We start from the raw sequence: 115,343 nt of genomic DNA, 5'->3' as shown, positions 1-115,343 counted from the left end.
TGAGTCCTAAGATAGGTTGAAAGCGGACGGCAATCTGCGGCTGCGGTGTTTCAGACACCACAATCAACTCAAGCAATGGTGCCCCCATCGCCTCAAGCACAATAAAATCGCTGATATTGCTGGGCAAGGTTAAGGTCAGCGTCGAGCTCTGCCCAACATCGAGTACCATAGGTTCATTAAGATATTGATGATGCATAAGACTTATTCCCTGTTCTAAAGGGAATTGTAACTGCCAACCGAGGTAAAGATCACCTCTTAAGCGCTTATCTTTTCAATATAATTTCTCAATCTCGGTTTTTGCTAATGAATATTGCGGTGAGTTTAAGTGTTAAGATGCTATCATTCGACAAAACCGTCATTTGATTGAAATTATGTATACAGCATCTCAGCCAAGTATTTTTTGGCACGATTATGAAACCTTCGGAGCCAATCCCGCCAAGGATAGACCGGCCCAGTTTGCCGGGATCCGCACAGACTTAGATCTCAATATCATCAGTGAACCCGAGACTTTTTACTGTAAACAATCAACGGATTATCTCCCCTCGCCCGAAGCTATTTTAATCACAGGGATCACACCACAATTAGCCAATTTAAAGGGGTTGCCTGAAACCGAGTTTATGGGGCGCATTCATACCCTCTTTAGCCAACCGAATACCTGTGTCGCAGGCTATAACTCCTTACGTTTTGACGATGAAGTCACCCGCTACGGTTTCTACCGTAACTTTATCGATCCCTATGCCCGCGAATGGCAAAATGGCAATACTCGCTGGGATATCATCGATTTAGTCAGAGCTTGCTATGCGTTTAGACCAGACGGGATCCATTGGCCATTAAAAGAAGATGGCTCGCCCAGTTTTAAGTTAGAGCACCTAACGCAAGCCAATGGTTTAAGCCATGAAAAAGCCCACGATGCCATGTCTGATGTGTACGCCACCATCGCTATGGCCAAGCTAATTAAAGAAAAGCAACCCAAGTTATATCAATACTATTTCGAGCTACGCCGTAAACAGGCCGTGAGTGCCCAAATCGATGTGTTGAATATGCAGCCGCTTGCCCATGTGAGTTCCAAAATCAGTGCGCTGCAGGGGTGTACAACTCTTATTGCCCCTGTTGCCTACCATCCAAGCAACAAAAACGCCATTATTTGCGTTAACTTAGCCATGGATTTAAGCCCGCTGCTTGAGTTAGATGTCGAGCAAATAAAGACTCGCATGTATACGCCAAGAACCGAGCTTGCCGCGGATGAGTTACCTATTCCGGTCAAACAAGTTCATCTTAACAAATGCCCTTTTATTACCTCGGCCAAGATTTTGGATGATGCCCAGGCAGAAAGACTTAATATCGATAAAGCTTTTGCCAGAGAGCAATACAAACGCTTAAAGGCTCACCCAGAATTGCGGGAAAAACTGGCCCAACTCTTTGAGCATGAAGGTGAAGTCACAACCACAGATCCTGACTTAATGCTGTATTCGGGTGGTTTTTTCGGCCCAGCCGATAAAGCCAAGATGGAGATCATTCGCCATACCTTGCCACAAAATTTAGCGGCGCTGGATCTGCAGTTTGATGATGGACGCATTCCCGAGATGCTGTTTCGCTACCGAGCACGTAACTACCCTGAGCTGCTGAATGATCAAGAAGCTCAGCGTTGGCGTACTTTCTGCCAACAACGTTTGAGCGATCAGGATTATTTACTCAAACTTGAAAATCTGCTGCAAGATACCGAGGGTGATGAACACAAACAGAAGTTACTCGCGGCCCTGTGTCACTATCTACGCGGGCTCTAAAGCTACGCGGACTCTACAACACCGATAGCGAATCGCTAAGCAGAGAGTTCAATCAGATAAGACAGTTATTTAACGCCAGACATTGATAACTTCTTTCAGTTGTCACTTATCTGGCGTTAAATTGAGGTATAAACGCGAACTAACTCGCATTTATACCGTAACAAAATTACTAGAATGTTCTTCCATGAACTTAACAAACAAGGAGTCGGGAAATGCAAGATAGATTTATCAAAAGCATAACCCAGCTGCCAACACCATTGGCTGACGCATTAATTCCCCTATTACATCAAAACTTTGCGGGACATATTGATGCGCAGCAACTGGCAGAGTTAGTCCAAAGCAGCAAAATGACCGAAGCCGAAGTATTACTGGCGCTGCTGCCCATTGCCGCCGCCTTGGCGAAACCGCCTATTAGCGAATTTTACGTCGGCGCGATTGCCAAAGGGAAAAGTGGCGATATCTATATGGGCGCCAACCTTGAACTGCCCGGCGAGGCCCTGTTTCACTCTGTGCATGCGGAGCAAAGCGCCATCAGTCACGCTTGGTTAAGTGGCGAGAGCCAAATTGTCGATATGATAGTCAATGCTAGCCCTTGTGGTCATTGCCGTCAGTTTATGAACGAACTGGTCGAGGGTGGCCAAATCAAGATCCATTTGCCATCGCAAGACAGCCATTTACTGTCCTATTACCTACCCTATGCGTTTGGGCCGAAGGACTTAAATGTGCAGTCGCCCTTGCTGGTCAAGCAGGAAACCGAATTTGCCCTCGATAGCAGCGATCCTATGGTGATTGAGGCGTTAGATCATGCGGGTTTAAGCTACGCGCCTTATACCCAAAGTTACGCGGCCGTCGTATTAGAAACAGCGGATGGCGCAACCTATTGTGGTCGTTACGCTGAAAACGCGGCGTTTAACCCTTCCATGCTGCCAATGCAGATGGCCTTATCGAATCTGACTCGACATAACCGTGATTTTGGCGAGATCCGCCGCGCGGTGCTGGTCGAGTCATCGCAGGGGAAAATCAGTTTAGTGGGCGCAACCATGGATGCGTTACATGCCGTTGCGGCCATCGAACTTGAGCATATTGTGGTCGACCCCGTTTAAAGAGAGTCCGGCGGCGCTTTAGCTTTACACAATTGTATTTGCTGGGCGCCGCGTTTTTCTCATCTCTTACTTCTAGCGGTTCTAAGTCACTTAGCTAAGGATTAGCGCTTCGTTTGGCCTCGAATGCAACCTTACGCTCAGCCATTCTTAAGTAACAATCCTCGCGCTGCGCCTCTGTCATGGTGCGCCAGGCTAAGATCTCATCCAAATGCCTAAAGCAACCCATACAGATATCTTGCTGATCGAGGCAGCAATTTCGCACACAGGGATGTTCGAGGTGATTACTCTGACCAGACCGCATATTCGTTGCCAGCTGGCTCAATAAAATGGAAACGTCGTCCACCGGGAAAGCTGAAAATATCTGTACTGATAGCGCCGCCCGCCGCCTTCACAGCCGCTTGTGTCTGTTCTAAATCCTTGCTGTACAACACGATCAACGGACAACCTTTTTCGAGGTTAAAACTTACCTCTGCTTGATAAAAACCACCCGTGATCCCCGCATCAATAAAACAGCTATAATGCGGGCCGTAATCCTCAAAGCGCCAACCAAATACCGTATTAAAAAAGGCCTTCGAGCGACCAATATCTGTGGTGGGGATTTCTAAATAATTAATGCTGTGATGATCCATAATCTTCCCTGCCCATGATTAATCAAACAAAAAAGGGAGCCAATGCTCCCTTTAGTATGCTGGCTATTGCCAGATTAACCTTGTACTAAGGCGGCGACAAGTCCGATAGCGCCACCAAATACCCCGCCCCACACTACGAGCCAACCTAAATGCGTCTGGATCATCTCCTGCACGATTTGCTTAACCATTTGCGGCGTTAATTCATTTAGGCGTTGTTCAACGATATTGGCGATCTTCGTTTGTAGATCGGCCATTACATTCGGCTGTTCAATTTCTTGTTTCAATAGGTTGCGGAACTGTTCACTCTCGGACATTTCCACCAAAGAGGCTTTCATCTTCTCGATAAAGGGTTCCTTTAACGGCATTAACGCCTCAGTGCCGCCAAACATGGATAACATGCCGCCGAAGGAGGATTGAGCCACAGTGTTAACTAAAGCATCGAAGGATGGCGCTAAGTCCACTTTATCAATCACAGGCGCTAAATCGATTTGGCTAATTCCCTCTTTTTCCGACAGAAAACGGTCAATATTCTCAGTGGTGAAGAACTGCTTCATCATAAGATGCGCAATCCCCGCTTTGAACTCTTCAAAACGCGATGGCACGACGCCCGAACCGTATAAACCTGGGACCTTCTCAAACAGCATATACACCGCAAGCCAGTTAGTAATGGCGCCAGATAAAGCAAATAAACCTACATTAAACAGAATGGGTTGGCTCAATGCGTATCCCAATGCAACGCAAATGGCCGCTAGCACATTTGTCACTAAACTCTTATTCAATCTTACTCCCCTCTTAAGCTATCGACTCGATTGCAAATGGCGCTAGTTTAGCAAGCGAAAGGGATGCAGGTCTAATGCTGAAAAAGGATGAAAAACGTAGCCAAATACCGATAAAACATCGCGCAAACCCAGCTAACTCAAGCGCTAGCCGGGCCAGCCTTACATCGCTAACGGCGAGTGGCGTCAATCAGGTTATTTCATTAATTAACATTAACTTAGTTTAATGATTTTAAGGAAAAATAATTGCACATTTCTCAACGCGCTTAGGAATTATTGAAAAGCATCGTCTACACTCAAGGGGACAAAAACTCCACAACCTTGCTTAATCACGTAAACATAAGGGATGTGCTTATGGACTCTGCATTTAATACCGCTGGTGCTTTAGGTTGGCATGAACTGACGACCCACGATACCGAAGAAGCCATGCGCTTTTATGGCGAAGTGTTTGGTTGGCAGTTTAGAACGGTCAAAATGCCCCATGGTCAATATCATCTCATTGAAAATCAAGGCGTAGGTATTGGCGGTATTACCGATAATCTGATCCCAGCATTACCTTCACATTGGACGGGGTACGTCACAGTGGCCGACGTCGATTTGGTCGCTATTAATGCGAAAAAACTCGGCGGCGACATTCTCTTCGGCCCAGAGGATATTCCTAAAGTGGGTCGTTTTGTTGGATAAAAGATCCACAGGGCGCCATTATCGCCGCAATTAGTTACCTCTCAGCCTAAGCCGTTTCGACTGCATCTAATTGCGTTTGATTGGCAGAAACGTTACTGCTGTGAACAGAGGGTTATTGTTTAATATTGCTTGACGTTCAAACTCGTTACCATAAGGTAATGCTCAGATTTAATTGGAAAAACTAAAAACAACTCATGTACACCTGAGCATTATTCGCTAGAATAGTCGCATTTATTGATAGATTTCGCGCCTGCGTGCGTATTGGAGCCTTAATCTCACTATGTTGACTCAGCTATCACGGTTAAAACTGGCGTTCTTTAGCCGTCCTCGATACCAACGAATTCTCGCCTATTTAACGATAATCTACTTAAGTTACCTGATTATCCTTGGACTGGTGCTCCCCAAGGCCGTAGTGTCTTTCGCCCCAGAGAAGCTTGCAGAAGTATTGGGCCGTCCTGTGACACTGCAGGATATGCGGGTCAATCCTTTTACCTTCCAAGTCAATATCGAACAGTTCGAAGTTAAAGAGAAAGATAATCAAGCCTTTGCGGGATTATCTCAGCTGCAATTTGAAGTCAACTTTTGGCAGTCGGTGTTTAATCAAGCCGTGGTGATCGATCATATCCAGCTGCAAGGCCCCTTCGCCAATATCAATCGGTTTCAAACCCAAGGGAAAACCCAGTTTAACTTCGACGATATTATTACCACCCTCAATCAGGCTAAAACGCCGAGTGAGCCTGAAACCGCTACAGCAAATACCCACCCACCGCGAGTGATATTAGGTGAATTAAGCTTAACGGCGGGTAAGGTCAAATTTGATGATAAAGTCACCCAAGCCTTGGTTGATTACCCCAATATCAACTTCAAACTCAGTCAGTTAGATACTGAGTATTTGATGACGGCCAATCCTGCAAGCCCTGCAAATAGCCAAGCAATGACATCTCAGGATAAGCCTGCAACGGATACACCTACGACTCAGGCCAACTCTGCATCGAATCCTCCGAACATTCTGCACAACCAATTTGTCGCCCAGTTGCAGGATGCCCATGCGGGCGAAGTCAGTCTTGCCGGACAATTCCAGCTTTTCCCCTTTAAGCTTGTCGGGGATGCACAGCTAGCCAAACTACAACTCGCTCCTTTTTGGCCATTTGTTGCCGACCAATTCAAGGTAAAACTGGCGGCGGGTGAACTCAGTATCAACAGTCATTACCAAGTTGAGTTGCCAGCCGATGGAAACCTACAACTCTCGGCCGACCGAGGTCAAGTGATTGTAGAGAAAGTTGATTTACTCAATGGCGACCAGTCCGTTATCGCCCTACCCTTGCTGGCGATTGATGGAATTAACCTCAACCTCGCCAAGCAGCGCGTCGACATTAAGCAAATCCACAGTAAAGGTTTAAGCCTGAAAGCTAAGCTTGATGAACAAGGCATCGATTTAGCGCAGCTGTTAATGCCAAAATCTATGGCTGCCAGCACAGATACCGCAGCGCCGAACACGCCTGCTGAAGCACAAACACCAGAAGCCGCAGCTGAAACGAACGCGTCAGCCGCATCGGCTTCACAAGCGACTTCGGATAAGAGCGCGACTGAACAGCAAGATGCCTGGTTAGTGACACTGGGCGGACTGAGTATTGAAAACTACGATATACAACTTGCGGAGCATAAACTTACCCAAACCGCGCAGCAATGGCGTGTTTATCCCCTTAATTTTGCAACACAAGCCATAGTGAGCGATTTAAAGGCGCCTATCGAATACGAGCTTTCCTTTGCTCTAAATGATAAAGGACGCTTTATCTCCAAGGGGCAAGTCGATGTGCCTAGTGAGTCAATTAGCGCCGACCTTAAAGTCGAGCAACTCGCCTTAGCCCAATTCCAACCCTACCTTGCGCCCTATGTGAATATGCAGCTCAGCAGTGGCCTGTTCAGCACTGATGGCAAGCTAAATGCCGACGGCAAAGGCAAAGCGATTTATCAAGGCAGTGTTGAGCTGGATGATTTGAGTATCCTCGACAACATTCGTAAAGCCCCCTTGGTTAAATGGCAAAAAATGCATATTAATCAGCTCGATTTCGACCAGCAGCTGAATAAAATTAATATCGACCATCTAAGCTTTAATCAGCCCTACGCTAAGGTGGTTATCGCTAAGGATCGCACGACCAATATCAGTAATCTGATTGTGGAAACGCCTGCGACTGACGCGTCTAAGACGACTGCGACAACGGCCAAGACAGAGGCCAAGCCGCAGAGCAGCCCCGATGCAACGGCTCAGCAGCCCGAGTTAAGCTTAGATATTCAGAAAATCAGCTTTAACCAAGGCTCGGCATTTTTCGCCGATAACTCCCTCACGCCTAACTTTGCCTCAGGCATTGAGCAGCTTGAAGGCAATATCAGTCACTTATCCTCCAAACCCGGCACGACAGCATCGGTCGATATTAAAGGGAAAATCGATCGTTATGCGCCAGTGACCCTAAAAGGGGATATTAACCCACTGCTGGATAAGCCTTATCTTGACTTAGACCTAGTGTTTAAGAGTGTCGAGCTAACCTCTGTCAATCCTTATTCAGGCACCTATGCAGGCTATTACATCGATAAGGGGCAATTGTCCTTAGCGCTCAACTACAAACTGGAGCAAAACCAACTCAAGGGCAGCAACCACTTAGTGATTGATCAGCTCAAACTGGGTAAACGCAGCAACAGTGACTTAGCCACTAGTTTGCCCGTGACATTAGCGATTGCCCTGTTACAGGACCGCCACGGCGTGATTGACCTTGGGATGGAAGTCTCCGGCGACTTAGACTCTCCCAGCTTTAGTGTCGGCGGCATTATCATGACAGCCATCACCAATGTGATCACTAAGGCCGTAACAGCGCCCTTCTCTTTCCTTGCGGGTCTTGTAGGTTCAGATGAAACCTTGGATAAAATCCCCTTCAATCCAGGGCAATTTGTACTCAGCCCAACTGAGCAGGAAAGCTTAGATAAACTCGCTAAAGGCTTAGATGATCGCCCAATGCTGAAATTGAGCCTTGAAGGCAGTGTCGATGCCGTCAAGGATAGCCAAGCGATTGCCGAGCGCATGATGAAACGCAAGCTGGCCACGCTAGCCAATCTGCCACTGACGGAATTACCCGCAGATCTCAGTCCGAGCCAATTCCCAACCGAAGGCCCACTGGCCGATGCGCTGGTCAAACTGTACGAGCAGGAAGTCAAAACCAATCCGGATGATGTGAAAGACACTATTGTTGCTGAGACCAAAGATGCGCCACTGAGCAAAGAGGAACTCACCACCCGTTGGCATATTGCGCTGTATAACCTCACGGTAAAAGCGCAAACAGTTAGCCCTGGCATGTTAGGCGATTTAGCCCAAGAGCGGGCTAAATCGGTTAAAGCCTATCTTGTCGACAGTAAAGGGATCGCGCCAGAGCGGATTTTCCTACTCGAGAGCCGCGTGACCTTGAGCCAAGATGCGGCGCAGGTGAATATGAGTATCGATGCAAACTAAATACTCACCAACACCAAAACATGGATAATAAAACGCCCAGTCCTCACTGGGCGTTTTTATACCGCGAGTCGACTAACAGCCTCAGTCTCAATTACTTGGCCTCACGCATCCCTTAGGTTACACTCTGCGGCTTTATGCGAGCGGAATCACATTTCGCCAAGTCTTTTCGACAGCGGAATACCCATTTGCCACCATACTGCGGCGCGCTAACACACTTTATTCGAGGTAATTATGTTTATTATTCGCTGGATTTTAGGCCGGATCATTTTGTTACTGAACTTTGTGTTCACCCCAAAGAAGCGTAAACGCCCACAGGCAGAACAACAACAGATTGACGCCCAGACCGAAGCGCTCGCTTTATATCAGTACAATGCCTGTCCTTTCTGCGTGAAAGTGCGCCGCGCTATGCGTCGTCAAGGACTGAATATTCAAACGGTGGATGCAAAACAATCCCCGCACAAAGATGAGCTCATCACTCAGGGCGGTAAACAACAGGTTCCTTGTTTGCGCATTGAAGAAAATGGCCAAGTACAATGGCTGTATGAGTCGAAAGAAATTATTAATTACTTAGATCAACGCTTTGCCTAAATGAAATGCGCGCCCTATGGCGCGCTTTTTATTTAGGCCTTTATTTACTTACGCCACATTTATTTACGCCAAAGATATTCGCGATCGGAATAGTCAAACAACCACTGGGGTTGGTACACCACGAGCAGCGTCACCGCCATGCCATTGAGCAGCGCTTCGGGAAATGCTAATAACGGGATTAACATCAGATAGTTATCAATCAACACACCCCAGTCATAACCCATTGACCACCACAGCCAGAATGCCCAACTAAATTGATGAAAAACCGTCGACAAGCCAGCATTAATAAAGGCGCCGACAAAAATAAACACAAAAATATGCTTAGGAAACAAATGATAACTACGGCTGTAGAGGATAAAGGCACAGAACATCGGAATAGCGATAGCAAACAAGCTAAAAGCCCCAAACTCGGCGGGCTGCTTTAATACAAACACACTGAAAAATGCGCTCGGTAGCAGCAAGGCGACCGTGGCTAAACGCCAACCAAACATCAATAGGCAAGTGACTATGCCTAAAAAGTGTAAATGCAATCCCACTTGAATACTGGCATTGAGCAACCACAGGGTATTTACCGCAATCAGGGTCAATAACAGCCGCCATTGTAAGCCTTTGTCCTTCAGCACTTGCTGTAGCTCCTCCTTAGGCCAGATGGCATAAATCCACAGCGCCAGTAGCAACAGACTCAGGCACTGCAATGGGCTGATATCCCATTCGATTTGTGCAAAACGATTCGCCCAAAAGTCCAACATGAAAAAGGCTCCCTCGGTACAGCGCCATTCGGCGTGATAAAGCGGTAAAGATAATCACGGTATACGAGAGTCAGTATATCGTGAATAAAACCCATAATTGCATGATATTTCGCGGCAAATTAAGGTATTCTTCGATAAGTGAATCACCTAAGAGTAATCCTTCATATGCCATTAAGATCGATAAGTCTGACACTGCTGAGCTGCTTTACCCTACTCGCCTGTAGCAGCGCCCCGATAGATCCCACTGAGTTTGCCGGAAAATTTAAAGATAAACTCACCACAGATCTGCGCGCCGATGGCCTAAAACTCTTTACCTATCAAGCCGGTTTAGCCGAAGACAAATCGAAAAAGGATAATGCCGAGCGCCCCTTCCCCCACGAAGAACGCATGCGCCAAGTCGCCCAAGATCCTAGAGAGCAGCGCCGCAGTCGTAAAGAGCAGGCCGACTCACTCGAGATTTGGGGCAAACAGGTGGAGCTGGGGTTAGAAAAAACCTTAGAAATGACGGGCTATTGCCGCGAGGGTTATTTCGAATTGAGTCGAAATATTGAATCGGGACGCGGTGAAATTCGCGGAGAATGTAAAGAAGGCGCCACCGAGGAAGATAAACAAAAATTTGCGCGCTTTTAGCAAGTTTGAGTGCTTATCTTTACCAGTAAAAAGAAAAAAAAAGGGCGAGGTTATCGCCCTTATTTCAACGCTTTACTTAGCTAACTCACTGAGCGCTAACTCAAAGCCTCAATTCATTCAGTCTGCAATTAAACCGCTTCGTTTAAGGGAACTGCACGGTTTTCGAGTAACACAGGGATCCCATCCGTGATTGGATAGGCTAATTTGTCTGCCTTACAAATCAATTGCTGCGTTGTTTTATCGTATTCCAATTTTCCCTTGCACACAGGGCAAGCGACTATGTCTAACAGTTTTTTATCAAACGCCATGGGATTTTCCTTGTTTAGCTGCAGCCACAGAGCGCACACGGCTCAGCAGCTGTTGATCAAATTGTGGCGATAGCTTGGCATCCACAGCCAAATACCACCAGTTTTCTTGTGCAAAATCGCGACATTTAACCGCATCTTTTTCTGTCATCATCAGCGGGCGAGATGCCGCAAGCTCGCATAACACGTGTTTATCGTAGGCTTGGTGGTCATCAAAACCATGGGATAACGCGAGTTGAATGCCTTGTTGCGTTAACGTCTCAAAAAAGCGCGCCGGATGACCAATACCCGCCATTGCCACCACAGGTTGCGTCGGGTCAAACATGGCCTCAGCTTTAGGATTTACTGGTAACACCGCACTTGGACTCAGGTGCATCTCATATTGATTTGCCTGCGCGGGCCCACCATTGACCACCACAAAATCCACTTGATTTAGGCGCCAAGCCCCTTCCCGTAGCGGTCCTGCGGGCAACAAATGCTGATTCCCTAAACCGCGCTTTCCATCAATCACCACCAGCTCAATGTCACGGCCGAGGGCGTAATGCTGCAAACCATCGTCACAGATAATCACATCCACGGCAAACTCTGCCAACAACGCCTTGGCGGTATCGACACGTTTGGCTCCCACCACCATAGGCACACCGGTACGCGCGACAATCATGGCGGGCTCATCGCCTACTGCCGCCGCGCTATCTGCCGCGGTAACGACTTTTACCCCTTGGATATCCGCGCCATAACCACGGCTGATGACGCCAGGCTTAAACCCCTGTTGCCGTAACAACTCAATTAAATAGATAACGGTAGGCGTTTTACCGCTGCCGCCAACGGTAATGTTACCGACGACGATAACGGGCACGGGTAATGAAGTTTGGGATTTGAGTCCCAAGCGAAACAGGCTGCGACGAATCGCAGTAATCAAGGCAAATAGCACTGAAAACGGCAGCAAGAGCCACCGCAATGGGTGGCCCTCGTACCAGATTTTATTCACCAGCGCCTGCATTTAGCTACCAAACTGCATTTGGTATAACTTGGCATACATGCCGCCAAGTTCCAGAAGGGATTTATGGGTACCGCGCTCAACGATACGGCCTTGATCGACCACTAAAATTTGGTCGGCACTTTCAATGGTCGACAAACGATGGGCAATCACAACCGAGGTGCGGTTTTGACGAAGATTATCCAGCCCCTGCTGAATCGCTTTCTCAGATTCGGTATCGAGTGCCGAGGTGGCTTCATCAAGGATCAGCACAGGCGCATCACGCAGCATAGCGCGGGCAATCGCGATACGTTGTCTCTGGCCGCCCGATAACAACACGCCGTTTTCACCCACTTGAGTATCTAAACCTTCCGGCAATTGCTCGATAAACTCCATCGCGTGGGCTAAGGTTGCCGCTTGAATAATCTGCTCGCGGGTCGCTTCGCCGGGATAGGCATAGGCGATATTGTTGGCAATAGTATCGTTAAACAGCGTCACTTGCTGCGACACAAGTGCCACTTGATTACGCAATGATTTCAATGAGTAATCATAGATGCTGACATCATCGAGCAGAATATCACCAGATTCTAAGCCAGTGTAGAAACGCGTCACCAGACTGGCGATAGTGGATTTACCCGAACCAGAGCGACCGACTAAGGCCAAGGTTTGCCCTTGAGTTACCTCGAAGTCGATATTATCTAAGGCGCGGCGCTCCTGCCCATCGTAGCTGAAAGACACATTATCGAAACGTAAGTTGCCCTTAGCACGCTTGACGCTATAAGTACCCGTATCCGACTCTGGCAAAGTATCTAACAGTTCAAAGACCGTGGTACAGGCCGCGATACCGCGTTGAAATTCGGCGTTCACACGCGTGAGGTTTTTGATGGGTTGCAGCATGGCCATCATAGCGCCGAGAATGGTCGCGAAGGTACCAGCGGTCAAATCGGCTTTCATGCTATCGAGGCTCGCCGCATAGAGCACAAAGGCCAAGGCAAAGGAGCCAATCACCATGATCAGCGGCTGGCTAATGGCCTGCGCCACGGCGAGTTTCATGTTTTGATGACGGTTTCTGTCATTCACTTTGGCAAAACGCGCCGTTTCGGTTTCTTGTCCGCCGAAGGCCAAGACGTTTTTATGGCCTTTAATCATCTGCTCGGTGGCGGCACTGACATCGCCCATCGCCGTTTGGATTTGTTTCGATACCTTACGGAAGCGGCGACTGACAATAGTGATCACCAATCCCATAATCGGGCCAATCACTAAAATACACAGGGATAGCTTCCACGAGTTGTAAAACATCAGCGCAAGCATACCGATAACCGTCACCCCATCACGCACGATGGAGATCAAGGCGCTACCCGATGCGCGGGCAATTTGTTCGGTATCGAAGGTGACTTTTGAAATCAAGTTCCCGGTGTTTTCTTTATCCATGTAGCTCACGGGCAAGCTCAGATAATGCTCAAACACCTGCTGGCGCATATCCATGATCAAACGCGCACTCATGTAAGAAATGCCGTAGGTGGAGACAAAGTTCGCAAAACCGCGCAGGGAGAACATCAAAATAACCACTATCGGCGCCATTAATAACACTTGGTTATCGGCATGAAAACCTTGGCTAGTGGGAAGTGCGATACCGTTACTGATCGCCGGTGCACTGGAAAAGCCTTTATCGATAAAAGGACCGATAAAAGAAATAAAGGCCGCGTCGACAAGCCCATATACAATCAGGCCGACAACTGAAAGCAAAAACATGCCCTTCATCGGTTTGAGGTAGCCCAGTAGTCGTTTGAAAACTGTCCACATTTCGTCTTTAGGAGATGCTGTCATTGAAAACACTAAATTATGGCAAAGTGGCCATTCTACTCTGGATTAATCAAGTCACCAAATCTAAACAAGCGGTTATACCAAAATGGCGCCAAATCACGCCGATAGGTCTTTACCTCGAGCCGTCCAGCAGCAAAAGAAACGCTGAGCTGCCCTTCTCGCCCCGTCGTGAAATAGTGAATATTCCGCGCTTGATAGCGCGCGACCACATCGGGCTTGGGGAAACCATAACGATTATTGAGACCTGCTGGAAACAATACTAACTCAGGAGCGACAGAATCGATAAAGGCAGGAGTTGATGAGGTGCGGCTGCCATGGTGCGGCGCAATGAGCACTTGGCTTTTAAGCTCGGTGCCTTTGAGCGCTTGTTCAATCAATACCGCTTCGGTTTCCTTCTCAATATCACCACTGAGTAACAAACTGTGCGCGCCATCATCGATACGCAGCACACAGGAGGCGTTATTCCCCCCCTTGGCCGTCTGCGGCGAAATAAAGTTCAACGTTAATTGCTGCCAGTGAATTTGCTGCGGCACACAAGGCATACCAGCCAAATGAGCCACATCGGTTATCCAGTTTGCCCTTGGATAGGCTTTGGCCAGCACTTCGGCACCGCCAGCATGGTCGTTATCGCCATGACTCACAACAATATAATCCACCTGAGCTAAACCTTTGCTGTTAAGAAACGGGATAATCACCCGTTCGCTATAGCTAAAATCTTCACCAAAGGCGGCGCCCGTGTCATAGATAAGTGCGCGTTTATCCTGTTCAATCACCACGGCTAATCCCTGCCCCACATCGAGTAGATGCAGTGTCCACTGAGGGGAAGAGGACTCAGTCACTCGTGGAAAAATCACTAATATGAACGGAATAAACAGCAATGCTAAGGGTAAATGCCAGAGCCAATACCGACTATGATGCGGAAGATAACGCCACAGTATCAAGGCCAACAGTGCGCACAGACTGGCCCCGAGCAAGGTCTCAGAGACCGAATGCCAATGGGCGGGTAAATCACCGCTAAGTTCCAATAACCAGCCATAGGGTAACAGTGTTAAATCTGCCAGATGGAACAACGCAAACCATACTTGACCAAAAAGCGTGCCTAACAACCAGAGGATAAACGCCAGCATAGACAAGGGGATAATGATTAAGCTAAACCAAGGCACCACCAGCATATTCATCCACAGACTGTGTACGCTTAGGCCGCCGAAAAACACCGCCTGTACCAGCCCTAACACCAGACTTAAACGCCATTGAATCGACCAAAACTGCGTGAGTCTCCCTCTCGCTTTTGCCCTAAAGGTAGCGTTACCTTCGACGGGCTGAATAGTCGGCGCGCTTTCCAAGGTATATAAAATAATCGCTAAGGCACAAAACGACAGCCAAAAGCCAGCACTCAAACAGGCAAGCGGATCGAGCAAAAGCACAATAAAGAGTGCAAACAGTAAACGGTCCCACGCACTCGAGTAGCGTCTTAATAAACTCAGTAGCATGATTAATAAAATCATCACTAACGCGCGTTGGGTCGAAACGGCAAACCCCGCTAAATAGCTATAAAATAAGGCACTACCTCCGGCGAGCAATAGCGCAAACACTAGATTTCGCCTACTCGAATGCGCCACGAAGCGGCTTAATAGAAACAGCGTGCATACATAAACCCAGGCGGTGATCACAGATAAATGCAGCCCAGATATCGCCACTAAATGCCCAGTTCCGGTTTGCCTTAATGCCTGCCACTTACTGGCTGGTATGAGTTGCTTATCGCCCAAGATCAGCGCGAGCAAAATATCCCCCTGCGCAAATGTCGACAACTTAGGGGACAATTGGCTAATCAGATGATTTCTTAATGAAAAAAGCGATGTTTCTAACGTTGCATGTAGTACCCTGCCCTTGCCAACAATATGCTGACTAATCAATTGCTTTTGTTCGTTGTAACCACCTTGATTTAACACGCTCGAGATAGTTTTAGGCATCAGCGTAAATGACCAAACTTGCCCCACTTGCACCGCTTCAGGAGATTGCCAAGTGAGTCGCAACTTCGCCCTTGGCCAAAAGATTAAATTTGGTTTATCGACAATAATATCGAAGCTAACCCAGTCGCTGTTTTGACTAACTAGTGATATGATTTCGGCCCTCACTTGAATTGGCTGTTGCGATAAAGGAAGATCCTGCCGAGATAAGACTAAGCAAAACCCCGTAAGCCAACACATCGCGAAAAGTACGCCAGACAAACTAGGCGCTTTTTTGAATACGATGAGTGCCCCAAGGCAAAGGTAGGGTAAAGAATCGATTGGCAGCAGCGAGGGCCACAACATCGCTGATAATAAGGTGGCACTAAAGCCAAAAATGAATCCATTCATAGTGAATTAAGTTAAGACAGCAATTTCAGCCTATGCCAAAAAAATTAATCAAAAAATATATGCCTAAGCCTGAAACCCTGCGTGAGCACAAACACCTACGCATTTTCGGTCGCTTATTACATAACCCCAATCTGTGGGCGCTTAATCGCCGCTCTGCCCCGGGGGCCTTTGCCATAGGTTTGTTTGTCGCTTGGATCCCAATGCCGTTTCAAATGGTGGTCGCCGCCGCTTTCGCCATCCTGTTTAATGTCAATATTCCCGTGTCTGTCGCATTAGTGTGGATCACCAATCCGCTCACCATGCCAGTGATGTTTTATGGCGCTTATTTATTAGGCGCAAAAATTCTTGGCCATGCGCCGCAGGAGTTTGCCTTTGAAGCCAGCTGGCAATGGATTGAATCCTCATTGGCCACCATTGGCCCTGCATTTTTGCTTGGTTGCTTAGTGTTGGGAGTCATATTTTCCGCCTTGGGATACCTGACGATCAGTAACCTGTGGAAATACTCCATCATGTTTAAATGGCAAAAGCGTAAGACAAAATAATTGCCGAAGCTTTGCTGCACCATCCCGCAGCTCACTCGTATTTGATTTAAGGGCATCTAAGCGCATCTAATCACTTTGATTAGCGCTTAGATGTCTTGTTAGTGATCCAGCTTAGTACATTGGCTTAACTTGTTGCATTGGATCTCGTAGTCAAGCTCACCCAAGATATTGAACAAGTTAACTCCTCTCTGCATGACCTTCTCAGCCCCTGTAACACTTGCCGCTTGCTAAACTTAAATCCTTAAGCTGCCCGCTATCTCGTCTCGAATCTAAGAGCCAATCCGTCACATCTAACAGCAAAATAAACAGCTTTCACCGCAGTAAACTGACTGTTACTCAAAAGGAGATATATACATTCATTTTATTTGCAGCTTAAAATGTCCCCATGTTCACCTTCACCACTGCTCTGTATGCTGAATATTGATGAACCCGCACACCTACAACCCAAAGTGGCCTTGTTTCGCTTAGGTTTTAGACCCTTTTTCCTATTTGCCAGCCTGTTTAGTCTCTTAAGTTTGGGTATATGGGGCGGTTTGCTCTCAGGCAAATCGTTATTACCAAGCACACTCAATCCTCTGTGGTGGCATGGCCATGAGATGATTTTTGGCTTTGTCTGCGCTGTAGTTGCAGGCTTTTTACTGACAGCCGTTCAAAACTGGACGGGACGCCCTGGCATTAAAGGTTTGCCTTTAGCTGGACTATTTTTAGTATGGCTACTGCCTCGTTTGTTGTTCATATTGTCCTTCAACATTCCGCTTGTTGTCATAATGATCATCGATCTGCTGTTTTTACCCTTAACGGCGGTCTTATTAGCCATTTCGGTGATTGAGGTTCGCCAGTGGCGCAACTTTGTGTTTATCCCCATTCTGAGTTTACTCACCGTTTTCAACGGCGTGAGTTACTACGGCTTAATGACTAATCAATTGAATTGGATGAATAACGGACTCTATGCCGCAGTGATATTGGTCGCGGTTATTGTCGCGGTGCTCGGTGGACGGGTGATCCCATTTTTTACTGAACGTGCAACCCAATGGCAAAAGCAAGCCCCGCTCCCTGCGCTAGAGTATTTAAGTTTCGTTAGCCTATTAACCCTAGTGATAAGTCTCTTTTTAACAGAAACATTATTGACCCGCCTCCTTGCAGGTGTTGCAGGCTTAGTACTCTTCATTCGTTGGTCTCGCTGGGGATGGAATGCCAGTTGGCCTGTGCCGCTATTATGGTCGCTGCATTTAAATTACTTATGTATCCCCATAGGTTTAGGGCTAATTGCTGCAGGATTGCCACTTTCCGTTGGCATGCATGCCATTACTGTTGGGGGATTAGGCGGAATGATCCTTGCGATGATGTCACGGGTTTCACTCGGGCATACGGGGCGTACACTGACACCGCCGCGACCAATGGCGCTGGCTTTTGCCTTGATCCTCTGCGCCACAGTGCTGCGCGTCCTCGCGGGCTTACTTAGTACTTGGTTTATCGAACTCATGCTCGCCGCCATTGCGCTGTGGATCTTAGCCTTTGGCTGTTTCTGTTACTGTTATGGACCTATGCTTTGTCGCGTAAGGGCCGATGGGCGCCCAGGCTAAAGCGGCGTCTAAAATCACGGCGCTTTTATTCTGTGGCTCAGCGAGCATTTGTTATCTTGTGAATTGAGTCACAGAGAATCACGCCTCTTTTCCCTACCTAAGGTATTTTTACTGTTACTATCTATAAAAATATTCAGTAGGGAGTACCTATGCCATTTTATCGCCAATACGGTGCCAAGGGCTTAAAAGCCGTTGAGCATCTGGTATTAATCATCATCGCCATTGCGACCGTTGTCGCCATCGGCCAAGAAATTGTTCATGTCTTTAATGTCGGCGCCGTAGCGCTTGCCGATCTACTGTTATTGTTTATTTACCTTGAAGTGCTCGCCATGGTGGCCAACTACGCCGAATCGGGCAAATTACCCGTGCGTATGCCGCTGTACATTGCGATTGTCGCCCTAGCGCGGTACTTAATCTTAGATATGAAGAGCATGGACGACTGGCGCATTGCCGCCATTTCTCTCTCGACTTTGATTTTAGCGGCCACGGTTATCGTTATCCGTTGGGGCCAATTAAAAATGCCCTACCCTAAAAATCAAGAATACGATAATTAATCCTCACGCGCGCCATTGCCAGCCAAAGGCAATGGCGCGATGTTCTTGCCAGTAAAATCCTCACCAAAGACCTCGCTTTCACATTGGTATTCTGCCAAAAAGCAATTATGCTAGTTTTACTGAGATCAATTATTTACGGGGCAATTGAGTTATGGGTGACCATCCAACAGGATTTGAAGAAAAACGTGGGTCGCTTCGCGTGGATATGGAAGCCGAGCGCGTACTCTTACATTGGACAGATAACGACGATGTAAACCATACCGACCAAGGCGTGTGCATCGATTTAGCCCGTCGAGGCATTTTGTTTGATTATAAAAAACCGTTCTCGCTGGGTGACTTAGTCACAGTGACCTTTAATCCTGACACCGATCATGAGAATAGCGTTAAAGGTCAGGTCTGCCGCTGCTCTAAACGTCATGATCAAAGTTATCATGTCGCCATGCAATTGCTTTAATTTCAATCCAGCTACGCAGGGTCGATTGAGCTGTTCTACACTGAATTAGTTGAACTATTCGTACAGGGGACATAGCTATGATATTGCTGGTGGGTGGTGAAAAAGGTGGTAGTGGCAAGAGTTGCCTCGCACAAAATCTGGCGGTGTATATAAAACAGAAATTTGACGCCAATGTGCTGATGGTCGACTGTGACCCACAACGTACCACATCCGATTGGATCCAAGCCCGAAACAACGACCCTAGCCTCCCTGCTATTAACTGTATTCAACTCTACGGCAAAATTCGCAATGATTTGCTCAGTCTCAACGAGCGTTTTGACTATGTGATTGTCGACTGTGGTGGCCAAGATAACCTTGCGATGCGCGCCGCGATGTCGGTGGCCACTTACGTGGTGATCCCCCTAAGACCTAAGCGTCGCGATCTAAAAACCTTGCCCCATATGGAAGACATGCTCAGCACCTGTAAGATGGTTAACCCCAAAATGGTGGCCACCATAGTGCTCACCCAATGTCCCGCGTTGCCCACACAGGTTAAACGTATTTTAGAGGCCAAAGAAGTGGTGCAATCCTTCGGGTTACGCGTGCTTAATTCGGTGACGTTCTGCCGCAATATTTACGATGACAGTGAGGAAAAAGGATCGTCTGTGATGGAAATTGAGCCCGATGGAAAAGCGGCCGACGAAATCCGCGCAATTGTGGATGAGCTGTTCACCTTACCTCCAGAAAATAGTTATGAGCTTAACTGATCTTAAACGTAAGAAACCCAAACAAGTCATCAAGTCGGTTTCTGTTGATGATTTTATTGAAGATGCCAATAACTATGCTCTTGGCAAGGCGAGTATTCTTAACATCCCCACAGTCGAGCCAAAGGGATTAGATAAAAAGTCCGCCAAGATTTACCGCCACGCCACTTTTACCTTAACCGAAACCAGTATTTCCCAGCTCGATGGCCTGGCAAAGGAAACCAAGATTGCTAAATCGCGGCTGCTGCGGATTTTGATTGATGAGTTCAGCCACAGAACGGCTGAGGAACAACTCAAAGTAGTCAATAAAAGTAAGAAAAATGAGGGTTAACTCGACTCTTTATGCATTGATATTAGCGGTTATCGGTGAGTGATAACGGCTTAAGTTTTCTGCAATAAAACTGCCGCAATGTAAACCTCTATAAATTGCGCTTTCGGGAGATTTAATTGGCCGCAACCTAATGCGGCCAATGGCTCTGAACTTGTGATGCTATGCCGACGGATGTCGATTCACTTAGGCTCATATGAACCTAGACTACAATTTGCTTCAACTTCTATTGCCTAAGCTTCGATTAGCTAGGCTTCGATTAACAAGAGTACTTTCAATCATCTTAGTGGTGTGAATGATTGCACTGCCGCCCAGCCACCAGAGTCAACCCTTGCTCCGATTCCAGCATTTTTCCTTTGCGCAGTAATAGGCTAATCAGCTCTTCCGCCTGCAGATTATCGGCGCTGCAAGTGTGGTAACGTGCATTGTTACCAAAGGTTTGTGCCATCAAGGCGATAAACTCAGGCTTTAAAAGCGGATTTTCTTGCGCTACCATCAGCGCCATAACGTCATGACCGTGAACAGAATCTGACATATTCTCTCCAAAAGATGTAAAAAAGATTAAGCTTTATATCCGAACTGTTGAATTTTAACCCTGATCTTGCGCACATACTGCCGATTTCAATGCCTGTGCCAACTGCAATGACGATAAAGTGAGCCACTATGTCCTTGATCTTGCTCCTGACTCAACAGATGTCACTCTACTTAGTGATAGTGTATTTGGTCAGTAAAACGCCACTCTTTAAACTGTTTGCCGAAACCGCGCCACGCCTACCGCACAAAATTTTTATTTACCTCATCTTTTCAAGCTTTTGTATCATGGCGACTTATTTTGGCGAGCAAACCTCGGGCGCCATTGCCAATACTCGCGCGATGGGCGCCGTATTAGGTGGTTTACTCGGCGGGCCTGTCACGGGATTTTTAGTTGGTATCACGGGTGGTTTGCACCGCTACAGCATGGGTGGTTTTACCGATTTAGCCTGCGCCATTTCAACTACCCTCGAAGGCCTGTCAGCGGGCATGATCAGTTTTTACCTGCGCCGTGCGGGCAAGAGCGAGCTTATCTACAATCCACTGTTAGTTTGCCTAGTAACCTTTTACGCCGAAATGATGCAGATGAGCATTATTCTACTGATCGCCCGCCCCTTCGATGATGCCTGGGAATTAGTTCGACAGATTGCACCGCCGATGCTCTTGGTTAACTCCATCGGTGCGGCGCTGTTTATGAGCATGATCCGTGACCAAAAAACCATGTTCGATAAGCTATCCTCCAGCTTCTCGACCAAGGCACTCAAGATTGCCGAGCGCAGCGTGGGCTTACTCTCCAAGGGCTTTAATGAAGAGAGTAGCGGTAAGGTTGCGCAAATTGTGATCCAAGAAACCAATGTCGGCGCGGTGGCCATTACCGACCGCGAAAAACTCTTAGCTTTTATCGGCATAGGCGCCGACCATCATATTCCCGGCACGCCGATTTCCTCAAAAATAACCCTTGAGGCCATTAACCAGAACAAGGTGATGTTCGCCGATGGGGTAGAAATGCCCTATTCCTGCTCGATTTCGAGCCAGTGTAAACTCGGTTCGAGCCTAGTGATCCCACTTCGCAGCGACACTGAAGTCATTGGCACCATCAAGTTATACGAGCCTAAAAATAAACTGTTCTTGAACATTAACCGCACCTTAGGCGAAGGGATTGCGCGGCTATTGTCGAACCAGATCCTCTATGGCCGCTTTGAACAGCAGCAAAATCTGCTGACCCAAGCCGAACTCAAATTGCTGCAAGCTCAAGTGAATCCCCATTTTTTATTCAACGCACTCAATACCATCAGTGCGATTATTAAGCGCGACCCCGATATGTCGAAGCAACTGCTACAGCAGTTATCGCAGTTTTTGCGGATTAATTTAAAGCGTACCACGGGTTTAGTAACGCTCGGGGATGAGCTCGATCACATCGCCTCCTATCTCACCATTGAGAAAGCCCGATTTATTGATAAATTACAGGTCAATATCGCTATCCCTGAATCACTCTATCACTGCAAAGTGCCTGCATTTACCCTGCAACCGATTATTGAAAATGCCGTCAAACACGGCACCTCCCATATGATTGAGCAAGGGCAAATCAAGGTGACGGGCCGGATGGATGAACAGGTATTAGTTTTAGAAGTCACTGATAATGCTGGGCTTTATCAACCCATTATGGGTTCTGAAGGGCTCGGCATGAACTTAGTCCATAAACGGATCCAAAACCTGTTTGGCGAGCAGTATGGCATTCAGGTGGAATGCGAACCGGATGAGTACACCAAAGTCACCATCCGCTTACCCATAGAACAGACGGAAACCAGCACGTGATCACTTGTTTAATTGTCGACGATGAATTGTTTGCCCGCGAGGAACTGGCCGATCTGCTCGGTCAAGAAGCTGATATTGAGATTATCGGCCAATGCTCCAATGCGATTGAGGCGCTGCAAACCATTGCCAAAGAAAAACCTCAATTGATTTTTCTCGACATTCAAATGCCGCGGATTTCAGGCATGGAGTTGATAGCCATGCTCGACCCCGACACTTTGCCGAAAATCGTGTTTGTGACCGCATTTGATGAGTTTGCAGTCAAAGCCTTTGATAATCATGCCTTTGATTATCTACTCAAACCCATAGATGCCGAACGTCTTAGCCAAACCTTGAAACGAGTGCGTAAGGATCTGACGCCACAAGCAGTGAACCTGATTGCGCCATCGACGTTGGAGCATTTGCCCTGTTACAGCGGCAGTAAGTTAAAAGTCATCCCCATTCAAGATGTTGAATATGTGTTTAGCGATTTAAGCGGTATTCATGTAGCCTGTACCAAAGGCAAGGTCCACACCCAGCTCACCCTGAAGGTGTTAGAGGAAAAAACGCCGCTGGTGCGTTGTCATCGCCAATATCTCATTTCGCCCAAGGCCATTGCTGAGATAGAACTGCTCGATACCGGTGCCGAAGTCACCACCCTGCTTGGCGACAAAGTGCCCGTATCCCGCCGCTACCTCAAAAGCCTTAAGCAATTGTTTGGCTTCCAATAGTCCGATTATTAACCGCTTATGCTCATCTCCTAACCGCTCGGGACGGTTAATACTTATGAATGACATACGTATGCAACCGCTCGCCCCATTCTATTGCCGCTGAGTCAGCATTATCGACCTCTCACCCAGTTAGCGCTGTTTTGTGTAAACAACTTGTTTACACTCTGCACAACTCAAAATGGGGAGATAACTAAAATGATGTGGTTCCTACTCTGCGTCGGTCTATTGATCGGCGGTTACTTTATCTACGGTACCTTTGTTGAAAAGGTATTTGGTATCAACGAAAAACGTCAAACACCGGCTTTTAGCCAAACCGACGGCGTAGACTATGTGCCTATGTCCAAAGGCAAAGTCTACTTAATCCAATTATTGAATATCGCAGGTGTGGGCCCAATCTTCGGCCCAATCCTAGGTGCGCTTTACGGTCCAGCGGCCATGCTGTGGATTGTGATCGGTTGTATTTTTGCCGGTGCGGTGCACGATTACTTCTCGGGTATGCTGTCGGTCCGTAACGGCGGCCAATCTGTGCCAAACCTTGCGGGTAAATACTTAGGTAAGAGCGCCAAACACTTTATGAACGTGTTTGCCATTATCCTGCTGTTACTTGTGGGTGTGGTGTTTATCTCTGCGCCAGCGGGTCTGTTAGGCAAGCTAACGGGTTGGGATGTCAGCATTTTCGTTGCGATTATCTTCATTTACTACCTGATTGCTACTGTGGTACCTGTCGATAAAATTATCGGCCGCCTGTATCCCTTCTTTGGCGCGCTGCTGTTCTTTATGTCCTTTGGTTTAGCCTTTGCGATCATATTATCGAGCGAACATACACTGCTGCCCAATGTGCAAGCGGGTGACTTCTTCCAAAACTTAAACCCTAAAGACATGCCACTGTGGCCTGCACTGTTTATCACCATTGCTTGTGGTGCGATTTCAGGCTTCCACGCTACACAATCGCCGCTGATGGCACGTTGTGTTGAAAACGAAAAGAACGGCCGTTTCGTGTTCTTTGGCGCCATGATCGGTGAAGGTATTATCGCCCTGCTCTGGTGTGCGATTGCGCTGTCTTACTTCCACGGTGTTGAAGGATTAAGCACTGGCATGGCGGGCAACCCTGCAAACGTAGTATACGAAGCCTCTACCGGTCTATTAGGTGCTGTCGGTGGCTTTATGGCCATCCTTGGGGTAATCATTCTACCCATTACCTCAGGCGACACCGCTTTCCGCTCTGCCCGTTTGATCTTGGCTGAGTTCTTTAAAATGCCACAGGTTGCCCTACCAAAACGTTTAGTCTTGGCCATCCCATTGTTTGTGATTGGTGGTTTATTGACTCAAGTCGACTTCGGCGTGATCTGGCGCTACTTCGGTGTGGCTAACCAAGCGACCGCAGTATTAATGCTCTGGACAGCCTCTGCTTACCTACTACGTCACAATAAACTGCACTGGATCACCACTATTCCAGCGATGTTTATGACTACCGTGGTTATCACTTTCCTGCTCAATTCAGCAACCTTAGGCGCAGGTTTGCCTATGACCCTGTCGACCATCGCAGGAAGCATTTCAACCTTAGTTATCACTGCGTTATTGATTGTGAAAACCAAAGGAAAAGGCGAAGTCGATAGCGAAGGCGAATTACCGGATGAAGCCTAATTTCTAGCAAAACCACTAGAAATATCGCGACTCAAATTGAACGGACACTCATCAGTGTCCGTTTTTTTATCCATCGCCTTAAGCCTAAGCCCATAATGCTGGTATAATCCCGCCATTGTTCACGGCAGTTTATTCAAGATGACTCAATCAAATAACCCATTACACGGCATCACACTCGAAGCCATAGTCACCCAACTGGTGGAACACTATGGTTGGGAAGAACTCGGCGCGCGCATCAAAATCCGTTGTTTTACCGAAGATCCGAGTATCAAATCGAGTCTGCGCTTTTTAAGAAAAACCGACTGGGCGCGGGAAAAAGTGGAATATTTGTATTTAAAAACCAATAAACTACCACTGCCAGGCGCAAAATCATCTAACGCTCCGGCGAAAGCAGCGGCCAAGAAGCCTGCAAAACCCGCACAAAAACCTGCTCAGACGAATGCAGCCGCATCGACAACTGCAACGGATGGCCAGATCAATAGCCATATCTGGGGCAAGCGCGACTAATTTCGCGAGAATATTCAAAAGCGCATTCACAAGAACAGACAAAAATGCGCGGGATAATTCACTCGATTATCCCGCGCATTATTTTTTAAGTGGTTTAACAGCCGGATTAACGTTTAAGCCTTAGCTATCGGCTACTTTGTCTGCGGATAAGTCACACGGTAAATCGCCCCCGCATAATCATCCGATACGAGTAAACTGCCATCGGCCAATTCGGCAAACGCCACTGGGCGACCGAAGGTTTGTTCATCCTGCATAAAGCCAGTTAAAAACGGGGTGTATTTCACCACCTTGCCTTGCTCAATCGTTGCCACGGCCACTTTATAACCCGCTTTCTTAGTGCGATTCCACGAACCATGCTCGGCCACAAATAACTGCTGTTGATAGTCGCTAGGGAACTGTTTACCCAAATAAAAATAAATGCCGAGCGGCGCAACATGCGCCCCTAGGGAGAGTGCCGGTGCAGTGTATTTGGCAGGATCTTTACCTTGGCCAAACTCAGGGTCAAGAATCGTACCTGCATGCACATAAGGAAAGCCAAAATGTTCACCCAAGTAACTGACCTTATTGATTTCGCAGGGAGGAATATCATCGCCCATCATGTCGCGGCCATTATCGCTAAACCAAAGGGTTTGAGTGCCAGGCTGAAAATCAAACCCGACGGAATTACGAACCCCTTGGGCAATCGTCGTTAATTTTTTGGTCTCAAGATTAAGCGAGAAAATGCGCCCATAGCGTTCATTCTCCGCGCACACATTGCAGGGCACGCCCACCGGAATGATTAACTCGCCTGTCGGTGAAACCCCTAACACTTTCCAACCATGGTGGGTTTCACTTGGAAAGCCATCGAAGACCACCTCAAATTTGGGTGAGTTTAAGTTGTTGTCTATATCCTTGAATCGAATGATGCGCTCGACTTCGGAGACATACAGATCGCCATCTTTGATGACCACACCTGAAGGTAGCTTAAGTCCTGAGGCAACGAGGATTTTCTCATCGGCAACGCCGTCTTGGTTACGGTCGATTAGGGCATAAACATTCCCCGCCTTCATTGAGCCCGCATAGACGATGCCCTTATCGGATACGGCAATTTCGCGCGCATTTTCAACATCATCAGCGAATAGGCTTACGTTAAAACCTTCGGCAACCGTCAGTTTATCTAAGATATTCTTGGCTATTGCTGGCGTAGAAATACCACTCAAGACACTGAGAGATAAGAGAGAAACCGCCTTAAAACTGGCTGTTGTGAGTAGTACGGCGCGTTTTTTATGATCCATTGACTCGCATCCTAGTAGGGTAAAATTATTGTCGTACAATTAATTGGCCTACGTTACCTTAGATATTCCGTATTACCAAATCCCCTGACTTAGCATGTCAATCCAACAAGGAAGTTTCCGTAACAGATAACTCACTGCCAATTTGCCCTTTCTCAATCGCACATACCGCGTCCTTTGCAAAATAAGGGTAAAAATCTGCTTGAGTTTTTTATCCATCAGCCGATAACTTGATAAAGCACACGTGTCACTCACATTGGTTACGCTATTGAACATAGTTGAGCGACCACATTGAAGTACTAAAGGAATCTATCGTGAACATTAATGGATTAAATACTACCGCAAACAGCGGCGCCTTTAAGTCGGTATCTACGGCATATGTTTCAATTCCACCCGTCACTTCCCCAGCCGATACGGCGGCGAGCACAGAGTCTCAGTCAGACACACAATCCAGCGTGAATATTTCAAATGCGGGAAGGCAAGCGCTTGCCAACGATCTTAGTGCAACCTTAAGAACTGCATTCGCCGACAAACTGCAGCAGTCACAAAGTAAGGAAACGGAAGAGAAACCCACATCGATTATTGATGAGCAAATTAAGCGTATCAAAGAACAAATCAAAGACTTGCAAGAAAAACTCACTAAGCTGAAGGGTGATAACTCAGAAGCTGCGGCTCAACAGCGCAAGCTGTTACAGGATCAAATTATGCAGCTTAGCGGTCAAATGACTAGTTTGATGGAGCAAAAAGTGCGAGAAGCCAAGAAATCGGCAGGTTAATCTCGAAATGAACCACTATAACGACTACTCATAAATATCGCGTCTAACGCTTGATTTGAATAGCAAACTAAATAGGGAAACTAAATAATAAACGCCAGATATTTAATCCATCACCGGTTCGATAACTGATCCCAATTCTATCTATGCCGAGGAGTTCACCACCCAAAGGCTTAGCAAAGGCGAGTGTCGCGCCAAATTCGTAGCTGCCGGAAACAATGGTTTCATCTTCAGCATTTTGGCTAAAATCCAGCTCGTTGAAATACCAATAGCCAACCGCAAAGACTCTCGGCTGCATCTGAATATTCAACCATTGCCAGCGGGGTGAAAGGCCAATATCGACCCCGGTTTGCAATACCGCAAATTGGTCGGTTAATTTCCCTACCCGCTCACTGTAGCCCGCAAACCTTAACCTCGACACCCAAACGCTGTCTTCACCCGCGAGGCTGAAATCATATAAGCTACTCACGCCCGAGGCTAAAATCGCCACGTTTGCATCGGTATCGAAATTCGTCCCAAACCCCACATCCAGATAGGCTTCCATCCGCGTGTTTACCGTTGCTTGCCAGTGGTGTTCGATGCCGGGTGTCATGGTCATAGTGCCGACCGAGGAAGGCAATTCACCATCGGTAATATCTTTGGCTAAGTAGTCAAAAAAACCGAAGGACAAGGGTAGACGCAGCCAAGTTTGACTACTTTCGTCCTTTAAGAAATCAAAGCTTAAGGGAATGCTCACCACAGTGGCATTTTGATCGGCGGCCCGATACACACCCGTGCCAAGATAACTGCCAAAGGCATAAACAGAGTTGGGATTATTTTGGCCATCAATCGGCGATTCGGGGCTCATTTGAGCAAACGACGGAGATAGCTGCGCAGCCTGCGGTTGGGTGTGGCTTGCAATGGGAGCGGTCGACGCCAACAGTGGGAAGACGCACCCCATTGATAGCGCCGAACAGGAAAAGCATTTAACGAGTAACCGGCTAAAAATGGTCTTCAATTTATGCAAACAGATCCTGATTTGCTAAGCCTAATCGGTTATCGCTTTGGTTAAAGATTACTCTTCATCCGTAAAATGATACTCAGACATCATATGCCCAAGTTCGGTGGATTTAGTCTTTAAGTAAGCTTCATTGTAGCGGTTTTTACCGACTTGCAGGGGAACACGTTCAACCACTTCGATGCCGATTTCTTTCATCGCTTTGACTTTGCGAGGGTTATTGGTCATTAAGCGTACATGCTTCACGCCAATTTGTTCAAGCATAGGTTGGATCATATCGTATTTACGCATGTCCGCCGGGAAACCTAATTGCTCATTCGCCTCAACCGTATTGGCACCTTTATCCTGCAATTCATAGGCACGGATCTTATTCAGTAGACCAATACCGCGGCCTTCTTGGCGCAAATATAAGATAAATCCACTGCCGGTTTCGGCAATGTTTTGCATCGCAGTTTGTAGCTGGAAGCCACAGTCACAGCGTAAGCTAAACAAGGCATCGCCCGTAAGACACTCAGAGTGAATACGGCCTAATACGGGGGCATCGCTACTTAGGGTGCCAAACGTGAGGGCAACATGCTCTTTACCGGTTTCGGTATCTTCAAAACCGTGCATGGCAAAAACGCCCCAAGGAGTGGGTAATTTTGACGTCGCGACATATTTTATCGACATGACTTAACCTTAACGACTACTCTCATTCCATGAGACGGAAGGAACATCCATAAACAAAACGATGATTGGGCTCTTCGCCTACTGAGCGCCTATTCTAAAGCGTTTTCCATAATCACGAAATACTTTAGTAATTTAATCAACTATAAATCGAAACCTGCGGCGCTATCACGGGTATAGCTCAATCTGTCGAACCACCATTCAAGGCGCTGCAAAATAGGCATGTGCCTTATTTTGCAACTCAATGAATAACTTGCCAATAAAACTTAAAACTTTGCTGGAGCAAAACCTGTGACTTCGGTTAAGCCCATTTCGCGTCCTAATGCCGTCATAGGATGCACAACCACTAGGCCTTTGACTGACTTTTTCAGTTGACCCATGTCGGCTTGCTCAGCTTTGGTGAGGGCGCGATGGAATGGCAAGTGTTGAATATCTGTACCTTGCTTTTGTAAAAGGCGCGACTGCTGCGTTTTTACACTATTGATTTGCTTAGTGACCGCCGCAATCTCGCGTTTAAATTGCGCCACAATAACGGCATCGCCACGTTGCTCTGCTGCCGCCAGTTTACGACGAAACTTATCTAACTTATCGTTAAGCTGCTGCAGTTCTTGCTTTAAATTCATCATTTTACCTTAAATTACTTAAGTGAATCCCAGTCGATATTTGCACCATTTAGGGCCTGAATGTCTGGGTCACTGTGTCAAGGTGTGGGATTATAACAGCAAGTTAGCGATCCTCGTTACCGCTTTTATAAGAAACGGATCACCTGATTGCTGCTGCCACGGTATGGCAAACTCGGATCGGCAAGGCTCTGCTCGAATTTACCATCCACCAGCACGTCCACATATTCCAGTACCGCCCGCTGCTTATCCGTTAGCGCATCCCAGGTATAACCCGTCCACAGCCAAATATCTTTACCTGGACATTCGGTTTTCACCCGCTTCACTAACGCGAGTATCCCCTCAAGGTTGGCGGGTAAGAGTGGATCGCCCCCAGAGAGTGACAAGCCGCGGCGCACAATGCGCTCATCCTGTAGATCGGCAATAAGCGTATCTTCCATTGCCTTATCAAACAAATGGCCTGAGCGCACATCCCAAGTACTTTGATTATAGCAACCTCGGCATTGGTGCTCACAACCTGACACAAATAGGGTGACCCGAGTACCGGGGCCGTTCACCACGTCAACGGGATAATATTGGTGATAGTTCATTGCTGCGTCCGCGCTAAAGCCCAATATGGTTAGGGGCTAAAGATCAAAGCACAGTCGCCACCAGTGCGACTGTGCCAGTGTAACAAAACAAACAAGGCAAAAGTGTTACAAGTGTTTGATCCTGCGTTTCACTTCTTCTTGCTTGCCATGGTTGAATGGTCTGGCATCGGGGCTACCTAAGTAACCGCATACCCGACGCGTCACAGATACCCTGCTTGGCTCATGGTTGCCACATTTAGGACAAGTAAAGCCTTTACTGGTACAACTAAACTCACCGGTAAAACCGCAGTCGTAGCATTCATCAATCGGCGTGTTAGTGCCGTAGTAAGGCACGCGGCTATAGCTGTAATCCCACACATTTTCGAGCGCTTCGATATTGTGCTGCATATTGGGGTATTCGCCGTAGCAAATAAAGCCACCATTGGCAATAGCAGGATATGGCTGCTCAAAATCAATTTTATCGTAGGGATTCACCCGCTTTTCCACATCCAAGTGGAAGCTATTGGTGTAATAACCTTTATCGGTTACGCCCGCAACCACGCCGAATTGGCGCGCATCGAGTTTGCAGAAACGGCTGCAGAGGCTCTCACTCGGGGTGCTATAAAGACTAAAGCCATAACCGGTTTCGGCCTTCCATGCATCGGTAGCCGCTTTAAGGTGTGCGACAATCGCCACCGCTTTTTCACGCAGCTTGGCATCATCAAACACATGGGTTTCAGTGCCATAGAGCGCATTGATGGTTTCATGTAAACCGATATAGCCTAATGAAATCGATGCCCGACCATTTTTAAAGATTTGGGCGATATCATCATCGGCGCGCAGGCGCACACCACAGGCGCCTTCCATATACAGAATCGGCGCAACTCTGGCTTTAACGCCATTTAAGCGTTCGATGCGGGTGTCTAATGCGCGGCGGGCGAGCAGTAAACGCTCATCTAAAATGCGATAGAATTCAGCTTCATCGCCATTGGCCTCTAGGGCTACACGGGGCAAGTTTAAGCTCACCACCCCAAGGTTATTGCGCCCTTCATGGACCAGTTCGCCATTTTCTTTATAGGAGCCTAAAAAGCTGCGACAGCCCATTGGGGTTTTAAATGATCCCGTGACCTTTTCCACTTGCTCGTAGTTCAAAATATCCGGATACATGCGCATGCTGGCGCATTTTAGGGCCATTTGTTTGACATCGTAGTTGCAATCACCGGCCTTGTGGTTAATGCCATCACGAATCGCAAACACCAGTTTAGGGAACACAGCAGTCTTACGATTTTTACCTAGGCCCGTCATTCGTACTTTCAGCATGGATTGCTGAATTAAACGCGATTCCCACGAAGTACCAAGACCAAAACCAAAGGTCACAAAGGGCGTTTGTCCATTGGCGGTATGTAAGGTATTCACTTCATATTCAAGGGATTGGAAAGCATCATGACATTCTTTTTCGGTAAGTGCCGTCGCATAGGCCTTGGCATCTTTAATCTGCCAGTTGAGCGCCACTTGATAGTGTTTGTCATAGCTCTTCGCCACAAAAGGCGCGAGCACTTCATCGATACGGTTAATCGTGGTGCCGCCATAAATATGGCTCGCCACTTGGGCAATAATCTGCGCCGTTACCGCCGTAGCGGTGGAGATGGATTTTGGGGTCTCAATTTCGGCGTTGCCCATCTTAAAACCGTGGGTCAACATGCCCGCCAAATCAATCAACATGCAGTTAAACATCGGGAAAAACGGCGAATAATCGAGATCGTGGTAATGGATTTCACCAAGTTCATGGGCGGCCACCACATCCTTAGGCAGAATATGGCTCTTGGCGTAATGTTTCGCGACGATACCCGCGAGTAAATCCCGCTGGGTTGGGATCACTTTAGAGTCTTTATTAGCGTTTTCATTTAACAGCGCGGCATTGCTCTGCTCGACTAAACCACGGATTTCGAGATTGAGTTTACTGGTGGCATCGCGGCAAATATCTCTGTCATGGCGGTACTCGATATAGACCCGGGCCAAGGATTTGTAAGGGCCTTCCATCAAGAGATTTTCAACCGCATCCTGTAAATGGTGGATCTCGACTTCTGCCAGATTCGCCACTCGCTCCCTCACACAGGCGGCAACCGCCGCGGCATAGTCAGCATCCTCTATCCCAACCGAGTTTGCAGCCGCTATCACTGCATCTCTTATCCTTGTTTCATCAAAAGGTGTGCGGCAACCATCCCGCTTGATCACGACTGGCATTGTTCAGTTCCTCTCCATTCCGATTAAAATTAACACTACATATAGTGTTCAGATAATCAACAAACACAATATCTAGGCAATTAAGCGGCATTAACACCTAAAATTCCATGATCCAGATCATGATTTATCGGATGGATAAAAAGAACAAAGAAGAACTGTAGCCAAGCCCAATGATCTCAGTATTAAGCCTTGACCTTGGCCATAAAGCAGGATAGCGGACGCTAAAAATGCACGCTAATCACGACAAAGGACCTTGACCCGAAAGCCAAAGTCCTTGGAATAAAAGAAGTCCGTAGCTCGGCGTTTGCCCTTAGCTTAGGTTTGCACTCAGACAGGGTTAACGCTTGGCTAAAGCAAGATAACTACTCAGTTGCCCCGATGCCGATTGCTGCATCCCCATAGAGGAAGCCACTTGCATGGTCGATTTAAGCCCCTGCCATAACTGCTTTTGGTTATCGCTCATTGTTGGATTGCTATTTAGATAATCGGTTAACTGGCCAAATACCTTGATGGCTTTTTGTGCCAGCACAGGGGATTGCGCATCATCCATATTCGACAATACATTCTTAGCATCGACTAAGGTGTTGATCATCGGACTGTTGGGTGACTTTTCCGCTAAGGACTTTAACTCGTCGTCGATAAAGTCCTGCAGAGATTGCTTGCTCGGCTTTTGGCTCGGCAAATTAATGCCGTTTTGTGACAGTCGTTCAACCTGTGCATCGGACAAAATGCCGTCCTTTTGCAGCCGAGACACTAGGGCCGGAATATCTGACACACTAAACTGGCCATCGGCAAAAAAGTCCTTCGACATGGCTTGGATTTTTTGTGCCCTAAGCGCACGGGGTGACAAGGCAATCTCATCACTCGGTTTCGCTTCAGTTTTAGGCGTATCCTTGGTGGATGAGTTGGCATCCGTTCTGGCGTCAGTCTTACTTGTGTCTGTCTTACTCGTGTCCGTCTTCTTGCTGTTCAGGCCATAGGCATCGGCAACACTGCTACGGTTCAGATTTAAGGCATTTAAAAGAGGATTCATCGTCAATAATTCGGCATCTAACACTGTGTGATGGGGATAAAGCAAAAAATAAGCCAATCAAACAGTCACTTGCCTAAAGTATTATTCGTTTCGCGATCACGTGCTTGCCAGAACGAACAAAATTTAATCTCGAAACGTCAACACGCCCTAAATATCCTCACAACTTAGCCTTTCCAAATCGCGGCTTCAATCAAGTGCGCCACTTTAGCGACAGCCGCCTCCCCCGCCGCAATAGCCTCGTCGGCACGGTGAAATTCCATGGTGCCGATATTAGCGACTTCGGGCACAACCAAGACATCGGGCGGATCTCCCATCAAACGCGCCCGTTTATGACGCTGCTCTAAAATCCCCATCGATTGAGACATCACCGCAATCATGCCAGGGTTAGATTTAGTGCCGAGGGAAAACTTGTCGGTTAAACTGCTGACATACTCCCGCCCCCGAGCAAATAAATCCATAAAGCCGGTTTCTTGGCGCGCGGGCATTTCGGCTTCTTCCTTCGGCGCCTTATGGCTGGTCATATTGACGGGCAATACCTGCAGCCGCCCCGAATGAAACCCGTGCAAATCCACGGCAATCACAATATCGACGCCCATCGCGCGGCTCACTGACACAGGCACAGGGTTCACCACAGCGCCATCGACTAACCAACGATCTCCTTGACGAACGGGGGCTAATATCCCCGGCATTGAGCAAGAGGCGCGCACAGCTTGGCGTAAATCGCCATGGCGAAACCAAATTTCTTGCCCAGAATACAAGTCAGTCGCGATTGCTGCAAAGGGTCGCTCGAGCTCTTCAATATTGATATCACCGATGCGCGATTGCAGCACATCGAAGACTTTCTCGCCGCCGATCAAACCGCCCTTACGCCAACGAATATCCATTAACCCGAGGACATCCCAGCTCGAAAAACTGCGCACCCACTCCTCAAGCTCGGTCAAATGATTATGGGCATAGGCCGCCCCGACGAGCGCGCCGATTGAACATCCGGCCACTTTATCGGGTTTGACTCCCATGGCGGCAAGGCCATTGAGTACACCGATGTGAGCCCAACCCTTGGCGGCTCCGCTTCCAAGCGCGATGCCAATGGTGGGTTTTGTCCCCTTGCCCATAATATGTGTCCCTTAACAACTCAATGATTTGAATAAGCTAAGTTCCGCTCTGAACACTGTCAATGATTAATGGCTGATTATTCGTTAACTCAAGTAATGGGTGGCATTAAGAGCAATTGAACAACCAGCCTACCTAACGAGCCTAAGGAACGGTTCTGATGACGAGAGTGAAGAACCAATGGTGACTAGCCTTATCTGCGGCGATTTAACGGATCCAGTAAGATAATGACCAATCAAGATAGCTGAGCATAGTGATTTAAGGCTATAATCTGCCCTCACTTAGATTTAGGGGATATACCTTTGCAGTTTACTGATTTTTCTCTGGACCAGCGTCTGTTACAAAGCTTAAAGCATATGGGGATTGCGACCCCAACCGCCATCCAGGAACAAGCACTGCCTATCGCATTGGCAGGTAAAGATTTAATGGCGTCATCAAAGACAGGCTCAGGTAAGACCTTAGCTTTTTTGTTGCCAGCGATGCAAAGGGTTATCTCCACCCGCGCCTTAACCAAGCGCGATCCTAGAGTACTGATTTTATTACCAACCCGCGAATTGGCCCACCAAGTGTATAGCCAGCTACGTTTGCTGGTTGCCAACACTCAATACAAAGCCATTAGCGTGTTGGGCGGTGAAAACTTTAACGATCAAGCTAAAGCTCTGGCAAAAGAGCCACATTTTATCGTGGCAACGCCGGGACGCATCGCCGATCATTTAGAACAAAAAAACCTCTTCCTCAATGGATTAGAACTGCTTGTCCTCGATGAAGCCGACCGTATGCTGGATCTGGGTTTTGCGCCGCAATTAAAAGCCATTAACGCCGCTGCAGATCATAAGCGCCGTCAAACCTTAATGTTTTCGGCCACCTTAGATCACAGTGAAATCAATGAGATTGCCGCGGCATTACTCAAAAATCCATCACATGTGGCGATTGGTGCAGCCCACACTGAGCATCAGGACATTACCCAACGGATTTATCTGTGTGATCATTTAGATCACAAAGAAGCCCTGCTCACGCGTTTGCTCAGTGACGAAACCCACAAGCAAGTGATTATTTTTACTGCCACCCGCGCCGATACCGAGCGCTTAGCCAACAAACTCTCGGTGCAGGGTTTTGCCACCGCGGCGTTAAGCGGCGAGCTGAAGCAGGCGGCCCGTAATCAAATCATGGATCAATTTGCCCGCGGTCAGCAGCAGATTCTGGTGACCACAGATGTGGCATCCCGTGGCTTAGACTTACTCAATGTCTCCCTCGTCATTAACTTCGACATGCCCAAATTTGCCGAAGAATATGTCCACCGTATCGGTCGTACCGGCCGCGCGGGCGCAAAAGGTGATGCAATCTCCCTCGTTGGCCCTAAGGATTGGGATAACTTTAAGAAAGTACAACTCTTCCTCAGAAAGACCTTTGAGATCAGTGCCATTCAGGGCCTCGAAGCTAAATTTAGTGGTTTAAAAGACAAGCCAAAGACCGCCGCAACTAAAGCGGTCGCTAAGGCTGGTACAAAAGCCAAAGCGAAAACCAAGTCAAAAACGGTTAAAACGGCCGCCTCCCGTGACAAACGCTTTATCACTGGGGTTGATGTGGGTGATGCGCCTATGCGTAAAAAACCTGCGGTGCCATTGCTGCAGGATCATGACGACGAGCGTTAATGATTTACTCGCGAGAGTCCATAGTGCAGACTCTCGACATTACGGGTGGGAATATGCTCCTGCCATATGTAAGAAATGTTGATATTTAAAGGTGTAACATGCGAATTTGTGGTGTTGAATTAAAAGGCGGCGAAGCCATTATCAGTCTGCTGAGCTACGAAGGTGAAACCTTCAACGTACCAAGCTGCCGTAAAGTGTCTTTTAGCGTCGCTCAATCAGCCTCAGCGGAAACTATCCGTGAATTTCACTTCGCTTTCCATAAGTTAATGGAAGATTATAAGGTCGATGAAATCGTCATTATCGAGCGCGAGCAAAAAGGCAAACTGGCAGGCTCTGCCACCAGCTTTAAACTCGAAGCCGCAATTCAGCTCGGCGATCTGCCGGTGACCTTATTATCGCCTGTTGCGATCAAGGAACAAAACAAGCGTAATCCGCCTCAAGTTGATTTTGACAGCTTAGATCTCAAGCGCGTCCAACAACCTGCCTTTGAGGCCGCCTACGCTCAGCAAAATCGCCGTATCTTCGGTAAAGCTTAAAGCCTATGAGCTTAGCGCGGCTGTAGCGCTAAGCTCGTTTTCCCACAGCTCAAAACAATGCAAACCTTAAAATATTTAAGCGGTTATAGCCCGGATATCCAACGGCAAGTTCAACAGCTACTCGAAGGTGGCAAGCTTGCGGATGTTTTGCTGCGCCGTCATCCCACAGTCCACGAGATCCGCAGCGACAAAGCCCTCTATGACTATACCCAAGGGATAAAAAATCAGTTTTTACGCCAATCCTCTCCCCTATCTAAAGTGATCTTCGATGACAAAATTAACATGAGTCATCATGCACTTGGCTTACATTCTTACGTCTCCAGAGTGCAAGGGAATAAAATCAAGGCTAAGAACGAAATCCGTATCTCTTCACGTTTAAAGCGCGTCCCCGAACCCTTGCTCAGAATGGTGGTTGTACACGAACTCGCCCACCTAAAAGAGAAGGATCATAATAAAGCTTTCTATAAGTTGTGTACTTATATGGAGCCCGATTACCATCAATTCGAATTCGATCTGCGTTTACTGCTAACCTGTATCGACGCTAATCAATCGCCCTACTCAAACTAAACAAACTTATTCGACTAGGCTCGCATTTTACTCATCGATTTATCACGCACAGTTGACTGATAATAATTTTCATTTAGAATGAATCCGTCTTATCCTTTACCGCACTACAGTCGTGTAAAAAGTCGTATGAAAAAGCAAAAGATTGGTAAAAAGCTAGAAAAATGGTGTAACAAACAGGCCAAAAAACTGCAAAAGCAGCAGACAAAATCCAATCGTCTTGTTGAATTGCAAAACCTTTATTCGGCAAATACACCAATAATGCATGCGACTCATGCACAAAATAAAAAACAGCAGCGTAAACACTTAAGCCAATTATTGTCCGAATATCTGGCAAAACAGCATATCCAAACCCTCGATAAGACCGCCCGCAAAAAACAACTTAAATTAGCTAAAGCCCATTTTAGTCCCGCGAATGATGCTAAATTTTTAGCATCCGCCGTAATTAAGCGTATACGTCCATTACCCACTGAACGCAGTTTTGCACTTCGTCCCTTTAAAAAATCCCCCTGCGGAGGCTGCCCAGCTTTAAAAGGTCGTCTGTGTAAATGTGCGTTAAAGGCAATACAGAAACGTCAGGCCAGTTAATTCATTTGAGTTAACGACTTATTAGCCGTAATCCATCAAACTCAATACAAGCTAGCTAGCGCAAGCCATGTGACTCGCTAATTTCGGCACTGACACATCTATAAGCCGATATCTACTTTTATCCTTTCAGTTGTGTATATACGTGTTAATTCGGCCTACTTCACTCTATCCATCACTTATTAAAGCAGTAAAGCTCAATCCGTATTCGTCCCAATACCAACCCTATTAAGCTTGTATGTTGATGAATACCGCGCTTTCCAGCGGTTATACTAAACGCAGCGCAAATAAAAACGCCGATGACATCAGATTCATCGGCGTTTTTATATTCGGTTCGCTCAGATTAATGAATGGCTTAGCCTAAATTCATTAACGCTTGGCGGCTCTTCACTATATTAGTGAAGGTACGTAATTCTTGATTCGCTAATTGGCTTGCCATCGGGATATCGGCTCTCATTGGGTCCACTGGCTTGCCGTTAACGTGGAATTCATAATGTAAATGTGGACCAGTAGAACGTCCTGTATTGCCTGATAAAGCAATCACTTGGCCACGGGTGACGCGTTGACCTTTACGCACTAACGCCTTAGAAAGGTGTAAATAGCGTGTACGGTACTTACCACCGTGTTCAATCACAATATATTTACCCGCGAATTGGTGATCGGTGACTAAGCTTACGACACCATCGCCAGGGGCAATAACTTTAGTACCAATAGGCACTGAAAAGTCGGTACCGTTGTGGGGTGAAATACGGCCAGTAATAGGATGTTTACGCGTCGGGTTAAAACGAGAACTCATGCGTGGTTGTTTGGCTAACGGAATACGTTGGAAGGCACGCACTAAGCTTTGGCCTTTAGCATCGTAATAACTGCCATCGGTATGTTGGAATGCACTAATTTCGGAGCGGCCCGTTTTAATGCTCACTCCTAATATTTGACTGCTTCCCGTTGCTTCGCCCTCAACATATTGATCATTTACCAAAACAGAAAATTTATCACCTGCACGTAAATCCCGTGCAAAATTCACTTTCTCTTTGAGTAAATCTTCAATCCGCTGAATATCGGCCGCTGCTAAACCCATTTTTTGCGCCGAAACGTAGAATGAGCCTTTAATATCGCCGGTGAGAATACGGTTTTGCCACACACCTTCAACGTTAATTTCTTCAACGTTAAAGCTGCCATCTTCATAACGGGTAAATACCACTTGGCGTGCGGCGTTAAAATACAGCTCTAACTTTTGCAGTTGGCCTTCATTATCCAACCAAAATTGGATACGGTTACCGGGTAATAAGGTATCGAGCGCCAGAATGTTTAAGTCGGCTTCTAATACTTTATACATGGTTTGCTGATCAACACCGGCTTTAGAAAATAAAGCACTTAAGGTATCGCCAGAAGCAATGACACGTTCAAAATGAGGGGTATTATCGACAATTGGGGCTGTTTCAACAGGCTCAGAAACCTGTGGCAAAATCGTCTCAAGATCGAGCGCGACGGGAATACGTTGAGCAGTAGGAACCACATGGTTGGCATTCGGCATTAACATCGCCGCACCGATTAATAAACCACCAACGAGGAGAATATTCTTGTGGGCTGAAGATAAATTCTGCAAACGAATTTGCGGAAAATTAGCCAAATTGGGTTTACCTGTCTGCAACGCTTTCACCTTTTGTTATCGTTATTGCGTTATATTTTTGAACCAGTCCCTCTGGGGGAAGCCCGAATTTTGTCAACTTATCCCAAAAAACCGATTATGACAAACGCTATTTTGCACTTTTATAGCACTATTTACTAAAAACATGCGTCAGTTAGCACTTTAAACCGATTGTGTGTTCTGTATATAGATGTTAAATAGCGCAAAATCTCGTTTGTCATATCAATAAAAACAATGTGTTAAGCCAACATTTCTCCGCTTAAGTTAGACTAAGGCAAAATCACCTTGATTTCACTCCCATGGGAGGTTTTCAAGATATCAATTCGAGTGCCTATCTGTTCTTTCATTTCGGATACATGGGAAATCACCCCAATCATCCTCCCCGCCGACTGCAAATCCATCAACGTGCGAATGGCAAGTTCGAGGGAGTCCTGATCTAGGCTGCCAAAGCCTTCGTCGATAAATAAGGTATCGAGTTTTATGCCGCCCGCGTAAGCTTGAACCACATCCGATAAGCCCAAGGCCATCGACAAAGCTGCCATAAAACTCTCACCACCACTTAAGGTCGCCACGGGACGCACTTTAGAGGTGTACGCATCCTCGACTTCAAGCTCTAGCCCTGAGGCCTTATTGCCCTTCGCCCTGTCCTCTTTGCGCAATAATCGGTAGCGCCCTTTACTCATTAAATGCAGCCTCTGCGTTGCCGCAAGCAACACATCGTCGAGCAGTACGCTGAGCACAAAGCGTTGCAGGGAAATTTTGTTGCCCGTATTACCATTGGCAACATCGGCCAAGGTGCCAATCACTGCGTATTCATCCTCGAGGGATTTGGCCTTTTGATCGACCACCGCCAGCTGAGTTTGGGTATTGTTAAGCAGGGTGAGCCGAGTATTGAGTTGGCTCCATACCTCTTCCGCCGTTTTAAGCTGCGCGAGTCGCTCAGTGAGCAAGGCCTCTAAGGCGTCAAGATCGGGTGATGTCGACTCGCTCAACTTGGTTGTAAGCTGAGTCAATTGCGACTGATTTAAGGCGCACTGTCTGTGATAGGTTTCTATGCCCTCAGCCAGCGTCTGCATTTGCTCATCGGTTAACAAGGCTTCGCGCAATGCATCCCTATCAATAAAGCCTGCGTTATCGAGCGCCGTCAGTAGTGTCTGCTGTGCTTGCGCCTGCAGATCTGCCGTAGCATGACAACGCTCCATTGCCGCCGATAATGCCGTTTGCGCCGCGACACTCTGCTGCGTTGCCTGCTGCTGCGCGGTTCTCAATGCATCAATCTGACGCTTTATCTGTTCGAGTTGTTGCTGGTTATTCGCAATCGCTTGATTCAATACCTCCAGTGTTCGGTATTCTTCTGGGATCCTCAGCGCTTTTTCCGCAAATTGACCCGATAGCCGCTCGACTTTGCCTTCTTGCTCACGGTAACGCTCACGCTCAATTTCCAGTTGCTGCGTCAAAGTCGACTCTTGCTGCTGCAAGGTTTTGATCTGTTGCTGTAACTGCTGCAGCGCTTGCGCCGCTGCGTCGGCCTGCTTCGCTTGCTGCATGAGCCTTTCTAAGGTTTGGCTATGGGATTCGAGTGACAACTCAACCTTATCACCAAGAGCTGTTGCCAGATCATTCGCCTGCTGTTGCTGTGCTTCTAATTGCTTTTGCAGCCCACGATATTCTGCCCGCGCTTTATTGAGATTATCGAGCGCCAAGGCCTCGGCATCCTGCGCCGCCTGCAATTGTAGATCCGTTGGTAAATCCTCATGACTCACCGCGGGATGAGGATGGGCCGAACTGCCACAAACCGGGCATGGTTCATGGGGTTTTAACTCTCTAGCTAAAATGGCTGCCTGACCTTGAAACCACTTCAGCTGCAAAGACTTGTAAGCCGTTGAAGCTGCTTGATATTGGGTATTAAGTACTTTTCCTTGTGAGCCGACCTGCTCAAGAATCCCTTGAGTGTGCGCGACTTTGGCACAGATCTGCTGCCACTGCTTGAACTGCTCGAGCATATGACGGTGCTGTTGCAGCGCCTGCGCAGTGGCAAGTTGCTGCTCACTTTGCGATTGCAAGGCTGGCAATTGATTCTCACAATGACTGCGCTGCTCAACTAAGGTGGCAAGTGCAGTTTTACTCTCCTGCCCCTGCAGCTTGGTGTGTTGCAGTATCTCTTTTGCCTGCGTTAAAGCTTGTTCCAGGCTAGCAAACTCTGCCAGCTGCGGCACTAACGCACTGAGATGACTGTGTTGCTGCTCAACCTCACGCAGCTTATGTTCGAGGGGAATAATTTCCTGCGCCGCAGTTTCTGCATGAGTGAGGGCGAGCTTGGCGGCATCGAGCGTCGACTGCGCGCTATCGCGCTGAGCGGCTGCAACACTCGCTTCTTGCTCCCGCGACAAGGCATTATCTAATAAGGGTTTTACCCGCAGTGCTTGCTTGGCCACCTCAAGCCGTGTCGTTTGGGTTGCAATATGCGCTTGCTGCTCATTAAGACGAAGCGCCTCAGCCTGCAATTCCTCTAAGCGAGTAAATTCCGCAAAGAGTTGCTGCGCGCTATCACGCTGTTTTAATGCCGCCAAATGCGCCGCAACGCTTTGCTCTTTTGCTACCGTCGCTGCCGCGAATTCGGGTTCAATGCGACTAAACTCAGCGGCAAGTTCATCATCGGATGTGAGTGCTGCCGTTTGCAAAATACCGTCACGGCGGGCGCGCTGCTCTTTCACTAAGGCACGAATATCCGCCGCCTTAGCCTTTAGAGTATCTTCGATGCGCTTATAGATATGGGTTTGGAATAATTGGCTAAAAATCTGCTCACGCGCCTTAGAGTCGGCCATCAGCAATTCGCGAAATTTCCCCTGCGGCAGCACCATCACTTGGCGGAACTGCTCTACATCTAGGCCGGTTAATGCCTCGATTTCGGCCGTGGCGTCTGATACTTTACTGGCGACGATAAGGGTTTCACTGCCGTCTGGGGCAATCTTATACAGCTGAGCCTCACTCTTTTGTACCGTTGAGCCATCACCGCTTTTCTTTAATCTTTCCTGCTCGGGGACGCGGCGAATACGATAACTCGTACAGCCTAATTGAAAACTAAAAGTCACCTCGGTAAGCAAGTTATCATCGGCCATATCGCAGCGCATCTGACTGCCTTCGCGCTCGTTACCAGTGGTTTTGCCGTAGAGCGCAAAACAAATTCCGTCGAGCAATGTAGTCTTGCCCGCACCAGTTGGCCCGTTGATCAGGAATAAGGGGTTATCCCCCAGTTCGGTAAAATCAATGGTTTGAATCGAGGCGAAGGGGCCAAAGGCCGACATTGACAGCGTGAGTGGCTTCATGCGGATTGGTCCCCTTTTGCTGCAACGCGAGTAGATCCAACGCTATCCCCTTCATCCCTATGAAGCTTAGTTAAAATCTCATCCATAACCGCTTGCTGCGCATCACTCAGCGCCTCGCCAGAGACTTGGCTGAAAAAATCACGGAACATGGCCATTTCGCCTTTTTTGATATGGTCACGATTGAGTGCGACGGCCTGTTCGCCCGCCATTAATCCTGTGCGTTCTAGATGCAGCACATTGGGATAGACACTACGCAGTTTGCCCATGGCATCTAAAATGGCGTGTTTATCGAGGAGTCTAACCATCAGATAATCCTCACGCTTAGCATCGGTTTTCCCTACCTCTAACAAATGCGCCAATTCCCCTTCGATAATCCGCACATCGCGCAGCGCCGTTAAGGGCAAGAGTTGGATCTGCGCTGGAGTTTGCGCAGCAACATCCACTAAAGTGACTGACTTGTGTTGATGCTGTTCGCTAAAGGAGTATTTCAAAATCGAGCCAGAATAACGTACATGCTCGCTACCTTTATATTGCGGTCCGTGTAAGTGGCCGAGGGCAACATAGTCAAACTCACTAAACAGCCGTGGGGAAATTTTATCGGCGCCACCAATACTCAATGGCCGCTCAGATTCTGACTCACTGCCACCATCTAAAAAGCAATGACTAACAACGACTTTAGGTAACCCTTGGCTATCGTGGGAGCGGACTTGTTCTAACAGTAGCGCCATCGCCTCTTCATGGCTGGATATACTGAGCCCCTTAGCATCCGCCTCAAATACTTGGCGCACAGTTGCTGGTTCGGCGTAAGGCAGCGGATAAAAGTAAGCATCGCCACTTGAGCTAGTTAAGCGGATCGGCGTTAAATCAGCCTGTAGTGGCCCAATAATGTGCAAACCACTTGCCGCCATTTGTTTGGCCGCAAAGCCTAAGCGTTCGTGCCCGTCGTGGTTACCGGCAATCATCAACACTTGTAATCCCAACTCGGTGATGAGGCGATTAAGCACCTCATCGAGCAAAGCCACGGCGCTGGCAGGTGGAATCGACCTATCGTAAATATCCCCGGCAATAATCACCACATCGACAGAGTGCTGCTTTGCCAATGCCACAATTTGATCAAGCACGTAGGCTTGGTCTTCTAAAAGTGATTGATTGTGTAACTGGCGGCCAATGTGCCAGTCAGAGGTATGGATAAATCTCATCGTTGCTAAACCTTAATGGATACTAAGCCGATTCTATCGCGTGGGTGCTTACCGTTTAACTTGTGAAGTTTCCGGTGCAAACGCTTGGCAATAACACAGTCTATTGATCCTAAAAACGCTTTAAAAATGCTAGGTTATCCTAAACATTGCTGCGGAGTATAGCGAATACCAAGGGACTGAGGAGATTTACAGCAATAAGGCCAAAAACTGTGCTCATGAGACTATGCAGCACAAATAGGCAATCGGCCTTATCAAGGGAGGGTCAAATACGATAGCGGCTATATCAAAACAGGTGATATTGGCTCGCCAACAGTTTCACACTCATGGCCAAGGACATAGTCACCACTAATGGCTTAATGATCTTAGTGCCTTTAGTCACGACTAAGCGCGAACCTAAAGTAGCGCCGATTGCCTGTCCTGCAAGCATCACTAAACCAAGCACCCAAATCACTTTGCCACCCAAGGTGAAGAAGATAAGTGAAGCGATATTGGTCGAGAAATTTAACACCTTGGCATGTGCCGTCGCTTTTGCCAGACCAAAACCGGCAAGAGTCACAAAGGCCAGCGCGAAGAAACTCCCTGTGCCAGGGCCAAAAAAGCCATCGTACAAACCCACACCGAGCGCGGCGGTAAAGGCAAAGGCGGTAGGTGTTAACACTTGATGACGGTCATCTTCCGAAATCTTTTTCGAAAACAGGAAATAACAACCAATGGCGAGGATTAAAAAGGGTAAGACTAACTCCAGTACTTTGGCATCGATCAACTGCACTAGAATCGTGCCTAAGGCGGCGCCCGCAAAGGCACAGATAAGGGACAGTTTAACGGCCTTCAAATCGACCAATCCCTTACGCACAAAGTACAAACTCGCAAAGAAGCTGCCACCGCAGGCCTGTAATTTGTTAGTCCCGAGCGCTACCGCTGGCGGTAACCCCGCCCACATTAACGCTGGGATAGTCAGCAATCCCCCGCCGCCGGCGATAGAGTCGATAAACCCCGCCACCATAGCCACGCCAAAGAGTAATGCCGCAATTTGTAGAGTCAGTTCAAATTCCATGATTGTTATTATTGAGTAATAGGAGCTAAGGCTTCGCATTAGACTGCGTTTGCCTTATAAACGCAAAGGAGTTATTGTCGCGCTAGCGTGAGTAAAGCTCACACTAAATGCCCTCTATCATTTACTCGATTCGGATACGCCTATGTTTACTTCCCTGCCGCCCCTCAATGCATTACGGGCATTCGAGTCTGCCGCCCGCTTGCAAAGCATGACACTTGCTAGCAAAGAGCTGCATGTCACCCACGGCGCCATCAGTAAACAAATCCGTGTATTAGAAGAATTCTTAGGTTTTGCCCTCTTTGTGCGCCTGCATAAAAAAGTCGCACTCACGGACGAAGCCAAACGCTACTTGCCCCATGTGCAAGCGGCTCTGCAAACCTTATCAAGCGCCACAGCCGATTTACGCAGCCAAGGTTCACGACCACAAACCTTAGCGATCAATGTGTTACCCAGTTTAACCATCAACTGGTTAATCCCCCGGATGGAGCAATTTAAATCTCGGCATCCGCATTTGTATGTGGATCTTTCGATCGGTGACTTTGCCGTCGACTTCAGCCAGGGCCGTTACGACATCGCCATTCGCAGCAGCACTCAACTCCCTAGAGGGGTAAATTACATCAAACTGATGGATGAAGACTTGTGTTTGGTGTGCGCGCCATCACTCGCGCCTAAACTCAAAAGCATCGAAGACATCAATCAGGTTACGCTACTTAAACACACCACACGGCCAGAGCTGTGGGAGTATTGGGCGGATAAAGTGGGGCTAGTGCTCACGCAGGCGCAAACCTTTGGCGTCGAACATTTTTATATGTTGAGTCAAGCAGCCGCCAGTGGCATGGGCGCTGCACTGATCCCACGCTTCTTTATCGAAGAACAATTGGCCAATGGCAGCTTGGTGATCCCGTTTCAAGCGCCTTTTACCAGCCCATACGCTTATTACTTGCTCACCCCCAAATCCCCTAGCCTGCCGCTAAAAGTACAGGCCTTTATCGATTGGATGCTCGAGTTATTTGCCCCATATCGACAATCGTCAGATAACGACAAAGCCTAGATAGCAAAAAACCACCTGAGCGGTGGTTTTTTAACGCTTATCCGGCGATAGGCTTAGTGATGGCAATGTTCATCGTGAACATGGTCGTCATCCATAAACTCATCATCACCTTCTTGATGTTGCATTACGCCCCATCCATCGGTCATGCCGCCGAACTCGGCCGCAAAATCATTGAGAATGGTTTCTTGCTCAACCAAGTCATCGTAGTCTGGCACCATGTTGATGCATACGATGATTTCCCACTTGCCAAGTTCATCGTTAAGGTTCAGCTCAACTTCGCCTTCTAAATCGGAGTTGGCTAACTCTTCGAGTGCAGATTCAGCATCACGCTGATCATCGAAAACTAAAAAGAAATCAACATCGAGGGCTTTAGTGAGGTCAATTCCGGCTTCGGCCATCGCAGCCAGCATTTTGCCATTATCGTCATCTGGAAATTGCATATCCTACTCCACAGTATCTGGCTTATTCAGCCGCAATGATTTGAACCGATTCACCATTAAAGCTGACGATGTCACCCGCAACGACTTTTTTACGTTTGCGCGTTTCCACTTCGCCATTGACGGTAACCAAACCTTCATCAATAACATGCTTTGCTTCGCCACCGGCATTCGACATGCCTTGTACCTTTAATACTTTGTACAATTCAATAAAATCTTCGCCAGGATACAAAGCTAACTGATTAATTTGCGCCACTTAAACACGCCTCAAAAAATAAACCTGCGGCATTATAGCAGCATGTCCCATGGGATGCAGATAATTTAACTTATCTTTGCCTTTCATCGGCGAGCAGCCCGTAGGCGCATTCATCCTGCCACTCATCGCCTATCTTAAAATGCTGCCGAAATACGCCTTCGAGTTGAAAGCCACATTTCTCCATCACCCGGGCCGAACCAATATTGTCTTTGGCGCAGTGCCCAACCAATTTATGAACTGACAAACTCAAACAGGCCCAATCGACAACCGCCTGTAAACTCTCAGTGGCATAGCCTTTACCGTGCCCCGCGTGCGCCAGCAAATAACCGACCTCGGCACGTTGCTCCTCCACACTTTGACAATGAAGACCGGTTAAACCGATAAACTCACCGCTATCAAGGGTTTCGATCACCAGTGTGAGCCACTCGCCAGAGGCATAGTCCCAGGTGGCTGAGCGCTGCTCAAACTTTTGCCGGATCACTTCGGGAGCTTCAGGAATACGCACATAGCGATTGATGTCAGGATCTTGATATAATGCCAAGAAGTGTGGCCAATCCTGCTCCTGTAAACTGCGAAGTCTTAATCTGTCGGTATAGAGTTCAAGCATAGCGGCTCCCCAATGGATGGACGAACTAAAAAAAATGGCAGCCAAACGCTGCCATTGTCTCGGCAAGGAGACGATTAACCGCGGCTGGTCACTTCGAGTAAGTGGTAACCAAACTGGGTTTTAACTGGACCTTGAACCACGTTTAATGGCGCACTAAACACCACTTCATCAAACTCACGCACCATCATCCCAGGGCCGAATGAACCTAATTCACCACCTTGAGCACCTGATGGGCATGAGGAATGGGCGCGGGCGATTTGCGCAAAATCGGCACCGTCTAGGATCTGTTGTTTAAGTGCTTGGCACTGCTCTTCGCTGCTCACTAACAAATGTCTTGCTGTAGCCTGAACCATGGTAAAACTCCCTGAATAATCCTGAGACATTTGCCCCGAATATCATATGGTTCCCGTTTTTATGACATCTAAACGGGATGTGAATGTTGAGTATAAAAACATTCTGTTTAATTAAAAAGTCTTAAACTGCGCCGTCATTAATTTTGTTATCGATAACGACGCAACATAATTGACTCAGTGTTAAGCCTTAGTCGCCGCAATCCAGCGGTCTATCTTCTGCTCCATCACCGCCATAGGGAGTGAGCCAGAGGTGAGGATCTGATCATGGAAGGCTTTTAGGTCAAACTTATCACCTAGGGCTTTTTCAGCACGCTCACGTAGGGCAAGGATTTTTAGCTGACCTACTTTGTAGGAAAGCGCTTGACCCGGAATCGCCATGTAGCGCTCAACCTCAGCAATAATATCCGACTCGGCCATGGGCGAATTATCCTTCATATATTGAATCGCTTGCTCGCGGCTCCAACCTTTGGCATGTAATCCCGTATCTACCACCAAACGCATCGCACGCAGCATTTCGTCTGAAAGCTTACCAAAGTACTGATAAGGGTCGCTAAAGAGCCCCATTTCGATGCCTAAGTATTCAGCATAGAGCGCCCAGCCCTCTTCGAAGGCGGTATAGCCACTGAAACGTTGGAACTCAGGAACGCCAGTGAGCTCTTGTTTAATGGCGATTTGGAAATGGTGACCAGGCGCGGCCTCATGTAATGATAACGTCGTCATGCCCCATTTCGGCTGAGCTTTTAGATTATAGGTGTTGATATAAAACACCCCTGGACGACTACCATCCACAGCCGGCGATTCATAGGATGCGCCCGCAGCCGATTGCTCTCTAAAGCTTTCAACCGGTTTAACCACATAGTCGGCCTTTGGCATCACGTTAAAATACTGTGGCAATACTTGGTTAATTTTATCTTTTAACACCATATAGCCATCGATTAGGCCTTGGCGATCGTTATAGAAGTATTGTGGCTCAGACGATAAAGAGGCGAAAAAGGCTTTTAAGTCACCTTTAAAACCCACTTGCTCACGGACTTTGTCCATCTCAGAAAGAATGCGCGCGACCTCATTCAGACCGATTTGATGAATTTCATCCACTGGCATGGTTGTGGTGGTGTGGGAATTGGCTAAATGCTGATACCAAGCCTTACCGTTTGGCAGGCCAGACCAACCGTCGGTTGCACGGGACTTTGGCAAATAAGTTTGTTTGAAATAATCGCGCAGCCCCGTTAATGCAGGCACTAAACGCTCATTAATCATCGCCTGATAACTTGACGTTAGCTCAGCCTTATCTTGATCCGAAAACCCTTCTGGGAAGTGATTAATCGGTGAATAGAAAATGCTTTGGCTAGCATCCGTGGTAAGCATGGCATCAAGCTGTGGAATAATCCGTTCAACTAACACGCGAGGTAACACCACTTTACTGGCAATGCCTTCATTCATGCGATTTTCAGCTAATTGGATCCAATCGATAAAGCCGTTAACACGCTGCTCCCAGTTACGATAATCCTGTACTGTGTTAAAGGGCTGTGCACTCTCACCGCTACCCAGTTGTACCATAGTGATCACTGTGCTGTAGAACTGGCTGATCGGCATAAAGCGTGATGGGAAGGTTTCATCCACTAAGGCCATTTCACGGTCATACACAAACAGCGCGTAGCTGAGTTGTAAATCAGCTGGCAATTGCTCAAGGTCAATCGCCCTCACTTGCGCTAAATAACGGGTATTAAGATCATGACGCGCCTTGAGATATTCCTCGGTTAAGTCTCCACCAAACTGCGCGTTGTAATCATTAATACCGACAAAAGTGGCATAAATCGGCTCTAACTTTAAGTAATCTTTAAAATAGGCATCGACTAAGGCAGCGTATTTAGACTCAGCGGTTTGAGTTTCAGTTTGCGCCAGAGCGGCTTGGGTCGTACCTTCCTGTACTGCTGTCGTTGTTTCCGGCTTTGAGCAGCCTTGTAAAGCAAGCACTAACGCTATCGTTCCCGCTAATAAACTAAATTTCATCTTTTATATTTCTCCTTTTGGGTCCGTGATAGCCAAACTCTTCCTATACTTAGTTCAAAGTCTGCTTACGGGATTCATCTATGATCTACTCATTTCGTAACTCAGGTTTTAGGGATCCTGAAACAGGGGTCTATAACCAAACCTATTTCATGGAAGTATTCAACCGAGAGTGGCACAGGCACATACGTGAGCAACAAAGCTTGGCGTTATTGTATCTGTGCCCTCACATTCATGAAACCGTCAAACAACCCCATTTACTCGAATTCTTTACTAAACAGGTACAAGAAGCACTGCTACGGGCGACAGATTTGATTGCAAGGTTAGATCACAACCATTTTGCGTTAGGACTTTTCAATATTGATGAGGAAGGTACTGAGGTAGTGTTAAAGCGTATAGAACAACATATTCAGGAATTTAATCAAGAATTTGGTAAAAATCACAAACTGAAAATCGATTATAAACTCGCTGCCTGCCTCTGCTTACCGACCCAAGAAAAACGTATCGAATCTTTATTTAACAATGTCTCAAAGCTGTCACTCGAACTCGAACGCAATCAGCAACAATCACAAGTTTTAGTAAAGCTTCAATAAAGAAAAAGCCCCTTACGGGGCTTTTTAGATCTGTATCGCGAATACAGTGAATTACAGTTCGACGTTGTGCATACGCGCTTTTTCTTTGATATAAGCGATATAGCTGTTTGCACTCTTCTCAGTCTTCTTATCCTTCGCGGCTAATACAGCGCGGTTATAAGCTGACTTGTACTGTTTCAAACTTAAATGGGCTAGCGCCAATTCGAAGTTTGCTTCACCAGGATGTTCAATACCTAAAGAGATGGCTTTCTCAAGCACTGGAATCGCTTCAGAGTATTTCTCATTCAAGCTCAGTAAACGACCTTGTTTCAGGTACAGCTTGCCATCGTTATTGATAGCAGCCGCTTTTCCATAAAACTCAGCAGCTTCTTTGAACTCTTTCGCGTTTTGGTAGAAACCAGCCAAAATCTCATAAGATTTTGCATCTTCAGTGATGAGGCCCGACTTCATGTTCTTTTGGAATACTTTAGCAGCTTGATATGGCGCACCTTTCTGTGCCATCAGCTGAGCTAAACGAGTGATGTTAGCTCCAGAATCCAAGAAACCATTACGGTAAGCCAAATCATAAGTCGCTAGCGACTTATCATAGTCTTCTACCATCAGATAAAACTGTGCTAACTGAACCCATAATCTGCCATCATCCGGGAATAACGGCACCATGACTTCTAACACACCAACGGCTTTTTTATACTTCTTCTGGTTGAAGTAAGACGTCAGTTTCATCTGATACAGACCTTTATCAGGAGCTTCGGCGAGTGAAAGACCTTTATCAGCCACTTCAATCACTTTGTCCCACTGTTTCAGTTCTGTGTAAGCAATACCGATACGACGATACATTTGAGAGTCAGCCTTACAAGTGAAGTCCATCCACTTGTAATAGTAAGGAATCGCTTCCTTAAACTTCTTCTCTTGTAACAACAAGTCGGCATAGAGGCGCAGTGTTGCCGCGTGGTCTGTTCCACCTAAAATATCCGCTTCAACAGCTTGTTTCAGGTACTTGATCGCAGTATCCATCTTGCCTTTTTCGGCATAGAAGTTACCGAGCATACGCGCAACATACGCTTTATCGAAATCGTTCTTTGGGTTGGCTTCCAACAATACGGCAATCGCTTCATCAAGCTGGCCATTGGTGTAAGCTTCAAAGGATTTCTGAACCTTCTTGGCAGCACTTTCACCTACCGCTTTAGATTGGCGCTTATCGATTTCACATTTCTCAGCTGCAACAGCTGAAGAAACAGATAAGGCACCACCACAAAGAGACAGTAATAACGCAACTGCGATTTTATTTGCATTACGCATTGTTATTTGCCTCCTTTATCTAAAGTGAAGTCTAGTTGTACTGTCATGCCTGGTTGTTTAAGTGGCTTGCCATCAACAATCTTAGGCTTGTACTTCCACTTTTTCAGTGCACGAATTGCTTCTTTATCGAATAAACGTTTAGGTTCAGCTTGGATAACTTCAACGTCATCTACACCACCTAATTCGTTAATCGTAAAGCGTAATTGTACCCAACCTTCTTTACCGTCACGCGCCGCAGCAATTGGATATTGTGGTTCGATACGGACGATAGGTGTTGCATCACCGTCACGCGTCATCATATTACCCAATTTGAAACCACCGGCACTGTGACCACCGGCTTCAACCCCACCCATATTGAACGACATAGACGTATCAATATTTGATGAAGTGTCTGGTGGCGTAGTATCAGGCTTCTGTGGTTGCTCTGGTGGTGGTGGCGGCTTAGGCACTACCCTTGGCTTATTCTGTGCTTTTGCATCCTGTCTATCCATGGTGATTTCAATTACAGGGGTCTCGGCCGATGTTTCAGCGCGTTGCGCCCCACCACCGACCAAGAACGCCATAAAAGCGAACAGACCAAAAGTCACAGCAGCACCAATAATGATTGATACTAGTGCTCTTAGCATATTAATCGTTCCCCGCAGATACCGAAATCTTATCTATACCAGCCGCTTTGACTTGGTCTAGAACTTTAACAACTAAGCCGTGTTGCGTATCTTTGTCGGCCTGGATCAGCACAGCTGCTTCAGGCGCTTCAGCTAGCATACGCTCAACGTTTGCAGTTACACGCTCGATATCAACCTGACGGTTTTCCATCATGATCACGCCAGTTTTGCTGACGCCGATAAAGATGTTAGCCGAAGGCTTAGAAGTCGCTTGTGAAGCTTTTGGTTTGTTGTAGTCCAAACCAGATGGTTTCACGAATGACGTTGTTACAATGAAGAAGATCAGCATGATGAACACGATGTCGAGCATCGGTGTCATATCAATTTGCGCTTCCTCGTCTACACTGGAATGCTTTTTACGTGCCATGTTCAATCTCTCTCTAGTGGTGCGGCATGCTGTCTTTTAGCTTTTCTAAGCTGATTTTCATTTTGGCATCAAGGCGAGTACTGAAGAATACTCCCGATAATGCTGCAACCATCCCCGCCATAGTGGGCATTGTTGCCATTGAAATACCAGCCGCCATTAAACGAGCATTACTCGTCCCCTGAACTGCCATCACATCGAACACTGAAATCATACCGGTAACAGTACCTAACAAACCTATCATAGGACAAATCGCTACTAAGGTTTTAATGACCAGCATACGTGCATTCAAATCTTGCTTCGCTTGGGACAGCCAAGCTTCACGGATACGGTGTGCATACCAAGAGGTGGTTTCCTCTCTAGCATCCCATGCAGCTATGATTGCTTTATGTTGCTTTGGTGATATCCAATTAAGATACCAGTAACGCTCAAGCATCAATACCCACATTAAGAACAGCACAAACGCTACTAACCAGAGGACGTCGCCTCCGGAGGCCATGAAGCCCCTGACGGAATCCCATATGTCCATCAGGTGAATCATCATTAGTCAGCCCTCTTCTCAGCGTGCGCTGCGATGATACCAGCACTTTGCTCTTCCAGAACTTGCACGATTGACTTGCTACGAGCAACAACAACTGCGTGCATTAACATCAGAGGCAGAGCCGCAACCAGACCTTGAACTGTAGTGATCAGCGCCATAGAAATACCGCCAGCCATCAGTTTTGGATCGCCAGTACCGAACAATTGGATACTTTGGAAGGTTGCAATCATACCGGTTACTGTACCTAACAGACCCATCATAGGAGCGATAGCGGCCAGAACTTTGATGATTGAAATGCGAGACTCTAACGCAGGCGTTTCTTTCAGAATCGCTTCGTCAAGTTTCAGCTCTAATGTTTCAACGTCAACGTCTTTGTTCTCTTGATACACTTTCAGGATACGACCTAAGGCGTTGTTACCTGGCTTATCAATGTTCTTACGTTGGCTGTTCACACGAGCGCCGATGATAGTCATAGTCACTAAACGTTCGATAGAGATCAACAGACCTAATGCTAACAGAGCGATAATGATGTAACCGATTGTACCACCCGCTTCTAAACGATCTTCAAAGCTTGCTTTGTTAGTGAAGATGTTTAACAGAACGCCACGTGCTGGGTCGATGTAGAATGGCGCAGTACCAGAAGTAGTTTGTTCCCACTTACCTACTGCACTAACTTGGTAGCCTTCTGGCTGTTGTGATAACTCTTGAATTAAACCTAATTCAGGGTTGTAAACAACATACTTGCCATCAGCAGTTAAGTTGTAAGTACCAATACGGTGAATCGTGGTGTTTTTAACGCTACCGTCGATACCAGTTACAGAACCTTCGAATTTAACAACCTTACCAGATTGTGCCATTTCGAATAATTGTTCTTGCCAGAATTGCTCTAACTCTTCGATTTTTGGTAATTGCTTACGCGCACCTAAATCAGCGATGAACTTATCGCGATTTGGGTATTGAGCACTTACGTTTGAACTCGCTAATTTACCAGCGAAATCGCCCGCTTCACCTTTAACCACACCGAACATCTCACCCAAGTCACCTTGAGCAGTTTTCAGGTCTTCTTCTAACTGAGCAATTTTACGCTCGTTGTCTAAGAAAGCTTGGTTTAGGTCTTTACCACGTTGCTTTTCAGCCGCTAAAGCATCTTTTTCACGCTTTAACAGAGCCGCTTTATCGCCACGCTCAGCTTGGAACTCTTGTTCACGTTTGCTGTTAACTTTGCCTTCAGCAGCGCGATCAACTTTAACTTGCTGCAATAATTGATCGATGGTCTTAGGCGCATCAGCAGCGCTAGCCATACCAGCAGTTAAAGAAAAACTTGCAGCTAATACAGCTGTAGTAATTAACTTCTTCATTATTGTGCAGTCTCCGCAGCAGGAATTGGTAACGCGAATAGATCTAGAGCGCCTTGTTTACGGGCAATGCGGATACCTTTGGTCAGTTCACGCAAATAGCTGTCATCTAACTTATCCCAACCCTTAGATTCTGGGTTGTACATCCAGCCAGTCTTTTGATCTAAGCTCTGAGCATAAAGAGCTACGCGACCTAAGTTAAAGAAGTCTACTAATACTTCTTTACCGTCTAAGGTCAATTTACCTTGGTTAACTGCAACAGCACTACCGTATTCACGCTCGATGCTGTACGCATCCAGAATCAAACGGTATTTTTCAGCTAAAGTTACTTCAGCAGTGTTTAACAGTGTTTTTAACTCTTTAACGCGGTTAGCGCGAACTTCAGAGTTAAATGGCAGATCTAATTGAACGAACTGTTCTAAAGACTCAACCATTTTAAACATTAAAGGCACAACGCCCTGACGCAGTTTATCTACGCCGTTAATGTCAGTTTGAATCGCGTCCATCGTTTTTTGTTGGTCAGCGACTAAGCTGGCAACGTAATCGTTATAGGACTTCAGTGATTCACGCTCATCAGCAACAGAACCATACTCAAAAAGCATGTCTTGTGCTTGATCGAAATACTTATCAACATTCTTTTGCGACGCAGCAGCATCAGCATGGATCATACTATCCGCTTTTTGCACGTCGGTAAGAGGATCTGCAACTACTAAGTTGCTGCTCGCTAATGCCAGCACGCCAACAAGTGCAGTAGCGATTTTTGTTCTATTGCTTACCTTGGACATAGTTCCCAACCAATTTGAAGTGAATAAAAAAGTTAACTTAACAGCAACATCACTTTAAGCAAGACTTACTTTAGTAAATGCTTACTGTAAGTCCATCTTTCTCTTGTGATTCTTAGTTTTTTCTTCCCTTTCCTACGCCTTTACAGGCATAGACCCGCTGGCATCATTTCACAAAATGTTGACCTGTGTCAACATTCGGGACACGTAAAAACTAGTGTAAAGAAGTCTTAGTTATGAATTTTTTTACGAAAGGTGTTTTTTTAAACAAACTGAGTCAAAGGGAGTAAATGCAGTTGGTGAATATGAGAAAATTCAGCTTAAAAATATTTGACAGGTACTACTTTTATTGCCATTAAACTATCTGTAGGTATGCAGCTTTTAATGCCGAACTTAATTAAAAAGTGCGCCCAAGGATATTTCCCGAGCGCACCTAGATTTGACTAATACTCTGAATTAGAGAGCTAAATTAAAACTTCTGATTCAGGTTTAAGAACCAGCTACGTCCAAATAAACGATACGTACTTTCGTCTGTATTAGCATTGAAGCCTGTTTCAATATATGGAGGCTTTTCATTGAACAAGTTAGTCACACCAAGAGTAACTGTTGTATTAGTTTTAAATGCATAACTTGCAGTTAAATCATGATACATCACACTTGGGATCTTATAAGTTGGTAAGTAACCATACTCACCTAGTAAATCTGACTTGGTCCAGTAAGTTAGATCTTGATAAGTCATGCTAGAGATATAGTTAGTACGGTACGTTACAGTTAAATCATCAAGTTTGTACGCGGTCGTGAAGTTCCACTTGTCTTTAGCATAGCTAGTATCGTTAATAAACGTACCTGCTACATCACCAAAGCCATAGCTATATTCCACGGTGCCATCAGGCATTTCAGTTGTTTCGAAAGAGTTTTCGCCACGTTCAAGGAAATGCGTCCACACAAAATTGAAGCTGAAGTCACCAAAACCAGTTTCTAATGCATAATTAGCTTCAAAATCAACACCTTTTGCAGTCATGCGAGCTAAGTTTGTGTTACGAGCTTCGATATAATCAATCGATCCATCGGACTTACGATTAACGTTTTGGCATAAAGTATCCAAACCACCAATATAGCAAGCATCCAGAGAATCAATTGGATCGATTGCTGTAATAACGTTATCAATATCTACAGCCCAATAATCTAAAGTAAGGCCTAAACCTTCAATAAAGTCAGGAGAATAGGCAACCCCAACAGTGAAAGTATCACCTTCTTCAGGTTCTAACTCAGGGTTACCACCAACTTTAGCCAGTTGCTGTTGGTCATCGTTATTTAAGCCGCCAGCAGGAACTCCATCGGCCATACAACGCGCTTGAGCATCCGCAGTGAGATTTGACCAGTTGTTTATACGGCAAGGATCTGTACCTGCATTAAAGGAATCACCACCAGGTGAATAGAGGTTACTAATCGTAGGAGCACGGAATACTGTACCATATGTACTACGGGCAAGCAGACCATCGAAAATAGCCCACTCTAAACCAGCTTGGTAAGTTGTCGCACCACCGAAGGTATTGAAGTTATCATAACGAATACCTACAGGCATTTCTAAACGTTCAACACCTGGTAAACCTTCTAGCAATGGCACACGGAATTCAGCAAAAAGCGAGTTCACATAGAAAGAACCAGAAGTCCCCTGACCTTTGTTACCAGACACTTGGCCCATGTACTTTCCTGAATCCACTTGAGAAACTAATTTCTCAGAGCGATATTCATAACCAAAGCCACCACTTACAGAGCCAGCTGGCAAATCAAAAATGTCACCACCTAAGAATGCCGTAAATGTATCGAGAGTGTATTTAGAAGTATCGACTAAAGGAGAGGTAATGTAATCTAACATCTCCTGAGTAATACTACCAGCACCACCGAATAAGTTTAGAGAAACGCAGTCAGCAATTGGGTTATCAGCTGTACCGCAGACGATGTTTCCATTTGCATCCTCAAAAGATGGGCCAAGTGCCTTAGCTAAGTTAGGACCATACAATTGACCAAAGTCAGTGCTTTGGATTTGTTCAATACCATAGTTATAGTTTACATCTAAAGACCAAGTGTCGTTTAGAGCAATCTCAGTACCTATAACTTGCTGAGCACGAAGCACATCCTGCTCAAATGAACGACCACCTTCAATCATACGACGACGAGCTTGTCTTACATCTTCACCGAATGGGTTGTAATAGTTGTCTTTAGATACACCATTTGAAGCAATACCTGTCGTCGGGTTAATAACAGTGTAACCTGGATCTGTACCCGTGTTAAATGGAACTGCCGCTAATTCTTGGCGAGAATTACGTTTGTTTATGCGAGTTTCAGAATAAACAGTTACTGAATCATTTAGCTCTACACTACCATCAACGTAAAAGTTTATCTTTTCGTACGGTGTTTGTAAGTAGTTTACTGGATTATAGTTATAAGTATCTGTTGCACCAGAATACTTCCTCATATCACTTAATGTAGCAACGCCTGAACCCACATCACCATTATCGCGACAGGTACCATTTGTAAATGAACCTGATTGGCTAAAGAGGAAAAAGTTACCGCAAGGGATTATCGAACTACCAGCATCAAAAGCGTTCGCACCATCTCTTCCTGGTGGAATTAAGCCGTTTTGAGCAAAACTTTCTGGATCATCTATATTCCATGGATGTTGGAAAAAGTCGATATCAGTTACATCACCTTGATAAACTTCATCCTGCTTAACATAATCGAGGTTTACAACGAAATGACCAGAATCGAATTTCTTACCAGCTAATAAACTGAAGCTTGTTTGTTCACCAGCACTTACATCAAAGTTCTGCTTGGTCTGAGCATTAAACTCTACGCCATCAAAATCACGCTTAGTAATAATGTTAACTACACCAGCAACAGCATCTGCACCATAAGTAGCTGAGGCACCATCTTTCAGAATTTCAACACGCTCAATCATTGATGCAGGAATACCTTGCATATCTGATGAAACTGGACGGCGACCATTAATAAGCACCAACGTACGAGATGCTCCTAGGCCCCTTAATTCAACATATGCATCACCATTACCACCGTTGTTAGTAGTTGTCGCAATTGGTGAGCCAGACATAACAGATGTCGATTGTAAAAATTCACCAATATCCTGAACACCAAGACTTGCAATTTGTTCTGATGTGACAGTGGTTACTGGAGTTGCAGTTTCTAAGTCAGTTCTTTTAAGACGAGAACCTGTTACCTCAATACGTTCTACTTTATCAGCGCCGACTTCATCAGCAGCCATCACTAATGGCACGTTTAGCGCAGTTGCAGCTACGCCACCAATCAATGCGAAACGCACAGACTTGGCTAAAAAGTTATTCTTATGCATTGTCTATCTCCCTGGACATATTATGTCTTTATTATAATCCGCTTATTTAATAAGCAGTTTCAAACAGGAGTACCTCGAAAAACTACGGAGCACTCAGCAAAAACAATAAAATCACATATAAAACCTTTAATCAACATAAAATAAACAAATAAAACAAAATGAAGACAAGGTAATCATAAGAGAACTGAGGAAGCGTCGGTAAAAACAAAAACGCCAGTCATTGCTGACTGGCGTTTTTTGTTAACTTTTAGTTATCTAGTTTCTAGATAAACAGTTGAGGCTTAAAGCGTATAGCGGATACCAATGGCGATGCCGTCGTCTTCTGACAATGACATTCTTGCTTCTTGCGCTTGATCTGAGCTGGTAAAGTCGCTGTAATCTTTACGTGCTTCAACATACAGAACCGTGTTTGGATCCCAAACAAAGTGTAAACCTACGACTACAAACTGACGTTTGAACACATCGTTAGGATCGGCGTTAAAGTTGGGTTGAATAACATAGTCTTTACCTGCATCCAGAATGTTGTAAGACACAAATGGACGTAAACCGTTATCAAACTTGTAAGAAACTAAAGTTTCAACACCATAGGCATCTTTAATCAAGCGGCCAATGTTATCGGTATCATGGTTTTCTTCTTTGTGAACGTTGGCAGCAACATATAAGCCATCTTTATCGAAGTCGCCCCAAGTTGCGCCCACGCCGTAGATCAGATCAACAGCGGTTTTTTGATCGCCATTGCCATAAGCAATATCAAATTCACCGCGGTTAATACCCGCCATCAAGCTTAGCTTATCTGTCGCTTTGTAAGTTACAGAGCCGCCATAGGTGTAATCATAAGTGACTTGTTGTGCTTCTTTCTTACCTGCGTTCCATTCCACTTCACAGGCTTCTTCTGTGATGTTTTCAATATCACAGGTGTAGAAGCTGCTGTTTTTCAATTGCGCCTGAACCGCAAAACTCACATCACCAATGCTGTTACGGTATTGAACAACTTTGTCACCACGACCGACGCCGTTTACTGCACCGTCGTCTTTGTTAAAAGTGTAAACACCTGCCGCGTTACCATCCCATACAAAACCGTAGTTGGTGTTGTAAACCACGTCATACCAAGCACCCCATTGCTTACCAATAGTGATAGTGCCGTACTCATCATGGCTAATGCCCGCGTAACCTAAACGGTTGTAGAAGAACTCATCTTGTACAGATTCGAAGCGGTTGTTGTAGACAATGTCGCTGCTGCCAACAGGGTTCACACCCCATTCCAATTTAGCAAAGGCATTCCAACCGTGGGTTAACTCACGGCTGAAACCAAAATTAATTCGTGAAGCACCATTAACAACCTCAGTTTCACCTTGAGTGTTGATTACACGCGCATCGATAAAGCCACCTATTTCTACCGCATTTTTATCATCTTTGTAGATTTCGATTGCAGATACTGTTGGGGCGAGAAAGAGTGCTGCTAGCGCAGTTGCTACTAACGTTTTGTTCATTTGGTGATTAACCTTTTCGTTTATGTTTTATCAACGTCATTCCGTTGTTATATTTCCTTACAATTTCCCGGTGAGAGTAGCAAATTTTCATTACACTCTCCAAGCGAAACCTAAAGATTATGTAGAGAAACATCACAAAAACAGCGTGTTTAACCTCTATAAAACAGGTTAAAACACTACAAAGACCAGCAAACAAAACACAAAACACACAATGGAAACACTAAATTAACAACAGCTGATTCGACGTAATGCTGGTGTAATTTAGTTTCATTATTGAAAAAACAGGCTCTGCAATAGGGCCTATTTGCTTATCAATGTAGTACTGATAATCAATTGTAGACGATCTATGCGAAATGGGTTCAGGACCGTTTACAGTAATCACATAATCAATCTGTGCCCCTCGCTTGCCAAAGGATGACTTTCCTGTTAATTCACAAAGCTGGCGCGCGACTTTCACATGGGGAGAAGACTTAGCCGTGTATTCGTCTAAATTTCGGCGCATACGTTTACTAAACACTAACTCATCATCGCGCTTGCCCGCTTGAAGTTCGCCGATAACATCAGCCAAATAACCACTAATATCCCGTTGGTTAAACATGCGCTCATAGAGTTCAGCCTGCACCTTGCGGGCTAAGGGGCTCCAATCGCTACGAACCTGCTCCATTCCCTTAAAAGTGATTTCTAACGCTCCGCTATGGTTACGCCAAGCTCCAACATAGCGCTTTTTACTCCCCTCCTCCGAGCCCCGCAGGGTCGGCATAAAAAACTGTTCGTAGTGGCGCTCAAATTGCAGCTCGAGAAAACTTTCTAGCTGAAACTCCTGCGCAATTTTACTTTGCCATTGCTGATTCATTCGCGCGGCAATCAGCTTACCTAAGGCATTAATATCACTGAGATCGGGTTCTGGGCCTAAATAGACGAAGGTGGAGTCCGTATCCCCATAAATGACTTGGTAGCCCATCTCCTCAATCCACGCGCGGGTTTGTTTCATAATTTGATGACCGCGCATGGTGATGGAGCTTGCCAGTTTCGCATCGTGGAACACACAGCCTTGGGAGCCTAAAACCCCATATAGCGAATTCATAATGATTTTAATCGCTTGCGATAAAGGCGCATTCGCCTCCCGCTTAGCTTTCTCACGTTGCTCTGAGAGATTTTGGATGAGTTTGGGCAGAATAGGTTGATGCCGATTAAAACGCGCGCCCAAAAAACCCGGAACAGTTTCAGGCTCATCTAATGCAGACCCCTCCTCGTTATCCAAACCTTCAATCAACCCCTTAGGATCAATCAAAAAAGTTCGGATAATCGATGGATAAAGGCTTTTAAAGTCAAACACTAAAATATGCTGATAAAAACCAGGAACAGAATCCATGACATAACCGCCAGGGCTTTCAATCCCTTGACTGGCAGGCTCAGCGGGCGCGACGAAACCCGCCCTATGTAAATGCGGTAGATACAAGTGGTTGAATGCGGCGACCGAGGCGCCTACCCGCCCCAGTTCTAACCCCGTTAACTCGGCGCGAGCGAGGGCAAAATCCCACAATTGCGTATGTTCAAAGATATCCCAAACTAAGCGACTATCGGTCAGGTTATAGTGAGCAAGCCCTTGTTTATTTTCGGCAAATAATCCATCAATCTCTTGGGCTCGATTTTCCACATCATGAATCGCTTTGCCTTCACCGAGTAAAGCTTGGGCGACAAACTCTAAGGAGAAACGCTCAAATTGATAAAAGGCCGCCTTTAACCAGTCGATACCATCGAGCACCACTCGCCCTGGCAAACTTAAGGTTTCTGGCCGAAATTTATTCTCAACCTTCCACTCAAGGAGCGCGCCACCTCGACCAATACGCAGCGGGATCCGGTGCAGCAACGCACGCCGATATAGCAGGGCTAAGTCAAAAGTCACCACCGACCAACCAATGATCACATCGGGATCAAACTCAGTAAACCAAGCGATGAGACGATGGATAAGCGCTGCCTCATCGTTCACCCATTCGATATAGATTGCAGCATCTGGCTGCGCCTCGCCCACCATAATGACTTTTTCATAGGGCTGAGATTGCGCATCGCGTCCATAAAGGGCCACGGAATAGAGTAAACCGTCAAAACTGCATTCAAAATCGAGGGAGATTGAGCGCAGTTTAATTGCAGGCTGCGGCGCAACCGCTTTGGCGCGTATAGCGCTAAAAACAGGCAACTGTCCATCTATGCCTGCTTTGCCGACAAAATGCCCTAAAAATGCCACATCGAGCGCCACAAAACGCTCGATTAAAAAACGCTGTTCGGGACGAATATCCGCCTCAAATAAAGGAATTCCCGCATCAGTCGCTATCCGCTGCAAGTGACGAAACACACTACTCGATGGAGCATAAATTGCCGCCACGCTTTGTCTTTTAAAGCTTTTAAGGGCAAGCGGCACAACGCGCAGCGCCAGCCCCGGCGTTTGTAATTGCAATGCCGCCATATCGCTTTGATGACAAAAACAAATGTACTCAGAGTCAGGTAACTCCACCAGCACAGGGCCTGAAACGGTGGCGAGATAATACTGCAGCACAAGCGTTGCACCGTGTGTAATAGCATGGCGCGTGAGGACGCGTCCCTGTACACTCACAGGCGCAGCCGTGTCATGCGTCAGACTCTCGGGGGGATTCAACTGCGGTTTCACTCTAAGGCTCTCGCTGTTTATTGATTCTCGGGACACAGAATAAAATTGCCACAAAATGGCAGAAAAGTTTCTTAGGCTATGCAATCACTGTTATTATGTACAGCATTAATTCGATAAAGTAGTGCCGCATGTTACCTGACAACGTAAAAAACCAGATCCGCGCTATCTATAAAGATATTGCCGCCGCTTTGCCTAATTTTAGGCCACGCCGCGAGCAAAATTTTATGGTGGCAGAAATCTCTAAGACCCTAGCTGGCGACTATGACAAAGATAGACGCATCATAGTGGTCGAAGCGGGTACGGGGATTGGTAAATCATTGTCTTATATCTTGGGCACGATCCCGCTTGCGCTCGCGAGTAAGAAAAAGGTCTGTATCGCCACGGCAACCGTGGCACTGCAAGAGCAGTTACTGCACAAAGACTTACCGTTTTTTCTCGAACAATCAGGGCTAAACTTTCGCTTCGGTCTGGTTAAAGGGCGCCAGCGTTATGTCTGTTTGTCCAAGCTTGCAATGTTAATCGGCGATGATAACAGTACCCAAATGACCATGTGGCAAACAAAGCCCGATAACAGCCAAATTGCCATGTTGCAGGAGCTGCTAAGCGACTTTAATGAAGGCCGTTGGAACGGTGAAATCGACACACTATCGACACCAATACCGGACCATCTCTGGCAACAAATCGCCTGCGATAAACACAGTTGTCATCGGCAACTCGCCAGTCATCGTAATTGCCCGTTTCACAAAGCCCGCGAGGATGTGGACACTTGGGATGTACTGATCGCCAACCACAGTTTGCTGTTCGCCGACTTGGAGCTGGGGGGCGGGGTGATTTTGCCCGATCCCGAAGACGTATTTTATGTCATTGACGAAGCTCACCACTTACCTATCGTCGCCCGGGACTTTTCTAGCGCACAGGCAACGCTTAGAGGCGCCGCCGACTGGCTCGAAAAAGTCGGTAAGACCAGCGCCAAGTTACAAAATCAGATAAAGAGCAACAATATCATCGCCCCAGCGCAGGCGATGCAGGATCATATCGGAGACTTAATCGCTCAGCTCAATCAAGTCGCCCACTTCTGTGATACCCAGACCAAGCAGTTTGCTAATCCTGAGAGCCGCTATCGGTTCGAACACGGCAAATTGCCCGATGCACTGAAAATCCCCGCCGAGAATCTCGCGGCCACCTCCAATCTCGCCCTTAAACAATTTAACAAGATGCAGTTATTGCTGGCCGAGGCGATAAAAGATGGCGACATTCCTAAGCACCAAGCGGAAGCGCTACAGGCCGAAATGGGCTTTATGTTGCAGCGACTCGAAAACCTGCAAAAGCTCTGGAAAATGATGGCAAAGGAAGATTCGACTAAAGGCGCGCCCCTCGCCCGCTGGATTGAATTGCTCACGGGCAAACAGGTCGATTATCTGTTTAGCGCCTCGCCGATTGAAGTGGGTTTTATGCTCGAATCTATGCTGTGGCAAAAGGCGGCTGGCGTCGTACTGTGCAGCGCAACCCTGAGAGCGCTGAATAACTTCGACCATTTCGCCCATCAAGTGGGATTATCGGTAAAGGACGGCAGTCGTTATCTCGCCCTGCAATCCCCCTTCGATTATCCGAATAACGCCACGCTCTACTTACCTAAGATGAAAACCGAGCCGACGGACGATGCCTATACCGCTGAGCTTGCTGAGCATATTCTAGAGTTGATTGACGGCGAAATGGCCACCTTAGTGTTGTTTGCATCTTATTGGCAAATGGAGAAAGTGGCCGAATTGCTTGAGGGCAAACTCACGCAGGAAATCCTTATTCAAGGTAATGCCCCGCGCCAGCAATTGCTTGAGACCCACAAAGCCAAGTGTGACAAAGGTGAGCCGAGTATTTTGTTCGGCACGGGCAGTTTTTCTGAAGGTCTAGACTTACCCGGAGATTATCTCACCAACCTCATCGTCACTAAGCTGCCCTTTGCGGTGCCGACATCGCCCGTTGAGCAAGCCCATGCCGAGTATGTGAAAATAAAGGGCGGAAATCCGTTTCTGCAACTTACCATTCCAGATGCATCGCGAAAGCTTATCCAAAGTTGTGGTAGATTACTGCGTAAAGAGCAGGATTATGGCCGAGTCACTATCCTTGATAGACGATTAGTGACCAAACGTTACGGCAAATCCTTGCTAGACGCTCTGCCCCCCTTTAGACGAGTCATTGAGTAGGATTAAGATTTGGAGTTGTTACTCGAGCCCAGTAACTGGGCCCTGTTGGCTGTCATTGGCTTAATTGCAGGTTTTATCGATGCCGTAGTCGGTGGTGGAGGCCTGCTCTCCATTCCTGCCCTGCTCACCCTCGGGATCCCGCCCCATACCGCCTTAGGTACCAATAAATTTGCCGCCAGTTTTGGCTCCTCCATGGCGGCTTGGACCTATTATCGACAACATCTGCTCAAACCCAGTTTTTGGTATATGGCGTTTATCGCCACCTTTATTGGTGCAGTACTCGGCAGTGTGTTGGTGTACCTGTTAAATGCCCAGTGGCTTGAAAAAGCCTTACCACTGCTCATTATTGGCATCGCGATATACAGCTTGGTGAGCCCAAATGCCATCTCGGATACCGATTGTCAGGCACCAACAAAAGCCCAATCTAAACTCAAACAAAGTCTGCAAGGGCTCCTGCTGGGTGGTTATGATGGTTTTGCCGGCCCTGGCATTGGTGCCTTTTGGACTGTGAGTTCAGGCGCTTTATACAAACTACCACTGTTGCATAGCTGCGCGCTTGCCAGAGCCATGACTTTTACCAGTAACTTAACGGCGCTGGCAATCTTTGGCTTTCTAGGGCAAGTCCATTGGCAAATCGGTCTGTGGATGGGGTTATCTATGATGCTCGGCTCCTTTATCGGTGCCCGCTGCGCGATAAAATTTGGTATGCCTTTTATTCGGCCTTTGTTTATATTAATTGTCCTGTCAATTGCCGCTAATCTGGCGTGGAGCGCATGGTTTTGAACACTTCGCAGCTAATCAGCACGTTGAAAAATCAGCTCACAACACTCGAGCAAGAGGTACTGCAACATGATAGTCATCTTGCGCCGAGCCAGCGTAAACTTCTGCAGGATATTGAGCGCTTTAATCAGTCGCTGTTTATTCAAAATGGCGCCCAACTGATGCCCTGCATTGAACAAATACGTAATAGTATCGGTCAGTTAGAGAAACAGATCGCCCTAAAACTCGCGCCGCAAACCATCGCCCTAAGCTGTGAACGTATTCAAGACCGTTTTACCGCGGTTAAACGGGCGCTACTGACAACCTCAATCGATATAAAGTCTAAAAATCAACAACGTGCCAGTAAACGTGCGCGTTTTGCCCAACAACAGACCCAATCGCACCAAGCCAGTGGGTTTGCTTGGATTGCCAGCAATGTGTTACAAAATAGCCACGAAATCTATGCCGAACTGAATAAGCATCTGAATTGGGCTAAGAAATTTGAACAAAAAATTGCAGAAATGGAATCAAAACTTGAAAACTGTCATAGTGCTGACAAAATCCGTTTGCAAAATGACATCCTTTTGATGCATCGTCGTTTGGGTAAATGCAGGCAAGCCATCAGTTATATCGAAGATCGCATTCAAGCATTCGAACGTCCGCATCAGAGTCATAATCGTTAAGGAGCAACAATGAAATCACTTTTGCCAATCAGCAGCCTGCTAGTGCTACTCGGCTCTGCCTCAGCCTTTGCCGCAGATCTGAATATCCCTATGTCCTTCGAATACCTTGCCCTCGACGGCAAAAAAGTCGAGTCCAGCGTATTCAACCATAAAAGCAGCTTAGAGTTGGCGCCCGGCACTCACAAAATCGCGATCCGTTACCATGAGATGGTTGAAGACGATTTCAGTGACAGCCAAACCTTCGTTAAGTCATCCCCTTTTATCGTGACCTTAGAAGTGGACGGCGATCATCAATATTATTTGCAAGCCGCTGAGGGCAAGGTCGTTAAAAAGCCTAAAACCTTCGCTCAAAATCCTCAGGTCGTATTAACCCGCTCTGACAAAGGTCAGGTGAATTACAAAGTGACAAACACCGACATTGAAGAAGAGAGCTTTGTCTCCCGTCTCTTTAGCGGTAACCAAGCGGTAGATGTGTCAGGCACTGCAGCCGCAGCAACGGGCGCAGCAGGCACAGCGGCGGTTGTTGCCACACCAGCCCCCACTTCTGCCCAGGCAGCTGTGAACGCCACCTCATTAACCGCTCCGGTTGATACTTCTAAAGCGGCTGGCGCGAATCCACAACAGATGTTGCAATACTGGTGGTTACAAGCCGATGAGAAAACACGTAAAGAGTTTATGAGCTGGGCTATTTCACAACTCTAATCAAGATGATCCCATTGGTTTATCACGCCAGCTACTCCAAGCTGGCGTTACCCTCTCACCACCGCTTTCCCACGACCAAATACGCACGTCTTTATCAGTATCTGCTCGATAATCAACTGGCTGTTCCGGCTCAATTCCATACTCCCTCGCCGATGACGGCAGAAGATGTAATGCAGGTGCATCAGCAAGATTATGTCGAACAATTTATCCAAGGCAGCTTAGCCAGTACGGCCTTAAGACGTATAGGCTTTCCATGGAGTGAAGCCTTGGTCGAGCGCACTTTGCACTCAATATCGGGGACGAGTATGACCGCACATTTAGCCTTGCAATCGGGTATCGCCCTTCACTTAACGGGCGGTTATCACCATGCACACTATGACTTTGGCAGCGGCTACTGTATTTTCAACGACTTGATTATCGCCGCCCGCAAACTGATGGCCGAGCAGCAATTACATAAGGTACTGATTTTTGACTGTGACGTGCATCAAGGTGATGGCACAGCCACCCTCAGCCACAGGCATCAAGGCATTATCAGTTGCTCCATCCACTGCAAAGAGAATTTTCCCAGTCGTAAACAGCAGTCACACTATGATATTGAACTGACGAAAGGTGCAGATGACAGCGCTTATCAGGAAACCGTCGAACAGACTCTTGAGTTGCTGATTCGACTCCATCAACCGGATTTCATCCTGTATGACGCTGGCGTCGATATTCATCAAGATGATGACTTAGGGCACCTAAAGATCAGCAAGCAGGGATTATATCAACGTGATTTAACTGTGTTATCTATGGCAAAAGCAGCAAATATTCCTGTTGCAGCGGTAATTGGCGGCGGCTACAGCCGAGACGAACTACAATTAAGCCAAAGACATAGCCAACTTTTTATTGCAGCCAACCATTTGTGGTAGCAAACTCAATAAAAATCATCATGGAGCACAGCGATGCAACTCGAAATCCGTAACTATTACGAAGTTCTCTTAATGGAAATGTTATCCGATGAAGGCCTGATGGATGAATTGCCGGAGGATTATTTAGCCGATCTCTGCTGTGTGACACTCAATCAACTGCCCGTGCGCTATATTCGTCACCTAGTCGACACCTATTTCTTTGAAGATTACAACGAGTTGCAAGAACTTAAACGAGAGATCCAAGCCGCATTAGAGAAATCACGCGCCTTTCTTAAACAGAATCTACAAAAAAGAATGCAGCAGGAAGAATCAGACAGCTAAGTCGTATGGTATTGGTATCGCTATATCAATTTACAACAAGCTTTTACGAGTAAATTTAGCAGTGTTGCTAAATGCTAAGTAAAGCAGTTATTACTAATCGTAGAGTTAAAGATAAAGAAGATTGGAAAATGATGGGAGATTTGGAGGTTCCCCTAGAGCCGACACCCCGGCACACGAGTCGCTTGCTGCGGTTGCTCCCTTCCGGGCCTGGCCGAGTTCACAAGTTATCATTGCGGGGGGACCCTAGGGTCACCATAACTTCGAGTGTATCACTTGGTGGATGATCACCGAACGACGCGGATTATCCCCCATGGCTCCTATGGGATCAAGTGCTAATCCGTCCGTTTGGCAAATATCCGGTTTAACTGGACAATCTATAGGCAAACTAGCTAAGTGAAAATGATAAAAGCCTGCTAATGCAGGCTTTTTCTTATAAGGGCTCCAGCACCAAGAATCAGGATGCGCCTTATCCCTAGAGCTTAATCATATGACGATTTTGCTCAATCAGCTTAGCGCCAATACCAGAGACATTGGCCAACTCATCAATGGCCTTAAATTTACCATTCTGCGTTCGATAGTCTATGATGGCCTGCGCCTTGGCCGCCCCAATGCCCTTGAGCATTTGTAACTGCTCAGACGAGGCGGTATTGATATTCACCTGAGCCGAATCAGGCATGGCTTGCTTAGCATCCATTGCCGTACTTTTAGCATCGGTCTTAGCTTGAGTTTGTACTTTACTGGCTTCTTTAACGGGATCGGCCGCCATCGCAGGTAGTGCAAACAGGGCTGAAAAGACAATGGCGCTCACCATTGCGGGTAAACGGTGTGTTACTTTCATAATGCTTCCTCTCTCCTTGAAATTCGGCCTTTCGTCCTACTTCCGTGGCCGTCAATCAAACATAGACGAAGCTTTTATGAATTTCCAAACGGCTCAAAACAAATATTGCGAATCGCTAACATAACCCATTCTTTGCAGATAGCGTTGTTGATGATGTGGCACATTGCGTCGTGCCATAAAACAAAAAGGATGCCAAAGGACATCCTTTCACTAAACCTCACAGAGCCTTATGCCAGCATGGCCAAGGCTTGGTTTAAATCCTCGATGATATCGTCACAATCCTCTAAACCGATTGAGATCCGCAGTAAATTATCACTTATCCCCGCGGCCTGGCGCGCCTCTGGCGTGTAGGGCGAATGGGTCATGGAAGCTGGGTGCTGAATAAGGGATTCCGCATCCCCCAAACTTACGGCGATTGAAAACAGCTTAAGGTAACCCACAAAAGCCATGGCTTGTTCAAGAGAGGCGGCTAACTCAAAGGCAATCACGCCACCAGCTCTCGCCATCTGTCCACCGATAAATCGATGCCCTGAATGGGATTTAAGCCCGGGATAATACACCCGAGTCACAGCAGGATGTTGCTCCAAAAACTCGGCGACACGCTGGGCACTGTCACAATGGCGCTGCAAACGCACATCTAAGGTTTTCAGCCCGCGCAAAATCAGCCAAGCATCGTGGGGAGACATGACGGCACCGATATCTTTTAGGATTTCATATTTCACTCTGTGCAGCTGCTCTTCACTGCCACACACGACCCCGGCAATCACATCGCCGTGTCCATTCAAATACTTAGTCGCACTGTGTACCACTAAATCGATGCCGAATGCCAAGGGTTGCTGTAGCAGCGGCGTCATAAAAGTATTATCGACAATACTGACAAGCTGATGCCGTTTCGCAATATCGGCGATACCTTTAAGATCAAACACCTGTAGATGAGGATTAACCGGAGTTTCGCAAAAAACCACCCTAGTGTTGGCTTTGATAGCCCGCTCAATGGCCGCTAAATCGGTAAAATCGACTAAGGTGACTTCGATACCGAAGCGGGCAAATTGGCTGGTCATAAGGGCAAAAGTGCAGCCATAAACAGCATTGGAAGCCACTAAATGATCGCCCATCTGGAGGTTAGCCAACAGCGCCGCCGACACCGCCCCCATACCTGAAGCAGTTGCCGCCGCCGCTTCTGCCCCTTCTAAAATCGCCATTTTACGTTCCAGCTCGGCAACTGTCGGGTTACCTAGGCGAGTATAAATGTAACCGGGTTCGTTGCCAGCGAATCGCTCACCACCTTGCTGCGCCGACTCAAAGACAAAGGTCGCCGTTTGATAAAGTGGCGTCACTAAAGTACCAAAGGCTTCGCGCTCATGCCCGGCATGAATGGCTTGGGTTGCGGCTTTCCACTGCTTGCTTGATTCATCTTGCATTGCTCACTCCTTGTTGTCGCAGAGCCTCATTCGCTTGTTGTTTCATTGTTCGTTTTAATGAGGCCATGCTTAGGGTCTTGATAAGTCCTATTGTTAAGTTAATGAAACATTAGCCCTATCGAATAAGCACTAACATACCCTGCCGAGCGGGTGAAACCAGTGTCATGGTGAAAATAGCATCAGAGGCGCTGTAACTAAGTTGTTACATTCAGAGGTTTGGGGCAGAAAATCTGCGATAAAAAATGCGCTAATGACAGGGTCATTAGCGCATTAGCATTTAGCCTAAAGTGCAGTCGCGGTGTTGCGCACTCGGCTAGGTTATTTCTCTTTGGGTATTGAGCCTGTTTTAAGCTCAGCAGCCTCTAATTGGCTCTTAAGCGCATCGCGCCCGTCTTTAGTCAATAACTTACCGGCAAACTGTTTAAGCTCAATCAACAACTCTTGATGAACTTTCGATAATTTGGGGCGCTGCTCCTCCCTAAACTGAATCGGTCGACACAACGCCATGGCTTGATACCCTAAGCGCGCCGTGAGCAGCCCGCCACCTAAGCCTTGGGCAAGCCGTGCAGATAATTTCCCCGTCATCTCAACCGACAGCAGTTGGGTGCCCAAATCGGTCACTAACTCGCTGGTACCGGCATAGATGATGTTAATAATGATGCTACGAATGAGTTTTATCCGGCTCCAATAGCCTAATTCTATCCCATAACAGGCGGCGACATCACGCAGCATGCGTTGGTTACGCCAAAGAATAATGGCCATATCCAATGCAGCTAGCGGACTCGCGGCAAGCAACACGGCTGACTCGGCCGCGTATCGACGGACGATTTTTTTCGCCAGTTCATCCCGCTCAGTAAGCACTAAATCCTCAAATAACAGCACTTTTTCAGCATCGTTATGTTCATCTTTGAGCGACTGACGCAGTCGCTGTAGCCCCTGACTATCGGGATAATGGCGCACTATATTATTGATAAAACCATCGGCCTCGCCCATTTGCATACTGAGGGCAAGCCTTGCACCCGACTCTTGCGTATCGGCAACCTGCTTGAGGCGTTTTAATTTACGGTATTCGCCCAAGGCTCCGACCATAGCCCAGCTGCCGACTAAACCGAGTACTGCGCCATAAAAGCTAAATAACCAAGGGCTTGATAACCAAGCGTCTCGCAAACCTAATCCCGTTTGCACTAAAACCAGTAGCAATAACCCAAAGACGGATAAACGCGCCAGCCAAGACCAACGGCGAGATTGATGCAGTTTTGGCCGAATGGATGATACATCCAATGCTTGCGGATGAGCCGCTAAGGCATCATCGACAACTTCATCCACCGCTTTTAAGGGTGTCAGTGGTGCAAAAGCTTGGGCACTCTTAAGCTCATCAGAGGCAGACTGAAGTTTGACCTTATCAGAATCAAATACTTGTTGTTTTTTGAGCGGTTGGCTTCCAAGTGTATTTTCAGACATTGGCTTATCGAGCCCGTTTGTCTCTGACTCACTTGAAGGTGGTAACGAATCTAAACTCATTCCAATTTATCCCCCACGAGATACTGCAGAAGATGATCGAGACGGATATGGTCAAAATGCACCGAAGATGGGTCCACATTGCTGTTATTCGGCGGAGCAAATCCCATAAAATGAAACCCTTGGTCGCGCCAAAAGTTGGGCTCGGGTAAGCGAGTGGGCACTTCGCCTGGAAAAAGCGTCAGGGCTTGGCCGTTCAATCCAATCCCCTGCACGACTTCCACATCCCCTTCTTGAGTGGTCACCATGCCATGACGCGTCGCCTTAATGGCACTAATGGCCATAGTCTCAACTTTACAACCATCGAAACTGGCAAAATGTTGGCTATGTTTGAGCATATCGGTGAGCAGGGATAACACATGACTTTGCTGATCCCGCGTCACATGGTCAACCTTACTGGCGGCAAATAATAATCTGTCTATCCGCGGCGCAAACAATCGGCGTAAGTAACTGGATTGGCCGTATTGAAAACTCTCCATAATGGCATTTAATGCGGCGCCCATATCCTCAAACTGGGTTTTGCCGCGGTTTAAGGCGCTGAAGCAATCAACCAGCACTAACTGGCGGTCAAACCCCGCAAAATGCTGCTTATAGAAAGGTTTAACGACCTTAGCCACGTATTCTTGGTAGCGTTTTTCTAGGACATGAAAGGCGCTGTGTTTATCGCTTTGTTTGAGCTCGTTCCATTGATTGTCGGTCACCGATAACAGCGGAAAAAACGCCAGCAGCGGCGCGCCTTCCCATTCCCCTGGTAATAACATTCGTCCGGGTTGTGCCTGATAATAACCCTGTACATGCACTAAATCGTGCAAGAGTTGCTGATACTGATCGGCAATGCGTTTAAGCTGCAGCTCATCGGCCGCCTCGGTTAAATTGAGCGCACTTAACGAAGTTTGAAATTCTGCATACAAAGGCGAGCTTTTTAGCACAGCGACACGTTGTTGCTGCGCGCTGCACCACTCGATAAAGCTTTGTCGCAGCATAGGTAAATCTAATAGCCACTCGCCGGGATAATCGACAATATCTAAATACAGCGTAGCGGTATCGGCAAACTTGGCTAGCAGCCCCTTCTGCGGCTGGTATTTGATGGCTAAGCGCAGCTCCGAAATCGTGCGGGTCGATGCTGGCCAAGTCGGAGGCGTCGAAGTAAGCGCTAACATTGCGCTCTGATAATCGAAGCTGGCAATTTCAAGATCCGGCTGCATCGCCCGCTTCACTCCGAGCAAACGTTGCTCACGGCTTACTTGCCACAGAGGTAAAGCATTCCCATGGCGGGAATGGGATACCTGAGAAGCCGCGCCACTATTGAGTAGTTGGTTGACTAATCCGGTAATAAATGCGGTTTTGCCCGCCCCCGATAACCCTGTTACCGCGAGTCGTAAATGCCTGTCAGCCGTTCTATGGAGCAGGGATTGGCTCTTCTGAGTTAATTTATGGAGCGAAACGTCAAGCATTCCCATAAGGATGTCCCTAAATGTTGAATGAGGTTAACTATACACTGGAATTCACGGGAGATTAAGCAACAAGGGCGGACATGGCCGCCCTTTAGAGGGATTACAAGCTATTGATTTGTCTTTTTAAATCAAAGTTATCAGATGTTACATGGCGTTCAAGGTTTTGCAGTCTCACCTCTAGGCTTCTAAATTGCCTGCTCACATCGCTCAGCGCTTGTTTAGCAGGCTCTCCCGATTGCCAAGGTTTCTTCTTCACCTCGATGTCATCCCTAACAGTGCTATTTTGGGGTTTGATGTCGAGTATCACCCATAACGCAACATAGATGATAAACACGACGCCCGAACCACCTAATAGGAAGATAGAAACCGCAAGTACCCGCACTAACCATGTTTCAATTGCAAAGTATTCGGCTATCCCCGCACACACACCTGCGACTTTACCTGACTGGGGAATGCGATACAAAGTACGGCCACTAGTTCCTCTCATGTTTGCCCCTCCATTCAGGCGATTCTGAATCCAGAATGGCCTCTAAGGTTTCGATGCGTGCAGCCATCTTATCGGCTTTAGCAATCAAATCATTGAGCTGTGAAAACTCTTCCTCAGTGAGTCCCTGGCTCACTTGTCGCTTACTGCGATAATGAAGAACTAACCATATTGGCGCCACCACTATCATAAAGATGATAATTGGTGCCATTAGTATGTCCATATCCATAACTCACCTCTGAATTGTTATTCTTTTGACTTAGTCGCAGCTTTGCCTTTTACTTTGGCCTTTAATGCTTCCAGCTCGGCATTCACTGAATCTTCAGCTTCCAGTGCGGCAAACTCATCGGCTAATGTCTTTTTATTACCCAGATCGTAGGATTCAACCTGCGCTTCTAACCCTTCGACACGGCGCTCATATTGCTCAAATTTCAGCATAGCGTTGTCGATTTTGCTTGAGTCTAACTGCTTCTTCACTTCTAAACGTGATGAGGCGGTTTGTTTACGCAAAATAATGGTCTTTTGGCGCGCCTTAGCATCCAGCAACTTTTCTTGCAGCAGGCTAACTTCATCCTTTAAGCGCACAATGTGCTCGTCGATCACGGCCAACTCTTGGTTTAAGGTATCCACTAAGCCCGCAGCTTTTTGTTTTTCAACTAAAGCGGCCTTGGCTAAATCTTCGCGATCCTTCGACAGTGCCAGCTCTGCTTTGTCTTGCCAATCTTGAACTTGTTCTTCAACACGGCTGATACGACGGATTAATTCTTTCTTTTCAGCTAACACTTTGGCTGACGTTGAACGAACTTCTACCAGTGTATCTTCCATCTCTTGGATAATCAGACGAACCATTTTTTCAGGGTCTTCTGCTTTATCGAGTAATGCGCTGATATTGGAGTTAATGATATCGGCGAAACGAGAGAAAATTCCCATAATGCTATCCTCAAATTGATGTTGGTCTCGCTTAGGGTAATACACTAAGTGTGCCAACTTTTATTTTGTGTTTAAATTCATAAAGATAAACATATTTTTAACTTTTTCTTTATTTTATGGCTCAAGCCACTTATTATCATTTTCACCAAAATTTAGCGCGAAAGACTAAAAAATATCGTGGATAATAAATTTCAGCAAGACAACCTCATCGGCCAATCGAACGCCCTACTCGAAGTGTTAGAGCATGTGTCGCAGATAGCGCCACTCTCTAAACCTGTGCTCATTATTGGTGAGCGGGGTACGGGGAAAGAGCTGATTGCTGAACGCTTACATTATCTGTCTAAACGCTGGGATCAAAGTTTTATTAAGCTAAATTGTTCATCTTTGAGTGAAAATCTACTCGAAAGTGAATTATTCGGCCATGAGTCAGGTGCCTTTACCGGCGCCAAAGGCAAACACGAAGGCCGTTTTGAGCGCGCCGACGGGGGCACCCTGTTCCTCGATGAGTTAGCCAACACCTCGGGATTAATCCAAGAAAAACTGCTGCGGGTCATCGAATACGGTGAATTTGAACGGGTCGGCGGCAGTAAAACCATTCAAGCGGATGTGCGCCTTATCTGCGCAGCCAACGAAGATTTACCTTCTCTCGCCGACGCCGGCGAATTTAGGGCCGACTTGCTCGACCGTCTGGCGTTCGATGTGATCACCTTGCCGCCGCTGCGTTGTCGCCCCGAAGATATCATGACCTTAGCCGAATACTTTGCCGTGGGCATGGCACGGCAACTTAAGCTGGAACTCTTCAGTGGCTTCAGTGCCAGCGCGGTCGAACAGCTGATGAGCCATGACTGGCCGGGGAATATCCGTGAACTTAAGAACGTGGTCGAGCGCAGTGTGTATCGCAATAGTGGTGAGAACCGCCCTATTGAGCAGATTATTCTCGACCCCTTTGCCTCTCCCTATCGCCCAACCACGCGAGTGCGTACCCGTGAGCGCCAAATCACCGCACCTGAAGCGCCGCTGAGCGCGCCTGTGGTAACGTCGGCCAAAACCGATGTCGACACGGCCGTCATTGCAGAGTCCATGAGCAACCCATTTAGTTTTCCCTTAGACTTTAAAGAGCAGACCGAACGTTATGAGATGGAGCTTATCCAGCAAGCCTTGTCGGCCAGTCAGTACAATCAAAAGAAGACGGCTGAAATCCTTGGTTTAAGCTATCACCAGCTGCGCGGCATTCTGAAAAAGTACAATTTGCTCGATAAAGCATAAGCAGATTGCCCACGGGCGAGATGCACTGCTAAAATAGCCGTTCATAGTCGATAAAATAATGATTTATAAATGAGTGTGCTAATAAGACGCCTGTGCCTATCAACTGCAGTTTTCTGCATGAGTGGGTTGTTGGTTGCATGTGGCCCCCAACGACTCCCTTCTGGTTTGGTCTATTGTTCCGAAGGGAATCCCGAGTCTTTTAATCCGCAGTTGGTGACCTCAGGCACCACTATCGACGCGACCTCACACCAAATTTATAGCCGCTTAGTGGACTATGATGCGCTCTCAGGCCAGCTCGTGCCTGCGTTGGCCACCAGTTGGGCCGAGAGTGACGATGGCTTAAGTTACCGTTTCACCCTCAGGGAAAATGTTAAGTTTCAACATTCATCCCGTTTTACCCCGAGTCGCGATTTTAATGCCGACGATGTGCTGTTTTCCTTCAATCGAATTATCGACAAACATCACCCTTACCATGGCGTATCACGTACCGGTTATCCCTTTTTCCAAAGTATTGGCTTTTCAGAACAAGTTAAAAGTGTCGAAAAAATCAATGACCACGAGGTTATCTTTCGGCTAGCGCGCAAAGATGCGTCGTTTTTATCGAATCTCGCCACCGACTTTGCCGTTATCCTCTCGAGCGAATATGCCGATCAGCAACTGGCACTGGGGCACCCTGAAAATCTCGATCATTTCGCCATCGGCACAGGGCCTTTTACCTTAGTGCATTACGCTAAAAACGAATATATTCGCTATCGACGCAATCCCGACTTTTGGGGTGAGCCCGCTAAAGTCGATATGCTGGTCTACGATATCACCCCCAAAAGCACGGTGAGACTCGCAAAACTTATCGCTGGCGACTGCAGCGTATCGGCCCTGCCCAAGGCGGGGGAACTGCCCGTTATCAAACAGCATGAACAGCTGAGCATTGAGTCTCAACCCGGTCTTAACGTCGCCTTTTGGGCCTTTAACACACAAAAGCCTCCTTTAGATGATGTACGCGTGCGCCGTGCCCTCGCCTATGCCGTAGATAAGCAAAATATCTTACGTGCCGTGTATCAAAACACCGCCATAGAAGCTATTGGAGTGCTGCCGCCAGCGTCTTGGGCCTATGACAGCAATAAAAAACTGTTAGATTACAATCCGCAAAAAGCGCGGGATTTGTTAAAAGAAGCGGGGATCAAACATCTCAGCATCGATATCTGGGCCATGCCCGTCGCCCGCGCGTATAATCCTAACGCGTTGAAAACCGCCGAGTTAATTCAATCTGACTTGGCCAATATCGGCGTTAAGGTCAATATTATCAGTTACGATTGGAGCGTCTTTAGCCAAAGATTGAGCCGAGATGAATATGACTCAGTCCTCATCGGCTGGAACGCCGATAACAGTGACCCCGATAACTTTTTCACACCACTGCTGAGTTGCTCGGCGATGCAATCAAACAACAATCGCTCTCGCTGGTGCAATAAAGAGTTTGATGCCATTCTAGACAGAGCGAGGGAAGTCTCGACTCAGGCCGAGCGCAAGGAGATTTACCAGGAGGCCGAAGCCTTCTTAGCCGAGCAAGTACCAATGTTGAGTCTGGCCCATGCCAAGCGAGTCGCTCTCTCCCGCAGCAATATCCATGATATGCAGTTGACCCCTTTTGGTGGCATCTCATTTGCCCGTACCAGTCAAGCTGAGCAGGAGACACACTGATGTTCAGATACCTGTTACGGCGCCTCAACCTGTTTCTTGCCACTTCGCTCGTGATGGTCGGTGTACTGTTTTATGCAACAGGGTTGTTTCCTGTTGAGCGCACCTTCGCCCTCACGGGTATCCATGCGCCATCAGAGAGTCAACTGCTGAAAATTGAGCAGGACTATAAGTTAGATAGCAATAAGGCCATGCAGTTTATTGCTTATTTACAGCAAAGGCTGAGCGGCAATTTGGGTGTCTCCGTCACTTCTCACCAGAGCGTGGCCGAAGAATTAAGCTCGGTGCTTCCCGCCTCCTTTGAACTTGCGGTTATGGCGGCCGTGATAGCAATAGGTTTAGGTGTGCCGCTTGGCGTGTTGGCCTCCCAGAGCCAACATAAACTTACCCAAAACACCATTATGGCGATTACCCTGACGGGCTATTCCGTTCCTGTATTCTGGTTAGGTTTGTATTTGTCACTCTGGTTTGGTGTAGACCTAGGCTGGCTGCCAATCTCGGGGCAACTCAATCTGTTATATGAGATAAAACCTGTTACCGGATTTATGTTGGTCGACATTTTGCTGTCTGATTCGGAATATCGCATATCGGCCTTTAAAGATGCCTTATTACATATCGTCCTGCCCGCCACCACACTCGCAGTGCTGCCTTTTACCGTAGTCGTACGCAGTACGCGCTCGGCGATGATGAATGTGATGAACCAAACCTTTATCCGCGCCGCCGAAGCCAGAGGCATGCACACCAACACCATTATTTTGCGCCACGCCTTACCCAACGCGCTGATCCCCGTATTGAAGCACTTAGGATTAATGCTCGGAGCATTTGCGAGCTATGCGATTGTTGTTGAAATGATTTTCTCTTGGCCGGGTGTCGGTTCTTGGTTGGTGTCGGGTATTTATCAACGGGATTATACGGTTATCCAAGGCGGGATTTTAGCCGTGGCCTTGTTGATCATCTTTTTAAGTATTTTGATTGAAGTGCTGCATACCGTCTTCAATCCCTTGAGCAGAAAAGATCTTTATGCCTCCAATTAAAATTTATCAGGAAGATCAAATCGCCTCGCCGATGATGCGGGTCTGGCAGAATTTTTCGGCAAACCCCTTTGCCTTAGCGGGTTTGTGGACCATTGCTTTTCTGCTGCTGCTCACCCTATTCGGGCCAATGATTGCCCCCTTCTCACCCGAGGCACAGGATCCACGGGCTTTGCTGTTACCGCCCTCTTGGGACCCTTCGGGCACAGTGGCGCACTTTTTAGGCACAGACGATCTGGGCCGAGACATCTTTAGCCGCTTGCTACATGGGGCGCATTTAACCTTCGGCATGGCGCTAATGATTGTCGGCACCGCGCTGTTTATGGGTTTCATCATAGGCTCGCTCTCAGGCATGATGCGCGGCTTAAAGTCCAGTATTTTGGGGCACTTGCTCGATGCATTGCTGTCGATTCCTTCACTATTAATGGCGATTTTAGTGGTTGCCGTGATGGGGCCAGGGCTTGAAAACGTCTTCTGGGCTGTGGGCATTGCCTTAACGCCGCAGTTTGTACGCTCCATTCATCAATCGGTGCATGAAGAGTTACAGAAAGAATACGTAACTGCCGCCCGTTTAGACGGCGCCAATTCGCTGCAGATTTTTTGGTATGTGATCATGCCAAACGTGTGGGAAGTGGTGATTATTCAAACCACCTTAGCCATTTCTGCCGCGATTTTAGATATTGCCGCCCTTGGCTTTTTAAGCCTTGGCGCCCAAGCTCCCAGTCCTGAATGGGGTGCAATGGTCGCCCAGGGCATGGATAATTTATTGACCGCACCTTGGACTGTGACCATTCCAGGGTTGGCAATTCTTTTTAGTGTGCTCGCCATTAACTTGGTGGGCGATGGCTTGAGATCGGCGCTTGCGCCCATCAGAAACTAACCTATGCCATTACTCGACGTTAGAAACCTGACCATTGAGCTCGACACACCCCACGGCAGAGTGCGCGCCCTTGAGAAAGTGAGTTTGACCCTGAACGCGGGGGAAATTCACGGTCTGGTGGGTGAATCGGGCTCGGGCCGCAGTCTGCTCGCCAGAGCCATTCTTGGGATCCCAGGCCCCAATTGGACCATTACCGCCGACCGCATGATGTGGGACGGTAATAATCTGATGGCCATGACCTCGAAGGAGCGCCGTAATCTGATGGGTTCAGATATGGCGATGATCTTCCAAGACCCCTCAGGCAGCCTTGACCCTTCGCAAACCGTGGGTAGTCAGCTGATGCAGGCTATGCCTAAGAATCCGAAGGCTTATTTTTGGCAAAAACACAAACATGCCAAACTCACGGCGCAAAAATGGCTGCATAAGGTCGGGATTAAGAATCCGCAAAAAGTCATGTCTAGCTATGCTTGGGAGCTTTCGGAAGGCGAATGCCAAAAAGTGATGATCGCCATGGCGATCGCCAACCAACCGCGATTATTGATTGCCGACGAACCGACCAACTCGATGGAGCTGAGTACTCAGGCACAGATTTTCCGTCTACTGTCACAGCTTAACCAACTGCAAAACGTGTCGATTTTAATCATCAGTCATGAGCTTGAAACGCTGGCACAGTGGTGCGATCACCTATCCGTGCTCTATTGCGGCCAAGTGATGGAATCTGGCCCAACGGAAGAACTGATCAATCAGCCGTATCATCCTTACACTAAGGCACTCTTGGATAATATGCCAGATTACTCGGGGATAGAGGCGCACAAGGCCATTATGCCGACTCTGCCAGGCTCGGCCCCCGCCCTGCAGCATCTGCCCATTGGTTGTCGCCTAGGGCCAAGATGCCCTGAGGCACAAAAGAAATGCGTTAATCAGCCTAGTTTGAGTCATTTACGCGACCGCTACTTTGCCTGCCATTTCCCTTACCACGGTGAAACGACAAATGACGACCCCACTGCTTAAAGTTAACGATCTCTTTAAGAGGTACGATACCGGCTATAAAGGCTTTACTCGCCAATATAACGATGCCTTAGCCCCGGTTTCCTTTGAATTAAACCGCGGCGAAACCTTAGCGATTGTGGGTGAAGCGGGTTCAGGTAAGAGTACGTTAGCGCGTATTTTGGTGGGCGCAGAGCCCCGCAGCGGCGGTGAAATTTACTTTGAGGGCGAGGCGCTTGATAGTCGCAATATTAAGCAGCGCTGCCGCCTTATTCGGATGATTTTCCAAGATCCCAATACCTCACTCAACCCAAGGCTCACCATTGGCCAATTACTAGATGAACCACTGCGCTTTAACACTGAGTTATCCGCCAAGGAGCGTAGTGGCCAAGTGATTGATACCTTAAGGAAGGTCGGTTTATTGCCCGAGCATGCGGATTTTTATCCCCATATGATTTCGGAGGGTCAAAAACAGCGGGTTGCAGTGGCGCGGGCACTGATGCTCAATCCGAAGATCATCATCGCCGATGAAGCATTAACCGCCCTGGATCTCTCGGTACGCTCACAGATCCTTAACCTGCTGCTCAAATTGCAGAAGGACTTAGGCTTGTCCTACATCTTCGTGTCCCATAACCTCAATATTATTCGCCATGTCAGCGATAAAATTATGGTGTTACACAAAGGGGTGATGGTTGAGAAAGCCCCAACAGAACAGATATTTAATTCGCCTCAGCACGAATATACCCAAAGGCTGATTCAGGAGCAGAGCCTGTTTGTTCATAAGCGTTAAACTGCTCCAACCACTTAAATATTCAGGCGAATTGGCTAAAAATAGATGCCATTTAGCCGCCGAAGTATTTATCCTATTGGTCATTTTGATAGAAGAAGCTTAAACATGATTATCAAACCCAAAATTCGTGGATTCATTTGTACCACAACTCATCCCGTTGGTTGTGAAGCTAACGTTCAAGAACAAATTGCTTTAACCAAAGCCAAAGGCAAAATCGCCAACGGTCCAAAGAAAGTGCTTGTTGTTGGTTCATCAAGTGGCTATGGCCTGTCTTCACGCATTGCCGCCGCCTTCGGTAGCGATGCCGCAACCATTGGTGTGTTCTTCGAAAAGCCTGGTACTGAAGCAAAACCTGGTACCGCGGGCTGGTACAACTCTGCCGCTTTCGACAAATTTGCCAAAGCAGAAGGTTTGTACTCTAAGAGCATCAACTGCGATGCTTTCAGCCATGAAGCTAAGCAAAAAGTTATCGAGCTTATCAAGCAAGATTTAGGTCAAGTGGACATGGTGGTCTACTCATTAGCATCACCGGTGCGCAAACTGCCTGACTCAGGTGAGCTAGTGCGTTCTGCACTCAAGCCAATCGGTGAAGTGTATACAGCGACTGCCGTTGATACCAACAAAGACTGCATTATCGAAGCCACCGTTGAGCCTGCGACTGAGCAAGAAATTGCCGATACTGTCACAGTGATGGGTGGTCAAGATTGGGAACTGTGGATTAACGCACTCGCCGAGGCTGGCGTATTAAGCGATAACTGCAAAACCGTAGCCTACAGCTATATCGGCACTGAGCTAACTTGGCCAATCTACTGGCACGGCGCATTAGGTCAAGCCAAGATGGACTTAGACCGCGCGGCTAAAGCCTTAAATGATAAGCTAGCAACCAAAGGCGGCAGTGCTAACGTTGCGGTGCTGAAGAGCGTTGTCACTCAAGCCAGCTCGGCCATCCCTGTGATGCCACTGTATATTGCAATGGTATTTAAGAAGATGCGCCAAGAAGGCCTGCACGAAGGCTGTATGGAGCAAATCTATCGCATGTTCAGCGAGCGTCTGTTCCGTGCCGATGGTGCAAAACCTGAGACCGACAGCGACAACCGTCTGCGTTTAGACGATTGGGAACTGCGCGAAGATATCCAGCAGCATTGCCGTGATCTGTGGCCACAAGTCACCACTGAAAATCTGTCAGAACTGACCGATTATCAAGAGTATAAAGCCGAGTTCATTAAACTGTTCGGCTTTGGCATCGAAGGTATCGACTACGATGCTGATGTGAATCCATACGTTGAGTTCGATGTGATCGAGCTGTAATCGTCTCGATGACACCTTACCTTTAAACGCCACCCTCGGGTGGCGTTTTTATTTGCTGCAAACCCACGGCAATAGGCTAAACTAGCATGACCATTCAAACACTAACTAAGGACAAAGAATGAAGATCAGTGCACGTAATACCCTGAGTGGCACTATTACCGCGATTGAAATTGGCTCTGTAAACAACGAAATCACTATCGAACTGGCACCGGGCGTAGTGTTAACCTCTGTCGTCACTAAAGCTTCCTGTGAGCGTTTAAACTTGAAGGTGGGTGATTCGGCTTACGCACTCATTAAAGCTAGCAGCGTGATGATTGGCGTGGATGATTAAGCGGCTAGTATTATAGCGCCCAGATCGTTTGATAACACGGTTTCAAGACAAACAAAAAGGCCAAGTAAACACTTGGCCTTTTCTATTTGCTTCGCGAAAGCATTTATTGCTTCGCAAAAATAAGGGATAAGCTCAGCTATCCCTTATCATCATTAACCTTCTACAGGGTAATGAACTTTCGCATTCGCTTTCAGTGACTCAATCAGACCGCGGTAATCCGCTTCACTGTATTGTGCATTTAAGCGTTGTTTCAGCGCATTGACTAACTCATCGCTAACAGACTCAGCCGCGTTCACTTTATCCAGAGCAATCACAGCGTAGCCATTAGCTAAACCAACAGTGTCAACCACAGGTGCAGCACTCGGTGTTGGCATTTGGAAGGCTTTGCCTACAATCGCTGCGTCTACGTCTTGTGCGCCACGGCCTAGTTTAGTCTTAGCCGTTAAACTCACATCAGTCGCGCCCGCTTTAACTTGGGTCATCAGCTCTTGCGCCTTAGCACGTGCTGCTTCGTTCGCTTGATCTTGCTTCAAACGCTCAGCGATGTCGGTCTTAACTTCGGCTAATGGCATAGTGCCCGCGTCGTGATGTTCCTTCATACGGATAACCACAACATGGTTTGGCTCAAGTTCGATGACTTCACTGTTTAGGCCTTGGCGTAAAACCGTGTCAGAGAACGCCGCTTTTACCACATCAGGCTTATTCAATGCCGCTGGCACATCATCACGTGAGAACATTGGCGTAGTCTTAATCTCAACCCCCACCACTTTTGCGGTTTCGGCTAAGGTATCAGGCACTTCGTAGCTGGTATCAGCCAGTTTGCTCTGTAAGCTATAGAATTGATCTACCGCTTTCTTCTCTTGCAGCTGAGCCACAATCTTAGCTTTCACATCCGCAAATGGCACTGTAGTACCAGGTTGAACGTCTAACAGTTTGATGATGTGGAAACCAAAATCCGTTTTCACAACGCCAGAATGCTGACCTTTTTGCAGTGCAAACAGTGCAGTATCAAAGCTTGGGTCCATGACACCGGGTTCAAACCAGTCTAATTTACCGCCCTGCTCCGCACTTAAGGTATCTTCAGAATTGGCTTTAGCTAACTCAGCAAAATCAGCACCGTTATCTAACTGCTTAGCTAAATCTTCAGCCTTGGCTTTTGCCGCCGCTTCATCGCTGCCCGGGCCAATCAGAATATGCGCCGCTAAACGTTTCTCGTTAGACACATATTGCGTCTTATGTTCATCGTAGTAAGCCTGAGCTTCTTCATCAGTCACTTTGCTGTCTTTAGCAAAATCAGCCGCGTTTAACTCGACATACTCTAAGCTCACCTTCTCAGGGCTCATAAACTGGCCTTGGTTGGTGTCGTAGTAGTTTTTAACTTGCTCGTCTGTCACAGAGGCATTCGCAAGGAATGGCGCAGAATCGACTACTAAGTAGCGAATGTCGCGAGTTTGACCTTGCAGCTCAGCTAATTGCTTAGCTTCACCGGGTAATACGAATTCAGTGCCCACTAACGCCGCAGTTAACTGACGACGGGTCATATCGACACGCATCATGCTTCTGAAAGTTTGTGGCTGGTAGCCTAACTGACGCAAAATCGCTTGATAACGGTCGTTATCGAATTTGCCATCGGTTTGGAAAGCGGGTTCTGATTTAATCGCCGTGATAATTTGCTCGTCAGACACACGCAGCCCCATCGCGGCGGCAGCTTGGTCAATCAATTTATCGGCCACTAAACGTTCGAGTACGCTCTGCTTGATGCTTTCTAGGTATCTTTCGTCGGCAGATAACGCAGCAAACATTTCACCCAGTTGTTGCTCCATACGAGCGCGTTCGCTCTGATAGGCCTGCTCTAACTCGGCTTTAGTGATTTTGTCACCGTTGACTTCTGCGGCAGGGACGTCCGATTTTGAGCCTAAATAGCTACTCACGCCTGCAAATGCAAAAGATAAAATCACAAGTACGAGAATGCCTTTAGCAATCACGCCTTGCGAACCGTCGCGGATCTTTTCTAACATCAGATTTCTCGCTCGTTGCGATTAACAAAATAAAAAGGCGCATCAACTTGAGATGCGCCTTTCTGTAATTTATGGGGATTATTCAGACGCTACCACTGGTAAGTGCTAAAACCCCGAGTAATGGTAGAAATTGTGCTTCAAAATCCATTACTTTCAATTCGTAAAAAGCACTGTTTAAACAGTGCTTATCATTACGAACGCCTTACAAAGGCTACGATATCAAAAATTAATTGACAGCGTCTTTCAGAGCTTTACCAGCCTTGAATGCTGGAATTTTTGCTGCTGCGATTTTGATTTCTTGACCCGTTTGTGGGTTGCGACCAGTACGCTCAGCACGTTCACGCACTTCAAAAGTACCAAAACCAACAAGAGAAATTTTATCGCCTTCTTTCAGACCTTCGGTCACAGCAGCGATAAAAGAATCCAGTGCACGGCCAGCAGCGGCTTTAGAAATGTCAGCACCAGAAGCGATTTTCTCGATTAGTTCAGATTTGTTCATGTCATCCCCTTGAATGTAATTTTTTTGCGCCGCAACCAAATCCGTCTCTAGAGCGGTCTGCGGAGGCTTTTATAACAAGCTTGAATTCAAAGTTCAAGCTGAGTTCGAAAACCAAAGAAATAAAACTGGATACAGCTCAAAGCCAGTTGCGCCAAGGGCTTGGAGCAACCGACTCTCCACAGACCTAGGCTACCACAGGTCTGCGCTTTGTTAAGCCCCTTTTTTCATTTTTTTTAGCGTGATAGCGCATTTTCTTGCGTTATGCCAAGTTTTTAACCACTTCGAAGCCTTCAACCGGTCTTTCTAACGCCAGTTTTAACACTTCGTCGACCCAACGCACGGGACGAATTTCCAAATCGGCAATCACATTGGCAGGAATTTCTTCCAGATCACGCTCGTTTTCTTTTGGAATAAGTACCAATTTAATGCCACCACGGTGTGCCGCGAGCAGTTTTTCTTTTAAACCGCCGATAGGTAACACTTCTCCGCGTAAGGTAATTTCACCCGTCATCGCCACATCGGCACGCACTGGGTTACCCGTTAAGCTAGACACTAATGCGGTACACATTGCCGCGCCCGCAGATGGACCATCTTTTGGCGTCGCCCCTTCTGGCACGTGAACATGGATATCACGCTTCTCATAAAAGTCGCCGTTGATACCTAATTGTTCCGCACGGGCACGTACGACCGTCATTGCCGCTTGAATCGACTCTTGCATCACATCGCCAAGTGAGCCTGTGTAGGTCAACTTACCTTTACCTGGCACTGATGTCGCTTCAATGGTGAGCAGATCGCCACCCACTTCGGTCCACGCCAAACCTGTGACTTGACCGATTTGGTTGTTCGATTCCGCCTTACCATAGTCAAAACGCTGTACACCGAGGAAAGACTTGAGATTGTCCGCGGTCACTGTGACTGACTTGATAGACTTATCCAACAGGATCATTTTCACGACCTTGCGGCAAATCTTCGACAACTCACGCTCTAGCGCACGCACACCGGCTTCACGGGTGTAGTAGCGGATGATGCCGACTATCGCACTGTCTTCGATATGAATTTCGTTCGCTTTAAGACCGTTACGCTCGATTTGCTTGGTCAGTAAATGCTGCTTAGCAATATTGAGCTTCTCATCTTCGGTGTAACCCGACAGGCGAATGACTTCCATACGGTCCAACAATGGACCAGGAATATTCATCGAGTTCGAGGTCGCCACGAACATCACATCGGATAAGTCGTAGTCGACTTCGAGATAATGGTCGTTAAAGGTCGCGTTTTGTTCAGGGTCGAGCACCTCTAACAGTGCTGACGCTGGGTCGCCACGCATATCCGAGCTCATTTTGTCGATTTCATCGAGCAGGAATAAGGGGTTTTTCACGCCCACTTTCGCCATCTTTTGAATCACTTTACCCGGCATTGAGCCAATGTAAGTACGGCGATGACCGCGGATTTCCGCTTCATCACGCACGCCACCTAAGGCAACACGCACATACTTACGACCGGTAGCTTTTGCAATCGATTGACCTAATGAGGTTTTACCCACACCTGGTGGGCCGACTAAGCACAGGATAGGCCCTTTAAGTTGACGCACACGGCTCTGTACTGCCAAGTATTCCAGAATGCGGTCTTTGACCTTTTCCAGACCATAGTGATCGGTATCCAGCACTTCTTGGGCTTTGGCTAAATCGCGTTTGATTTTAGAGCGTTGGCTCCAAGGCACTGAGGTCATCCAATCGACGTAGCTGCGAACCACGGTCGCTTCGGCAGACATAGGTGACATCATGCGTAATTTATTCAGCTCAGCGACGGCCTTCTCTTTGGCATCACTTGGCATGTTGGCTTCTTCAATCTTACGATTTAAGACTTCAAACTCGTCGTGGCCTTCGTCTAAGTCACCCAATTCTTTTTGGATGGCTTTCATCTGTTCGTTCAGATAATACTCACGCTGGCTCTTTTCCATCTGCTTTTTAACGCGGGTACGGATACGTTTCTCAACCTGTAGCAGGTCAATTTCCGACTCCATCATCGCCATTAAATATTCCAGACGCTCACCTACGTTAGTCATTTCCAGCACAGACTGCTTGTCTTCAAGCTTGAGTGGCATGTGGGCCGCCATGGTATCGGCAAGGCGCGCCGCTTCATCGATGCCCGAGAGTGAGGTTAAGACTTCAGGTGGGATCTTCTTGTTGAGCTTGATATAGCCTTCAAATTGGCCAATCGCGCTGCGAACCAAGACTTCCTCTTCTTTGTCTTCCAAAGGCTCAGACTCGAGATATTCCGCCTTAGCCACAAAGAAATCCGCTTCTTGGGTATAACGGGTAATACGAGCGCGGCGACCGCCTTCGACCAGTACTTTTACCGTACCGTCAGGCAGTTTAAGCAGTTGCAGAATAGACGCCACTGTACCGACTTCAAAGATATCGTCTTTGGTCGGCTCGTCTAACTCAGCGTCACGCTGAGCGACTAAAATAATTTGCTTATCCTGGGCCATTGCCGTTTCGAGACAACGAATCGATTTTTCTCGGCCAACGAACAACGGAATTACCATATGGGGATAGACCACCACATCTCTCAGTGGTAGCACGGGGAGTTCGATATGCGCTTCACGCTCTAAGGTCATAGTTCGATTCCGTTTAGATGAAAGGGATTAGTTAAGGAGTATATTGGGGCGCTTTACAGGGTTTCAATGGGCAAAATAAAAAAAGGAGCCCGATGGACTCCTTGATTTTCAGATTATTAGCAATCAGTACAATTATTGCTCACCAGAGGCCGCTTGCGCTTCGTTGCGCTCGTAAATCAGGATAGGTGCAGACTCACCATTCACTACAGATTCATCGACAACGGCCTTTACTACGCCCTCAATTGAAGGAATATCGTACATAGTATCGAGTAAGATACCTTCAACGATCGAACGTAGACCACGGGCACCGGTTTTGCGAGACATGGCTTTATGTGCAATCGCTTTGAGCGCATCTTCGCGAAACTCTAGCTCAACACCTTCCATCTCAAACAGCGCATTGTACTGTTTTGTCAGCGCGTTTTTAGGCTCAGACAGGATTTGCACTAAGGCTTCCTCGTCCAGCTCGGTCAGCGTCGCGACAACGGGCAGACGGCCGATAAACTCAGGGATCAAGCCATATTTGACTAAATCTTCGGGTTCGACTTGGGATAAGGTTTGCGAAATCGTTGCCTTATCTTTCTCGCCCTTAACCTGCGCACCAAAACCGATACCTGAACCTACATGAGCACGCTGTTCAATCACCTTCTCAAGGCCAGCAAATGCACCACCACAGATAAACAGGATCTTAGAGGTATCTACCTGTAAGAACTCTTGTTGTGGATGCTTGCGACCACCTTGAGGCGGAACCGCGGCAACTGTACCTTCGATAAGCTTCAGCAGTGCTTGCTGCACGCCTTCACCCGATACGTCACGGGTAATCGATGGGTTATCCGATTTACGGCTGATCTTGTCGATTTCGTCGATATAGACAATACCGCGCTGTGCCTTTTCAACATCGTAATCGCACTTTTGCAGCAGCTTTTGAATGATGTTTTCAACGTCTTCACCCACATAACCCGCTTCGGTTAAGGTGGTGGCATCTGCCATAGTAAACGGGACATTCAATGAGCGCGCGAGCGTTTCAGCCAGCAGCGTCTTACCACTGCCCGTTGGACCAATCAGCAGAATGTTACTCTTGCCTAATTCCACGCCATCTTTAGGAGAAGAATTTCTCAGGCGCTTATAGTGATTGTACACAGCGACAGACAGCACTTTTTTGGCTCTGTCCTGACCAATCACATAATCGTCTAAATGCGCACGCAACTCATGTGGCGTTGGCAATTTATCATTATCACGCTTAGGGGAGATTTCTTTAATCTCTTCACGAATGATGTCGTTGCATAATTCAACACATTCGTCGCATACGTATACTGATGGGCCTGCAATCAGTTTTCTGACTTCATGCTGGCTCTTACCGCAAAAAGAGCAGTACAGCAATTTACCGCTGTCACCATTATTTTTGTTGTCGCCCATTAATTACCTCATTTGCAGTCTGCTCTACTGCTTGTCTTAAACTTGCTAACCCTTTACTGGGCTTTGCTTAAATAGAGCATAGCCCAGTCAAAAGTAAAAATCAGCCGCGTTTAGTCATCACTGCGTCAACTAAACCATATTCAACAGCTTGAGTCGCACTCATGAAGTTGTCGCGGTCGGTATCACGTTCTATCACTTCGAGTGGCTGGCCAGTGTGCTCTGACAACATCAGGTTCAGTTTATGCTTGATGCCTAAGATCTCTTGGGCATGAATCGCAATATCAGAAGCCTGACCTTGGAATCCACCCAGTGGTTGGTGGATCATCACGCGAGAGTTAGGTAAGCAGAAACGCTTGCCCTTTTCGCCGCCTGCTAATAAAAACGCGCCCATGCTGGCCGCTTGACCGATACACACAGTGCTGACGTTCGGCTTAATAAACTGCATGGTATCGTAAATCGCCATGCCCGCAGTGACTGAGCCACCGGGTGAGTTGATATATAAGAAGATATCTTTATCTGGGCTTTCTGACTCGAGGAATAGCAACTGCGCCACAATCAGATTCGCCATATGCTCTTCAACTTGACCCACTAAAAAGATAATCCGCTCTTTTAACAGACGAGAATAAATATCGAATGAGCGTTCACCCTTAGCCGTCTGTTCGATCACCATAGGCACTAAAGCACTTTGTATGTCTGACGCATTATGCATTATTCGTTTCCCTAAATAAAAATGGCTCGCATGAGGAGCCTCATACGAGCCATTATAAATGGCGAACTGCCAATCAAGTCAAGCTTAGGTTATGCGCGACCTGTAGCCTTGTTCATAAATTCTTCAAAAGCGACTTCTTTTTCGGTCACTTTGGCAGATTTCAGCAGTGCTTCAACAGCTTGCTCTTCAAGCGCAACGTTGCGCATGTTTTGCATCAGCTCTTTGTTGCTGTTGTAATACGCAACAACTTCACTTGGATCTTCGTATGCAGAAGCCATAGAAGCGATTAACGCTTGTACACGATCATCTTCCGCTTTCAGCTCGTTAGTCTTGATAACTTCGCCTAATAACAGACCGATTTTCACGCGACGAGCCGCTTGCTCAGTGAATAATTCAGCTGGCAGTTCTGGCATGTTAGCTGTTTGACCGCCGAAACGTTGCATCGCTTGTTGACGCAGTACGTTAACTTCGCCATCGATCAGTGCTTTTGGCAGTTCGATGTCGTTGTTAGCTAATAAACCAGTGATCACTTGCTCTTTCACGTTTGCTTTTAACGCTTGCTCAAGTTCACGGTTCATGTTCTTACGGATTTCAGTTTTCAGCGCTTCTAAGCCACCTTCGCTGATACCGAATAATGCAGCAAACTCATCGTTTACTTCTGGTAAGTTAGCCGCTAACACTTCAGTTAGAGTGATAGCAAACTTAGCCGCTTTACCTTTTAAGTTTTCAGCGTGATATTCCTCTGGGAAAGTCACGTCGATAACGAATTCTTCACCGGCTTTGTGACCTAAGATACCCGCTTCGAAACCAGGGATCATACGGCCACTGCCTAATTGCAGTTCGAAATCGTCAGCTTTACCGCCTTCGAATTCAACACCGTCAACTGAACCAACAAAGTTCATTTTCACTTTGTCGCCGTCAGCCGCTTCACGCTCAACAGCGGCGAAAGTCGCGTGTTGCTTACGTAAGGTTTCGATCATGCTGTCTACGTCAGCATCGGTTACAGACGCTTTTGGTTGTTCTACTTCGATTGCATCTAAACCTTTCAGCTCAACTTCTGGGTAGATTTCGAAAGTCGCTACGAATTCGAATTTTTCACCGTCAGTCGCACCAGGTACGAAAGTTGGTGCGCCAGCTGGGTTTAATTTCTCAGCGATGATCGCTTCGATAAAGTTACGTTGCATCACTTCACCAGTGATGTCTTGACGAATAGCGGCGCCATAACGTTTGTTGATTACAGTAACAGGCACTTTGCCAGGACGGAAACCTGGGATACGAGCACGCTTAGCTTCACGTTGTAAACTGTCTTTAACCAGTTTTTCAATTTGTTCAGCAGGAACAGAAATGGTCAGGCGACGCTCTAGGCCTTGGGTTGCTTCAACAGAAACTTGCATTGTTTTACCTCGAAATTTGTCTAACGTCCTTTGTAATAGTCGAGTCATCAACTATTCAGGTATTCGTTTCTTGATCATTAAATTTGACTACAATGCCCACCACTATTGGCTTTCGGCACAGGTCGCTGTTAGTTGATATCTATCAAGACGCGACATTATAGCCACCGTTTTGTGCAGAGTCGAGCCTCTACGGCCGAATCTAGGGTATAAAAAAAGCGACCAGAGGTCGCTTTTTTTATTTTGTACTCAAAGTACTTAAAAATGGGGTGACTGATGGGGCTCGAACCCACGACAACCGGAATCACAATCCGGGACTCTACCAACTGAGCTACAATCACCACTGAAACTGGCACGCCCGGCAGGATTCGAACCTGCGACCATCCGCTTAGAAGGCGGATGCTCTATCCAACTGAGCTACGGGCGCATGGTTTACAGACTCTGCTGTATCCTAACCTACGTGGGATAACTAACTTAGGTTATCCGCTATTATCCGCTCAAATTAACTGAATAATCATGAGCCAATAATATTAAAGTGGTCGGTGATAGAGGATTCGAACCTCTGACCCTCTGGTCCCAAACCAGATGCGCTACCGGACTGCGCTAATCACCGAGAATCATTCTTTTCAGAGCAAATGAGCACATCTGCTTGAGAACGGAGCGCATCTTAGCCCCTCACTTTGCACCCGTCAACGATTTTTTTAAGCATTCAAACTAGATGCTGAATTATCAGGCGAATACGCCTGTTTTTATCCATTTCGCCGCGGCTTTCACCATGACACACCCGCAACGCCCTGTTAAAATAGCCGCGATTGCCACTCTCTGTGTTAACGACAGTTTTCACCATCGCCCATATAAAGGATATCCTACACCCATGACAGCCCAAATAATCGACGGCAAGGCGATTGCTCAATCCATCCGCACACAACTTCGCGAAAAAGTAACCGCCCGCAAAGAGGCAGGACAACGCGTACCAGGTTTAGCCGTCATTCTCGTGGGAGCCGACCCCGCTTCTCAGGTTTATGTTGGTAGTAAACGTAAAGCCTGTGAAGAAGTGGGATTTATTTCTCGCTCCTACGATCTCGATACCAGTTATACCGAAGAAGCCTTATTAGCCCTTATCGACGAACTCAACGATGATCCGACGATCGACGGTATCTTAGTGCAGCTTCCTCTGCCTGCGCATATTGAAGACTCTAAAGTGATCGAGCGCATTCGTCCCGATAAAGATGTCGACGGTTTCCACCCCTATAACGTTGGCCGTTTAGCCCAGCGCATTCCCGTATTACGTTCATGCACCCCAATGGGGATCATGACCTTAATCAAATCAACGGGTGTCGATACCTATGGACTAGATGCCGTTGTAGTGGGCGCATCAAATATTGTCGGTCGCCCAATGACACTGGAGCTACTGCTTGCGGGCTGCACCACAACCACATGCCATCGTTTTACAAAAAATCTCGAACAAAAAATCCGTCAGGCAGATTTAGTCGTGGTAGCCGTGGGTAAACCGGGCTTTATCCCAGGTGAATGGATTAAACCCGGCGCGATTGTTATCGATGTGGGCATCAACCGCTTAGAAAACGGCACCTTAGTGGGCGATGTGCAATATGAGGTTGCTGCGCAAAACGCCAGCTTTATCACCCCAGTACCCGGTGGTGTTGGCCCTATGACGATTGCCAGCCTACTTGAGAATACCCTGTATGCGGCCGAGCAATATCACGACTAATCTGCTTCGCTATCGTGTAGATAATGGCTTAGATTATGACGTAAGTTATGGCGTAAATCGCAGCATTTAAACCTGCTATTTAGCCATCTAAGCTCCAGTAGTCTGTGACGCAATAACGTGAGCTTAATCAAACGCGTGAGGCCATAAAAAAACCTGCCATTGGCAGGTTTTTTATTATCGATGCAAATCTAACTTAGGCGATGGGATTATTTCTTACGCCAACTTATTTCTTACGCCAAGTAGTACCGCTTGGACCATCTTCTAAGACTACACCAAGCTCATTTAAACGATTACGCGCAACATCAGCCGCAGGCCAATCTTTCTCGGCGCGGGCACGATTACGCTCAACGATAAGCGCTTCAATCTCTGCCACTTCATCATCGCTACCTTCGCCTTTAAAGAAGGCATCGGGCGCTTGGTGCAATAAGCCCAATACATCGGCCAGTTGCTTCATGGCAACGGCCATAGCTGACGCCTGCGCCATATCAGTGGTTTTCAAGCGGTTGATCTCACGTACCATATCAAACAGCACTGAATAAGCTTCTGGCGTATTAAAGTCATCGTCCATGGCCGCTTTAAACTTAGCGACAAACTCTTCCGCAGGTGCTGCTGTAACAGTCAGGTCAACATCTTTAATCGCAGTGTATAAACGCTCTAGGGCGGCACGCGCCTGCTTGAGGTTTTCTTCTGAGTAGTTGATTTGACTACGATAATGACCCGATAGCAGGAAGTAACGCACAGTTTCAGCGTCGTAATGGCCTAATACATCACGAATGGTGAAGAAGTTACCTAAAGACTTTGACATCTTCTCGCGATCAACCATCACCATGCCAGTGTGCATCCAGTAATTCACGTATGGCGTATCATGGGCGCAGCAAGACTGAGCAATTTCGTTCTCATGGTGCGGGAATTGTAAATCTGAGCCGCCACCGTGAATATCGAAATGCAGACCTAAGTGCTTGCTATTCATTGCCGAACATTCGATATGCCAGCCTGGACGACCCGGTCCCCATGGCGATTCCCATGTTGGCTCGCCCGGTTTAGACATTTTCCACAGCACGAAATCCATTGGATTTTGCTTGTTATCGTCAACCTCAACCCGTGCACCCGCCTGTAATTGCTCCAGGTTCTGGCCTGATAGGCGGCCGTATTCAGGGAAAGAGGCCACACTGAACAGCACATCGCCATCGGCAGCCACATAGGCATGCCCGCGAGCCAGTAAACGCTCAACCATATCGATAATTTCGGCAATGTGCAGAGTGGCACGTGGCTCGAAATCGGGACGGATCATATTCAGCGCATCGAAATCCTTGTGCATTTCACCAATCAAGCGATCGGTTAAGGTATTGCAATCTTCTTGATTTTCGTTGGCGCGTTTGATGATTTTGTCATCAATGTCGGTGATGTTACGTTGAAAATTCACCTCATAACCCGCGTAACGCAGGTAGCGAACGATCATATCGAAGGAAACAAAAGTACGCCCATGGCCAATATGACACAAATCGTATACGGTCACTCCGCATACATACATCCCAACTTTTCCGGGAGTAATTGGCTTAAATTCCTGTTTTTGGCGGGTAATACTGTTGTAAATCTTCAACATCGGCATTCTCTTCAATGATAGATTCGAGTGTAAAATCAAGGGGTCAGTCTACCACGCTGACGAGGGTTTTGAATACTGCACTTTGCGTGCAATCCGAGATAAGTTAGAATCGCGCCACTATTTACTGAGAGTATGAAAACATGATCACATTACACACTAATTTTGGCGACATTAAACTGCAACTGAACGCCGAAAAAGCACCGCTGACCGTGGCAAACTTTATGAAATATGTTGACGAAGGTTTCTTCGACGGCACCATTTTCCACCGTGTAATTGACGGCTTTATGATCCAAGGCGGTGGCTTTACCGCTGAAATGAGCCAAAAACGTTGCCATGAGCCAGTGAAAAACGAAGCCAACAATGGTTTATCAAACCGTACTGGTACTATCGCGATGGCGCGTACTTCAGATCCACACTCAGCGACGGCTCAATTCTTCATCAACGTCAACGATAACACCTTCCTCGATTTCAAATCTGAAAGCATGCAAGGCTGGGGTTACTGCGTATTTGGTGAAGTGGTTGAAGGCATGGACATCGTTGAAAAAATCAAAGCTGTCAGCACTGGTAACCGTGGCATGCACCAAGATGTGCCATTAGAAGCGGTTGTGATTGAAAAAGTCAGTGCGGCCTAATTCCCTAGGATGCGGACCTTATTTATTGGCGATCTGCACTTAAGTGCCGATCGCCTCGATATCACCCAAGCCTTTAATCGTTTCCTCGATACAGAACTTGATGATGCCGATGCCCTCTACATTCTGGGGGATTTATTTGAGGTATGGGTCGGCGACGATTTAGCCGCGCCTTTTGCCCTCGAATTAGCGCGCAAGCTCAAGCAAGTCTCCCAAAGATTGCCCATCTACTTTATTCACGGTAATCGTGACTTTATGTTAGGCAAACAATTTGCCGATGCTGCGGGTATGCAAATATTGCCCGAAGTCACTTGCTTAGATCTCTATGGTGTTAATACGGTTATCTTACACGGCGATAGCCTGTGTACCTTAGATAAAGCCTACCAACGCTTTCGCAAATTACGCAGTTTTGCCTTTGCCCGTTGGCTGTATAGCTGTTTGCCGAAGAAAAAACGTCAAGCCATTGCCAATAAGATCCGCAGCAATAGTCAGAGCAGCAATCAACAAAAAAGCTATGTCATCATGGATGTGGAACCGAGTGCGGTGGATGCGTTATTTGCCCAGACCCACTGCAAGCAGATGATCCACGGTCATACCCACAGACCCGCCATCCACGAGTTAAATAATGGCTGTAAACGTATTGTGGTCGGTGATTGGTACGAGCAAGGCAGTGTGTTGGTGGTCAGCGCCGACGGCGTAGATTTAAAAAGCCTGCCCTTTGACGCCAGCTAAGCACCTATAGCGCCCTCACCATTAACACATTGAACCGCTTAGGCCTCATACCTGAATATGGTTGAGGCCGCTACTTGTATTGCCACTAGGCAACTGAGAGTTATTGCCACTAGGCAACTAAGGGTTGACCACTGTGGAAATGAAACTCGTCATCAGGCGCCATAATTAATTCGGCTTCCCTCTCGCCAAAATAAGCGACCCGTTCAGTAATATCTTCCGTTGAAACCAGCTGCGCCAGCTTAAGATAATCCTCAAAATGACGCGCCTCAGAGCGCAGCAAGGACACATAAAACTTACTTAACTCTGGATCCAAGTAAGGCGCTAATTTAGCAAAGCGCTCACAGGAGCGCGCCTCAATATACGCACCCACAATCAATTTATCCCGCAGAATATCCTTCTCATGGGTGGTGACGTGGCTCATCATGCCCTTTGCGTAACGTCCCGCGCGAATATTGCGATACGTAATGTGCCGTGCATGCATCAGCTCCAGCACTTGCTCAAAATGATGGAATTCTTCTTTTATCAAACGGATCAGTGGCGGGATAAGATCCTGAGCAAAGGCAAAATGTTGATTCGGCTGTAGATTGGCAACCAGCTCGTTCTTTTTGACATCACGAGCCAAAAACTGCTCGATATCGCGGTCCTTGTGATAAACAAATTCCTCATAGGGTTTCGCCCACGCCAATAGCGATTGCCCGCTGTCTTTATCCAAGGCATATCGCCTCAATAAGAACATCGCAGTCTGCGCCGCTTTTAGCTCACAATTACAATGGTCGATTAAGAGTTCATCTAACGAGGCAGAGGCTCTTGCCATATCAATCCAAGTTTGCGGCGTCTCACAACGAAGAAACGCATGAACAGGTGCCAATAATTGCTGCATGGGATCACTCAAAATCATTAAAAAAATATCGTCATATTTTACGCGTAATTATCGACAAGCTATAGCTTTACACCGCAGTAAACTTGACGAGATGAACTTTTTGTTCAATAAATAATCTACACCTTAAGAACTGAGATCCTGATCACATAGCATCTCAATTCGGAGTGTACACAGTCGGGCGTTGAGGGATAGGAGAGCGTTTAACCCTGATTGTAGAGCTGTTGTCAGCTCGTCTGACGTTTGGCGAGCCATCATCAATGCTGAACAAGGATAATTATAATGATACTGAATCACTTAATGGGGTTATACACTCATCCAAAACAAGAGTGGCACGCGATTGAGAAGAATCACGAGGCACTCAAAAGTAGTTTAAGTCACGTTATTCTCATCGCACTCATTCCGGCGGTTTGTAGCTTTATCGCCACCGCATATATTGGTTGGAATCCGGGTTCGGGTGATCCGATTTATCTCACACCACAAAGCGCCATGTTTATGTCTGTGGGAATGTACTTTGGCCTGATTGTAGGTGTCTTTGCCCTCGCCTATTTAGCCTATTGGATGGCAAAAACCTTCGATGCCCAGCCAACTTTCACCCAAGCATTAGAACTCGCATCCTACACTGCAACACCGCTGTTTATGGTCGGTCTGGCAGCCCTCTACCCGGTACTCTGGTTTATTATGATTGTTGGGTTGATTGGCTTAGCCTACTCGGTTTATCTGCTGTACGCAGGTGTGCCTATCATTATGAATATCCCTGAAGAGAAAGGCTTTATTTACGCCAGTTCTATGGTCACTGCGGGTTTAGTGCTCTTGGTCGGTTTAATGGCCACCAGCGTTATCCTCTGGAGCATTGGCTTTGGCCCTATGTATCAATAAGGTATCAGTAGACGTTTAGTCAACATGCAACAGATGGCTTAAAAGAAGCGATAACAGCTGATAAAAATTGTGACATCTAAAAGATGTAAAAAAGCAAAGGCCCTTAGGTTTTATATCACTAAGGGCCTTTTTATTCGTTAATGCAGTTTGTTGCTAGCAGCGACAGCAATGAATCATAGAGTGACAACCATTACTCGCGACTAACGACTTGCTATTCAAACGAGTCACGCAGTGCAACTGTTAGGTTAAAGACTAAATGCTCGGCAGATGAGTCTTTATTGTCAGCACAGAAATAACCTTCACGCTCAAACTGGTATGCTTTTTCCGCTGGCGCATTAACAAGACTTGCCTCAACTAAACCATTAACCACTTCAAGTGAGTTAGGGTTAAGCACTTCATCCACTGTCTCTGCTGCTGCAGGATTTGGATCCGTGAACAAGCGTTGGTATAAACGGAATTCCGCAGGTTTGGCCGTAGTGGCTTCAACCCAATGGATTACGCCTTTTACCTTGCGACCATCGGCAGGGTTTTTACCTAAAGTATCCGCATCGTAGCTGCAGTAAACCGTGGTGATATTGCCGTCACTGTCTTTGTCACAACGCTCAGCTTTAATCACATAAGCGTTACGCAGGCGCACTTCTTTGCCCATTACTAGACGCTTGTATTGCTTATTGGCTTCTTCTCTGAAATCCGCCACATCAATATACAGTTCACGGCCAAAGGCAAGTTCGCGTGTACCCATGCTTTCATCGCTTGGGTGAGAAGCCGCTTGAATCGTCTCGATTTGACCTTCTGGGTAGTTCTCAATCACGACTTTCAATGGGCGCAGTACGGCCATCGCACGTGGCGCATGCTCGTTAAGCTCTTCACGGATGCAAGCATCCAGCATTGCCGCTTCAATCATGTTTTCTTGCTTAGTGATACCAATACGTTGGCAAAACTCGCGGATAGACGCAGGGGTATAACCACGACGACGCAGGCCAGCAATTGTTGGCATACGAGGGTCATCCCATCCAGAGACTAACTTACGCGTCACTAAGTCATTCAATTTACGCTTAGACATCAGCGTATATTCAAGATTTAAGCGAGAAAATTCGTACTGACGAGTACGGTTAGGCGCTTGGAAATCATCTAAATTGTCAAGAACCCAATCGTAAAGACGACGGTTGTCTTGGAACTCAAGCGTACATAACGAGTGAGTAATGTGCTCCAGCGCATCGGAGATACAGTGAGTAAAGTCGTACATTGGGTAAATGCACCACTTGTCACCTGTTTGATGATGGTGAGCAAAACGAATACGGTAAATCACCGGATCGCGCATACACATGAAAGGCGATGCCATGTCGATTTTGGCACGCAGCGCACACTCACCTTCTTTGAATTCACCCTTACGCATTTTTTCAAATAATTGCAGGTTTTCTTCAACGGAAGTGTCACGGTACGGGCTGTTTTTACCCGGCTCTTTTAAGGTGCCACGGTATTCGCGGGTTTCATCAGCATTGAGGAAACACACATAGGCTAAGCCCTTGTTGATCAACTCAACCGCGTATTGGTGTAATTGGTCGAAATAGTTAGAGGAATAACGAACCTCACCATCCCACTGGAATCCCAACCAACGCACATCCGCCTGAATAGAATTAACATAATCGATGTCTTCTTTTTCAGGATTGGTATCATCAAAACGTAAATTACAAAGGCCTTGGTAATCTCGCGCGATGCCGAAGTTCAAACAGATAGACTTAGCATGACCAATATGCAGATAACCATTTGGCTCGGGAGGAAAACGCGTCTGCACACTAGTGTGCTTACCGCTTTTCAGATCCTCATCAATGATATTACGGATAAAGTTACTCGGACGTACTTCAGTGTCCACATGACTCATGGAATTCCTCTTTGCGAACAATGGCAATTTTAACAAAACCCGCATGATCCTACAGATCTCGGCCAGTTACAATGCCCAGTATAAAAAACTATGGTTTATGGCATGGATAGTAAAACAATAAAAGCAGCCATGAAAGCTGCTTTTATCTTTGTCATTACTAAGCTGACATTTATTACTCAGCGGTTACTCGGTAATGATCCTAACGCCAGGAATGATCTGTTGGGTTCTACGGCCCTTACGTTTGAGCCACAGATAGAACGCCACAAGTGCCACGAGGAAGAAACCAATCCACAGACTCGATTGCAGTGGATGCGCGCCAAAGGTCGCCGCTTGGTAAGCAATGGTTGCACTGCCGTAGGCCAGTGAGAATGTCCAAGTGGCAGCAAAGGTTGCCCAGCGAGTACCAAACTCATTCACTAAGGCGCCCATCGCGGCGACACAGGGTGTATAGAGTAAGATAAACAGCAGATAAGCAAACGCCGCGACCTTAGTGGTAAAGCCTGACTGTAAGGCACTAAAGGTTGATGTTGCGACGCCTTGCGCCTCTGCGGCAACATCGGTACTCGAGACATCACCCACAGATAACTTAAGCGGATCTTCCAAATCTAAACCGAATAAGTTAGCAGGAATCGTCGCCAACGCTTCACTGAAACTGTCAGCCAATGGTGTTAATTCGCCATCGTCATGGGCGGCATTGGTATACAAGCTGTTGAGTGTACCGACTACCGCTTCTTTAGCGAAAATACCCGTGATAATCCCCACAGTCGCAGGCCAGTTATCTTGCTCAATCCCCATTGGAGCAAAGATAGGGGTGACTTTTTGGCTCGCCACACTTAGGAGTGACGCTTGGCTATCTTCATGGCCAAAAGTGCCATCAACCCCAATCGCATTGATAAAGTTGAGCAGTGTCACTACTAGTACGATAGTTTTACCCGCACCTAAGATAAAGCTCTTAGTTCGCTTACCAGTACGCACCATCACGGCTTTAAATTTAGGTAGTTCATAGCTTGGCAGCTCCATCACCACCGCACTGCTAGTGCCGGGTAATAAGGTGCTGCGCAGTAATAATCCAGTGCCAATCGCCGCAAAAATCCCAATCACATACAGTAAAAACACTAGGTTTTGACCAGAATCAGGGAAGAAGGCCGCCGCAAATAGCGCATACACAGGTAAACGCGCACCGCAGGACATAAAGGGAGCCATCATACCTGTCACGATACGCTCACGCTCACTGCCTAAGGTACGAGTCGCCATAATGGCTGGCACCGAACACCCAAAGCCCACAATCATTGGCACGAAGGCTTTACCCGGTAAGCCAATACGGCGCATTAAGCCATCCACAACGAATGCGGCGCGGGCCATATAGCCTGAGCTTTCAAGAATGGATAAGCCGAGGAATAGCGCTGCGATAACCGGAATAAAGGTAGAAACGGTTTGAATACCTTGACCGACACCACCCGCAAGAATAGTCACAAGCCATGCCGGCGCGCCCATGTTGCCAAGCAATGCACCAAAATGGTCTACCAACAATGCACCAACAAACACATCGAAGAAATCGATAAATGCACTGCCAATGTTGATGCTGAACATAAACATCAGATACATGACAAATAAGAACACCGGAATGCCAAGTACGGGATGTAAAACTAATTTATCAAGTTTATCGCTCAGTGTTAGGAAGCCATCTGCTTTCACTGAACCTTGGAATACACGCTCGACAAAGTTAAAACGTGTCGTTGCGACCAGTACTTCGATATCATGCCCTTGCTGCGCAATTTGCTGGGTGCAAGTATTCACTTCATCCTGAAGCTCAGCGTTTTTACAACTGCCACAACCAGAACCATTACCTAACATCGCCAAGGCGCGGCCACGGCTTAAGTTGGGGTCTTTACTGCAAAGGAGTTGCACGCCCGCTTCAATTTGTTCGTCGTAATCGAGTATCAAAGGTGCTTCTGATACGCGGCCTTGGAGTAAGTCCAATACCTGCGCTTGCACTTTGGCCACATCGGCAGGGTCGCGAGAACACACGCCAATCACAGGACAACCTAACTCTTGACTCATTTTCTTTAAATCGACACGGATCCCACGCTTGATGGCCGCATCGATTTTATTCAATACCACCACCATAGGAATAGACAGCTCGCGAAGCTGTGCCGTCAAATAGAGGTGACGCTCGATATTGGTCGCATCGACTAAGTTAATGATGCCATCGACACGTTGTTCGGCGAGGTACTGCTGAGCGATCTGCTCATCGAGGGAACAATCACAACTGTTACCCGCAGGGAGTAAATCATAAATGCCGGGTAAGTCAGTTAAGTAAACGTCGGCGCCATTAAGGGTAAAATGACCGGTTTTTTTCTCAACGGTCACACCAGACCAGTTGCCAACTTGTTGATTCGCGCCTGTAAGCGCGTTAAAGAGTGTTGATTTTCCCGCGTTTGGGTTACCAACAGTGACGCAATGAAACTGCTTAGTCATTCGCCTTTTCCACCTCTATGATGTCTGCCAGATCTCTGCGCATACAAAGCTTACTGCCACGAATATCCAACTCTAAACCAGAGCCCATTGGCGCTCTGCGGATCAACGAAAATCGTGTATTTGGGGTGATACCCATGGATAATAATTTACGCTTCACTGTCTGCGGCAGATCTAATCGCCCGATTTCAGAAATAATGCCACGGTCACCGGGACTGAGTTCGCTTAACTTCATTACCTATTTCACCTTGTAACAGCTTCAGCTTGAAAAACTGCGCCCATTGTATCTGAGCGATGGCTCTAATAACTTTACCTAGATCAAGCTTTATGACTGGTAACGATAATAGTTTTCAATTGTGTTGAGTATTATGTGACAAAAATCTCAATGAATAAACGCCTGACCAAAAATAAAAATCCCCATAAAGGTACATCACGCAGTGCAAGTTAGAGTAAAAGTCAACGAGCTGTAAACGAGTACCCCGCAAACCAAAGTGAGAACAAGATCACACTTCGTTATTTATCACGAGCAAAATCATCCTTCTTTACTGTCAATGCCCACAAAAATGTTACGCGAATGTCGCAAATTTGTTCTAGTATTAATCAGCTAAATTAGCGATGTCGAAAGCTTGAAAAATAACAAATAAAACGCACTCGGGAATAGATGAACATGGATATTGGGTTAAAGTTCAAAAGCATAACTCAGGTTATGCTTGCTGTGATGTTATCGATACTCAGCCTTTCAACGTTAGCGACACCTTGGGATGACAAGCCCCCCGAGGAGGTCGTCGCGACTTTGGACAAGAAATTTGCCGAAGGTAAGTACTCGGCCAAAGGAGCAGACACTTGCCTGATGTGCCATAAAAAAAGTGCCACTGTAATGGCTATTTTTGATGGCGTACATGGTAATCCCAATATCAAAGATTCCCCCATGGCCGACTTACAGTGTGAGGCTTGCCATGGCCCGCTCGGTAATCATAATAAGGGCGGCAAAGAGCCGATGATCACCTTCGGCCAGAATTCCCCCGTTCCCGCACAAAAACAAAACAGTGTCTGCATGAGTTGCCATAACGACGATCAACGCATCGCGTGGAAAGGGAACCACCATGACAATGCCGATATCCCCTGCAGTAGCTGCCACCAAGTACACGTAGCAAAAGACCCTATCAGCGACAAAGCCAACGAAGTGGCGATTTGTACCCAATGCCACACTCAACAAAAGGCGGATATGCACAAACGCTCATCCCATCCACTGCAATGGCAACAAATGGTCTGTAGCGATTGCCACAATCCCCATGGCAGTTTAAATGATGCCAGTCTCAAACAAATGAGCGTCAACGAAAACTGTTACAGCTGCCACGCCGAAAAACGCGGTCCTAAATTGTGGGAACATGCGCCAGTCACCGATAATTGCGCGAACTGCCATAACCCCCACGGCAGCGTCAACGAATCCATGCTCATTAGTAAACCGCCACAGTTATGCCAACAGTGCCACGCCTCCGATGGCCACAGCAGTAATGCTTACTTTGGTAATCAAACCAACGCCTTCACCTCGGGTAATTCCTGTATGAATTGCCATGGACAAGTGCATGGTTCAAACCATCCATCCGGCAAGTTGCTCCAGAGATAACAAGGGAATGATCATGCAAATAATGAACATATCGACTCCTAAAGCTTGTTTCTCACTCACATTAGTGGCTTGGGCGATTAGTGGCGTACTCAACACGGCCCATGCTGAAGGATATGAAATCCAAAAAGCGAATCGCAGTGGCATAAAAAGTGAGGCTTGGAGCTGTAAGCAATGCCAGACCAAGACGGGGCGCCAAGGCAACGTCAGCGCCACGCTCGCCTACAATGACGGCGAAGATAGCCGTTTTGGTAATCGGACTGGCACGGATAAGGATGGCTTGGTCGGTGCCGTGGGCGCCGATATGCAATACCAAGCTGAGAGTGGTTACCAAACTAGGCTTGAGGCCGAAAAACTGGGATTTGATACGGGTTCTGCCAAGCTCACTACAGGCCAACCCGGGCACTATCAAATCCAATTGGGTTATAAAGGGCTCGCAAATTACCAATACAATCAGCTAAAAAGCCCTTATCTCACCGATAACGATAAGATGCTCTTACCTGATAATTGGGTTGAGGGAGCAACGACCCAATCCATGCCGTTGCTGCAATCGAGTTTAATCGAGCAGGACTTAAGCATTACGCGGGATAGATTTAACCTCGGCGGTTACTATGCTGGCCATATCTCATCGAGCAGCCGCTACAAAGCCTCGGTAAACTACCAGCATGAAAACCGCAGCGGCGCGAAAAAGACCAGCGCAAATATTCTCACTAACAGTGTGATGTTGGCGCAGCCAATCGATGACAGCACAGATGAAATCGATGCCAGAGTCTATTTTGGCGGCGCAGGCTGGCAAGCGGGCATAAACAGCCAGATCAGCCAATACAAGAATGACCATCAGGCGCTGCTATGGCAATCGGCCTATACTCCCACCTTTGGTGCGGCCTACTTTGGACAAAATGCTGTTGACCCTGATAACAAGGCCTATCGGATCGCCGCCGAGGCCAGTGGTGGCCAAAATGGCCATAACATCCTAATGCATGCGGGTATCAGCAAAATGTCACAGGATGAAGCTTTTCTTCCCGCGACCATTAATGGCCCCTCCCCTGTACTGCCAACCGATAATTTAGATGCCCAAGTGGACATCCTAGATATGGTGCTTAAGTATTCAGGCCGCATCACACAGGATTTGAGTGTTCAAGCCAGTTATAACTATCAAGACAGGGAAAATAAGACGGCCCAACTGGATTTCCCACAGGTCGTGACCGACAGTTTTCATCAAGGCGCAAAACAAAATCGCCTCTACGATAAACGCAGCAAACAATTCGACCTTAAAGGCAAATACCGCCTAACCCCGTCAGCCTATGCTGAAGCGGGATATAGCCGTGATGAAATTATCTATTCTGAACTAGATAGGCAATCCGTTGACGAATCGGGGCTGTTTGCCAAACTCAGCTACCGTTATTCACCCGCTTGGTCAGCTTGGTTAAAGGGAGAAGCATTAGACCGCAATGGCAGTGAATACGATCCAGTGACCAGCACCCAAAGTCCGAGCAACCCTTGGCTGCGCAAATCCTACCTCGCAGACAGGAAACGTCAAAAAGTCACCCTACACACAGATTATCAAAGTGATATCGGCTTATCTGTGGGAGCGAGTTTACACAGCATCGATGATGACTATGACCACACCTTGGTCGGGCTCACCCAAGTCTCTTACCTTGGCTATGACGTTTCAGCACAGTATTTGATTAGCGATAATTTGAGTGTCAACGGCTATCTCAACCAAGACTGGCGCGATTCCGATCAGGCAGGAAGCAATCGTTTCTCAACCCCAGATTGGTACAGCACATCTGAAGAGAAATCGACCCTGATTGGCGCGGGTATCGCCTATCAAAACCTGTTGGATAATCGTTTAGATCTGGGCTTGGACTACAGCTACTCCGACGGCCAAAGCGACACCGAAGTCACCTACGGTATCAACAGTCCCTACGGTGACTATTACAGCCGCAAGCACAATATTAACGCCTATGCCAAATATAAGCTGGCCGACAGTATGTCGTTACGCTTCGATTGGTTGTTCGAGAAATATCATGATGCAAACTGGCAAAACCAAAACACCACTTGGGACACAGTCCCCAATGTGCTCAGTTTTGGCGACATCAGCCACGACTACAATGCTCATTACTTAGGTTTGACCTTAAGCTACCAAATGTAACTTAGGCACTGACAGCGTATTCCAAGGATAGAAATATGAACAAGTTTGCAAGATTTAGAGCACAATTCAGTCTGTTACTAGCCTTAACCACCCTGCTTACCGCCTGTGGTGGCAGTGATGGTAACGATGGTTCACCCGGTGAGCCAGGTAAACCACCCGCGATGACGATTACTAGCCTAAACATCATGGTCGATAAAGTCGCCGTGACCGACGGCATCGCCCAAGTCGATTATCAGGTGAGCAACCAAGATGATGAAGCCGTGGTCGGTATTCCCTCGGCCACCTTCATTGCGGCGCAATTACTGCCTCAGGGCGCGACAGGTGCAGGCAATAGCAGTGAGTGGCAACATTTCACCTCTGAAACGTGCGCCGCTTCTTGCCCTGGCACGTTTGTCGACCATAAAAACGGCCATTACAGCTATCGTTTTAGTGCCACATTTAATGGCATGAATGGCGTGAGCTTTCTTAACGATGCGACCCAGAGAGTCGTCATCAAACTCGGCGGCGATGCACTAGCCGATGGCACAGCTCTCCCCATTACCAATCAACACTACGATTGGCAAACCTCGGGTAATACCCTTGCCTACACCCGTAACTTAGTCACCATTGAAACCTGTAATAGTTGCCACAGTAATTTGGCGTTCCATGGTGGGCGTTACAACCAAGTTGAAACCTGCGTAACTTGCCATAACAGTAAAAAAGTCAGCAATCCTGCGGATATTTTCCCGCAAATGATCCACAGCAAACACTTAACGGGATTCCCACAATCCATCAGTAATTGCCAGACTTGCCACGTCGATAATCCTGATTTAGCCGAGCGTCAAAACTGGCATAGGGTGCCCACTATGGAAGCTTGTGGAGCTTGCCATACCCAAATCAATTTCCCTGCGGGCCAAGGCCACCCTGCGCAAGCAGATAATAGCAATTGTGTTGCCTGCCATAATGCCGATTGGACCGGCAGCGTACACGGCAATGAAGATCAAATGGCCGCGTTAGCCCAGTTTAGTCCAAGCATCAGTAGCGCAAGCATGGATGCCAATGGCACAGTGACCGTTGCCGTGACGCTAAGCAATCCAGCAACTGGTACTGTATACAGTGAGAGCGCAGATAAGCTCAAATTTATCAGCGACCTAAGGGTCTATGCTAACTGGGGAACCAGTTTCGATTACAGTACCCGCTCTGCGCGTTCAATTCGTCTGCCTGAGTCCACGCCAGTCTCTGGCAGCAACGGCACTTACACTTATACCATTTCGGGTCTCACGGTTCCGGCGGGAACTGAGGCCGACCACGGTGGCTTAGCGATTCAAGGTCGAGTTTGCGCCAAAGATAAAGTACTAGTGGATTGCAGCACTGAACTTGCCGAGGTTCTAGTTATCAAGGCAAGCCATAGTTACTTTGATATGTCAGCCTTAAGTGCCACTGGCAGACGCGAAGTCATTAGCAATGCCAACTGTGCTAACTGCCACGGCGATCAACAACTGAATATTCATGGCGCACGTAACGATTTAGCGGGCCAATGCCAACTTTGCCACAACCCGAATATGCAGGCCGACGCCACGGCGGCAAATCCCTCCATTACCTCCTTTGACTTTAAGCAGTTAATCCATGGGATCCATACCAGCCAATTTGCCGGTTTTGAGGACCTCAACTACCCAGGCAAAATCGGTAATTGTGCTCAATGCCATATCAAAGATGCGGCGGGAGTTTCAACGGTTGCCCTGCCCTTAAACACGGCGGTTCAACCACTTGCGCTGAACAACGGCACCTTCACGAGTCCGATTGCCGCGGTGTGCAGTAACTGTCACTCAAGTGATACCACCCACAACCATATGATGCAGCAAGGTGCGGTATTTGCGGGAACAAAAGCCGACGCCACCGCAGGCACAGAAACCTGTGCTTTCTGCCACGGACAAGGCGCTGTCGCCGACGTATTGAAAGTCCACCCTATTAAATAACCCTATGATGCAGGCCGAAAGGCCTGCTACTGCAGATATAAAAGGAACTCATACTATGCAGTCATCTACCTCTAAAGAAATAGTCAGATCTCAATCACATTACCCGCTTAAAGTGACTGATAAATACCAATGACTTAGTTAGCCTTACAGGTGGGATCTAATTGCACACATTAAATGCGGTTAATGAGATTTATTCTTATTCGCTAAGCGCTTAATGATGAATAAAACTATTGCAGGGAAATATCATGATGAAACGGTTCAATTTCAATACCGCAACAAAAGCGATGTTGGGTGCCGGTTTACTTTCACTTCTTCTCACTGGTTGCGGTGGCAGTGACGGTAAAGATGGTGAAGACGGTAAACCAGGCGTTGTTGGTGTTAATATCGACTCAACCTCAACGTTAAAAGCGAAATTCACAAATGCCACTGTTGATGCTGGCAAAGTCACCGTTGATTTTACATTGGAAAATGCCAATGGTGTGGCCGTACTCGGCTTAACGAAAGATCACGATTTACGATTCGGTATTGCTCAGCTCACCCATGTGACTGAAGCAACGGACGATCCAGCTAAACCAGCGGATCGTGGCTATCAATGGCAAGCCTATATCAATGCCAAAAAAGAGCCAGGCACTGTTCCATCAGGTGTCGATAACCTTAATCCATCGGCCCAGTTCCAAGCCAACGTTGAAGCGGCAAATAAATGCGACACTTGCTTAGTTGACCACGGTGACGGTAGTTATAGCTACACCTATCAGGCCAATATTGCCAATGTAACTGAGCCACTCACAGTTACTTACAGTGCCGACGCGACTCAACGCGCCACAATGGAGCTTGATTTACCACAGGTTGTGGCCAACGCCCATTTCGATTGGCAACCCTCTACAGGCAAAACTGAAGGCATTCAAACCCGCAATGTGGTTTCTATTCAAGCCTGTTACACCTGTCACCAACCAGAAAGCTTAGAGCTGCATGGTGGTCGTCGTATCGATCTTGAAAACTGTGCCTCTTGCCATACAGCAACTTCTGGTGACCCAGAATCAGGCAATAGCATTGAATTCACTTACATGATCCACGCTATCCACAAAGGTGGTGAGCGTCATACCTTCGATGAGACAGGCGCAGAAGTTCCAGCACCTTACAAGATTGTTGGTTACGGTGGTTCATTACACGACTACGGCAAAGTAGGCTTCCCATTGAAACCTGCCGCGGACTGTTCTGCATGTCACGTTGAAGGTGCGGGCGCGCCTGCGAATGCAGACCTCTTCAAAGCCGATTTAAGCAATCAAGCTTGTATTGCTTGTCACACCGAAAAACCATCTTCACACCACAGCAGCACAGATTGTACGTCTTGCCACAATGCCACCGAACCTTACGGCGGTACTGGCAGTGCAGCTAAACGCCATGGTGATGTACTGAAAGCCTATTCAGATACTCAAGCAATGGGCATCAAGTTCAGCAATGTGGGTGTAAATGACACTGGTAAGATTACCTTTGATGTTCAAGTCGTTGATAAAGATGGCAACGCTATCGATAAAGCACTTGTAAACCAAAGCTCACGCGTTGTTGTGGCATGGGATTCTGATAAAGATTACCCAAGCTATGCTGACGCCTCTTACAGCAACCGTCGTATCGCACTGAGCGAAGGCGCTTACAACGAAGCGACCAAAACCTATACATTAACTGGTACTAAGTTCAACCTACCAGCGGATGCTAACGGTAAAACCTTTGAACTCTGGTCTACATTAGAAGTGTGTTTCAACAGCGGTGGTTACGGTGTTGCCGAAATCGTTCCAACCGATTGTAGTGTGGCGAACGTGCGCAAAGTACCCGTGAAAGAAGCCCCTTACCACTTCGTTTGGAAAGACACAGGTGTAGATAGCGCTGCAACCGCTAAAACACGTCGTGAAATCATCGACCCAACTAAGTGTCAAGGCTGTCACAATCAGGAAATCCACCACTATGACAACGGCGTAAACTGCCAAACTTGTCATACATCGGATAAGACCCTGAAGAATGATTCAGCCTATCCAGGCGGCAAGATCCCAACCAGCTTTGCTTGGAAAGCCCACGAACGTGAAGGCCATTACCTCAAGTATGCTGGCGTTCAATCAGGTACTGTACTTAAGACCGATTGTTCAACCTGTCACACTGATAAAGGTATCACCCTAGGACGTGCTCCTGAGCGTGTATGGCGCTATGGCGACATCACCAACGGTGGTGCTGATATTTGGGTATCTTCAGATGCGGGTGCATGTTTAAGCTGTCACCAGAAGTATCTGTCTGATGCGGCTAAGTCTCACATTGAAGCTAACGGCGGTATCTTAAATGGTACCAGTGCTGCGGATGTTCAAACCCGTGCGTCTGAAAGCTGTGCAACTTGCCATACTCCAACTCAGTTACGCGAAGCACACGGTAACTAAATAAACCACCTCTTTAGCGATTAAAGAGACTGGACAAAAAGAGAGAGGTAACCCCTCTCTCTTTTTTATTTTCCCCCTCACAATCCGCCGTTTTTTTGATCTAAATTTGTTTTTCCCCTGTGGTTTAACTACCTCTTTAGAAATAGAAAGATCCAAGTCACACATTAGCAAAGGCCTTGAAGATTTTAGGGGCATGTTAGGTTAGCCTTTCCTTGGGGAATTCTATTTCCAGCATCCACTTAAGTTGCCTTCGAGACCAAAGCACAGACAAAGAATCTGTCGGGCGCAGGAGATAAGCAGTTAAGTAATGCCAAACCTATGCAGGGAAAAAAATGATGAACGTACAAAAATCAAAATTCGCACTGCTGCTCGCAGCAAGTGCCGTCACTATGGCCTTAACTGGCTGTGGTGGAAGCGATGGTAATGATGGTAAACCCGGTGAGCCAGGTGGCGAGCCAGCTCCCGCTATTCAAAAACTCAATTTTACCTTTAACAAATCTGTTGTGACTAACGGTGTCCCAAGTGTGGAATTCACCGTGACTAACGAAGACGATTTGCCAGTAGTGGGCCTGCAAAAAATGCGCTTTGCTGCTGCTCAGCTGATTCCTCAAGGAGCTACAGGTGCAGGTAATGCCTCTCAATGGCAATACTTTGGTGATGAGACCTGTGATGTAGCATCAACCTGTCCAGGTACCTTCGTGGACATGAAGAACGGCCACTACAGCTACACCTTCAAGATGAATCTCACTGCCAACGCTAAGATCACCTATAACGATCAGTTAGCGCAACGTGTTCTGATCCGCGCTTACAACACGCCATTACCAGACGGCACACAAGTCCCAAACAGCAACGCTTATGTTGATTTTACCGCTGACACTGGTGCAACACCGGGTTACAGCCGTAAAGTCGTCGCCACTGAAAGCTGTAATGCTTGTCACCAAGACTTAGCCAATGTGAAACACGGCGGCGCTTACTCAGATGTTAACTACTGCGCGACTTGCCATACTTCTGGCAAAGTGGGTGTAGGTAAAGAATTTAACGTGTTAGTCCACGCTAAACATAAAGACCTCACCTTAGGTTCGTTAGAAAGCTGCCAAAGCTGTCACGTTGAAACCGAAGCCGCACCTGATTGGGGCAACTGGTCACGTATCCCAACTGCCGCCACCTGTGGCAGCTGCCATACAGCCGTTGATTTTGCCGCAGGCAAAGGCCACTCTCAGCAGTTAGATAACTCTAACTGTATCGCTTGTCACAACAGCAATTGGACTGCCGAGTTACACACAGGCAAAACCGCTGAGAAGAAAGCGGTTATGGCTCAGTTAGGTATGTCGGCCACACTCGCGGGGCAAGAAGACAATACTGCGGTATTAACCGTATCTATCTTAGATAAAGACGGTAATGCCATCGATGCAGCAAGCGTACAAGATAAGATCAAACGTTTAGAAACAATCACTAACGTCGGTCCTAACTTCCCAATCATGGGCTACAACAAGAGCCCAGGTAGCGGTGCTGCTAAGGTAGCCAAAGACCTCGTTAAAGATGGTGCACTGCAAGATGGTGTGACCTTAGTTGACGGTAAACTGGTATTCACCACCCCTGCACTGCCATTTGGTGCTGGCGATACTGATACCGCCTTTACCTTTATCGGTCTGGAAATGTGTAACACAGGCACCACGCTGACGGCTTGTACTACAGATAGCACAACCACCAGCATGAAAGCTGACTTAGTCTTCGGTACTAAATCAGGCAATGCACCAAGCATGCGCCATGTGAACTCAGTGAACTTCAGCACTTGTCAAAACTGTCACAGTGATACCTTCGAGCTACATAAAGGTCACCACTCAGGCTTTGTGATGACTGAACAAGTTTCACATGCCAAAGACGCAAACGGTAAGCCAATTGTCGGTGTGGATGCCTGTGTGGCCTGTCATACCCCTGATGGTACCTACGCAAGCGGTGCAAACAAAGGTGGTTTCGAAATGAAACTGCACGTGGTTCACGGTGAGCAAGGCGTTATCAAAGAATGTACTCAGTGCCACAACGACTTCAACTTAGACGCGTTCAAAGTGAAGGGTGCACTGGCCACTTCTGCTGGTAAATACACCACGCCAATCACAGCAACTTGTACTTCATGCCACGCGCCAGAATCTATTGGCCACGGCTTAGAAAATATGGGCGCGATTGTGAACGGTGATTATGTTCAAGCCAACCAAGCGGCACAGTCAGAAACCTGTTTCTACTGCCATACCCCAACAGTTGCAGATCACACTCAAGTGAAAATGTAATTTGCCCAAGCAGGGGGAGTTCGCTCCCCCTTTCTTGAATTTTGTTGGGACAAATTGGGAAGCCTATTATGAAGAACAGCCACAAAATGAAAAACCTACTGCCGGCATTGATGATGTCTGCGGTCATGGCATTTGCCATCGTACCGAGTGCTCACGCCTCCAAGTGGGATGAAAAAATGACGCCTGAGCAAGTCGAAGCGACCTTAGATAAGAAGTTTGCCGAAGGCAACTACTCACCCAAAGGCGCCGACTCTTGCTTGATGTGCCATAAAAAATCCGAAAAAGTCATGGACCTTTTCAAAGGCGTCCACGGCGCCATTGACTCCACTAAGAGCCCAATGGCTGGCCTACAATGTGAGGCTTGCCACGGACCTATGGGTCAACACAACAAGGGCGGCAACGAGCCGATGATCACTTTTGGTAAGCAATCGACCTTAAGTGCCGACAAGCAAAACAGTGTGTGTATGAGCTGTCACCAAGACGATAAGCGTATGTCTTGGAATGGCGGTCACCATGACAACGCCGATGTTGCTTGTGCCTCGTGCCACCAAGTACACGTCGCGAAAGACCCTGTGTTATCTAAAAACACTGAAATGGACGTCTGTACAAGCTGCCACACTAAGCAAAAAGCGGATATGAACAAACGTTCAAGTCACCCACTCAAATGGGCACAAATGACCTGTAGCGACTGTCACAATCCCCATGGGAGCATGACAGATTCTGATCTGAACAAACCAAGCATTAACGAAACTTGTTATTCCTGTCACGCCGAGAAGCGCGGCCCAAAACTCTGGGAGCATGCACCCGTCACTGAGAGTTGTGTTACTTGCCACAATCCTCACGGTAGCGTGAATGATGCCATGCTGAAAACCCGTGCACCGCAGTTATGTCAGCAATGTCACGCCAGCGATGGCCATGCCAGCAATGCCTACTTAGGTAACACTGGTTTAGGTTCAAATGTCGGTGACAATGCCTTTACGGGTGGAAGAAGCTGCTTAAATTGCCATAGTCAGGTCCATGGTTCTAACCATCCATCTGGCAAGCTATTACAGCGCTAAGGAGACGAGAAGATGAAATTCAAACTCAATTTGATCACTCTAGCGTTATTAGCCAACACAGGTTTCGCCGTAGCTGCCGATGGTTATGGTCTCGCCAATGCCAATACCGACAAAGTGAAACTCTCAGCGTGGAGCTGTAAAGGCTGCGTGGTTGAAACCGGTGTATCTGGCACTGTCGGTGTCGGCGTCGGTTACAATGGCGAAGAGGATATTCGCTCTGCCAATGCCTTTGGTTCTAAAAACGAAGTCGCGGGCAAGTTCGATGCAGACCTTGCCTACCGTGGTGAAAAAGGTTACCGCGCCAGTGTTGAAGCCTATCAATTGGGCATGGATGGCGGACGTTTAGATGTGAATGCGGGCAAACAAGGCCAGTACAATATCAATCTAAACTACCGTCAAATTGCCACCTACGATAGCAATAGCGCCCTCTCGCCCTATTCTGGTATCGGCGGCAATAACCTGACCTTGCCCGATAACTGGGTTACCGCAGGTTCGAGCAGCCAAATGCCACTATTGATGGACAGCCTCAACAGCCTCGAGTTATCACTGAAACGTGAACGTGCAGGCCTTGGGTTCGAATATCAGGGTGAATCGCTGTGGAGCACCTATGTGAACTACATGCGTGAAGAAAAAACCGGGTTAAAACAAACCTCTGGTAGCTTCTTCAACCAATCTATGATGTTGGCAGAACCCGTGGATTACACCACTGACACCATAGAAGCGGGCGTGAAACTCAAAGGCGATCGTTGGTTCACTGCGCTCAGTTACAATGGTTCAATTTTCAAAAATGAATACAACCAGCTGAACTTTGACAGTGCCTTCAACCCCACTTTTGGTGCGCAAACCTCTGGTGCCATTGCACTCGATCCCGATAACCAGTCACACACAGTGTCGC

The 115,343-nt window shown here is 47.2% G+C and carries 101 protein-coding genes, 3 tRNA genes, 1 other RNA gene and 1 pseudogene (2 of these 106 cut by a window edge); 48 read left to right on the top strand and 58 right to left on the bottom strand.

Annotated elements, in window-relative coordinates:
• A protein-coding gene (locus M0415_RS02905) for a hypothetical protein (RefSeq protein WP_249555745.1) crosses the window boundary here: on the bottom strand, positions 1-196 show its 5' portion. The gene continues 611 nt to the left of window position 1, outside the view; the window shows 196 of its 807 coding nt (coding positions 1-196); it begins with the start codon at positions 194-196; its stop codon lies beyond the left edge, outside the window.
• Positions 197-371: 175 nt separating this feature from the next.
• On the opposite strand from M0415_RS02905, the gene sbcB reads away from it, so the two are divergent.
• Positions 372-1,784, top strand: coding sequence for an exodeoxyribonuclease I (sbcB, locus tag M0415_RS02900; protein ID WP_249555747.1), 1,413 nt, complete (start codon positions 372-374; stop codon positions 1,782-1,784).
• A gap of 212 nt (positions 1,785-1,996) precedes the next feature.
• On the top strand, positions 1,997-2,887 hold the full coding sequence (cdd, locus tag M0415_RS02895; RefSeq protein WP_220055989.1) for a cytidine deaminase: 891 nt from the start codon (positions 1,997-1,999) through the stop codon (positions 2,885-2,887).
• 94 nt (positions 2,888-2,981) lie between these two features.
• On the opposite strand, the gene M0415_RS02890 is transcribed toward cdd, so the two are convergent.
• The 3 genes from M0415_RS02890 to M0415_RS02880 all read right to left on the bottom strand — a co-directional run bounded on the left by M0415_RS02890 (position 2,982) and on the right by M0415_RS02880 (position 4,295).
• Positions 2,982-3,188, bottom strand: a complete 207-nt coding sequence (locus M0415_RS02890; protein ID WP_249555749.1) for a DUF1289 domain-containing protein — start codon at positions 3,186-3,188, stop codon at positions 2,982-2,984.
• A complete protein-coding gene (locus M0415_RS02885; RefSeq protein WP_249555751.1) occupies positions 3,169-3,516 on the bottom strand; it encodes a VOC family protein in 348 nt (115 codons plus the stop codon). The genes M0415_RS02890 and M0415_RS02885 overlap by 20 nt, the downstream gene beginning before the upstream one ends.
• Before the next feature lie 74 nt (positions 3,517-3,590).
• Positions 3,591-4,295 carry a DUF445 domain-containing protein gene (locus tag M0415_RS02880; protein WP_011717477.1) on the bottom strand — a complete coding sequence of 235 codons (705 nt, stop codon included), beginning with the start codon at positions 4,293-4,295 and terminating at the stop codon, positions 3,591-3,593.
• A gap of 351 nt (positions 4,296-4,646) precedes the next feature.
• Here M0415_RS02880 and M0415_RS02875 point away from each other — a divergent pair.
• From M0415_RS02875 to M0415_RS02865, 3 genes and pseudogenes are all read left to right on the top strand, one after another.
• Positions 4,647-5,026 (top strand): annotated as a pseudogene (locus M0415_RS02875) (VOC family protein).
• A gap of 230 nt (positions 5,027-5,256) precedes the next feature.
• On the top strand, positions 5,257-8,475 hold the full coding sequence (locus M0415_RS02870; protein ID WP_249555753.1) for a DUF748 domain-containing protein: 3,219 nt from the start codon (positions 5,257-5,259) through the stop codon (positions 8,473-8,475).
• Positions 8,476-8,706: 231 nt separating this feature from the next.
• Positions 8,707-9,063, top strand: coding sequence for a glutathione S-transferase N-terminal domain-containing protein (locus M0415_RS02865; RefSeq protein WP_249555755.1), 357 nt, complete (start codon positions 8,707-8,709; stop codon positions 9,061-9,063).
• 59 nt (positions 9,064-9,122) lie between these two features.
• Here the strand turns inward: M0415_RS02865 and M0415_RS02860 are convergent, their stop codons facing one another.
• Positions 9,123-9,812: an energy-coupling factor ABC transporter permease gene (locus tag M0415_RS02860; protein WP_249555757.1), complete on the bottom strand. Its 690-nt coding sequence runs from the start codon at positions 9,810-9,812 to the stop codon at positions 9,123-9,125.
• Positions 9,813-9,977: 165 nt separating this feature from the next.
• On the opposite strand from M0415_RS02860, the gene M0415_RS02855 reads away from it, so the two are divergent.
• Positions 9,978-10,442 carry a single stranded DNA-binding domain-containing protein gene (locus M0415_RS02855; RefSeq protein WP_249555759.1) on the top strand — a complete coding sequence of 155 codons (465 nt, stop codon included), beginning with the start codon at positions 9,978-9,980 and terminating at the stop codon, positions 10,440-10,442.
• A gap of 128 nt (positions 10,443-10,570) precedes the next feature.
• Here M0415_RS02855 and M0415_RS02850 read toward each other — a convergent pair whose 3' ends face one another.
• The 4 genes from M0415_RS02850 to M0415_RS02835 are packed head-to-tail and all read right to left on the bottom strand — an operon-like array spanning position 10,571 to position 15,904.
• Positions 10,571-10,750 (bottom strand): Trm112 family protein, encoded by a 180-nt coding sequence (locus tag M0415_RS02850; RefSeq protein WP_011623174.1) that lies wholly within the window; start codon positions 10,748-10,750, stop codon positions 10,571-10,573.
• A complete protein-coding gene (gene lpxK, locus M0415_RS02845; protein WP_249555761.1) occupies positions 10,740-11,747 on the bottom strand; it encodes a tetraacyldisaccharide 4'-kinase in 1,008 nt (335 codons plus the stop codon). The genes M0415_RS02850 and lpxK overlap by 11 nt, the downstream gene beginning before the upstream one ends.
• Positions 11,748-13,550 (bottom strand): lipid A export permease/ATP-binding protein MsbA, encoded by a 1,803-nt coding sequence (msbA, locus tag M0415_RS02840; RefSeq protein WP_249555764.1) that lies wholly within the window; start codon positions 13,548-13,550, stop codon positions 11,748-11,750. It lies immediately after the preceding gene.
• A gap of 32 nt (positions 13,551-13,582) precedes the next feature.
• Complete coding sequence (locus tag M0415_RS02835) at positions 13,583-15,904, bottom strand: DNA internalization-related competence protein ComEC/Rec2 (RefSeq protein ID WP_249555765.1); 2,322 nt, start codon at positions 15,902-15,904, stop codon at positions 13,583-13,585.
• A gap of 32 nt (positions 15,905-15,936) precedes the next feature.
• Between M0415_RS02835 and M0415_RS02830 the strand changes: the two genes are divergently transcribed.
• The 6 genes from M0415_RS02830 (at position 15,937) to M0415_RS02805 (ending at position 20,111) form a co-directional block, all read left to right on the top strand.
• Entirely contained in the window at positions 15,937-16,446 is a 510-nt protein-coding gene (locus M0415_RS02830) for a DUF2062 domain-containing protein (RefSeq protein WP_011717486.1), read from the top strand.
• 410 nt (positions 16,447-16,856) lie between these two features.
• Positions 16,857-18,029, top strand: a complete 1,173-nt coding sequence (locus M0415_RS02825) for an NnrS family protein (protein WP_249556608.1) — start codon at positions 16,857-16,859, stop codon at positions 18,027-18,029.
• A gap of 149 nt (positions 18,030-18,178) precedes the next feature.
• Positions 18,179-18,583: a phosphate-starvation-inducible protein PsiE gene (locus tag M0415_RS02820; protein WP_011623180.1), complete on the top strand. Its 405-nt coding sequence runs from the start codon at positions 18,179-18,181 to the stop codon at positions 18,581-18,583.
• 151 nt (positions 18,584-18,734) lie between these two features.
• Positions 18,735-19,037, top strand: a complete 303-nt coding sequence (locus tag M0415_RS02815; protein WP_011717488.1) for a PilZ domain-containing protein — start codon at positions 18,735-18,737, stop codon at positions 19,035-19,037.
• A 77-nt stretch (positions 19,038-19,114) separates the two neighbouring features.
• The gene (locus tag M0415_RS02810) at positions 19,115-19,783 is read left to right on the top strand and encodes an AAA family ATPase (RefSeq protein ID WP_086902600.1); all 669 of its coding nucleotides are present in this window, start codon (positions 19,115-19,117) and stop codon (positions 19,781-19,783) included.
• On the top strand, positions 19,770-20,111 hold the full coding sequence (locus tag M0415_RS02805; protein ID WP_011717490.1) for a hypothetical protein: 342 nt from the start codon (positions 19,770-19,772) through the stop codon (positions 20,109-20,111). Before M0415_RS02810 ends, M0415_RS02805 begins: the two co-directional genes overlap by 14 nt.
• 280 nt (positions 20,112-20,391) lie before the next feature.
• Here M0415_RS02805 and M0415_RS02800 read toward each other — a convergent pair whose 3' ends face one another.
• Complete coding sequence (locus M0415_RS02800; protein ID WP_249555767.1) at positions 20,392-20,643, bottom strand: YecH family metal-binding protein; 252 nt, start codon at positions 20,641-20,643, stop codon at positions 20,392-20,394.
• A gap of 128 nt (positions 20,644-20,771) precedes the next feature.
• On the opposite strand from M0415_RS02800, the gene M0415_RS02795 reads away from it, so the two are divergent.
• From M0415_RS02795 to M0415_RS02780, 4 genes are all read left to right on the top strand, one after another.
• The gene (locus M0415_RS02795) at positions 20,772-22,454 is read left to right on the top strand and encodes a sensor histidine kinase (RefSeq protein ID WP_249555769.1); all 1,683 of its coding nucleotides are present in this window, start codon (positions 20,772-20,774) and stop codon (positions 22,452-22,454) included.
• Positions 22,451-23,161 (top strand): two-component system response regulator BtsR, encoded by a 711-nt coding sequence (gene btsR / locus M0415_RS02790; protein WP_011717493.1) that lies wholly within the window; start codon positions 22,451-22,453, stop codon positions 23,159-23,161. The genes M0415_RS02795 and btsR overlap by 4 nt, the downstream gene beginning before the upstream one ends.
• A 195-nt stretch (positions 23,162-23,356) precedes the next feature.
• Positions 23,357-24,805 carry a carbon starvation CstA family protein gene (locus tag M0415_RS02785; protein ID WP_086902597.1) on the top strand — a complete coding sequence of 483 codons (1,449 nt, stop codon included), beginning with the start codon at positions 23,357-23,359 and terminating at the stop codon, positions 24,803-24,805.
• A 138-nt stretch (positions 24,806-24,943) separates the two neighbouring features.
• The gene (locus M0415_RS02780) at positions 24,944-25,312 is read left to right on the top strand and encodes a VF530 family protein (protein ID WP_011717495.1); all 369 of its coding nucleotides are present in this window, start codon (positions 24,944-24,946) and stop codon (positions 25,310-25,312) included.
• 131 nt (positions 25,313-25,443) lie between these two features.
• Here the strand turns inward: M0415_RS02780 and M0415_RS02775 are convergent, their stop codons facing one another.
• Complete coding sequence (locus M0415_RS02775; RefSeq protein ID WP_249555770.1) at positions 25,444-26,586, bottom strand: PQQ-dependent sugar dehydrogenase; 1,143 nt, start codon at positions 26,584-26,586, stop codon at positions 25,444-25,446.
• Between the two features lie 311 nt (positions 26,587-26,897).
• Between M0415_RS02775 and M0415_RS02770 the strand changes: the two genes are divergently transcribed.
• The gene (locus M0415_RS02770; RefSeq protein ID WP_086902595.1) at positions 26,898-27,359 is read left to right on the top strand and encodes a hypothetical protein; all 462 of its coding nucleotides are present in this window, start codon (positions 26,898-26,900) and stop codon (positions 27,357-27,359) included.
• Positions 27,360-27,426: 67 nt separating this feature from the next.
• On the opposite strand, the gene M0415_RS02765 is transcribed toward M0415_RS02770, so the two are convergent.
• The 7 genes from M0415_RS02765 to rssA all read right to left on the bottom strand — a co-directional run bounded on the left by M0415_RS02765 (position 27,427) and on the right by rssA (position 34,597).
• On the bottom strand, positions 27,427-28,296 hold the full coding sequence (locus M0415_RS02765; protein ID WP_249555771.1) for a hypothetical protein: 870 nt from the start codon (positions 28,294-28,296) through the stop codon (positions 27,427-27,429).
• Positions 28,297-28,410: 114 nt separating this feature from the next.
• Complete coding sequence (ribA, locus tag M0415_RS02760; RefSeq protein ID WP_023267813.1) at positions 28,411-29,022, bottom strand: GTP cyclohydrolase II; 612 nt, start codon at positions 29,020-29,022, stop codon at positions 28,411-28,413.
• A gap of 263 nt (positions 29,023-29,285) precedes the next feature.
• On the bottom strand, positions 29,286-29,642 hold the full coding sequence (locus tag M0415_RS02755) for a YibL family ribosome-associated protein (protein WP_011717500.1): 357 nt from the start codon (positions 29,640-29,642) through the stop codon (positions 29,286-29,288).
• Between the two features lie 125 nt (positions 29,643-29,767).
• Entirely contained in the window at positions 29,768-30,229 is a 462-nt protein-coding gene (nrdG, locus tag M0415_RS02750) for an anaerobic ribonucleoside-triphosphate reductase-activating protein (protein ID WP_086902593.1), read from the bottom strand.
• 105 nt (positions 30,230-30,334) lie between these two features.
• The gene (gene nrdD, locus M0415_RS02745) at positions 30,335-32,452 is read right to left on the bottom strand and encodes an anaerobic ribonucleoside-triphosphate reductase (RefSeq protein WP_249555772.1); all 2,118 of its coding nucleotides are present in this window, start codon (positions 32,450-32,452) and stop codon (positions 30,335-30,337) included.
• Between the two features lie 337 nt (positions 32,453-32,789).
• Entirely contained in the window at positions 32,790-33,485 is a 696-nt protein-coding gene (locus M0415_RS02740) for a hypothetical protein (protein WP_249555773.1), read from the bottom strand.
• A 164-nt stretch (positions 33,486-33,649) separates the two neighbouring features.
• Complete coding sequence (rssA, locus tag M0415_RS02735; protein WP_086902591.1) at positions 33,650-34,597, bottom strand: patatin-like phospholipase RssA; 948 nt, start codon at positions 34,595-34,597, stop codon at positions 33,650-33,652.
• Positions 34,598-34,897: 300 nt separating this feature from the next.
• Between rssA and M0415_RS02730 the strand changes: the two genes are divergently transcribed.
• The 4 genes from M0415_RS02730 to M0415_RS02715 all read left to right on the top strand — a co-directional run bounded on the left by M0415_RS02730 (position 34,898) and on the right by M0415_RS02715 (position 37,935).
• Positions 34,898-36,247: a DEAD/DEAH box helicase gene (locus M0415_RS02730; RefSeq protein WP_249555774.1), complete on the top strand. Its 1,350-nt coding sequence runs from the start codon at positions 34,898-34,900 to the stop codon at positions 36,245-36,247.
• Positions 36,248-36,345: 98 nt separating this feature from the next.
• Positions 36,346-36,783 carry a DUF3010 family protein gene (locus tag M0415_RS02725; protein ID WP_088213060.1) on the top strand — a complete coding sequence of 146 codons (438 nt, stop codon included), beginning with the start codon at positions 36,346-36,348 and terminating at the stop codon, positions 36,781-36,783.
• A gap of 57 nt (positions 36,784-36,840) precedes the next feature.
• The gene (locus M0415_RS02720; protein WP_023267805.1) at positions 36,841-37,350 is read left to right on the top strand and encodes a M48 family metallopeptidase; all 510 of its coding nucleotides are present in this window, start codon (positions 36,841-36,843) and stop codon (positions 37,348-37,350) included.
• A gap of 126 nt (positions 37,351-37,476) precedes the next feature.
• Positions 37,477-37,935 carry a hypothetical protein gene (locus M0415_RS02715; protein WP_249555775.1) on the top strand — a complete coding sequence of 153 codons (459 nt, stop codon included), beginning with the start codon at positions 37,477-37,479 and terminating at the stop codon, positions 37,933-37,935.
• Between the two features lie 352 nt (positions 37,936-38,287).
• Here M0415_RS02715 and M0415_RS02710 read toward each other — a convergent pair whose 3' ends face one another.
• The 4 genes from M0415_RS02710 to M0415_RS02695 form a co-directional block, all read right to left on the bottom strand.
• Positions 38,288-39,583 carry a peptidoglycan DD-metalloendopeptidase family protein gene (locus M0415_RS02710; protein WP_086902587.1) on the bottom strand — a complete coding sequence of 432 codons (1,296 nt, stop codon included), beginning with the start codon at positions 39,581-39,583 and terminating at the stop codon, positions 38,288-38,290.
• Between the two features lie 266 nt (positions 39,584-39,849).
• A complete protein-coding gene (locus tag M0415_RS02705; RefSeq protein ID WP_249555776.1) occupies positions 39,850-42,906 on the bottom strand; it encodes an SbcC/MukB-like Walker B domain-containing protein in 3,057 nt (1,018 codons plus the stop codon).
• Entirely contained in the window at positions 42,903-44,105 is a 1,203-nt protein-coding gene (locus M0415_RS02700) for an exonuclease SbcCD subunit D (RefSeq protein WP_088213065.1), read from the bottom strand. The genes M0415_RS02705 and M0415_RS02700 overlap by 4 nt, the downstream gene beginning before the upstream one ends.
• Before the next feature lie 283 nt (positions 44,106-44,388).
• A complete protein-coding gene (locus tag M0415_RS02695) occupies positions 44,389-45,159 on the bottom strand; it encodes a TSUP family transporter (RefSeq protein WP_176400025.1) in 771 nt (256 codons plus the stop codon).
• Positions 45,160-45,301: 142 nt separating this feature from the next.
• Between M0415_RS02695 and M0415_RS02690 the strand changes: the two genes are divergently transcribed.
• Positions 45,302-46,210 carry a LysR family transcriptional regulator gene (locus tag M0415_RS02690; protein WP_249555777.1) on the top strand — a complete coding sequence of 303 codons (909 nt, stop codon included), beginning with the start codon at positions 45,302-45,304 and terminating at the stop codon, positions 46,208-46,210.
• 53 nt (positions 46,211-46,263) lie between these two features.
• Here M0415_RS02690 and M0415_RS02685 read toward each other — a convergent pair whose 3' ends face one another.
• From M0415_RS02685 to M0415_RS02665, 5 genes are all read right to left on the bottom strand, one after another.
• Positions 46,264-46,650, bottom strand: coding sequence for a ribonuclease E inhibitor RraB (locus tag M0415_RS02685; RefSeq protein ID WP_011717512.1), 387 nt, complete (start codon positions 46,648-46,650; stop codon positions 46,264-46,266).
• Between the two features lie 22 nt (positions 46,651-46,672).
• Positions 46,673-46,903, bottom strand: a complete 231-nt coding sequence (locus tag M0415_RS02680) for an RNA-binding S4 domain-containing protein (protein ID WP_011623208.1) — start codon at positions 46,901-46,903, stop codon at positions 46,673-46,675.
• A gap of 70 nt (positions 46,904-46,973) precedes the next feature.
• Positions 46,974-47,510 carry a GNAT family N-acetyltransferase gene (locus M0415_RS02675; RefSeq protein ID WP_249555778.1) on the bottom strand — a complete coding sequence of 179 codons (537 nt, stop codon included), beginning with the start codon at positions 47,508-47,510 and terminating at the stop codon, positions 46,974-46,976.
• Positions 47,511-47,584: 74 nt separating this feature from the next.
• Entirely contained in the window at positions 47,585-47,863 is a 279-nt protein-coding gene (locus tag M0415_RS02670) for a peptidylprolyl isomerase (protein ID WP_011623210.1), read from the bottom strand.
• A gap of 180 nt (positions 47,864-48,043) precedes the next feature.
• The gene (locus M0415_RS02665; protein ID WP_249555779.1) at positions 48,044-49,873 is read right to left on the bottom strand and encodes a DUF885 domain-containing protein; all 1,830 of its coding nucleotides are present in this window, start codon (positions 49,871-49,873) and stop codon (positions 48,044-48,046) included.
• Positions 49,874-49,953: 80 nt separating this feature from the next.
• Between M0415_RS02665 and M0415_RS02660 the strand changes: the two genes are divergently transcribed.
• A complete protein-coding gene (locus tag M0415_RS02660; protein WP_011717515.1) occupies positions 49,954-50,463 on the top strand; it encodes a diguanylate cyclase domain-containing protein in 510 nt (169 codons plus the stop codon).
• Between the two features lie 51 nt (positions 50,464-50,514).
• Here M0415_RS02660 and M0415_RS02655 read toward each other — a convergent pair whose 3' ends face one another.
• The 9 genes from M0415_RS02655 to M0415_RS02615 all read right to left on the bottom strand — a co-directional run bounded on the left by M0415_RS02655 (position 50,515) and on the right by M0415_RS02615 (position 62,982).
• A complete protein-coding gene (locus tag M0415_RS02655) occupies positions 50,515-51,762 on the bottom strand; it encodes a tetratricopeptide repeat protein (protein ID WP_011717516.1) in 1,248 nt (415 codons plus the stop codon).
• A gap of 2 nt (positions 51,763-51,764) precedes the next feature.
• Positions 51,765-52,388 carry an energy transducer TonB gene (locus M0415_RS02650; protein ID WP_011717517.1) on the bottom strand — a complete coding sequence of 208 codons (624 nt, stop codon included), beginning with the start codon at positions 52,386-52,388 and terminating at the stop codon, positions 51,765-51,767.
• A gap of 1 nt (position 52,389) precedes the next feature.
• The gene (locus M0415_RS02645) at positions 52,390-52,794 is read right to left on the bottom strand and encodes an ExbD/TolR family protein (RefSeq protein WP_011623215.1); all 405 of its coding nucleotides are present in this window, start codon (positions 52,792-52,794) and stop codon (positions 52,390-52,392) included.
• A gap of 13 nt (positions 52,795-52,807) precedes the next feature.
• Complete coding sequence (locus M0415_RS02640; protein ID WP_011626575.1) at positions 52,808-53,335, bottom strand: MotA/TolQ/ExbB proton channel family protein; 528 nt, start codon at positions 53,333-53,335, stop codon at positions 52,808-52,810.
• Entirely contained in the window at positions 53,335-54,690 is a 1,356-nt protein-coding gene (locus tag M0415_RS02635) for a MotA/TolQ/ExbB proton channel family protein (RefSeq protein WP_011717518.1), read from the bottom strand. Before M0415_RS02635 ends, M0415_RS02640 begins: the two co-directional genes overlap by 1 nt.
• Positions 54,690-55,472 (bottom strand): DUF3450 domain-containing protein, encoded by a 783-nt coding sequence (locus tag M0415_RS02630; RefSeq protein WP_011717519.1) that lies wholly within the window; start codon positions 55,470-55,472, stop codon positions 54,690-54,692. The genes M0415_RS02635 and M0415_RS02630 overlap by 1 nt, the downstream gene beginning before the upstream one ends.
• A 466-nt stretch (positions 55,473-55,938) precedes the next feature.
• A complete protein-coding gene (locus M0415_RS02625; RefSeq protein WP_088210761.1) occupies positions 55,939-58,839 on the bottom strand; it encodes a TonB-dependent receptor domain-containing protein in 2,901 nt (966 codons plus the stop codon).
• A gap of 281 nt (positions 58,840-59,120) precedes the next feature.
• Positions 59,121-60,329, bottom strand: coding sequence for a porin (locus tag M0415_RS02620; RefSeq protein ID WP_220056019.1), 1,209 nt, complete (start codon positions 60,327-60,329; stop codon positions 59,121-59,123).
• Positions 60,330-60,549: 220 nt separating this feature from the next.
• The gene (locus M0415_RS02615; protein WP_249556609.1) at positions 60,550-62,982 is read right to left on the bottom strand and encodes a DNA polymerase II; all 2,433 of its coding nucleotides are present in this window, start codon (positions 62,980-62,982) and stop codon (positions 60,550-60,552) included.
• 140 nt (positions 62,983-63,122) lie between these two features.
• Here M0415_RS02615 and dinG point away from each other — a divergent pair, with 140 nt between their 5' ends.
• The 6 genes from dinG to M0415_RS02585 are packed head-to-tail and all read left to right on the top strand — an operon-like array spanning position 63,123 to position 68,568.
• Positions 63,123-65,195 carry an ATP-dependent DNA helicase DinG gene (dinG, locus tag M0415_RS02610; RefSeq protein WP_249555780.1) on the top strand — a complete coding sequence of 691 codons (2,073 nt, stop codon included), beginning with the start codon at positions 63,123-63,125 and terminating at the stop codon, positions 65,193-65,195.
• Positions 65,196-65,204: 9 nt separating this feature from the next.
• Complete coding sequence (locus tag M0415_RS02605) at positions 65,205-65,978, top strand: sulfite exporter TauE/SafE family protein (RefSeq protein WP_249555781.1); 774 nt, start codon at positions 65,205-65,207, stop codon at positions 65,976-65,978.
• On the top strand, positions 65,969-66,637 hold the full coding sequence (locus M0415_RS02600; RefSeq protein ID WP_176370290.1) for a primosomal replication protein: 669 nt from the start codon (positions 65,969-65,971) through the stop codon (positions 66,635-66,637). The genes M0415_RS02605 and M0415_RS02600 overlap by 10 nt, the downstream gene beginning before the upstream one ends.
• A gap of 9 nt (positions 66,638-66,646) precedes the next feature.
• Positions 66,647-67,339 (top strand): DUF2057 domain-containing protein, encoded by a 693-nt coding sequence (locus M0415_RS02595; RefSeq protein ID WP_089067509.1) that lies wholly within the window; start codon positions 66,647-66,649, stop codon positions 67,337-67,339.
• A 5-nt stretch (positions 67,340-67,344) separates the two neighbouring features.
• Positions 67,345-68,247, top strand: coding sequence for a histone deacetylase family protein (locus M0415_RS02590; protein WP_249555782.1), 903 nt, complete (start codon positions 67,345-67,347; stop codon positions 68,245-68,247).
• A 33-nt stretch (positions 68,248-68,280) separates the two neighbouring features.
• Positions 68,281-68,568 carry a late competence development ComFB family protein gene (locus M0415_RS02585; RefSeq protein WP_249555783.1) on the top strand — a complete coding sequence of 96 codons (288 nt, stop codon included), beginning with the start codon at positions 68,281-68,283 and terminating at the stop codon, positions 68,566-68,568.
• A 149-nt stretch (positions 68,569-68,717) separates the two neighbouring features.
• Here the strand turns inward: M0415_RS02585 and ffs are convergent.
• The 8 genes from ffs to pspA all read right to left on the bottom strand — a co-directional run bounded on the left by ffs (position 68,718) and on the right by pspA (position 75,213).
• Positions 68,718-68,815: signal recognition particle sRNA small type (gene ffs, locus M0415_RS02580), an RNA gene on the bottom strand.
• A 225-nt stretch (positions 68,816-69,040) separates the two neighbouring features.
• Complete coding sequence (locus tag M0415_RS02575; RefSeq protein ID WP_249555784.1) at positions 69,041-69,406, bottom strand: ComEA family DNA-binding protein; 366 nt, start codon at positions 69,404-69,406, stop codon at positions 69,041-69,043.
• A gap of 227 nt (positions 69,407-69,633) precedes the next feature.
• On the bottom strand, positions 69,634-70,827 hold the full coding sequence (megL, locus tag M0415_RS02570; protein WP_249555785.1) for a methionine gamma-lyase: 1,194 nt from the start codon (positions 70,825-70,827) through the stop codon (positions 69,634-69,636).
• A gap of 318 nt (positions 70,828-71,145) precedes the next feature.
• Positions 71,146-72,348, bottom strand: coding sequence for a TIGR01620 family protein (locus M0415_RS02565; RefSeq protein WP_249555786.1), 1,203 nt, complete (start codon positions 72,346-72,348; stop codon positions 71,146-71,148).
• On the bottom strand, positions 72,345-73,805 hold the full coding sequence (locus M0415_RS02560; RefSeq protein ID WP_249555787.1) for a YcjX family GTP-binding protein: 1,461 nt from the start codon (positions 73,803-73,805) through the stop codon (positions 72,345-72,347). Before M0415_RS02560 ends, M0415_RS02565 begins: the two co-directional genes overlap by 4 nt.
• 94 nt (positions 73,806-73,899) lie before the next feature.
• Positions 73,900-74,286, bottom strand: a complete 387-nt coding sequence (gene pspC / locus M0415_RS02555; RefSeq protein WP_011623234.1) for an envelope stress response membrane protein PspC — start codon at positions 74,284-74,286, stop codon at positions 73,900-73,902.
• Positions 74,273-74,512, bottom strand: a complete 240-nt coding sequence (pspB, locus tag M0415_RS02550; RefSeq protein ID WP_011071929.1) for an envelope stress response membrane protein PspB — start codon at positions 74,510-74,512, stop codon at positions 74,273-74,275. Before pspB ends, pspC begins: the two co-directional genes overlap by 14 nt.
• A 17-nt stretch (positions 74,513-74,529) precedes the next feature.
• Complete coding sequence (gene pspA, locus M0415_RS02545; protein ID WP_011717539.1) at positions 74,530-75,213, bottom strand: phage shock protein PspA; 684 nt, start codon at positions 75,211-75,213, stop codon at positions 74,530-74,532.
• A 177-nt stretch (positions 75,214-75,390) separates the two neighbouring features.
• Here pspA and pspF point away from each other — a divergent pair, with 177 nt between their 5' ends.
• The 8 genes from pspF to M0415_RS02505 all read left to right on the top strand — a co-directional run bounded on the left by pspF (position 75,391) and on the right by M0415_RS02505 (position 83,498).
• Positions 75,391-76,479, top strand: coding sequence for a phage shock protein operon transcriptional activator (gene pspF / locus M0415_RS02540; RefSeq protein ID WP_249555788.1), 1,089 nt, complete (start codon positions 75,391-75,393; stop codon positions 76,477-76,479).
• 69 nt (positions 76,480-76,548) lie between these two features.
• Positions 76,549-78,174: an ABC transporter substrate-binding protein SapA gene (gene sapA / locus M0415_RS02535; RefSeq protein ID WP_249555789.1), complete on the top strand. Its 1,626-nt coding sequence runs from the start codon at positions 76,549-76,551 to the stop codon at positions 78,172-78,174.
• Positions 78,174-79,205 (top strand): ABC transporter permease, encoded by a 1,032-nt coding sequence (locus M0415_RS02530; protein ID WP_249555790.1) that lies wholly within the window; start codon positions 78,174-78,176, stop codon positions 79,203-79,205. The genes sapA and M0415_RS02530 overlap by 1 nt, the downstream gene beginning before the upstream one ends.
• Positions 79,192-80,082, top strand: a complete 891-nt coding sequence (locus M0415_RS02525; RefSeq protein WP_011623240.1) for an ABC transporter permease subunit — start codon at positions 79,192-79,194, stop codon at positions 80,080-80,082. The genes M0415_RS02530 and M0415_RS02525 overlap by 14 nt, the downstream gene beginning before the upstream one ends.
• 3 nt (positions 80,083-80,085) lie before the next feature.
• Positions 80,086-81,093, top strand: coding sequence for a peptide ABC transporter ATP-binding protein (locus M0415_RS02520; RefSeq protein ID WP_023267527.1), 1,008 nt, complete (start codon positions 80,086-80,088; stop codon positions 81,091-81,093).
• Entirely contained in the window at positions 81,074-81,859 is a 786-nt protein-coding gene (locus tag M0415_RS02515; RefSeq protein ID WP_011717543.1) for a peptide ABC transporter ATP-binding protein, read from the top strand. The genes M0415_RS02520 and M0415_RS02515 overlap by 20 nt, the downstream gene beginning before the upstream one ends.
• Before the next feature lie 105 nt (positions 81,860-81,964).
• Positions 81,965-83,167, top strand: coding sequence for an enoyl-ACP reductase FabV (fabV, locus tag M0415_RS02510; RefSeq protein ID WP_249555791.1), 1,203 nt, complete (start codon positions 81,965-81,967; stop codon positions 83,165-83,167).
• Between the two features lie 118 nt (positions 83,168-83,285).
• On the top strand, positions 83,286-83,498 hold the full coding sequence (locus M0415_RS02505) for a TOBE domain-containing protein (protein WP_011717545.1): 213 nt from the start codon (positions 83,286-83,288) through the stop codon (positions 83,496-83,498).
• A 152-nt stretch (positions 83,499-83,650) separates the two neighbouring features.
• Here the strand turns inward: M0415_RS02505 and ppiD are convergent, their stop codons facing one another.
• From ppiD to M0415_RS02460, 9 genes are all read right to left on the bottom strand, one after another.
• A complete protein-coding gene (gene ppiD / locus M0415_RS02500) occupies positions 83,651-85,516 on the bottom strand; it encodes a peptidylprolyl isomerase (protein ID WP_249555792.1) in 1,866 nt (621 codons plus the stop codon).
• A 226-nt stretch (positions 85,517-85,742) separates the two neighbouring features.
• On the bottom strand, positions 85,743-86,030 hold the full coding sequence (gene hupB, locus M0415_RS02495) for a nucleoid-associated protein HU-beta (RefSeq protein ID WP_254915710.1): 288 nt from the start codon (positions 86,028-86,030) through the stop codon (positions 85,743-85,745).
• Between the two features lie 244 nt (positions 86,031-86,274).
• Positions 86,275-88,632 carry an endopeptidase La gene (gene lon / locus M0415_RS02490; protein ID WP_086902562.1) on the bottom strand — a complete coding sequence of 786 codons (2,358 nt, stop codon included), beginning with the start codon at positions 88,630-88,632 and terminating at the stop codon, positions 86,275-86,277.
• A 132-nt stretch (positions 88,633-88,764) separates the two neighbouring features.
• Positions 88,765-90,045: an ATP-dependent protease ATP-binding subunit ClpX gene (gene clpX / locus M0415_RS02485; RefSeq protein WP_011717549.1), complete on the bottom strand. Its 1,281-nt coding sequence runs from the start codon at positions 90,043-90,045 to the stop codon at positions 88,765-88,767.
• Between the two features lie 100 nt (positions 90,046-90,145).
• The gene (gene clpP, locus M0415_RS02480; protein ID WP_011717550.1) at positions 90,146-90,754 is read right to left on the bottom strand and encodes an ATP-dependent Clp endopeptidase proteolytic subunit ClpP; all 609 of its coding nucleotides are present in this window, start codon (positions 90,752-90,754) and stop codon (positions 90,146-90,148) included.
• 89 nt (positions 90,755-90,843) lie between these two features.
• On the bottom strand, positions 90,844-92,148 hold the full coding sequence (gene tig / locus M0415_RS02475; protein WP_249555793.1) for a trigger factor: 1,305 nt from the start codon (positions 92,146-92,148) through the stop codon (positions 90,844-90,846).
• A 262-nt stretch (positions 92,149-92,410) separates the two neighbouring features.
• Positions 92,411-92,486, bottom strand: a tRNA-His gene (locus tag M0415_RS02470).
• Between the two features lie 9 nt (positions 92,487-92,495).
• Positions 92,496-92,572 (bottom strand) — tRNA-Arg (locus M0415_RS02465).
• A gap of 109 nt (positions 92,573-92,681) precedes the next feature.
• Positions 92,682-92,758, bottom strand: a tRNA-Pro gene (locus tag M0415_RS02460).
• A gap of 261 nt (positions 92,759-93,019) precedes the next feature.
• On the opposite strand from M0415_RS02460, the gene folD reads away from it, so the two are divergent.
• Entirely contained in the window at positions 93,020-93,874 is an 855-nt protein-coding gene (folD, locus tag M0415_RS02455) for a bifunctional methylenetetrahydrofolate dehydrogenase/methenyltetrahydrofolate cyclohydrolase FolD (RefSeq protein ID WP_011626601.1), read from the top strand.
• A 223-nt stretch (positions 93,875-94,097) separates the two neighbouring features.
• On the opposite strand, the gene cysS is transcribed toward folD, so the two are convergent.
• On the bottom strand, positions 94,098-95,477 hold the full coding sequence (gene cysS / locus M0415_RS02450) for a cysteine--tRNA ligase (protein WP_041412675.1): 1,380 nt from the start codon (positions 95,475-95,477) through the stop codon (positions 94,098-94,100).
• Positions 95,478-95,617: 140 nt separating this feature from the next.
• Here cysS and M0415_RS02445 point away from each other — a divergent pair, with 140 nt between their 5' ends.
• Together M0415_RS02445 and M0415_RS02440 are read left to right on the top strand one after the other, a co-directional pair.
• Positions 95,618-96,109, top strand: a complete 492-nt coding sequence (locus M0415_RS02445; protein ID WP_011623251.1) for a peptidylprolyl isomerase — start codon at positions 95,618-95,620, stop codon at positions 96,107-96,109.
• Positions 96,110-96,118: 9 nt separating this feature from the next.
• Positions 96,119-96,838: a UDP-2,3-diacylglucosamine diphosphatase gene (locus tag M0415_RS02440; protein ID WP_249555794.1), complete on the top strand. Its 720-nt coding sequence runs from the start codon at positions 96,119-96,121 to the stop codon at positions 96,836-96,838.
• A gap of 109 nt (positions 96,839-96,947) precedes the next feature.
• Here the strand turns inward: M0415_RS02440 and miaE are convergent, their stop codons facing one another.
• Positions 96,948-97,718, bottom strand: coding sequence for a tRNA isopentenyl-2-thiomethyl-A-37 hydroxylase MiaE (gene miaE, locus M0415_RS02435; protein WP_249555795.1), 771 nt, complete (start codon positions 97,716-97,718; stop codon positions 96,948-96,950).
• A 279-nt stretch (positions 97,719-97,997) separates the two neighbouring features.
• Here miaE and M0415_RS02430 point away from each other — a divergent pair, with 279 nt between their 5' ends.
• Positions 97,998-98,594, top strand: coding sequence for a Yip1 family protein (locus tag M0415_RS02430; RefSeq protein ID WP_088210738.1), 597 nt, complete (start codon positions 97,998-98,000; stop codon positions 98,592-98,594).
• 211 nt (positions 98,595-98,805) lie between these two features.
• Here M0415_RS02430 and glnS read toward each other — a convergent pair whose 3' ends face one another.
• The 3 genes from glnS to M0415_RS02415 all read right to left on the bottom strand — a co-directional run bounded on the left by glnS (position 98,806) and on the right by M0415_RS02415 (position 103,186).
• On the bottom strand, positions 98,806-100,476 hold the full coding sequence (glnS, locus tag M0415_RS02425) for a glutamine--tRNA ligase (protein ID WP_249555796.1): 1,671 nt from the start codon (positions 100,474-100,476) through the stop codon (positions 98,806-98,808).
• Positions 100,477-100,659: 183 nt separating this feature from the next.
• Positions 100,660-102,954, bottom strand: coding sequence for a Fe(2+) transporter permease subunit FeoB (feoB, locus tag M0415_RS02420; protein WP_249555797.1), 2,295 nt, complete (start codon positions 102,952-102,954; stop codon positions 100,660-100,662).
• Positions 102,947-103,186, bottom strand: a complete 240-nt coding sequence (locus M0415_RS02415; protein WP_011623257.1) for a FeoA family protein — start codon at positions 103,184-103,186, stop codon at positions 102,947-102,949. Before M0415_RS02415 ends, feoB begins: the two co-directional genes overlap by 8 nt.
• 426 nt (positions 103,187-103,612) lie before the next feature.
• Between M0415_RS02415 and M0415_RS02410 the strand changes: the two genes are divergently transcribed.
• The 7 genes from M0415_RS02410 to M0415_RS02380 form a co-directional block, all read left to right on the top strand.
• The gene (locus tag M0415_RS02410; RefSeq protein ID WP_011717557.1) at positions 103,613-104,578 is read left to right on the top strand and encodes a DmsE family decaheme c-type cytochrome; all 966 of its coding nucleotides are present in this window, start codon (positions 103,613-103,615) and stop codon (positions 104,576-104,578) included.
• 13 nt (positions 104,579-104,591) lie between these two features.
• Positions 104,592-106,730: an MtrB/PioB family decaheme-associated outer membrane protein gene (locus tag M0415_RS02405; protein WP_249555798.1), complete on the top strand. Its 2,139-nt coding sequence runs from the start codon at positions 104,592-104,594 to the stop codon at positions 106,728-106,730.
• A gap of 35 nt (positions 106,731-106,765) precedes the next feature.
• Positions 106,766-108,685 (top strand): OmcA/MtrC family decaheme c-type cytochrome, encoded by a 1,920-nt coding sequence (locus M0415_RS02400; protein WP_249555799.1) that lies wholly within the window; start codon positions 106,766-106,768, stop codon positions 108,683-108,685.
• Positions 108,686-108,930: 245 nt separating this feature from the next.
• Positions 108,931-111,105 (top strand): OmcA/MtrC family decaheme c-type cytochrome, encoded by a 2,175-nt coding sequence (locus tag M0415_RS02395; RefSeq protein ID WP_249555800.1) that lies wholly within the window; start codon positions 108,931-108,933, stop codon positions 111,103-111,105.
• 332 nt (positions 111,106-111,437) lie between these two features.
• A complete protein-coding gene (locus M0415_RS02390) occupies positions 111,438-113,390 on the top strand; it encodes an OmcA/MtrC family decaheme c-type cytochrome (RefSeq protein WP_249555801.1) in 1,953 nt (650 codons plus the stop codon).
• Between the two features lie 68 nt (positions 113,391-113,458).
• Positions 113,459-114,448: a DmsE family decaheme c-type cytochrome gene (locus M0415_RS02385; protein ID WP_249555802.1), complete on the top strand. Its 990-nt coding sequence runs from the start codon at positions 113,459-113,461 to the stop codon at positions 114,446-114,448.
• Between the two features lie 12 nt (positions 114,449-114,460).
• Positions 114,461-115,343, top strand: partial view of an MtrB/PioB family decaheme-associated outer membrane protein gene (locus M0415_RS02380; RefSeq protein ID WP_088210728.1) — the 5' end (the start) only. The gene runs 1,205 nt beyond the window's last position; 883 of the gene's 2,088 nt are visible here — the first part of the coding sequence; its start codon is at positions 114,461-114,463; its stop codon lies off the right edge, out of view.

Source organism: Shewanella sp. 10B (genome assembly GCF_023475885.1).
GTDB lineage: Bacteria > Pseudomonadota > Gammaproteobacteria > Enterobacterales > Shewanellaceae > Shewanella > Shewanella mangrovisoli.
The sequence above is the reverse complement of the archived record's forward strand: the minus strand, read 5'-3'. Positions and strand labels throughout refer to the sequence as shown.

What these genes read in the sequence shown, in the direction of transcription:
- sbcB (WP_249555747.1), top strand. Translation starts at nt 372, where the DNA reads ATGTATACAGCATCTCAGCCAAGTATTTTTTGGCACGATTATGAAACC.
- cdd (WP_220055989.1), top strand. Translation starts at nt 1,997, where the DNA reads ATGCAAGATAGATTTATCAAAAGCATAACCCAGCTGCCAACACCATTG.
- M0415_RS02890 (WP_249555749.1), bottom strand. Translation starts at nt 3,188, where the DNA reads ATGCGGTCTGGTCAGAGTAATCACCTCGAACATCCCTGTGTGCGAAAT.
- M0415_RS02885 (WP_249555751.1), bottom strand. Translation starts at nt 3,516, where the DNA reads ATGGATCATCACAGCATTAATTATTTAGAAATCCCCACCACAGATATT.
- M0415_RS02870 (WP_249555753.1), top strand. Translation starts at nt 5,257, where the DNA reads ATGTTGACTCAGCTATCACGGTTAAAACTGGCGTTCTTTAGCCGTCCT.
- M0415_RS02865 (WP_249555755.1), top strand. Translation starts at nt 8,707, where the DNA reads ATGTTTATTATTCGCTGGATTTTAGGCCGGATCATTTTGTTACTGAAC.
- M0415_RS02860 (WP_249555757.1), bottom strand. Translation starts at nt 9,812, where the DNA reads ATGTTGGACTTTTGGGCGAATCGTTTTGCACAAATCGAATGGGATATC.
- M0415_RS02855 (WP_249555759.1), top strand. Translation starts at nt 9,978, where the DNA reads ATGCCATTAAGATCGATAAGTCTGACACTGCTGAGCTGCTTTACCCTA.
- M0415_RS02850 (WP_011623174.1), bottom strand. Translation starts at nt 10,750, where the DNA reads ATGGCGTTTGATAAAAAACTGTTAGACATAGTCGCTTGCCCTGTGTGC.
- lpxK (WP_249555761.1), bottom strand. Translation starts at nt 11,747, where the DNA reads ATGCAGGCGCTGGTGAATAAAATCTGGTACGAGGGCCACCCATTGCGG.
- msbA (WP_249555764.1), bottom strand. Translation starts at nt 13,550, where the DNA reads ATGACAGCATCTCCTAAAGACGAAATGTGGACAGTTTTCAAACGACTA.
- M0415_RS02835 (WP_249555765.1), bottom strand. Translation starts at nt 15,904, where the DNA reads ATGAATGGATTCATTTTTGGCTTTAGTGCCACCTTATTATCAGCGATG.
- M0415_RS02830 (WP_011717486.1), top strand. Translation starts at nt 15,937, where the DNA reads ATGCCAAAAAAATTAATCAAAAAATATATGCCTAAGCCTGAAACCCTG.
- M0415_RS02825 (WP_249556608.1), top strand. Translation starts at nt 16,857, where the DNA reads ATGCTGAATATTGATGAACCCGCACACCTACAACCCAAAGTGGCCTTG.
- M0415_RS02820 (WP_011623180.1), top strand. Translation starts at nt 18,179, where the DNA reads ATGCCATTTTATCGCCAATACGGTGCCAAGGGCTTAAAAGCCGTTGAG.
- M0415_RS02815 (WP_011717488.1), top strand. Translation starts at nt 18,735, where the DNA reads ATGGGTGACCATCCAACAGGATTTGAAGAAAAACGTGGGTCGCTTCGC.
- M0415_RS02810 (WP_086902600.1), top strand. Translation starts at nt 19,115, where the DNA reads ATGATATTGCTGGTGGGTGGTGAAAAAGGTGGTAGTGGCAAGAGTTGC.
- M0415_RS02805 (WP_011717490.1), top strand. Translation starts at nt 19,770, where the DNA reads ATGAGCTTAACTGATCTTAAACGTAAGAAACCCAAACAAGTCATCAAG.
- M0415_RS02800 (WP_249555767.1), bottom strand. Translation starts at nt 20,643, where the DNA reads ATGTCAGATTCTGTTCACGGTCATGACGTTATGGCGCTGATGGTAGCG.
- M0415_RS02795 (WP_249555769.1), top strand. Translation starts at nt 20,772, where the DNA reads ATGTCCTTGATCTTGCTCCTGACTCAACAGATGTCACTCTACTTAGTG.
- M0415_RS02785 (WP_086902597.1), top strand. Translation starts at nt 23,357, where the DNA reads ATGATGTGGTTCCTACTCTGCGTCGGTCTATTGATCGGCGGTTACTTT.
- M0415_RS02780 (WP_011717495.1), top strand. Translation starts at nt 24,944, where the DNA reads ATGACTCAATCAAATAACCCATTACACGGCATCACACTCGAAGCCATA.
- M0415_RS02775 (WP_249555770.1), bottom strand. Translation starts at nt 26,586, where the DNA reads ATGGATCATAAAAAACGCGCCGTACTACTCACAACAGCCAGTTTTAAG.
- M0415_RS02765 (WP_249555771.1), bottom strand. Translation starts at nt 28,296, where the DNA reads ATGGGGTGCGTCTTCCCACTGTTGGCGTCGACCGCTCCCATTGCAAGC.
- ribA (WP_023267813.1), bottom strand. Translation starts at nt 29,022, where the DNA reads ATGTCGATAAAATATGTCGCGACGTCAAAATTACCCACTCCTTGGGGC.
- M0415_RS02755 (WP_011717500.1), bottom strand. Translation starts at nt 29,642, where the DNA reads ATGAATTTAAAGCAAGAACTGCAGCAGCTTAACGATAAGTTAGATAAG.
- nrdG (WP_086902593.1), bottom strand. Translation starts at nt 30,229, where the DNA reads ATGAACTATCACCAATATTATCCCGTTGACGTGGTGAACGGCCCCGGT.
- nrdD (WP_249555772.1), bottom strand. Translation starts at nt 32,452, where the DNA reads ATGCCAGTCGTGATCAAGCGGGATGGTTGCCGCACACCTTTTGATGAA.
- M0415_RS02740 (WP_249555773.1), bottom strand. Translation starts at nt 33,485, where the DNA reads ATGAATCCTCTTTTAAATGCCTTAAATCTGAACCGTAGCAGTGTTGCC.
- rssA (WP_086902591.1), bottom strand. Translation starts at nt 34,597, where the DNA reads ATGGGCAAGGGGACAAAACCCACCATTGGCATCGCGCTTGGAAGCGGA.
- M0415_RS02725 (WP_088213060.1), top strand. Translation starts at nt 36,346, where the DNA reads ATGCGAATTTGTGGTGTTGAATTAAAAGGCGGCGAAGCCATTATCAGT.
- M0415_RS02720 (WP_023267805.1), top strand. Translation starts at nt 36,841, where the DNA reads ATGCAAACCTTAAAATATTTAAGCGGTTATAGCCCGGATATCCAACGG.
- M0415_RS02715 (WP_249555775.1), top strand. Translation starts at nt 37,477, where the DNA reads ATGAAAAAGCAAAAGATTGGTAAAAAGCTAGAAAAATGGTGTAACAAA.
- M0415_RS02705 (WP_249555776.1), bottom strand. Translation starts at nt 42,906, where the DNA reads ATGAAGCCACTCACGCTGTCAATGTCGGCCTTTGGCCCCTTCGCCTCG.
- M0415_RS02700 (WP_088213065.1), bottom strand. Translation starts at nt 44,105, where the DNA reads ATGAGATTTATCCATACCTCTGACTGGCACATTGGCCGCCAGTTACAC.
- M0415_RS02695 (WP_176400025.1), bottom strand. Translation starts at nt 45,159, where the DNA reads ATGGAATTTGAACTGACTCTACAAATTGCGGCATTACTCTTTGGCGTG.
- M0415_RS02690 (WP_249555777.1), top strand. Translation starts at nt 45,302, where the DNA reads ATGTTTACTTCCCTGCCGCCCCTCAATGCATTACGGGCATTCGAGTCT.
- M0415_RS02685 (WP_011717512.1), bottom strand. Translation starts at nt 46,650, where the DNA reads ATGCAATTTCCAGATGACGATAATGGCAAAATGCTGGCTGCGATGGCC.
- M0415_RS02675 (WP_249555778.1), bottom strand. Translation starts at nt 47,510, where the DNA reads ATGCTTGAACTCTATACCGACAGATTAAGACTTCGCAGTTTACAGGAG.
- M0415_RS02670 (WP_011623210.1), bottom strand. Translation starts at nt 47,863, where the DNA reads ATGGTTCAGGCTACAGCAAGACATTTGTTAGTGAGCAGCGAAGAGCAG.
- M0415_RS02665 (WP_249555779.1), bottom strand. Translation starts at nt 49,873, where the DNA reads ATGAAATTTAGTTTATTAGCGGGAACGATAGCGTTAGTGCTTGCTTTA.
- M0415_RS02660 (WP_011717515.1), top strand. Translation starts at nt 49,954, where the DNA reads ATGATCTACTCATTTCGTAACTCAGGTTTTAGGGATCCTGAAACAGGG.
- M0415_RS02655 (WP_011717516.1), bottom strand. Translation starts at nt 51,762, where the DNA reads ATGCGTAATGCAAATAAAATCGCAGTTGCGTTATTACTGTCTCTTTGT.
- M0415_RS02650 (WP_011717517.1), bottom strand. Translation starts at nt 52,388, where the DNA reads ATGCTAAGAGCACTAGTATCAATCATTATTGGTGCTGCTGTGACTTTT.
- M0415_RS02645 (WP_011623215.1), bottom strand. Translation starts at nt 52,794, where the DNA reads ATGGCACGTAAAAAGCATTCCAGTGTAGACGAGGAAGCGCAAATTGAT.
- M0415_RS02640 (WP_011626575.1), bottom strand. Translation starts at nt 53,335, where the DNA reads ATGATGATTCACCTGATGGACATATGGGATTCCGTCAGGGGCTTCATG.
- M0415_RS02635 (WP_011717518.1), bottom strand. Translation starts at nt 54,690, where the DNA reads ATGAAGAAGTTAATTACTACAGCTGTATTAGCTGCAAGTTTTTCTTTA.
- M0415_RS02630 (WP_011717519.1), bottom strand. Translation starts at nt 55,472, where the DNA reads ATGTCCAAGGTAAGCAATAGAACAAAAATCGCTACTGCACTTGTTGGC.
- M0415_RS02625 (WP_088210761.1), bottom strand. Translation starts at nt 58,839, where the DNA reads ATGCATAAGAATAACTTTTTAGCCAAGTCTGTGCGTTTCGCATTGATT.
- M0415_RS02620 (WP_220056019.1), bottom strand. Translation starts at nt 60,329, where the DNA reads ATGAACAAAACGTTAGTAGCAACTGCGCTAGCAGCACTCTTTCTCGCC.
- dinG (WP_249555780.1), top strand. Translation starts at nt 63,123, where the DNA reads ATGTTACCTGACAACGTAAAAAACCAGATCCGCGCTATCTATAAAGAT.
- M0415_RS02600 (WP_176370290.1), top strand. Translation starts at nt 65,969, where the DNA reads ATGGTTTTGAACACTTCGCAGCTAATCAGCACGTTGAAAAATCAGCTC.
- M0415_RS02595 (WP_089067509.1), top strand. Translation starts at nt 66,647, where the DNA reads ATGAAATCACTTTTGCCAATCAGCAGCCTGCTAGTGCTACTCGGCTCT.
- M0415_RS02590 (WP_249555782.1), top strand. Translation starts at nt 67,345, where the DNA reads ATGATCCCATTGGTTTATCACGCCAGCTACTCCAAGCTGGCGTTACCC.
- M0415_RS02585 (WP_249555783.1), top strand. Translation starts at nt 68,281, where the DNA reads ATGCAACTCGAAATCCGTAACTATTACGAAGTTCTCTTAATGGAAATG.
- M0415_RS02575 (WP_249555784.1), bottom strand. Translation starts at nt 69,406, where the DNA reads ATGAAAGTAACACACCGTTTACCCGCAATGGTGAGCGCCATTGTCTTT.
- megL (WP_249555785.1), bottom strand. Translation starts at nt 70,827, where the DNA reads ATGCAAGATGAATCAAGCAAGCAGTGGAAAGCCGCAACCCAAGCCATT.
- M0415_RS02565 (WP_249555786.1), bottom strand. Translation starts at nt 72,348, where the DNA reads ATGAGTTTAGATTCGTTACCACCTTCAAGTGAGTCAGAGACAAACGGG.
- M0415_RS02560 (WP_249555787.1), bottom strand. Translation starts at nt 73,805, where the DNA reads ATGGGAATGCTTGACGTTTCGCTCCATAAATTAACTCAGAAGAGCCAA.
- pspC (WP_011623234.1), bottom strand. Translation starts at nt 74,286, where the DNA reads ATGAGAGGAACTAGTGGCCGTACTTTGTATCGCATTCCCCAGTCAGGT.
- pspB (WP_011071929.1), bottom strand. Translation starts at nt 74,512, where the DNA reads ATGGATATGGACATACTAATGGCACCAATTATCATCTTTATGATAGTG.
- pspA (WP_011717539.1), bottom strand. Translation starts at nt 75,213, where the DNA reads ATGGGAATTTTCTCTCGTTTCGCCGATATCATTAACTCCAATATCAGC.
- sapA (WP_249555789.1), top strand. Translation starts at nt 76,549, where the DNA reads ATGAGTGTGCTAATAAGACGCCTGTGCCTATCAACTGCAGTTTTCTGC.
- M0415_RS02530 (WP_249555790.1), top strand. Translation starts at nt 78,174, where the DNA reads ATGTTCAGATACCTGTTACGGCGCCTCAACCTGTTTCTTGCCACTTCG.
- M0415_RS02525 (WP_011623240.1), top strand. Translation starts at nt 79,192, where the DNA reads ATGCCTCCAATTAAAATTTATCAGGAAGATCAAATCGCCTCGCCGATG.
- M0415_RS02520 (WP_023267527.1), top strand. Translation starts at nt 80,086, where the DNA reads ATGCCATTACTCGACGTTAGAAACCTGACCATTGAGCTCGACACACCC.
- M0415_RS02515 (WP_011717543.1), top strand. Translation starts at nt 81,074, where the DNA reads ATGACGACCCCACTGCTTAAAGTTAACGATCTCTTTAAGAGGTACGAT.
- fabV (WP_249555791.1), top strand. Translation starts at nt 81,965, where the DNA reads ATGATTATCAAACCCAAAATTCGTGGATTCATTTGTACCACAACTCAT.
- M0415_RS02505 (WP_011717545.1), top strand. Translation starts at nt 83,286, where the DNA reads ATGAAGATCAGTGCACGTAATACCCTGAGTGGCACTATTACCGCGATT.
- ppiD (WP_249555792.1), bottom strand. Translation starts at nt 85,516, where the DNA reads ATGTTAGAAAAGATCCGCGACGGTTCGCAAGGCGTGATTGCTAAAGGC.
- lon (WP_086902562.1), bottom strand. Translation starts at nt 88,632, where the DNA reads ATGACCTTAGAGCGTGAAGCGCATATCGAACTCCCCGTGCTACCACTG.
- clpX (WP_011717549.1), bottom strand. Translation starts at nt 90,045, where the DNA reads ATGGGCGACAACAAAAATAATGGTGACAGCGGTAAATTGCTGTACTGC.
- clpP (WP_011717550.1), bottom strand. Translation starts at nt 90,754, where the DNA reads ATGCATAATGCGTCAGACATACAAAGTGCTTTAGTGCCTATGGTGATC.
- tig (WP_249555793.1), bottom strand. Translation starts at nt 92,148, where the DNA reads ATGCAAGTTTCTGTTGAAGCAACCCAAGGCCTAGAGCGTCGCCTGACC.
- folD (WP_011626601.1), top strand. Translation starts at nt 93,020, where the DNA reads ATGACAGCCCAAATAATCGACGGCAAGGCGATTGCTCAATCCATCCGC.
- cysS (WP_041412675.1), bottom strand. Translation starts at nt 95,477, where the DNA reads ATGTTGAAGATTTACAACAGTATTACCCGCCAAAAACAGGAATTTAAG.
- M0415_RS02445 (WP_011623251.1), top strand. Translation starts at nt 95,618, where the DNA reads ATGATCACATTACACACTAATTTTGGCGACATTAAACTGCAACTGAAC.
- M0415_RS02440 (WP_249555794.1), top strand. Translation starts at nt 96,119, where the DNA reads ATGCGGACCTTATTTATTGGCGATCTGCACTTAAGTGCCGATCGCCTC.
- miaE (WP_249555795.1), bottom strand. Translation starts at nt 97,718, where the DNA reads ATGCAGCAATTATTGGCACCTGTTCATGCGTTTCTTCGTTGTGAGACG.
- M0415_RS02430 (WP_088210738.1), top strand. Translation starts at nt 97,998, where the DNA reads ATGATACTGAATCACTTAATGGGGTTATACACTCATCCAAAACAAGAG.
- glnS (WP_249555796.1), bottom strand. Translation starts at nt 100,476, where the DNA reads ATGAGTCATGTGGACACTGAAGTACGTCCGAGTAACTTTATCCGTAAT.
- feoB (WP_249555797.1), bottom strand. Translation starts at nt 102,954, where the DNA reads ATGACTAAGCAGTTTCATTGCGTCACTGTTGGTAACCCAAACGCGGGA.
- M0415_RS02415 (WP_011623257.1), bottom strand. Translation starts at nt 103,186, where the DNA reads ATGAAGTTAAGCGAACTCAGTCCCGGTGACCGTGGCATTATTTCTGAA.
- M0415_RS02410 (WP_011717557.1), top strand. Translation starts at nt 103,613, where the DNA reads ATGAACATGGATATTGGGTTAAAGTTCAAAAGCATAACTCAGGTTATG.
- M0415_RS02405 (WP_249555798.1), top strand. Translation starts at nt 104,592, where the DNA reads ATGCAAATAATGAACATATCGACTCCTAAAGCTTGTTTCTCACTCACA.
- M0415_RS02400 (WP_249555799.1), top strand. Translation starts at nt 106,766, where the DNA reads ATGAACAAGTTTGCAAGATTTAGAGCACAATTCAGTCTGTTACTAGCC.
- M0415_RS02395 (WP_249555800.1), top strand. Translation starts at nt 108,931, where the DNA reads ATGATGAAACGGTTCAATTTCAATACCGCAACAAAAGCGATGTTGGGT.
- M0415_RS02390 (WP_249555801.1), top strand. Translation starts at nt 111,438, where the DNA reads ATGATGAACGTACAAAAATCAAAATTCGCACTGCTGCTCGCAGCAAGT.
- M0415_RS02385 (WP_249555802.1), top strand. Translation starts at nt 113,459, where the DNA reads ATGAAGAACAGCCACAAAATGAAAAACCTACTGCCGGCATTGATGATG.